The 115,343-nt window shown below is 32.8% G+C and carries 116 protein-coding genes and 3 pseudogenes (2 of these 119 running past the window's edge); 107 read left to right on the top strand and 12 right to left on the bottom strand.

Annotated elements, in window-relative coordinates:
* Nucleotides 1-3,301, bottom strand: the 5' portion of a protein-coding gene (locus tag DFR66_RS01810; protein WP_114753123.1) for an alpha-2-macroglobulin family protein. It extends 3,185 nt beyond the left edge of the window; only the first 3,301 of its 6,486 coding nucleotides appear in the window; its start codon is at nucleotides 3,299-3,301; the stop codon falls past the left edge of the window.
* A gap of 131 nt (nucleotides 3,302-3,432) precedes the next feature.
* Here DFR66_RS01810 and DFR66_RS01805 point away from each other — a divergent pair, with 131 nt between their 5' ends.
* Genes DFR66_RS01805 through DFR66_RS01780 form a run of 6 tightly spaced genes read left to right on the top strand, consistent with a single transcriptional unit; the run spans nucleotide 3,433 to nucleotide 8,169 of the window.
* Nucleotides 3,433-4,137 (top strand): tetratricopeptide repeat protein, encoded by a 705-nt coding sequence (locus DFR66_RS01805; protein ID WP_114753122.1) that lies wholly within the window; start codon nucleotides 3,433-3,435, stop codon nucleotides 4,135-4,137.
* A gap of 37 nt (nucleotides 4,138-4,174) precedes the next feature.
* The gene (locus tag DFR66_RS01800) at nucleotides 4,175-5,530 is read left to right on the top strand and encodes a UDP-N-acetylmuramate--L-alanine ligase (RefSeq protein ID WP_114753121.1); all 1,356 of its coding nucleotides are present in this window, start codon (nucleotides 4,175-4,177) and stop codon (nucleotides 5,528-5,530) included.
* A gap of 7 nt (nucleotides 5,531-5,537) precedes the next feature.
* A complete protein-coding gene (locus DFR66_RS01795) occupies nucleotides 5,538-5,996 on the top strand; it encodes a GNAT family N-acetyltransferase (RefSeq protein WP_114753120.1) in 459 nt (152 codons plus the stop codon).
* 11 nt (nucleotides 5,997-6,007) lie between these two features.
* Nucleotides 6,008-6,703 carry a RadC family protein gene (radC, locus tag DFR66_RS01790; RefSeq protein ID WP_114753119.1) on the top strand — a complete coding sequence of 232 codons (696 nt, stop codon included), beginning with the start codon at nucleotides 6,008-6,010 and terminating at the stop codon, nucleotides 6,701-6,703.
* A 9-nt stretch (nucleotides 6,704-6,712) separates the two neighbouring features.
* Complete coding sequence (locus DFR66_RS01785; protein ID WP_114753118.1) at nucleotides 6,713-7,402, top strand: YjjG family noncanonical pyrimidine nucleotidase; 690 nt, start codon at nucleotides 6,713-6,715, stop codon at nucleotides 7,400-7,402.
* Nucleotides 7,403-7,404: 2 nt separating this feature from the next.
* Entirely contained in the window at nucleotides 7,405-8,169 is a 765-nt protein-coding gene (locus tag DFR66_RS01780) for a hypothetical protein (protein ID WP_114753117.1), read from the top strand.
* Nucleotides 8,170-8,244: 75 nt separating this feature from the next.
* Here the strand turns inward: DFR66_RS01780 and DFR66_RS01775 are convergent, their stop codons facing one another.
* Nucleotides 8,245-9,522, bottom strand: coding sequence for a replication-associated recombination protein A (locus DFR66_RS01775; protein ID WP_114753116.1), 1,278 nt, complete (start codon nucleotides 9,520-9,522; stop codon nucleotides 8,245-8,247).
* Nucleotides 9,523-9,798: 276 nt separating this feature from the next.
* On the opposite strand from DFR66_RS01775, the gene DFR66_RS01770 reads away from it, so the two are divergent.
* Complete coding sequence (locus DFR66_RS01770; RefSeq protein WP_114753115.1) at nucleotides 9,799-10,587, top strand: rhomboid family intramembrane serine protease; 789 nt, start codon at nucleotides 9,799-9,801, stop codon at nucleotides 10,585-10,587.
* Nucleotides 10,588-10,644: 57 nt separating this feature from the next.
* Here the strand turns inward: DFR66_RS01770 and rlmB are convergent, their stop codons facing one another.
* From rlmB to DFR66_RS01745, 5 genes are all read right to left on the bottom strand, one after another.
* A complete protein-coding gene (rlmB, locus tag DFR66_RS01765) occupies nucleotides 10,645-11,379 on the bottom strand; it encodes a 23S rRNA (guanosine(2251)-2'-O)-methyltransferase RlmB (RefSeq protein ID WP_114753114.1) in 735 nt (244 codons plus the stop codon).
* A 67-nt stretch (nucleotides 11,380-11,446) separates the two neighbouring features.
* A complete protein-coding gene (locus DFR66_RS01760) occupies nucleotides 11,447-12,400 on the bottom strand; it encodes a hypothetical protein (RefSeq protein ID WP_114753113.1) in 954 nt (317 codons plus the stop codon).
* Between the two features lie 13 nt (nucleotides 12,401-12,413).
* Nucleotides 12,414-14,075, bottom strand: a complete 1,662-nt coding sequence (locus DFR66_RS01755) for a SusD/RagB family nutrient-binding outer membrane lipoprotein (RefSeq protein WP_114753112.1) — start codon at nucleotides 14,073-14,075, stop codon at nucleotides 12,414-12,416.
* A gap of 17 nt (nucleotides 14,076-14,092) precedes the next feature.
* Nucleotides 14,093-17,284 (bottom strand): SusC/RagA family TonB-linked outer membrane protein, encoded by a 3,192-nt coding sequence (locus DFR66_RS01750; protein ID WP_114753111.1) that lies wholly within the window; start codon nucleotides 17,282-17,284, stop codon nucleotides 14,093-14,095.
* Between the two features lie 84 nt (nucleotides 17,285-17,368).
* Entirely contained in the window at nucleotides 17,369-19,078 is a 1,710-nt protein-coding gene (locus DFR66_RS01745) for an outer membrane protein assembly factor (RefSeq protein ID WP_242008613.1), read from the bottom strand.
* 180 nt (nucleotides 19,079-19,258) lie between these two features.
* Here DFR66_RS01745 and rpsL point away from each other — a divergent pair, with 180 nt between their 5' ends.
* The 37 genes from rpsL (at nucleotide 19,259) to ctlX (ending at nucleotide 42,996) form a co-directional block, all read left to right on the top strand.
* Nucleotides 19,259-19,642: a 30S ribosomal protein S12 gene (gene rpsL, locus DFR66_RS01740; RefSeq protein WP_007136570.1), complete on the top strand. Its 384-nt coding sequence runs from the start codon at nucleotides 19,259-19,261 to the stop codon at nucleotides 19,640-19,642.
* Between the two features lie 73 nt (nucleotides 19,643-19,715).
* Nucleotides 19,716-20,192 carry a 30S ribosomal protein S7 gene (gene rpsG / locus DFR66_RS01735; protein WP_035668130.1) on the top strand — a complete coding sequence of 159 codons (477 nt, stop codon included), beginning with the start codon at nucleotides 19,716-19,718 and terminating at the stop codon, nucleotides 20,190-20,192.
* Between the two features lie 10 nt (nucleotides 20,193-20,202).
* Complete coding sequence (gene fusA, locus DFR66_RS01730) at nucleotides 20,203-22,359, top strand: elongation factor G (protein WP_114753110.1); 2,157 nt, start codon at nucleotides 20,203-20,205, stop codon at nucleotides 22,357-22,359.
* 11 nt (nucleotides 22,360-22,370) lie between these two features.
* Nucleotides 22,371-22,676: a 30S ribosomal protein S10 gene (rpsJ, locus tag DFR66_RS01725; RefSeq protein ID WP_011963470.1), complete on the top strand. Its 306-nt coding sequence runs from the start codon at nucleotides 22,371-22,373 to the stop codon at nucleotides 22,674-22,676.
* Nucleotides 22,677-22,830: 154 nt separating this feature from the next.
* Nucleotides 22,831-23,448 carry a 50S ribosomal protein L3 gene (rplC, locus tag DFR66_RS01720; RefSeq protein ID WP_072945403.1) on the top strand — a complete coding sequence of 206 codons (618 nt, stop codon included), beginning with the start codon at nucleotides 22,831-22,833 and terminating at the stop codon, nucleotides 23,446-23,448.
* Entirely contained in the window at nucleotides 23,448-24,077 is a 630-nt protein-coding gene (gene rplD, locus DFR66_RS01715) for a 50S ribosomal protein L4 (protein WP_091173690.1), read from the top strand. Before rplC ends, rplD begins: the two co-directional genes overlap by 1 nt.
* A gap of 6 nt (nucleotides 24,078-24,083) precedes the next feature.
* Nucleotides 24,084-24,374 carry a 50S ribosomal protein L23 gene (gene rplW, locus DFR66_RS01710; RefSeq protein WP_114753109.1) on the top strand — a complete coding sequence of 97 codons (291 nt, stop codon included), beginning with the start codon at nucleotides 24,084-24,086 and terminating at the stop codon, nucleotides 24,372-24,374.
* 6 nt (nucleotides 24,375-24,380) lie between these two features.
* A complete protein-coding gene (rplB, locus tag DFR66_RS01705; RefSeq protein ID WP_035668122.1) occupies nucleotides 24,381-25,205 on the top strand; it encodes a 50S ribosomal protein L2 in 825 nt (274 codons plus the stop codon).
* A gap of 6 nt (nucleotides 25,206-25,211) precedes the next feature.
* Nucleotides 25,212-25,490, top strand: coding sequence for a 30S ribosomal protein S19 (gene rpsS, locus DFR66_RS01700; protein WP_007136562.1), 279 nt, complete (start codon nucleotides 25,212-25,214; stop codon nucleotides 25,488-25,490).
* Between the two features lie 6 nt (nucleotides 25,491-25,496).
* The gene (gene rplV, locus DFR66_RS01695; RefSeq protein ID WP_035668120.1) at nucleotides 25,497-25,910 is read left to right on the top strand and encodes a 50S ribosomal protein L22; all 414 of its coding nucleotides are present in this window, start codon (nucleotides 25,497-25,499) and stop codon (nucleotides 25,908-25,910) included.
* 5 nt (nucleotides 25,911-25,915) lie between these two features.
* Complete coding sequence (rpsC, locus tag DFR66_RS01690) at nucleotides 25,916-26,674, top strand: 30S ribosomal protein S3 (RefSeq protein ID WP_035668118.1); 759 nt, start codon at nucleotides 25,916-25,918, stop codon at nucleotides 26,672-26,674.
* A gap of 19 nt (nucleotides 26,675-26,693) precedes the next feature.
* Nucleotides 26,694-27,119, top strand: a complete 426-nt coding sequence (gene rplP / locus DFR66_RS01685; RefSeq protein WP_007803637.1) for a 50S ribosomal protein L16 — start codon at nucleotides 26,694-26,696, stop codon at nucleotides 27,117-27,119.
* A 13-nt stretch (nucleotides 27,120-27,132) separates the two neighbouring features.
* Nucleotides 27,133-27,324, top strand: coding sequence for a 50S ribosomal protein L29 (gene rpmC, locus DFR66_RS01680; protein WP_035668115.1), 192 nt, complete (start codon nucleotides 27,133-27,135; stop codon nucleotides 27,322-27,324).
* 17 nt (nucleotides 27,325-27,341) lie between these two features.
* Entirely contained in the window at nucleotides 27,342-27,602 is a 261-nt protein-coding gene (gene rpsQ / locus DFR66_RS01675) for a 30S ribosomal protein S17 (protein ID WP_073210370.1), read from the top strand.
* A 2-nt stretch (nucleotides 27,603-27,604) separates the two neighbouring features.
* Complete coding sequence (gene rplN / locus DFR66_RS01670) at nucleotides 27,605-27,973, top strand: 50S ribosomal protein L14 (protein ID WP_026717863.1); 369 nt, start codon at nucleotides 27,605-27,607, stop codon at nucleotides 27,971-27,973.
* An 11-nt stretch (nucleotides 27,974-27,984) separates the two neighbouring features.
* Entirely contained in the window at nucleotides 27,985-28,299 is a 315-nt protein-coding gene (gene rplX, locus DFR66_RS01665; protein ID WP_114753108.1) for a 50S ribosomal protein L24, read from the top strand.
* Between the two features lie 2 nt (nucleotides 28,300-28,301).
* Nucleotides 28,302-28,853, top strand: a complete 552-nt coding sequence (gene rplE / locus DFR66_RS01660; protein ID WP_099713443.1) for a 50S ribosomal protein L5 — start codon at nucleotides 28,302-28,304, stop codon at nucleotides 28,851-28,853.
* 3 nt (nucleotides 28,854-28,856) lie between these two features.
* Nucleotides 28,857-29,126: a 30S ribosomal protein S14 gene (gene rpsN / locus DFR66_RS01655; protein WP_026707007.1), complete on the top strand. Its 270-nt coding sequence runs from the start codon at nucleotides 28,857-28,859 to the stop codon at nucleotides 29,124-29,126.
* Between the two features lie 97 nt (nucleotides 29,127-29,223).
* The gene (gene rpsH, locus DFR66_RS01650; RefSeq protein WP_099713442.1) at nucleotides 29,224-29,622 is read left to right on the top strand and encodes a 30S ribosomal protein S8; all 399 of its coding nucleotides are present in this window, start codon (nucleotides 29,224-29,226) and stop codon (nucleotides 29,620-29,622) included.
* 18 nt (nucleotides 29,623-29,640) lie between these two features.
* On the top strand, nucleotides 29,641-30,183 hold the full coding sequence (gene rplF / locus DFR66_RS01645; protein ID WP_114753107.1) for a 50S ribosomal protein L6: 543 nt from the start codon (nucleotides 29,641-29,643) through the stop codon (nucleotides 30,181-30,183).
* 11 nt (nucleotides 30,184-30,194) lie between these two features.
* Nucleotides 30,195-30,545, top strand: a complete 351-nt coding sequence (gene rplR / locus DFR66_RS01640) for a 50S ribosomal protein L18 (protein ID WP_114753106.1) — start codon at nucleotides 30,195-30,197, stop codon at nucleotides 30,543-30,545.
* 6 nt (nucleotides 30,546-30,551) lie between these two features.
* On the top strand, nucleotides 30,552-31,079 hold the full coding sequence (gene rpsE / locus DFR66_RS01635) for a 30S ribosomal protein S5 (protein ID WP_035668102.1): 528 nt from the start codon (nucleotides 30,552-30,554) through the stop codon (nucleotides 31,077-31,079).
* A 12-nt stretch (nucleotides 31,080-31,091) separates the two neighbouring features.
* Nucleotides 31,092-31,274 carry a 50S ribosomal protein L30 gene (gene rpmD, locus DFR66_RS01630; RefSeq protein WP_114753105.1) on the top strand — a complete coding sequence of 61 codons (183 nt, stop codon included), beginning with the start codon at nucleotides 31,092-31,094 and terminating at the stop codon, nucleotides 31,272-31,274.
* 11 nt (nucleotides 31,275-31,285) lie between these two features.
* The gene (rplO, locus tag DFR66_RS01625) at nucleotides 31,286-31,738 is read left to right on the top strand and encodes a 50S ribosomal protein L15 (protein WP_066081007.1); all 453 of its coding nucleotides are present in this window, start codon (nucleotides 31,286-31,288) and stop codon (nucleotides 31,736-31,738) included.
* A 13-nt stretch (nucleotides 31,739-31,751) separates the two neighbouring features.
* Nucleotides 31,752-33,098, top strand: coding sequence for a preprotein translocase subunit SecY (gene secY, locus DFR66_RS01620; protein WP_114753104.1), 1,347 nt, complete (start codon nucleotides 31,752-31,754; stop codon nucleotides 33,096-33,098).
* 3 nt (nucleotides 33,099-33,101) lie between these two features.
* Nucleotides 33,102-33,317 (top strand): translation initiation factor IF-1, encoded by a 216-nt coding sequence (infA, locus tag DFR66_RS01615; protein ID WP_007136545.1) that lies wholly within the window; start codon nucleotides 33,102-33,104, stop codon nucleotides 33,315-33,317.
* A 12-nt stretch (nucleotides 33,318-33,329) separates the two neighbouring features.
* A complete protein-coding gene (ykgO, locus tag DFR66_RS01610; protein WP_008992256.1) occupies nucleotides 33,330-33,446 on the top strand; it encodes a type B 50S ribosomal protein L36 in 117 nt (38 codons plus the stop codon).
* A gap of 2 nt (nucleotides 33,447-33,448) precedes the next feature.
* Nucleotides 33,449-33,823 carry a 30S ribosomal protein S13 gene (gene rpsM, locus DFR66_RS01605; protein ID WP_091203660.1) on the top strand — a complete coding sequence of 125 codons (375 nt, stop codon included), beginning with the start codon at nucleotides 33,449-33,451 and terminating at the stop codon, nucleotides 33,821-33,823.
* Between the two features lie 8 nt (nucleotides 33,824-33,831).
* The gene (gene rpsK / locus DFR66_RS01600; RefSeq protein WP_024981527.1) at nucleotides 33,832-34,215 is read left to right on the top strand and encodes a 30S ribosomal protein S11; all 384 of its coding nucleotides are present in this window, start codon (nucleotides 33,832-33,834) and stop codon (nucleotides 34,213-34,215) included.
* Between the two features lie 93 nt (nucleotides 34,216-34,308).
* Nucleotides 34,309-34,914, top strand: coding sequence for a 30S ribosomal protein S4 (gene rpsD, locus DFR66_RS01595; RefSeq protein ID WP_099713439.1), 606 nt, complete (start codon nucleotides 34,309-34,311; stop codon nucleotides 34,912-34,914).
* Between the two features lie 21 nt (nucleotides 34,915-34,935).
* Nucleotides 34,936-35,928: a DNA-directed RNA polymerase subunit alpha gene (locus DFR66_RS01590; protein WP_039110214.1), complete on the top strand. Its 993-nt coding sequence runs from the start codon at nucleotides 34,936-34,938 to the stop codon at nucleotides 35,926-35,928.
* A gap of 31 nt (nucleotides 35,929-35,959) precedes the next feature.
* Nucleotides 35,960-36,445, top strand: coding sequence for a 50S ribosomal protein L17 (gene rplQ, locus DFR66_RS01585; protein ID WP_114753103.1), 486 nt, complete (start codon nucleotides 35,960-35,962; stop codon nucleotides 36,443-36,445).
* Between the two features lie 315 nt (nucleotides 36,446-36,760).
* Nucleotides 36,761-37,864: a glutamine-hydrolyzing carbamoyl-phosphate synthase small subunit gene (carA, locus tag DFR66_RS01580; protein ID WP_114753183.1), complete on the top strand. Its 1,104-nt coding sequence runs from the start codon at nucleotides 36,761-36,763 to the stop codon at nucleotides 37,862-37,864.
* Between the two features lie 402 nt (nucleotides 37,865-38,266).
* Nucleotides 38,267-39,559, top strand: coding sequence for a phosphopyruvate hydratase (gene eno, locus DFR66_RS01575; protein WP_114753102.1), 1,293 nt, complete (start codon nucleotides 38,267-38,269; stop codon nucleotides 39,557-39,559).
* Nucleotides 39,560-39,714: 155 nt separating this feature from the next.
* Nucleotides 39,715-40,998: a citrate synthase gene (locus DFR66_RS01570; protein ID WP_114753101.1), complete on the top strand. Its 1,284-nt coding sequence runs from the start codon at nucleotides 39,715-39,717 to the stop codon at nucleotides 40,996-40,998.
* A gap of 65 nt (nucleotides 40,999-41,063) precedes the next feature.
* A complete protein-coding gene (locus tag DFR66_RS01565; protein WP_114753100.1) occupies nucleotides 41,064-41,978 on the top strand; it encodes a dimethylarginine dimethylaminohydrolase family protein in 915 nt (304 codons plus the stop codon).
* 82 nt (nucleotides 41,979-42,060) lie between these two features.
* Nucleotides 42,061-42,996, top strand: a complete 936-nt coding sequence (gene ctlX, locus DFR66_RS01560; RefSeq protein WP_114753099.1) for a citrulline utilization hydrolase CtlX — start codon at nucleotides 42,061-42,063, stop codon at nucleotides 42,994-42,996.
* A 61-nt stretch (nucleotides 42,997-43,057) separates the two neighbouring features.
* On the opposite strand, the gene DFR66_RS01555 is transcribed toward ctlX, so the two are convergent.
* Nucleotides 43,058-43,687, bottom strand: a complete 630-nt coding sequence (locus DFR66_RS01555; protein ID WP_114753098.1) for a MarC family NAAT transporter — start codon at nucleotides 43,685-43,687, stop codon at nucleotides 43,058-43,060.
* Between the two features lie 146 nt (nucleotides 43,688-43,833).
* Between DFR66_RS01555 and DFR66_RS01550 the strand changes: the two genes are divergently transcribed.
* Nucleotides 43,834-44,199, top strand: a complete 366-nt coding sequence (locus DFR66_RS01550) for a CoA-binding protein (RefSeq protein WP_114753182.1) — start codon at nucleotides 43,834-43,836, stop codon at nucleotides 44,197-44,199.
* Nucleotides 44,200-44,405: 206 nt separating this feature from the next.
* Here DFR66_RS01550 and DFR66_RS01545 read toward each other — a convergent pair whose 3' ends face one another.
* Nucleotides 44,406-45,914, bottom strand: coding sequence for a sodium:solute symporter (locus DFR66_RS01545; protein ID WP_114753097.1), 1,509 nt, complete (start codon nucleotides 45,912-45,914; stop codon nucleotides 44,406-44,408).
* A gap of 99 nt (nucleotides 45,915-46,013) precedes the next feature.
* On the opposite strand from DFR66_RS01545, the gene recR reads away from it, so the two are divergent.
* From recR to DFR66_RS01400, 29 genes and pseudogenes are all read left to right on the top strand, one after another.
* Nucleotides 46,014-46,634 (top strand): recombination mediator RecR, encoded by a 621-nt coding sequence (recR, locus tag DFR66_RS01540; protein ID WP_114753096.1) that lies wholly within the window; start codon nucleotides 46,014-46,016, stop codon nucleotides 46,632-46,634.
* 71 nt (nucleotides 46,635-46,705) lie between these two features.
* A complete protein-coding gene (locus tag DFR66_RS01535; RefSeq protein WP_114753095.1) occupies nucleotides 46,706-47,500 on the top strand; it encodes a polysaccharide biosynthesis/export family protein in 795 nt (264 codons plus the stop codon).
* A 15-nt stretch (nucleotides 47,501-47,515) separates the two neighbouring features.
* On the top strand, nucleotides 47,516-49,984 hold the full coding sequence (locus DFR66_RS01530) for a polysaccharide biosynthesis tyrosine autokinase (protein WP_114753094.1): 2,469 nt from the start codon (nucleotides 47,516-47,518) through the stop codon (nucleotides 49,982-49,984).
* Nucleotides 49,985-50,009: 25 nt separating this feature from the next.
* A complete protein-coding gene (locus DFR66_RS01525) occupies nucleotides 50,010-50,993 on the top strand; it encodes an SDR family oxidoreductase (protein ID WP_114753093.1) in 984 nt (327 codons plus the stop codon).
* A gap of 65 nt (nucleotides 50,994-51,058) precedes the next feature.
* Complete coding sequence (locus DFR66_RS01520; RefSeq protein ID WP_114753092.1) at nucleotides 51,059-52,450, top strand: UDP-glucose 6-dehydrogenase; 1,392 nt, start codon at nucleotides 51,059-51,061, stop codon at nucleotides 52,448-52,450.
* Between the two features lie 156 nt (nucleotides 52,451-52,606).
* Entirely contained in the window at nucleotides 52,607-53,071 is a 465-nt protein-coding gene (locus DFR66_RS01515; protein WP_114753181.1) for a UpxY family transcription antiterminator, read from the top strand.
* Between the two features lie 643 nt (nucleotides 53,072-53,714).
* A pseudogene (locus DFR66_RS01510) lies at nucleotides 53,715-54,993 on the top strand (nucleotide sugar dehydrogenase).
* A gap of 61 nt (nucleotides 54,994-55,054) precedes the next feature.
* Nucleotides 55,055-56,062 (top strand): mannose-1-phosphate guanylyltransferase, encoded by a 1,008-nt coding sequence (locus DFR66_RS01505; RefSeq protein ID WP_114753091.1) that lies wholly within the window; start codon nucleotides 55,055-55,057, stop codon nucleotides 56,060-56,062.
* A 132-nt stretch (nucleotides 56,063-56,194) separates the two neighbouring features.
* Complete coding sequence (locus DFR66_RS01500; RefSeq protein WP_277873875.1) at nucleotides 56,195-57,145, top strand: GDP-L-fucose synthase family protein; 951 nt, start codon at nucleotides 56,195-56,197, stop codon at nucleotides 57,143-57,145.
* 136 nt (nucleotides 57,146-57,281) lie between these two features.
* Nucleotides 57,282-58,430 (top strand): GDP-mannose 4,6-dehydratase, encoded by a 1,149-nt coding sequence (gmd, locus tag DFR66_RS01495; protein WP_114753089.1) that lies wholly within the window; start codon nucleotides 57,282-57,284, stop codon nucleotides 58,428-58,430.
* 18 nt (nucleotides 58,431-58,448) lie between these two features.
* Nucleotides 58,449-59,414, top strand: a complete 966-nt coding sequence (locus DFR66_RS01490) for an SDR family oxidoreductase (RefSeq protein ID WP_114753088.1) — start codon at nucleotides 58,449-58,451, stop codon at nucleotides 59,412-59,414.
* Between the two features lie 108 nt (nucleotides 59,415-59,522).
* On the top strand, nucleotides 59,523-60,803 hold the full coding sequence (locus DFR66_RS01485) for a nucleotide sugar dehydrogenase (protein ID WP_167400478.1): 1,281 nt from the start codon (nucleotides 59,523-59,525) through the stop codon (nucleotides 60,801-60,803).
* A gap of 45 nt (nucleotides 60,804-60,848) precedes the next feature.
* On the top strand, nucleotides 60,849-61,862 hold the full coding sequence (locus DFR66_RS01480) for an NAD-dependent epimerase (protein WP_114753087.1): 1,014 nt from the start codon (nucleotides 60,849-60,851) through the stop codon (nucleotides 61,860-61,862).
* A 3-nt stretch (nucleotides 61,863-61,865) separates the two neighbouring features.
* Nucleotides 61,866-63,305: a lipopolysaccharide biosynthesis protein gene (locus DFR66_RS01475; RefSeq protein WP_114753086.1), complete on the top strand. Its 1,440-nt coding sequence runs from the start codon at nucleotides 61,866-61,868 to the stop codon at nucleotides 63,303-63,305.
* Entirely contained in the window at nucleotides 63,302-64,384 is a 1,083-nt protein-coding gene (locus DFR66_RS01470; RefSeq protein ID WP_114753085.1) for a DegT/DnrJ/EryC1/StrS family aminotransferase, read from the top strand. The genes DFR66_RS01475 and DFR66_RS01470 overlap by 4 nt, the downstream gene beginning before the upstream one ends.
* A 2-nt stretch (nucleotides 64,385-64,386) precedes the next feature.
* On the top strand, nucleotides 64,387-65,034 hold the full coding sequence (locus DFR66_RS01465; RefSeq protein WP_114753084.1) for an acetyltransferase: 648 nt from the start codon (nucleotides 64,387-64,389) through the stop codon (nucleotides 65,032-65,034).
* 208 nt (nucleotides 65,035-65,242) lie between these two features.
* Nucleotides 65,243-66,223, top strand: coding sequence for a glycosyltransferase family 4 protein (locus DFR66_RS01460; protein ID WP_114753083.1), 981 nt, complete (start codon nucleotides 65,243-65,245; stop codon nucleotides 66,221-66,223).
* Nucleotides 66,220-67,212 (top strand): glycosyltransferase family 2 protein, encoded by a 993-nt coding sequence (locus tag DFR66_RS01455; RefSeq protein WP_114753082.1) that lies wholly within the window; start codon nucleotides 66,220-66,222, stop codon nucleotides 67,210-67,212. Before DFR66_RS01460 ends, DFR66_RS01455 begins: the two co-directional genes overlap by 4 nt.
* Nucleotides 67,209-68,147: an ATP-grasp fold amidoligase family protein gene (locus DFR66_RS01450; protein WP_114753081.1), complete on the top strand. Its 939-nt coding sequence runs from the start codon at nucleotides 67,209-67,211 to the stop codon at nucleotides 68,145-68,147. The genes DFR66_RS01455 and DFR66_RS01450 overlap by 4 nt, the downstream gene beginning before the upstream one ends.
* The gene (locus DFR66_RS01445) at nucleotides 68,144-69,301 is read left to right on the top strand and encodes a glycosyltransferase (RefSeq protein WP_114753080.1); all 1,158 of its coding nucleotides are present in this window, start codon (nucleotides 68,144-68,146) and stop codon (nucleotides 69,299-69,301) included. The genes DFR66_RS01450 and DFR66_RS01445 overlap by 4 nt, the downstream gene beginning before the upstream one ends.
* Nucleotides 69,294-70,379: an acyltransferase family protein gene (locus tag DFR66_RS01440; protein WP_114753079.1), complete on the top strand. Its 1,086-nt coding sequence runs from the start codon at nucleotides 69,294-69,296 to the stop codon at nucleotides 70,377-70,379. Before DFR66_RS01445 ends, DFR66_RS01440 begins: the two co-directional genes overlap by 8 nt.
* A gap of 2 nt (nucleotides 70,380-70,381) precedes the next feature.
* Entirely contained in the window at nucleotides 70,382-71,533 is a 1,152-nt protein-coding gene (locus tag DFR66_RS01435) for a CapA family protein (RefSeq protein WP_114753078.1), read from the top strand.
* A gap of 44 nt (nucleotides 71,534-71,577) precedes the next feature.
* On the top strand, nucleotides 71,578-72,603 hold the full coding sequence (locus DFR66_RS01430) for an EpsG family protein (protein ID WP_158634631.1): 1,026 nt from the start codon (nucleotides 71,578-71,580) through the stop codon (nucleotides 72,601-72,603).
* Between the two features lie 3 nt (nucleotides 72,604-72,606).
* Nucleotides 72,607-73,476 carry a glycosyltransferase family 2 protein gene (locus tag DFR66_RS01425; RefSeq protein WP_114753076.1) on the top strand — a complete coding sequence of 290 codons (870 nt, stop codon included), beginning with the start codon at nucleotides 72,607-72,609 and terminating at the stop codon, nucleotides 73,474-73,476.
* Nucleotides 73,477-73,482: 6 nt separating this feature from the next.
* Nucleotides 73,483-74,631, top strand: coding sequence for a glycosyltransferase family 4 protein (locus tag DFR66_RS01420; RefSeq protein WP_114753075.1), 1,149 nt, complete (start codon nucleotides 73,483-73,485; stop codon nucleotides 74,629-74,631).
* A 19-nt stretch (nucleotides 74,632-74,650) separates the two neighbouring features.
* The gene (locus tag DFR66_RS01415) at nucleotides 74,651-75,196 is read left to right on the top strand and encodes a serine O-acetyltransferase (RefSeq protein ID WP_114753074.1); all 546 of its coding nucleotides are present in this window, start codon (nucleotides 74,651-74,653) and stop codon (nucleotides 75,194-75,196) included.
* A gap of 418 nt (nucleotides 75,197-75,614) precedes the next feature.
* A complete protein-coding gene (locus DFR66_RS01410) occupies nucleotides 75,615-76,214 on the top strand; it encodes a sugar transferase (protein WP_114753073.1) in 600 nt (199 codons plus the stop codon).
* Nucleotides 76,207-76,824, top strand: a complete 618-nt coding sequence (locus tag DFR66_RS01405; protein WP_114753072.1) for an acetyltransferase — start codon at nucleotides 76,207-76,209, stop codon at nucleotides 76,822-76,824. Before DFR66_RS01410 ends, DFR66_RS01405 begins: the two co-directional genes overlap by 8 nt.
* Complete coding sequence (locus DFR66_RS01400; protein ID WP_114753071.1) at nucleotides 76,817-77,965, top strand: DegT/DnrJ/EryC1/StrS family aminotransferase; 1,149 nt, start codon at nucleotides 76,817-76,819, stop codon at nucleotides 77,963-77,965. Before DFR66_RS01405 ends, DFR66_RS01400 begins: the two co-directional genes overlap by 8 nt.
* A 314-nt stretch (nucleotides 77,966-78,279) precedes the next feature.
* Here DFR66_RS01400 and DFR66_RS01395 read toward each other — a convergent pair.
* A pseudogene (locus DFR66_RS01395) lies at nucleotides 78,280-79,530 on the bottom strand (IS4 family transposase).
* A gap of 553 nt (nucleotides 79,531-80,083) precedes the next feature.
* Here DFR66_RS01395 and DFR66_RS01390 point away from each other — a divergent pair.
* From DFR66_RS01390 to DFR66_RS01350, 8 genes and pseudogenes are all read left to right on the top strand, one after another.
* Entirely contained in the window at nucleotides 80,084-80,878 is a 795-nt protein-coding gene (locus tag DFR66_RS01390; RefSeq protein ID WP_114753070.1) for a polysaccharide biosynthesis/export family protein, read from the top strand.
* 9 nt (nucleotides 80,879-80,887) lie between these two features.
* Nucleotides 80,888-83,245: a GumC family protein gene (locus DFR66_RS01385; RefSeq protein ID WP_114753069.1), complete on the top strand. Its 2,358-nt coding sequence runs from the start codon at nucleotides 80,888-80,890 to the stop codon at nucleotides 83,243-83,245.
* A gap of 617 nt (nucleotides 83,246-83,862) precedes the next feature.
* The gene (gene rfbC, locus DFR66_RS01380) at nucleotides 83,863-84,417 is read left to right on the top strand and encodes a dTDP-4-dehydrorhamnose 3,5-epimerase (protein WP_114753068.1); all 555 of its coding nucleotides are present in this window, start codon (nucleotides 83,863-83,865) and stop codon (nucleotides 84,415-84,417) included.
* Entirely contained in the window at nucleotides 84,407-85,267 is an 861-nt protein-coding gene (gene rfbD / locus DFR66_RS01375; RefSeq protein ID WP_242008612.1) for a dTDP-4-dehydrorhamnose reductase, read from the top strand. The genes rfbC and rfbD overlap by 11 nt, the downstream gene beginning before the upstream one ends.
* Before the next feature lies 1 nt (nucleotide 85,268).
* Complete coding sequence (rfbB, locus tag DFR66_RS01370; RefSeq protein WP_114753067.1) at nucleotides 85,269-86,318, top strand: dTDP-glucose 4,6-dehydratase; 1,050 nt, start codon at nucleotides 85,269-85,271, stop codon at nucleotides 86,316-86,318.
* Between the two features lie 36 nt (nucleotides 86,319-86,354).
* Nucleotides 86,355-86,744 (top strand): annotated as a pseudogene (locus DFR66_RS01365) (GxxExxY protein).
* A 42-nt stretch (nucleotides 86,745-86,786) separates the two neighbouring features.
* Nucleotides 86,787-87,656 (top strand): glucose-1-phosphate thymidylyltransferase RfbA, encoded by an 870-nt coding sequence (gene rfbA / locus DFR66_RS01355; RefSeq protein ID WP_114753065.1) that lies wholly within the window; start codon nucleotides 86,787-86,789, stop codon nucleotides 87,654-87,656.
* A gap of 668 nt (nucleotides 87,657-88,324) precedes the next feature.
* Nucleotides 88,325-90,286 (top strand): polysaccharide biosynthesis protein, encoded by a 1,962-nt coding sequence (locus tag DFR66_RS01350; RefSeq protein ID WP_394336342.1) that lies wholly within the window; start codon nucleotides 88,325-88,327, stop codon nucleotides 90,284-90,286.
* A 73-nt stretch (nucleotides 90,287-90,359) separates the two neighbouring features.
* Here DFR66_RS01350 and DFR66_RS01345 read toward each other — a convergent pair whose 3' ends face one another.
* Together DFR66_RS01345 and DFR66_RS01340 are read right to left on the bottom strand one after the other, a co-directional pair.
* A complete protein-coding gene (locus DFR66_RS01345; protein WP_114753063.1) occupies nucleotides 90,360-91,100 on the bottom strand; it encodes a tyrosine-protein phosphatase in 741 nt (246 codons plus the stop codon).
* A 188-nt stretch (nucleotides 91,101-91,288) separates the two neighbouring features.
* Nucleotides 91,289-91,801 (bottom strand): hypothetical protein, encoded by a 513-nt coding sequence (locus tag DFR66_RS01340; RefSeq protein ID WP_114753062.1) that lies wholly within the window; start codon nucleotides 91,799-91,801, stop codon nucleotides 91,289-91,291.
* 614 nt (nucleotides 91,802-92,415) lie between these two features.
* Between DFR66_RS01340 and DFR66_RS01335 the strand changes: the two genes are divergently transcribed.
* The 25 genes from DFR66_RS01335 to DFR66_RS01220 all read left to right on the top strand — a co-directional run.
* Nucleotides 92,416-93,285, top strand: a complete 870-nt coding sequence (locus tag DFR66_RS01335) for an ABC transporter permease (RefSeq protein ID WP_114753061.1) — start codon at nucleotides 92,416-92,418, stop codon at nucleotides 93,283-93,285.
* A 58-nt stretch (nucleotides 93,286-93,343) separates the two neighbouring features.
* The gene (locus DFR66_RS01330) at nucleotides 93,344-94,606 is read left to right on the top strand and encodes an ABC transporter ATP-binding protein (RefSeq protein ID WP_114753060.1); all 1,263 of its coding nucleotides are present in this window, start codon (nucleotides 93,344-93,346) and stop codon (nucleotides 94,604-94,606) included.
* A complete protein-coding gene (locus tag DFR66_RS01325; RefSeq protein WP_146841066.1) occupies nucleotides 94,588-95,514 on the top strand; it encodes a class I SAM-dependent methyltransferase in 927 nt (308 codons plus the stop codon). Before DFR66_RS01330 ends, DFR66_RS01325 begins: the two co-directional genes overlap by 19 nt.
* Nucleotides 95,511-96,377 carry a class I SAM-dependent methyltransferase gene (locus DFR66_RS01320; RefSeq protein WP_114753058.1) on the top strand — a complete coding sequence of 289 codons (867 nt, stop codon included), beginning with the start codon at nucleotides 95,511-95,513 and terminating at the stop codon, nucleotides 96,375-96,377. The genes DFR66_RS01325 and DFR66_RS01320 overlap by 4 nt, the downstream gene beginning before the upstream one ends.
* Nucleotides 96,374-97,267: an NAD-dependent epimerase/dehydratase family protein gene (locus DFR66_RS01315; RefSeq protein ID WP_114753178.1), complete on the top strand. Its 894-nt coding sequence runs from the start codon at nucleotides 96,374-96,376 to the stop codon at nucleotides 97,265-97,267. The genes DFR66_RS01320 and DFR66_RS01315 overlap by 4 nt, the downstream gene beginning before the upstream one ends.
* Nucleotides 97,246-98,406, top strand: coding sequence for a glycosyltransferase (locus DFR66_RS01310; RefSeq protein WP_114753057.1), 1,161 nt, complete (start codon nucleotides 97,246-97,248; stop codon nucleotides 98,404-98,406). The genes DFR66_RS01315 and DFR66_RS01310 overlap by 22 nt, the downstream gene beginning before the upstream one ends.
* 40 nt (nucleotides 98,407-98,446) lie before the next feature.
* Nucleotides 98,447-99,265, top strand: a complete 819-nt coding sequence (locus DFR66_RS01305) for a glycosyltransferase family 2 protein (protein ID WP_114753056.1) — start codon at nucleotides 98,447-98,449, stop codon at nucleotides 99,263-99,265.
* 14 nt (nucleotides 99,266-99,279) lie between these two features.
* Nucleotides 99,280-100,140 (top strand): glycosyltransferase, encoded by an 861-nt coding sequence (locus DFR66_RS01300; RefSeq protein ID WP_114753055.1) that lies wholly within the window; start codon nucleotides 99,280-99,282, stop codon nucleotides 100,138-100,140.
* Complete coding sequence (locus DFR66_RS01295; RefSeq protein ID WP_114753054.1) at nucleotides 100,133-100,975, top strand: DUF5672 family protein; 843 nt, start codon at nucleotides 100,133-100,135, stop codon at nucleotides 100,973-100,975. The genes DFR66_RS01300 and DFR66_RS01295 overlap by 8 nt, the downstream gene beginning before the upstream one ends.
* On the top strand, nucleotides 100,976-101,755 hold the full coding sequence (locus tag DFR66_RS01290; protein WP_114753053.1) for a glycosyltransferase family 2 protein: 780 nt from the start codon (nucleotides 100,976-100,978) through the stop codon (nucleotides 101,753-101,755).
* 7 nt (nucleotides 101,756-101,762) lie between these two features.
* Nucleotides 101,763-102,722 (top strand): glycosyltransferase family 2 protein, encoded by a 960-nt coding sequence (locus DFR66_RS01285; RefSeq protein WP_114753052.1) that lies wholly within the window; start codon nucleotides 101,763-101,765, stop codon nucleotides 102,720-102,722.
* Nucleotides 102,723-102,735: 13 nt separating this feature from the next.
* Nucleotides 102,736-103,518, top strand: a complete 783-nt coding sequence (locus DFR66_RS01280) for a glycosyltransferase family 2 protein (protein WP_158634630.1) — start codon at nucleotides 102,736-102,738, stop codon at nucleotides 103,516-103,518.
* Entirely contained in the window at nucleotides 103,518-104,372 is an 855-nt protein-coding gene (locus DFR66_RS01275) for a glycosyltransferase family 2 protein (protein ID WP_242008611.1), read from the top strand. Before DFR66_RS01280 ends, DFR66_RS01275 begins: the two co-directional genes overlap by 1 nt.
* A 7-nt stretch (nucleotides 104,373-104,379) precedes the next feature.
* Nucleotides 104,380-105,159, top strand: a complete 780-nt coding sequence (locus DFR66_RS01270; RefSeq protein WP_114753049.1) for a glycosyltransferase — start codon at nucleotides 104,380-104,382, stop codon at nucleotides 105,157-105,159.
* Nucleotides 105,160-105,203: 44 nt separating this feature from the next.
* Nucleotides 105,204-106,019 (top strand): FkbM family methyltransferase, encoded by an 816-nt coding sequence (locus tag DFR66_RS01265; RefSeq protein WP_114753048.1) that lies wholly within the window; start codon nucleotides 105,204-105,206, stop codon nucleotides 106,017-106,019.
* Between the two features lie 48 nt (nucleotides 106,020-106,067).
* Nucleotides 106,068-106,931 (top strand): glycosyltransferase family 2 protein, encoded by an 864-nt coding sequence (locus tag DFR66_RS01260; RefSeq protein WP_114753047.1) that lies wholly within the window; start codon nucleotides 106,068-106,070, stop codon nucleotides 106,929-106,931.
* A complete protein-coding gene (locus DFR66_RS01255; RefSeq protein WP_114753046.1) occupies nucleotides 106,915-108,015 on the top strand; it encodes a glycosyltransferase WbsX family protein in 1,101 nt (366 codons plus the stop codon). Before DFR66_RS01260 ends, DFR66_RS01255 begins: the two co-directional genes overlap by 17 nt.
* Nucleotides 108,012-108,929, top strand: a complete 918-nt coding sequence (locus tag DFR66_RS01250; RefSeq protein WP_114753045.1) for a glycosyltransferase — start codon at nucleotides 108,012-108,014, stop codon at nucleotides 108,927-108,929. The genes DFR66_RS01255 and DFR66_RS01250 overlap by 4 nt, the downstream gene beginning before the upstream one ends.
* Before the next feature lie 39 nt (nucleotides 108,930-108,968).
* Nucleotides 108,969-110,129: a glycosyltransferase family 4 protein gene (locus DFR66_RS01245; RefSeq protein WP_114753044.1), complete on the top strand. Its 1,161-nt coding sequence runs from the start codon at nucleotides 108,969-108,971 to the stop codon at nucleotides 110,127-110,129.
* Between the two features lie 45 nt (nucleotides 110,130-110,174).
* Nucleotides 110,175-111,248, top strand: coding sequence for a glycosyltransferase family 2 protein (locus DFR66_RS01240; RefSeq protein WP_114753043.1), 1,074 nt, complete (start codon nucleotides 110,175-110,177; stop codon nucleotides 111,246-111,248).
* A gap of 110 nt (nucleotides 111,249-111,358) precedes the next feature.
* On the top strand, nucleotides 111,359-112,519 hold the full coding sequence (locus DFR66_RS01235) for an acylneuraminate cytidylyltransferase (protein WP_114753042.1): 1,161 nt from the start codon (nucleotides 111,359-111,361) through the stop codon (nucleotides 112,517-112,519).
* Complete coding sequence (locus tag DFR66_RS01230; protein ID WP_114753041.1) at nucleotides 112,512-113,384, top strand: N-acetylneuraminate synthase family protein; 873 nt, start codon at nucleotides 112,512-112,514, stop codon at nucleotides 113,382-113,384. Before DFR66_RS01235 ends, DFR66_RS01230 begins: the two co-directional genes overlap by 8 nt.
* A gap of 217 nt (nucleotides 113,385-113,601) precedes the next feature.
* A complete protein-coding gene (locus DFR66_RS13825) occupies nucleotides 113,602-113,739 on the top strand; it encodes a hypothetical protein (RefSeq protein ID WP_158634629.1) in 138 nt (45 codons plus the stop codon).
* 289 nt (nucleotides 113,740-114,028) lie between these two features.
* Nucleotides 114,029-114,664 carry a class I SAM-dependent methyltransferase gene (locus DFR66_RS01225; RefSeq protein ID WP_199755469.1) on the top strand — a complete coding sequence of 212 codons (636 nt, stop codon included), beginning with the start codon at nucleotides 114,029-114,031 and terminating at the stop codon, nucleotides 114,662-114,664.
* A 74-nt stretch (nucleotides 114,665-114,738) separates the two neighbouring features.
* A protein-coding gene (locus DFR66_RS01220) for a glycosyltransferase family 28 protein (RefSeq protein WP_114753040.1) crosses the window boundary here: on the top strand, nucleotides 114,739-115,343 show its beginning. The gene runs 793 nt beyond the window's last position; only the first 605 of its 1,398 coding nucleotides appear in the window; its start codon is at nucleotides 114,739-114,741; its stop codon lies beyond the right edge, outside the window.

Below are 115,343 nucleotides of genomic sequence, written 5' to 3'. Positions count from 1 at the left end.
TCCAGTCACTTTTGGCAAACTGATCTAACGAGCTGTCATACATTGAGGCTAAAACTTCAGCTTCTTTTGGACTTTTAAATGTTTTTAGTTGAAACGACCAATTTTCAATGTTTCCTGGTTGTAATTTGTTTCTGAAACTTTCAATTGTGAATTCTAATTTTGGTTTGTCTTCTTTGAGAAATACTTCTAATTGGTCAGTAAATTTTTGATTTTCGAATACGCTTTGAAAACCTATTTTGATGCTCCTTTCGAATTCCTTTTTTAGTGGAATTTTTATAATGATTTCATTATTTTGTAAGTGAAAAGTATCTTCAAAATATAGGTAACTTTGGTAATTTCCGGTGGTGTTAATATACAGTTCCGGAATCACAGACGTTAATTTTACTAAAACAAATCCATCTTTTTTAGCATCAGAATTTATTTGTTCAGCGGTGAATAGTTTAGCTGGATTAAATTTGTCTTTGCTTTGTATCAATTGGAAATTAGAACTGGTTTCAATTGGATTTTCAAAAGCATCTTTAGCCGAAAAAACTACTTTATAATTCCCGGATTTGTAATTAGAAATAAAATCTAATAGTAATTTTTTGTCTTTTTCAGTGTCTATTTTTTTTGAATACACTAAAGTTTCGTTTGGCTTTACAGTTTTTTGGTTTTCGTTATTTTCAAAAGGAAATAATCGTTCAAAATCTTCTTTCAAAATGGTTTCGATTTCAGGTTTTGAAAAAACTCTGGATTTGAATTTGTTTGAAAATGGACTTACATAATAGAGTCTGATTTCGCCTTTGGCAGCTAAAAATTCTCCATTAAGATTGGTACTCTTTAGTTCAATTTCATTTTTATTTTTGGTTTCAATTCGGTTTGGGATAGTTGCGGTAAGTGTCAAAGAATGGTAGCCAACCCTCACGGTTGTTTGGGTTTGGTGGGTTTCTCCATTATTATCAGTAACAGATGCTGAAATATAATATTCAAAAATGGGTAACTGTTCTTTTGTTGCATTTTCAAATGGTTTGGCGATAAAATTTATTTCAAATTTTCCTGAAGCATCTGTTTTAGTTTCTCCAAGTAAAATAGTTTCGGACTTCCCATTTAGGTTGTAATAGTAACCGTTGTTTAGGGTGTACGGAATAAGTTTGACGTTGTAGGTTACTTTTGCATCGGAAATGTTACTTCCGGCAAAAGCTTTGGCAAGTCCTTCTACGCTTACTTTTTGATTTACTTGATGGGTGTTTTTAAAAGGCTCGAAAGTAACTTCAAATTTAGGACGTTTGTATTCTTCCACTCTGAGGAATATTTCAGAATTAACAAAATTTATAGTATCCCAAAACTGATGTTGATCATTTGTTTGAACAATAACGAAATTTTTATTAGTATCGGGTTTGTTAGCTGTCATTCGGAAATTTCCTGTCAGTCCATTTTTTGGCAGCATAAATTCCCCAGAGAATGAACCGTATTCATTGGTAACTATGTCAAATTGTTTAAAAACAGTACGGTTTGGGTCTTGTATTGTAATTTTGAAAGCTGTTTTTCCAACAATAGTTGTTTTGTCTTTTTCTTTTCGAAAAGCAATTCCTTTATAGTAAACCGTTTGGCCTGGACGATAAATGGCGCGGTCCAAATAAAATTCAACTTTGCCTTTTGCTTTCTCGTTTTTATGATTTGTATAATCATTGTTATATCGAGTGTAATTGTTCAACAACAGCGAATCGTTTTCTGTCGTAAATTCTGTAAGCCTATAATCACGCTCTTTAATTTTTTTTAGGTACGTTGCTATACCGTTTTTGTCGGTTTTAATAGTTTGATTTAATAATGCTATCGAAACATTTTCTAAAGGTTTCCCAGTTTTTCTGTCTAATACTTGATATACTTCTTTCTTATCGTTTTGTGAATTGAAAACTGTAATGTTTGAAATTGTAATGGTTTCATAAGCAAATGCTTTTGTATTCTTGATGTCAGAATCACTTTCAAAATATACCAAATAACTTCCTGTTTTTAATGGCGGTAAAAGTACTTCAGTGCTGTATTCGAAATAATTATTCTTTTTTTCAAGTTCATAGTTTTTAGATGCAATTGCTTTTTTGTTTTTAATTATTGCAGCTACTAAACTGTCTTTTTTATAAGGGGAGTTTAGGAAGTCTTTATTCGTATTTTGGTCGATTTTAAAGAAAGAAATCGAAAGACGATTTAGATTTTTGTACTGAACAAAAGCCCTTATATTTTCATCAGTATAACTGAATTTTTGAAGTTCAATTTTCAATGATTTGGAACTAATATTTTGTTTCTTTTGTAGTGCCAGTTTATGAGCATTTGAACGATTATTAATGCTTATAATGCTGTCAAGAGTAGCAACGGCTCTAATATTATAATCAGGATGTATTTCTTTAGAAGCTAGATTGTAGAGAATAGTGGCTTTTTCAAATTGTATTTTTTGGGTCAAAATTAGGTCTTTGGATTCTTTTTGCATTGTATTTAAGGATTTCATAAATGCTTCATCAGAATCAAGTAAAACGCGATTACAAAATTGAATTCTTTCGAATTGATTTTCTAAATTTGGTGCATTTTTCTCTTGTTTTTGATACAAATCAAGCACTTTTTTTAGTTTTTCATTTTTTACAAAAGCAAAATTAAGTTGTAAAAAAGATGCTGAATTTCCTAAAAGTTCCTTTTCATACGATAAAAATTCCTTTTTTTGAACTTCCCAATGAGGAATCAGCGGAGTAAGTATCGCAATGTTTTCTTTTAATAAATAGTCAAACAGGTTTTCTTTTTTAGTTATATCTTCATCATTATAATATAAAATAGAAAGGTAATTACTCAAGGAAGTCTTTTTTAATAGGACTTCGTCCAAAAGTGTTTTTTCTAATGCACTATCAATCTGTTCCGAAATTTCTTTTGACGTCCATGTAAAAAATTGATCGTTTAAACTTAAAGTTTTGGTTCTACTGAACAGTACATAGTAGTTTTGCTTTTGATAATCGTTTAAACACTTCGCATATACTAAATTCAAAATCGCTTTTGATGGAATTGAAGCTTTACTTATTTCAGTTTTTAAATTGTTTATGATTTTGGTTTGTGCATCCTCATCTAACACTTGCAAATATTTCGATTCATAAAAAAAGCATTTGATGATTTGTACTTCGTTTTTTTCTCGCAATGCTTTTTGATGAATTTTTGAAACCACTTCATTAGCTGATTTTATTTTTCCTTCATTTTCATATTCAATTACCTTAAGCCAGTTTTTGTCATAATTTTGTCCAAAAATAGAAGTAGAGATGAAGATAAAAAGTAAAAAAATATTTTTCATAATTTGCGTTTAAAATAGAAGAGAAAAATAGGCTGATGTGGTCGTATTATTATCAGAATATATTTCTTACTAAATTACTAATTTTTACTTAAAATCAAATCTAACGTATCATATTTCCCTATTTTTGATGAATGAAACATATTATTTATTTATTTGTATTCCTACCTATTATGATGTGGGCTCAATCTGATTTTGATAAAGCAGAAAAGCTATTCAAAGCACAAAAATTTGAACAAGCACAATTAGTTTTTGAATCTATTCTGAAAACGAATCCATCAGATTTAAGAACTATTGAATATCTGGGAGATATTGCCGGACATTATAAGTCATGGGATAAAGCGATTGGGTATTATAAAAAACTCAAACAGCTGAAACCAACAGAGGCCGATTACCATTTTAAATATGGTGGAGTTTTAGGTATGAAAGCCAAAGATTCAAACAAGTTTAAAGCTCTTGGAATGATTGATGAAGTGAAATCATCTTTTGAAAAAGCTATAAGTCTGAATCCAAAACATATAGAATCGCGTTGGGCTTTGATAGAATTATATATTCAATTACCAGGAATAGTTGGCGGAAGCGAATCTAAAGCATTAAAATATTCCGGGGAATTATTGCGATTGTCACCCGTTGACGGTTATTTGTCAAGAGGTCATATCGAGGAATATTTTAAAAGATATACTGTTGCAGAACAACATTATAAAAAAGCAATTCTTGTAGGAGGTTCAAAAACAAGTTATCAAAAACTAGCTAATTTGTACAAGAACAAAATGCGAGATCCTGAAAAAGCAAAAGCAATTTTAGAAACGTGTAATAAAAAAAATCAAGACAGAACTTAATATGTCTTGAACTCAACAACCATAAACCAAAATTAGAATGCGTACACATTTTATAGCTATCGGGGGAAGTGCCATGCACAATCTGGCTTTAGCATTACACAATAAAGGATATCAAGTTACCGGAAGTGACGATGCGATTTTTGAACCATCAAAATCAAGATTAGACAAAAAGGGAATTTTACCGCCAGCATTAGGTTGGTTTCCTGAAAAAATAACTCAAGACATCGAAGCGGTAATTCTTGGAATGCACGCAAAAGCGGATAATCCTGAATTATTAAAAGCGCAAGAATTAGGACTGAAAATCTATTCGTATCCGGAATTTCTCTACGAACAATCTAAAAATAAAACGCGTGTTGTTATAGGTGGTTCCCATGGAAAAACAACAATTACTTCAATGATTTTGCATGTAATGCATTACCATGACATTGCTGTAGATTATATGGTGGGAGCACAACTGGAAGGTTTCGATACGATGGTGCATCTAACGGAGGAGAATGATTTTATTGTTTTGGAAGGAGACGAATATTTGTCTTCGCCAATTGATCGCAGACCTAAATTTCACTTATATCAACCTAATATTGCTTTAATTTCAGGAATTGCTTGGGATCATATTAACGTTTTTCCAACGTATGAAAATTACGTTGAACAGTTCGAAATTTTCATTGGTAAAATTACAAATGGTGGAATTCTTGTCTACAATGAAGATGATGCTGAAGTGAAGCGAGTTTCCGAAGCCGCAACAAACCCAATCCGAAAATTAGCATATCATACCCCAAAATATGCCGTAAGTGATGGCGTAACACTGCTCGAAACTCCAGAAGGTGATATGCCAATTGAAGTTTTTGGAGCGCATAATCTTAATAATTTGGCTGGTGCCAAATGGATTTGCCAAAATATGGGCGTTGATGAAGCTGATTTTTATGAAGCTATTGCCAGTTTTAAAGGTGCTTCAAAACGATTGGAAAAAATTGCCGAAAGCAAAACAAAAGTAGCCTATAAAGATTTTGCTCATTCACCAAGCAAAGTTGCCGCCACTACAAAAGCGGTCAAAGAACAATATCCTAATCGAACTTTAGTAGCGTGTTTAGAATTGCATACGTATAGCAGTTTGAATGCTGAATTCCTAAAAGAATACGAAGGCGCATTGGAATATGCTGATAAAGCAGTTGTTTTTTATTCGCCAGATGCAGTTAAAATCAAACAGCTGGAGGAAGTGACTTATGACCAAATTGCTAAATCTTTTAATCGAGAAGATTTAATTATTTATACCAATCCAAAAGATTTCAAAGACTATTTGTTCAACTTAAATCTTGAAAATTCTGCATTGCTGCTGATGAGTTCCGGTAATTATGGAGGATTAAACTTTGATGAAGTAAAGGAATTGGTAAAGTAATAGTGATATGAGTGATACTACTATAATTTCTAAAACTACGAGTGATAATCCAGATTTCATAAGCCTCATTTCTGCATTAGATAAAAGTTTGTGGGAGCGTTATCCAGAATTGAAAGCGGATTATTGGGGAAATAATATTTTAGAATTAAATCCAAATGTTGTAATTGTATATTCAGATAACAAAGCAGTTGCTTGTGGTTGTTTTAAAAAATATGATAAAGATACAATTGAAATAAAGCGTATGTTTGTTTTACCTGAGTTTCGAGGTATGGGTTTGGCACAAACAATTTTACGTGAATTGGAATGTTGGGCTAAGGACTTAGGATATTCGGTTTCTGTATTGGAAACATTATACAAACAAAAGGAAGCGATTGCTTTGTATCAAAAAGCAGGGTTTCAGATAGTGGATAATTACGAACCTTATGTGGGTTTAAAAAATAGTATTTGCATGCGGAAACAAATTTAAACATTATATAAATGGCTGAAAATTCCTTTTTTCCTATTACTAATTGGTCCGAAGACGATAAGCCACGTGAAAAACTGATGCTTAAAGGCAAAAGTGTTTTGAGTGACGCTGAATTGATTGCCATTCTGATAGGATCGGGAAGCAGAAGCGAGTCAGCGGTAGATTTAAGCAAACGCATTTTAGCAAGCGTAGATAATAACTTGAATGCATTAGGGAAATTATCTTTGTCGCAGCTCATGCAATTCAGGGGAATAGGGGAGGCAAAAGCAATTTCGATAATTGCCGCTTTAGAATTAGGAAGACGCCGTAGAGGGGAAGATGCTGTAGAATTGAAGAAAATCACTTCGAGCAAAGTCATTTTCGAAATCATGCAACCTATTATTGGCGAATTGCCACACGAGGAGTTTTGGATTATTTATATGAATAATTCGAATAAAGTAATTGCTAAGTCTCAGTTGAGTAAAGGCGGGATCACGGGAACATTGGTTGATGTGCGAATTGTTTTTAAAACAGCGCTAGAAATGGGAGCAACGGCGTTGATATTGTGCCACAATCATCCTTCAGGAACATTGATTCCAAGTGAGGCAGACAAACAAATTACAAGGAAATTAAAATTAGCAGGCGATAGTTTAGAAATAAAAGTATTGGATCATCTCATTGTAACAGAAACAAGTTATTTCAGCTTTGCTGATGAAGGAATATTTTAAAAATACAAAATGAAACAAACACATATAAAAGACGTTTTTTTTGATTTAGATCACACTCTCTGGGACTTTGATAAAAATTCAGAGCTTACTTTTGAAACCATTTTCAATAAAAACCATCCTACAGTTGAAACCAAAAGATTTATTGAAAAGTATGTGCCAATAAATCAAGAATGCTGGAAGCTATATCAATATGATAAAATTACCCATGAAGAATTGCGTTACAATCGACTCAAACATTCTTTTGATGCTTTAAATTATTCTATTTCTGATGAAGAAATTGATGCAATAGCAAATGACTACATCAAGTATTTACCGGAGAATAATCATCTTTTTGATGGAACAATAGAACTCTTGGACTATTTGAAACCGAAATATAATTTACATATTATAACCAATGGTTTCGCTGACGTCCAATTTAAGAAATTAAATAATTCAAAAATTGGTTCTTATTTTCATACCATAACTAATTCTGAAATGGCAGGAGTAAAGAAACCAAATCCAGTTATTTTTGATTATGCACTTGATTTGGCTAAAGCCAAAAAACAAAGCAGTATCATGATAGGGGATAGTCTAGATGCAGATGTACAAGGAGCACTAGATGCGGGTTTAGATGCTATTTATTTTAATGAAAGTAAAATAAAAGTAGAGCATCATATTAAACAAATTAACCATTTATTAGAACTCAAAAAATATTTATAAATATGAAAAAACAATTTTTACTAGTATTATTTTTTTTTGTTAGTTGCTCTTATTCTCAATCGGTTACGGATTATAAGGCTGTTATTGTCCCTATGAATTATAGTTTTCTTAAAACAGAAAATCAGTATCGTTTAAATACTTTTACTAAGTTTAATCTTGAGAAGGCAGGTTTTGTAGCTTTTTATAACCAAGAAGCTATTCCGAGTGAGTATAGTGATCGATGCAGTTTGTTATTTGTTGATGTTATCCAAGTCAGTGGTTTCTTAACGACAAAGCTTTATCTTACAATGAAGGATTGTAATGGAAAAATTATATTTCAATCCGATGTTGGTAAAAGTAAAGAAAAAGAATATCAAGTTGCGTTCACCGAAGCGTTGAATGATGCATTTAAGTCCATTTACGATTTAAAATACAATTATAGTGGTCAAAAAACAGTAAATCCTGAATCTGTTTCTGCTGAACCTGAAGCAAGTAAAACAGTTTCTGCTCCTGCGGCAAAAGTTGAAACACCAGTTTTGAGTACGCCAAAGATTATAAGTAAAACAGATACTAATTTACTTTACGCACAAGCCACAGTTAATGGATATCAGTTAATTGATAGTACGCCAAAAGTAATTATGAAAGTTTTTCATACCTCAAATAAACACTGTTACATTGCTGTAAAAGGGTATATTCAGGGAGTTTTATTGCTTAAAAATAATGAATGGGTTTTCGAATATTATCAAAATGAGCAGCTTTGGTCTGAAATAATAACGGTTAAGTTTTAGATTAAAACATTGTACGCACTAAAATAAACAGAAAGACGCCTTTAGAAATAAATGCATCTTTTTTATGGTATGAATTTAATAACCGTATTTATCTTTCCAACGGTTTTTAAGAAATTCCCGAATAGTGTTTTCTCTAGAGTTGTTTCCGGGAGTATATATAGGTGTTTTGCTTAATGATTCTGGTAAAAATTCTTGTTCAGCAAAATTATTGGTATAATCATGAGCATATTTATATTCCTCACCATATCCCAATTCTTTCATCAATTTTGTAGGTGCATTGCGCAGGTGAATAGGTACGGGTAAATCTCCAGTTTGTTTTACAAGTTGTTGAGCCGTTCCTATGGCCAAGTATGAAGCGTTACTTTTAGGCGAAGTAGCAAGGTAAACGGCGCATTGACTTAAAATAATTCTACTTTCAGGATAGCCAATGGTAGCCACAGCCTGAAAAGTATTGTTAGCCATTATAAATGCCGTTGGATTCGCATTTCCTATATCTTCGCTGCTTAAAATTAACATCCTTCGTGCTATAAATTTCACATCTTCACCGCCTTCAATCATTCGGGCGAGCCAATAGACAGCGCCATTTGGATCACTTCCCCGTATGGATTTTATAAAAGCAGAAACAATGTCATAATGTTGTTCGCCTGTTTTGTCATACAAAACGGTATTTTGTTGTACTAATGAGAAAACTAGATCATTTGTGATAATAATTTCGTCTTCATTAGACGCATTTACAACAAGTTCAAAAATATTTAATAGTTTTCGTCCATCGCCTCCGGAAAGTCTCAATAAAGCCTCAGTTTCACTTAAAATAATATTTTTTGTAGACAAATAGATGTCTGTTTTCATTGCGCGTTCTAAGAGTGACTCTAAATCTTTTTTGGTAAAAGCATTCAAAATATAGACTTGACAACGAGAGAGTAATGCAGGGATTACTTCAAAACTGGGGTTTTCTGTTGTGGCACCAATAAGTGTAATCCAACCTTTTTCTACTGCTGCTAACAAAGAGTCTTGTTGCGATTTACTAAAACGATGAATCTCATCGATAAATAAAATAGGGTTTTTAGCAGTAAACAAACCGCCACTTTGTTTTGCCTTTTCAATCACGTCACGAATATCTTTAACACCTGAATTGATGGCACTCAAAATATAAAATGGTCGTTTTGATTCTTGAGTAATAATTTGTGCCAAAGTAGTTTTTCCAGTTCCTGGTGGGCCCCAGAAAATTAATGACGGAATTATCCCTTTTGCAATTTGTTGCGTCAAGGAACCATTTGGCCCTACAAGATGGGATTGACTGATGTAGTCTTCTAATTTTTGTGGTCGTATTCGTTCTGCAAGAGGTGCTTCCATTGCGTAAAATTACAGTTTTTTTAATTTGCAACAGTTTGCTTAGGGTAAAGTTTGTTTTTTATGAGCTGTTTCTCCCGAAGTTTCGGGATATACTATATTTTTATATCTCGTTATTATAGCGAGAAAAAAAGGATGCCTCCCGAGACTTCGAGATCATCTGGGCTAGGAATTTGGTGGTTTATTTATTTTTTTTGTAAGTTTTATGACAAAATAGCATTAAATTTTTTTTGGACAAGTATTTGAATTAGAATCAAAACATAAAATATTTCGTTATTCATGGATAAACATTTCAAATTCACCAATGCAGTTATTGGACTACCTCTTTTTTTTGTGGTGTCGCTGTGGTTTGTCTTTTGGCTTGAAATCAGGTTTGATTTTGACTTTATTCAAAACGGTATTTACCCTCGAACTATTTCAGGTTTACAAGGGATTATTTTTAGTCCTTTTATTCATGCAGACATGAAACATTTGTATAATAATTCTTTTCCGCTATTGATACTTTTAGCTGCCTTGCAGTTTTTTTATGCTAAACAGTCATTGCACGTCATCGGTTACGGGATTATTTTGTCAGGATTTATTACTTGGATCATCGGCAGAGATAATTATCATATCGGTGCCAGCGGATTGATATATGTACTTTTTAGTTTTGTTTTTTTTAAAGGTATTCAGACAAAGTATAGTCGTCTTGTGGCATTGTCTCTTGCTGTTATTGTTGTATATGGCGGGTTGGTCTGGTATGTTTTCCCTACCCCAGCTGTGCAAGGCGAAAATTCTATATCTTGGGAAGGTCATTTAGCAGGGTTGATGACAGGTTTAATTCTTTCGTTTATTTATAAAACTCCTGAGTATAAAAAAATCATAAAATATGATTGGGAACATCCAGATTTCGATCCTTCTGATGATAAATTTATGCAGCGTTTTGATGCTAATGGTAATTTTGTTGATTTACCTAAACTTGAATTTTTTGATGAACTAGAGGAATCATCAACATACTTTACTTCTGTTTTGAAGGTAAATTATGAAGTTGTAACAAATGAAAAAAATGAATCAAAACCGGAGTCTTAATTCATTTTCAATTGATTTATTATTGTGTGATATTATTAAAATCTAAAAAGTAGAAATCTAAGATCTTTGTCTCACTGCTTCATATAAAAATGCGCCACAAGCTACAGATACATTTAATGAACCAATAGTACCAAACATTGGAAGTTTTGCTTTTTCATCTACAATTTTTAGGACTGACGGGTTTACACCACGATCCTCAGAACCCATAATGATTGCAATAGGTTCATTTAACGAAATGTCATAAATATTTTGATCTGTCTTTTCTGTTGCAGCCACAGTTTTTATTCCACTAGCTTGTAAAAGAAAAATGGCGTCCTTTATGTGTTCAACTTTACAAATTGGGATGTTGAAAACTGCTCCAGCAGATGTTTTTACAGTATCGCCATTAACAGGAGCTGATCCTGCTTTTTGAACAATGATTCCATTTACTCCAGTACATTCGGCAGTTCTGATGATAGCACCAAAATTACGCGCATCAGATATTTGATCTAATATCAAAAACAAAGGTTTTTTACCATTTTCGATTACCGTTTCTATCAAAGATTCTAAGTCAAAAAACGAAATTGGAGATATTGTAGCTACTGCACCTTGATGATTGTTAGGAGTCAATCGGTTTAGTTTTTCAACAGGAACATAGGAAAAGTTGATGTTTCCGCGCTTCATCACTTTCATTAAGTCTTTCATTAGTTCGCTGCTCGCTTCCTTCTGAATGTATACTTTATCTACTGTTGCGCCTGCTTGTATAGCTTCAATTATCGCTCTAATTCCAAATATTTGATGTTCTTTTTCCATGTTGCAAAGATATAAAAAAAAACCACCCTAAAAAATAGGATGGTTTCAATGTTTTAATTGGATGTGATTATCTCATAAAATCAGTAGGCCAATTTGCTCCACCTTGTCTTGTCAATACTGTTGTTCCTGAATCGTTGTATGTACTACGCCAGTTGATAGTTATTGTTGGACCAGCAGCGGCTACTATAGTGTATGTATAAGAGTCACCATATTGATCAGTTCCACTTGCAATTAAGTTACTACAAAACCATGTTACACGTGAACTTGCGCTAAAAGCAGGATTGTCTCCGTAACAACTTGATCCGAACATACCAAATGATAAATCACTTATTGTATATACTCCAGGCGTTGCCGTTGCTCCAAAAACTACTGATCCAGACACGGATGTTCCACAAGCAGCACCTGCAGCTTTCATATTTGTTGTCACGAATGTATGCGTTCCAGCTAAACTTTCAGTTATAGGACAAACCACATTGGCATTGTATTGAAATGGAGAATTAAAATAAGCTCCACCTACAATATTAGAGTTAGAATTAGCTCTAGTAAAAATTCTACCATCTTTTAAAACTTGTGCCAATCTGATAACAAACACATCTCCTCCAGTGTATTGCGAATCTGTCAAAGCAAACTTTGTTTTAAGTTCAGCAATAGATACTGATACAGTTGCAAAAGGTAGTTCTCTCGTACCAGCTGTAAATGCAGAAGCTGGAATTGATTTTAGTAAAGCTTCAGTTTTTGGATTACTACCATTACCTGCTGAATTGTCTATAAATCTAACATAGACATCAATTCGTTCTGTATTCTGACCATCATTTGCATCCTGCACTTCTAAATTTACTTGGAATTTTGCGTTTGCATCACCTGTAGCAATACTTGGATTGTCTACTTTGATGGTACGTAAATTTCCACCACCATTTTGTGTGTTTTCTAATACATAATCTATCGGATTATCTCCTTCGCTACAAGAGAAAAATAATGTCGAAGATAGTAAAACACATAAAGAAATAATTATTTTTTTCATGATCGTTTTTTATTTAGTTACCAATTGGGAATCCAGTTTCAGGGTTGTTATCCCAGAACACTCGTTGCGTTACTTTTGCTTTTTGTTTTATATTTGGATTCGTTCCAGTAACATCAGCAGGATATAAGAAAGAACGGATGAATCCATCTGCTTTTTCATCAATATTTGGCTGCATTTTTCTTGGGAATCCAGTTCTTCTGTATGCATTGTAAGCATCTGTACCATTTCCGAAAAGAGAAATAAAGAATTCTGTAATTACAACATCTAATTTATTAGCATTTGAAACAGCAGCATCGTATTTGTCTTGAACAGCAGTAATGTACAAGTTGTCAACAGATAATGCAGGCGCAAACGATGTGATAGCTGTTTTATCTCTAGTTATAAATCCTCTAACTTTAGTTATAGATTTTTGAATACCGGCAGTCATAAAAGACCTTGCATCTCCAGTTCCTCCTGGTGATAAAGCTGCTTCTGCTCTCCAGAAATCTACAGTTGAAGCCAAAACAATTGGAGTAGTACCTGCTCCATTCGCTCCGAAAGATACATTATTGATTGCTCTAAATGTATTGTCATCGAATTTACCACCTGCAGGATAAACTCCTACAGCAGTTCTTTTAGTTCTGTCATTTGGTATACCTTCATCATTTCCGTGATCTCTTCCCCAATATCCTTGGTCTGCATCTATTCTACAATATACGTGTCCACCAGCGTCATAATGAGCAGGTGCTGGTTCTACAGAACATCTCAAATCTTGCTCGTTTACAGGAACAGTATTTACTTGTCTGTAAAAATAGTATCTCATTCTAGGGTCTTGAGTTGTTTTACCATTTTTCATTTCATTCATTAACCAGTTAGCTTGGTATCCAGCTTCAACACCAGAAGGCGTATAATTTTCAACATATGCTGGATGTCTGGAGTCTGGATTTGCATTGCTTGTACCCCAGTTGAATTCAAAGTCTTCACCAGTTCCAATGAATGAACCTGTAGCTATTATAGCATTAAATTTACTGATGGCAGTTGCATCCACTAATCTAGTTTGCAAATAAATTTTTAGTTTTAATGTGTTTGCTAGTTTAATCCATTTAGCCCAACTTTTGTTATAGTAAAAGTCTATTTTAGGATTTGAAGTCGCAGATGCGTTAAAATTAACAATTGATTTGTCTAATAAATCAAGTGCCGCTTCGTAAACATCTTTCCCTGAATCAAGCTTAGGATTTAAATTGTTAACGTCTAGTGCTTCACTATACGGTATATCACCAAAGAAATCTACCAATGTAATTAAAGTGTAAGCTTCAATTACTTGCCCAATAGCGATATGTTTTGTTAATCCTCTTTCAGCAGCTATAGGATTCATAATTCTATTATTTTTTAAAATAACAGCATACGAACTTGTCCAATCACCATTGAATGTACTTGCACTATAAGCATCATCTTGGTAATTACGACCAAACATCCATTTTAGTCTACTTACTTCTGATCCTACAGTACCAAAATTTTGCATAGTACCTGCAAATTGTACTTGAACTTTGTTTAAAAGTAAGTCTGGATCAGCAGCTGTTGCTGAAGCTGCATTTGGATCATCTGTCAGATTTAGTTCAGTGGTTTCACATGAGGTAAACGTCACCATACTTATTATTGCAATAAGTAAACCTGTTGTTTTTATTATTTTTTTCATAATTGTTTATTAAATTTTTAGAATGTAGCTTTAATGCTAAAACCATATCTTTTACCGCTAGGTCCGTTTAAGAAATCAAAACCTCTACCATTACCTACTCCAGTACCAACTACGTTTGGATCAAAGTTTACACCTTTAGGAGTATTGAAGGCATTATAGTAAAGATTATATCCTGAAACACTGAAGCTGATGCTTCCAAAAGGTGTTCTTTCAATCATTTTTGCTGGGAAATTATACCCTAAAGATACTTCGTTTAATCGAATTACCGATCCATCATATACACTTAATTCATCAGGACCAAATGCAACGTTATTAAAGTAGTAAGTAGAGTTGTTAATTTGCAAATCGTTTGGTGTGCCATCTTCTTTTACACCAGGTAGAGTAAATGATTGTAGTCTGTCTACTGTGTCTGTTGTCAAACCTCTACCTAATAAAGCTGCTGTAGTTTGAGAATATACGTCTCCACCACTTACATAACTTATCAAAAAGTTTAAGTTTATATTTTTATAAGAGAAAGTGTTTGTAGTATTTAATGTAAAGTCAGGATTTGGATTACCTATGATAAAAGGTCCTGCTTCAACAGCATAATCTCCAACACTGTTAACCACAAAATTACCATTAGCATCTCTTCTTACTCTAGATCCAACCATAACACCTATTTGTTCTCCCTCTATAGCTTGGTTACCTAAATTAGTAAAACCAGCTATTGTTATTCTTTCTAACTCTCCTAGATCTTTTACAATCATTTCTCCTTTAAAGAAGTTAGAAGACAATTCCCAATTGAAACCTTTGTCGTTGTTTTTTACTAGGTGTAAATCTAAATCTACTTCTATACCATTACCTCTTAACTCTCCAATATTAGTATAAATACTAGAAAAACCAGATGAAGGATCAATAGGGGTTTCAGTGATTAAGTTTTTAGTTGTTCTTAAGAAATAAGAAGCGTTTAATCCTATTCTGTTATCAAAGAATTTAGAGTCAAAACCGAATTCATATTCTGAAAGTAATTCTGGTTTTAAATTTGCATTTCCTAATCTTGAACTAGCTTGTAGAGAAGGATTAACAACTCCATTAGCGTCAGAGAAGTCTCTAGCCGATAAATCTAAGTTGTTTGATACTGGGTAAGAATCTGCAAAACCTGCTGATGTTCCGTAACTTGCTCTTAATTTTAGGAAATTTAGTCCATTAGTACTTTTTAAATTGTCGAATGCTTCCGTTGGGATGAAAGAGATACTACCTGCTGGATAAGTGATGCTATTAATAAAAGTATTAGAAACCCAGTCAGTTCTAGTTGATAAATTTAAATACAAATACTTTTCGTAATCAAATTCTGCTAAGCCATACACACCAACAATATTTTTATTCTCAGAGTATTGTATTGGAGATTGTGTAGTAAAGTTATAGTGTCTTTGTACACCAAAAATTAGTTGCCCAACACTATTTACCCCTTGACGATCATAAGCTTGAAATCTTGATGTAGCTCCAGCTGTGAAATTAAGTCCAATTTTATCTGTTAATTGGTAATTACCATTAAGCATTATATTGTGATCCCAAATTAAATTGTTGTTGTCAAAAGTTCTGTAATTTCCTAAAACTGGTCCTCTAGGTGCTCCAACATTAGTGTAAGAACTGTTGCGCTCATTGTAGAAATCGAAACCAACTCTATAGTTTAATTTTAAATTGTCATTGATATCATAACTTAATGCCGTATTACCAAATGTTCTATTTGTAATTTGACGTACAGATGAGTTATTAAGTGTCCAGTATGGGTTCACAATATCATTTCCAGAACGATAACTTAAATTTTCACCTGTAACTGGATGTTGATAAGGCCAGTTTTGCAAATCTACATTTCGTGGAGTGTAAAAGATATCAGCAAAAATAGATAAACCAGCACCTGCAACACCAGAACCATTACTTCTTGCTACCGGAGGAGTCAAAAAGTCAGTTCTTGAGAAGTTCATTGTTCCACTGATAGTAAATTTATTACTTAATTTAGATATTCCACCAGCACTAAAAGAAGTTCTTTTAAGAACGTTACCTGGTGTAAAACCTTCATCATTTAAATTTCCAAAGTTGAAGTTGTAAGAGGTGTTGCCATCATCCGATGCTCCTGCTAAATTTACGCTAGTATTAATTACAGCACCAGTTCTAAAAAAGTCTTTAACATTATTTGGTCGTGCTTCAAAAGGAATTCTTTGTCCTTGATATTCTGGGAATACAGTTGCTAAACTTGCTCTGCTGTAAGGGTGTAATATGGTACCATCAGCTGCGATGTTAGAACCTTGTGCAGCATAACCACCTAGGCCATCTTTATAAAAACCTGGACCCCAGTTTGAAAAGAAATTTCCATAAGTCTGATCAAATCCATTACCAAATGTGTTTTGATAATCAGGTAATGAAGCTATCTCATTAAAAAATAAAGATTGATTTACTGTTATTTCGTTCTTTTTAGCTCCTTTTTTATTTGCACCACCTTTTGTTGTAATTAAAATTACTCCATTTCTACCGGCAGTACCATAAAGTGTAGTTGCTGCATATCCTTTAAGGATGTTTACGTTTGCGATGTTGTTTGGGTCTAAATCTAGAAAACGACTTGAACCAGAGTTTCCATCAGCGAAATTTCCTGATGCATTAGTGTCACTTGCAAAAGGCACACCATCAACAATAAATAAAGGTTGTGTGTTACCTGAAATCGAGTTTAAACCACGAATGTTGATGTTTGTACCAGATCCGGAAATACCACTAGTTTGGTTAATATTAACCCCAGATGCTTTTCCAGTTAGAACTCTTGCAACATCTCCTTCTGCTCTTTGCTCAATATCGGCAGATTTTATCTCGCTCACAGCATAACCTAGAGCCTTTTTTTCTCTTTTGATACCTTGAGCTGTAATTACAACACTTTCTAGCTCCATTGCAGTACTTTGCATTTTCACATTTAAATTAGCTGATTTTGCGAGAAGCTCTTCGCTTTTCATACCAATGTAGCTAAATACAAGTGTCTCATTTGGGCTAGCTTTGATAGAATATTTTCCATCAAAATCAGTTTGTGTTCCATTCTTTGTTCCTTTAACTAATACACTCACGCCTGGTATAGGCAATCCTGCATTATCAGAAACAACACCTGAAACAGATCTTTCTTGCGCAAAAGTTAGTTGCGCCATAAGTACTACTAATAGTACTAAGATTCCATTGAACTTTAGTTTCATTTTTTAATATTTTGGATTAGTCTCGCAAACATCATAATAATTTGTTAATTTTCCTAATATATAAATCTCTATTTTTTTTTGTATTTAAAATTTAACATTATAACTAATATGTGCAATTGTGTTATAAAATTCAATTTGTTGGTTTTTGGGGGTTCCATTTGCTATAGCAAATTTTAATAGGCCATTTTTTGTTTGTATTCCAAATCCTAGTCCTAGACCTAAGAGTGCCTCGTTATTTCCTTTGTTTTCGATATTTGATTTGTTCTTGTAAATGCAGTAATCTAGTATTGAATGTATGTATAGATTAGGTGAGAGCATATATCGATATTCAGTTAGAAGTGAGGTCTGGAAATGTGCTTGTAGGCTGTTTTCTGTAAAGCCTCTTATGCTATTAAATCCTCCAAAACGAAAGAGTTCGTTAATAATATAACTATTACTTTGTAGGAAGTTATTCTGACTATTTATATTTATGATGTTCTTTTTATTCAAATTAAAATTGTGTGAAGCTTGAATGTTTATATAAAACTGATTGTTTTTTATGTTGTTTTCTAGTTGATTGTTGATTTCTCGTTTTCCAGTTCCTACTGTTACAAATACATGAGTTTTTATCGGAAAAGTCAAATTGCCTATATCAATTTTGGTGTAGTTAAAACTGGATGTTAAAAATGAATTGCTAAAATCGCTTATTGAGGAGTCTATTGAGTTTTGAATGTCGCTGGATTCTGTTGTTTGGTAACCCAAATAAAATCGGGTATTATAACTGGCAAAATAGCTTAGATCTATTGTTGTTTTTGTGTTTTGAAAAGTACTGTCTTGTCGAAATAATTGAATTCCTGCTTTTAACCCTATTGGAGTTTTGCGTAAATAAGGAAGTTCAATACTAGCATTAAATGTTTTTTGATCATTCCCATCGCTTTTCCAATAAACAGCTAATTGTTCTCCGGAACCCAAAATGTTTTCGAGTTTCACGTCTAAGTACCCGTTCAGTTTGATTGTATTGTTTTCATTGTTTGAAAATCCAACAAATCCATCAAAAGTATTTGATTTTTTATTTTCAAGATATACGTAAACTTTTGTAGTGTCTTCTGTGAATAAAATTTCTGGATATTTAACTTGGTTAATAAATCCAAATTTTTCAAAATCATTATAAATTTCGTCCGCTATTTTCTGATTAAATACATTGTTTTTATACTTCCTATTGATTTGTGCTAAATGTCCATTTGGAAATTTACTTGATCGGTTGCTTTCTGTGTAATTTACAATTATGGAGTTTAGTGTTCTTTTTTTGTCGGATTCAAGTTTTAAATCGGCAAGGATTCTATTTCCGGCTCTTTTAATGTTTGTTAATTTCAGTCTTGCTAACGCAAATCCATTTTGTTCTAATTTCTGAACGGTCTTTATTAGAAAAGAATTAATTTCTGAATATGGTAATTTTATAGTGTCGTTTTTTTTATTTGTTTGAGTTGTATTTTCGAGAATTAAATTTTCACCTATATATATATGTATTGTTTTGATTTTTTTTCCAAGTGTAAAATAAGCGGTATAAGTTGAGTCGTCTACTTTGTTAAATTTAGTGTTGGAGTTATCTATGTAGCCTACATCAGATAATTTCTTCGAAAGTATGATGACCTCTTCACTAATTGATTTCGTATTCTTATGAATTGTATTGTATTTCAGTGAGTCTATTGTTTTTGTTTCTAATGGGTTGCTTCCTGATATTAATAATCGGAAATTTTGCGCCGAACAATTGAGGCAAATAATTAGAAAGAATATTAAAATAGTTGAGAATTTCAAGTGAGTAAGTGTTTTATTAAAAGTAACGCAAATATCTCTTGTTTGTGATAAAAATCAAATGATAAAATAATCTTATTGAAAATTAATAGATTAAGGTTTGTAGAGTAAAAAATATTTTCTACATTTGCAACCCCGTAAAAAGCGGGAATTTAATATAATAAGAAATTTTTAGTATTAATTATGCCAACAATTCAACAATTAGTAAGAACAGGAAGAACTCAGATAACTAAGAAGAGTAAATCGGTTGCTTTAGATTCTTGTCCTCAAAGAAGAGGGGTTTGTACGCGTGTTTACACTACAACACCAAAAAAACCAAACTCTGCAATGCGTAAAGTAGCGCGTGTACGTTTGACAAATGGTAATGAAGTGAATGCTTACATCCCTGGTGAAGGACACAATTTACAAGAGCACTCGATAGTATTAGTTAGGGGTGGAAGGGTAAAAGATTTACCAGGAGTTAGATACCACATCGTTCGTGGTGCACTTGATACGTCAGGAGTAGCAGGAAGAACGCAAAGAAGATCTAAGTACGGAGCAAAACGCCCAAAAGAAGCAAAAAAGTAATTTAAAAAGTTATTTCGTGTGTAATGTGATTAATCACAATTGTGCAAGTATGACCTTTTATTAAAAAAAAGACATGAGAAAAAGAGCGGCAAAGAAAAGACCACTTTTACCAGATCCAAGGTTTAATGACCAACTGGTAACACGTTTTGTGAACAACTTAATGTGGGATGGAAAAAAATCGACAGCGTTTAAAGTATTTTATGATGCAATTGATATCATTGAGTCTAAAAAACAAGATGCAGAGAAACCATCATTAGAAATTTGGAAAGATGCGTTAACTAACGTTATGCCACACGTAGAAGTGCGTAGTCGTAGAGTTGGTGGAGCTACATTCCAAATTCCAATGCAAATTCGTCCAGATAGAAAAATTTCTATGGCGATGAAATGGTTAATTCTTTATTCAAGAAGAAGAAACGAAAAATCTATGGCTCAAAGGTTAGCTTCAGAATGTTTAGCTGCGGCTAAAGAAGAAGGAGCTGCTGTTAAGAAAAGAATGGATACTCACAAAATGGCAGAAGCTAATAAAGCTTTCTCTCACTTTAGATTTTAATTCTTAAGAAATGGCTAGAGATCTAAAATACACAAGAAATATAGGAATTGCTGCTCACATTGATGCTGGTAAAACAACAACAACTGAGCGTATTTTATTCTATACTGGAAAATCACACAAAATTGGTGAAGTACATGATGGTGCTGCAACAATGGACTGGATGGCACAAGAGCAAGAAAGAGGTATTACAATTACTTCTGCTGCTACTACTTGTGAATGGAATTTTCCGACTACACAAGGTAAAATTTTACCTGAAACATTACCTTATCACTTTAATATTATCGATACTCCGGGACACGTTGACTTTACAGTTGAAGTAAACCGTTCGTTACGTGTACTTGATGGTTTAGTTTTCTTATTTAGTGCTGTTGATGGTGTTGAGCCTCAGTCAGAAACTAACTGGAGATTAGCAGATCAATACAGAGTTCCACGTATTGGATTCGTTAATAAAATGGATAGACAAGGTTCTAACTTTTTGATGGTTTGTCAACAAGTAAGAGATATGTTAAAATCAAATGCAGTTGCAATCACTTTGCCTATTGGTGAAGAAAATGATTTCAGAGGTGTAGTTGATTTAGTTAAAAACCAAGCTATTGTTTGGGATGATGCTGGAATGGGTGCGACTTATGAAGTTGTAGATATTCCTGCTGATATGGTTGATGAAGTTAAAGAATACAGAGATATTCTTATCGAAGCAGTTGCTGATTATGATGAGAATTTGCTTGACAAGTACATGGAAGATCCAGACTCTATAACAGAGGAGGAAATCAACATTGCTTTGAGAGCTGCTGTTATGGATATGGCTATCATTCCTATGATCGCTGGTTCTTCTTTCAAAAACAAAGGAGTTCAATTCATGTTGGATGCGGTATGTAAATATTTGCCATCTCCAATGGACAAAGATGGTATCGAAGGAATTCATCCTGATGATGCTGATTTGTTAGAAGAAGATCAAACTAAAATTTTGCGTAAGCCAGATGTTAAAGAGCCATTCGCTGCTTTAGCATTTAAAATTGCTACTGATCCTTTCGTAGGTCGTTTAGCTTTCTTCCGTGCTTACTCAGGACGTTTAGATGCTGGTTCTTATGTTTTGAACACACGTTCAGGAAATAAAGAAAGAATTTCTCGTATCTATCAAATGCATGCTAACAAACAAAACCCAATCGAATATATCGAAGCAGGTGACATTGGGGCGGCAGTTGGATTTAAAGATATTAAAACTGGAGATACATTGTGTGATGAAAAAAACCCAATTATCTTAGAAAGTATGAAATTCCCTGCTCCGGTAATTGGTATTGCAATTGAGCCTAAAACTAAAGCTGACGTAGATAAAATGGGTATGGCTTTAGCTAAGTTAGCTGAAGAAGATCCAACGTTTACTGTTAGAACAGATGAAGCTTCAGGTCAAACTATTATCTCAGGTATGGGTGAGCTTCACTTAGATATCTTAGTTGATAGAATGAGACGTGAATTCAAAGTTGAAGTAAATCAAGGTGAGCCTCAAGTTGAATATAAAGAAGCTTTTACCAAGAAAGCACAACATAGAGAAACATACAAGAAACAATCTGGAGGTCGTGGTAAATTCGGTGATATCGTATTTATTCTTGAACCAGCAGATGAAGTTGACGGTAAAGCTCCAGTTGGATTGCAGTTTGTAAATGCAGTAAAAGGTGGTAACGTTCCTAAAGAATATATCCCATCAGTTGAAAAAGGTTTCAGAGAAGCTATGAAAACTGGTCCTTTAGCAGGATACCAAGTAGATAGTTTGAAAGTAACTTTATTAGACGGATCTTTCCACCCTGTGGATTCTGATGCACTTTCTTTTGAGCTTGCGGCAAGAATGGGTTATAGAGAGGTAGCTAAAGCAGCTGGTGCTGTTATATTAGAGCCAATCATGAAAATGGAAGTGATAACACCAGAGGAAAACATGGGAGATATCGTAGGTGATATTAACCGTCGTAGAGGTCAGGTGAATGATATGGGTGATAGAGCTGGTGCTAAAACCATTAAGGCTGATGTGCCGTTATCTGAAATGTTTGGTTACGTTACTACGTTAAGAACACTTTCTTCAGGTAGAGCAACATCTACTATGGAATTTTCACACTACTCTGAAACGCCTTCTAATATTTCGGAAGCAGTTATCAAAAAAGCAAAAGGAAACGCATAATCTTTAAGAAAATGAGTCAAAAAATCAGAATAAAATTAAAATCTTACGATCACATGTTAGTAGATAAGTCTGCTGAGAAGATTGTAAAAACGGTAAAAAGTACCGGTGCAGTTGTTACAGGACCAATTCCATTGCCAACTCACAAAAAACTTTTTACAGTACTACGTTCTCCACACGTTAACAAAAAAGCGAGAGAGCAATTTGAAGTAATGTCATACAAGAGATTAATTGACATTTATTCATCTTCATCAAAAACTATTGATGCTTTAATGAAACTTGAATTGCCAAGTGGGGTTGAAGTAGAGATCAAAGTTTAAGTAATTTAAGAGTAAAAAGGAACGCTGTTTTTAAGCGAAAAATATTTTTTTGGTTTGTGTGTAAATAAGTTATACATTTGCACCCACTTAAAAAATAGGATTCGGTTAAAAGCTGCGTTCTATATTTATATTTAATAATTAATAATTAATATTTATGTCTGGGTTAATTGGTAGAAAAATCGGCATGACTAGCATTTTCGACGAGAACGGGAAGAATATTCCTTGTACAGTAATCGAAGCTGGACCATGTGTTGTTACCCAAGTCAGAACCAAAGGTGTTGACGGGTATGAAGCGTTGCAACTTGGTTTCGATGACAAAAACGAGAAACATTCCACAAAAGCGGCTTTAGGTCACTTTAAAAAAGCGGGAACTGTAGCTAAGAAAAAAGTCGTTGAATTCCAAGATTTTGCAACAGAACAAAAATTAGGAGATCTTATTGATGTTTCTATTTTTGCTGAAGGAGAATTTGTAGATGTACAAGGTGTATCTAAAGGTAAAGGTTTTCAAGGGGTTGTTAAACGTCACGGTTTTGGTGGTGTTGGTCAAGCAACTCACGGTCAACACAACCGTTTAAGAGCGCCTGGTTCTGTAGGAGCTTCTTCTTATCCATCTAGAGTATTCAAAGGAATGCGTATGGCTGGACGTATGGGAGGAGACAATGTAAAAGTTCAAAACCTTAGAGTTTTAAAAGTAGTTGCTGAAAAGAACCTACTTGTTATTAAAGGATGTGTTCCTGGTCATAACAACTCTTATGTAATCATTCAGAAGTAATGGAAGCAAAAGTATTAGATTTCAACGGAAAAGATACTGGAAGAAAAGTTCAACTTTCTGATTCAGTATTTGGTATAGAACCAAATAATCATGCAGTATACCTTGATGTTAAGCAATATCTTGCTAATCAAAGACAAGGGACGCACAAAGCTAAAGAAAGAGCTGAGGTTGCGGGAAGTACTCGTAAGATAAAAAAACAAAAAGGAACTGGTACTGCTCGTGCGGGTAGTGCAAAGAATCCATTGTTTAAAGGTGGTGGAACTGTTTTCGGTCCAAGACCAAGAAGTTATTCATTCAAATTGAATAAAAGCTTGAAACGTTTGGCTAGAAAATCAGCTTTCTCAATTAAAGCTAAAGAGTCGAACATTATCGTTCTTGAAGACTTTAATTTTGAAACTCCAAACACTAAAAATTTCATCAACGTTTTGAAAGCTTTAGAGTTAGAGAATAAAAAATCCCTATTTGTGTTGGGTGATGTAAATAAAAATGTATATTTGTCGTCACGCAATTTAAAAGGCTCTAGCGTTGTAAGTAGTTTAGAATTAAGCACTTACGCTATATTAAACGCTAATAATTTAGTGCTTCTAGAGAGTTCTTTGGAGATAATTGAAGAAAATTTAAGTAAATAATAGGATATGAGCATCATAATTAAGCCTATAGTAACGGAAAAAGTAACCAAAGAAAGTGAAGTTTTAAACCGCTTCGGATTCGTTGTTGACCAAAAAGCAAACAAAGTACAAATTAAGAAAGCTGTTGAAGCTGCTTATGGAGTAACTATTTTGAGTGTTAACACGATGAACGTAAGACCGGATAGAACTACAAAATACACTAAAAGTGGTTTAATCAGTGGAAAGACGAATGCAATTAAAAAAGCAATTGTTCAAGTACAAGAAGGAGAAACAATTGATTTTTACAACAATATCTAAGATAAAATGTCAGTAAGAAAATTAAAACCTATTACCCCAGGTCAGCGATTTAGAGTTGTGAATGGTTATGACGCCATTACAACTGATAAGCCGGAACGCTCTTTGATAGCGCCGATAAAAAACTCTGGTGGTAGAAATAGTCAAGGAAAGATGACCATGCGTTATACGGGTGGTGGTCATAAGCAGAGATATCGTATCATTGATTTCAAACGTACAAAAGAAGGAATTCCAGCTACAGTGAAATCAATTGAATATGATCCAAATCGTACTGCTTTTATCGCATTGTTAGCGTATGCTGATGGTGAGAAAACGTATGTTATTGCTCAAAATGGATTGAAAGTTGGTCAGAAATTAGTTTCTGGTCCAGAATCTCAACCAGAAATTGGTAATACCTTACCTTTAAGTAGAGTTCCACTAGGAACTGTAATTTCTTGTATCGAATTGAGACCAGGTCAAGGAGCAGTAATTGCTCGTTCAGCTGGAACTTTTGCTCAATTAATGGCAAGAGATGGAAAATATGCAACAATTAAAATGCCTTCTGGTGAAACAAGATTAATCTTGTTGACATGTTCGGCTACAATTGGTGCGGTTTCTAATTCTGACCACCAATTGGTTGTATCTGGTAAAGCAGGTAGAACAAGATGGTTAGGAAGAAGACCTAGAACAAGACCTGTTGCAATGAACCCTGTCGATCACCCAATGGGTGGTGGTGAAGGACGTTCTTCTGGTGGACATCCACGTTCAAGGAATGGAATACCAGCTAAAGGTTATAGAACTCGTTCTAAGAAAAACCCGAGTAACAAGTATATCGTAGAACGTAGAAAGAAATAATAAGATATGGCACGTTCATTAAAAAAAGGACCTTTCGTTCATTATAAGTTAGACAAGAAAGTTCAAGAAAACATTGCAGGTGGAAATAAAGGGGTAGTAAAGACTTGGTCTAGAGCTTCTATGATTACTCCAGACTTTGTTGGACAAACTATCGCAGTTCATAACGGTCGTCAATTTGTACCAGTTTACGTAACAGAGAACATGGTAGGTCACAAATTAGGAGAGTTTTCACCAACTAGATCTTTTAGAGGTCATGCTGGAGCAAAAAATAAAGGTAAAAAATAAGAAGCAATGGGAGTTCGTAAAAGAGAAACAGCAGATGCAAGAAAAGAGGCTAACAAGTCATTGGCTTTTGCAAAGTTAAATAACTGCCCTACTTCACCTAGAAAAATGCGCTTAGTAGCAGATCTAGTAAGAGGTCAGAAGGTAGAAAGAGCACTTAACATCTTAAGATTTAGTTCTAAAGAAGCTTCAAGAAAATTAGAAAAATTGGTTTTATCAGTAATTGCTAACTGGCAAGCTAAAAACCCTGAAGCTAATATGGAAGAAGCTGGTTTATTTGTTAAGGAAATCCGTGTAGATGGTGGAATGATGTTGAAAAGACTTCGTCCAGCTCCACAAGGAAGAGCACACAGAATAAGAAAACGTTCTAACCACGTAACAATCGTGCTTGGGGCTATCAATAACACACAAAGCAATTCTTAAGCAGCATGGGACAAAAGACAAATCCAATTGGAAATAGACTTGGTATCATCAGAGGATGGGACTCAAACTGGTATGGTGGAAATGATTACGGTGATAAACTTGCCGAAGATCACAAAATCAGAAAGTATATCCATGCTCGTTTATCAAAAGCTAGTGTATCAAAAGTAATTATCGAGAGAACTTTAAAACTTGTAACCGTTACTATCACTACTGCTAGACCTGGTATTATTATCGGAAAAGGTGGACAAGAGGTAGACAAGTTAAAAGAAGAACTTAAGAAAATTACTGACAAAGAGGTTCAAATCAACATTTTTGAAATTAAAAGACCTGAACTTGACGCGTATCTAGTTGCTACAAGCATCTGTCGTCAAATCGAAAGCCGTATTTCTTACAGACGTGCAATCAAAATGGCTATTGCTGCTTCTATGCGTATGAACGCTGAAGGTATCAAAGTTTTGATTTCTGGTCGTTTGAATGGTGCTGAGATGGCTCGTTCAGAGGGTTTCAAAGAAGGTAGAATTCCTCTATCAACTTTCAGAGCTGATATTGATTATGCTTTGGCTGAAGCTCATACTACTTATGGTAGAATGGGAATCAAAGTGTGGATCATGAAAGGTGAAGTTTATGGAAAGAGAGATCTTTCTCCACTTGCTGGAATGGACAAAAAACAATCTGGTGCTGGTGGTAAAGGTGGTGATTCTCCAAGAGGAGACAGAAAGCCTTTTAACAAAGGTGGTAAACCAGACGCTCGTAAACGAAAGTAAATTTTTAAACTAAAGAAAAATGTTACAGCCTAAAAGAACAAAATACCGTAAGGTACAAAAAGGTAAAATGAAAGGGAACTCTCAAAGAGGGCATGAACTTTCAAATGGAATGTTTGGTATTAAATCTGTACATGAAGATGGAATGTTCTTAACCTCTCGTCAAATTGAAGCTGCGCGTATTGCTGCAACTCGTTTTATGAAAAGAGAAGGACAATTATGGATCAAAATATTTCCAGACAAACCTATCACTAAGAAGCCTCTTGAGGTACGTATGGGTAAAGGTAAAGGTGCAGTTGAGTATTGGGCTGCCGTTGTTAAACCCGGAAGAATTATGTTTGAAGTTGGAGGAGTACCTTTGTCAGTTGCAAAAGAGGCTTTACGTCTTGCGGCTCAAAAGCTTCCAGTAAAAACTAAATTTGTCGTTGCTAGAGATTTCGAAGCATAATCTATATTATATTATGAAACAATCAGAAATAAAAGATCTTTCTGCAGCGGAGTTGCAAGAAAAACTTAGCCAGACTAAGAAGGCATATGCCGACCTAAAAATGGCTCACGCTATTTCTCCAATTGAGAATCCACTTCAAATTAGAAGTGTAAGAAGAACAGTTGCAAGATTAGCTACGGAACTTACTAAAAGAGAGTTGCAATAATTGTAATCTGCTGAAAGATGGAAGAAAAAAGAAATTTAAGAAAAGAAAGAGTTGGTGTTGTTACTTCAGACAAAATGGATAAATCTATTGTTGTTGCTGAAGTGCGTAAAGTAAAACACCCATTATACGGTAAGTTCGTGTTGAAAACTAAAAAGTATCACGCACACGACGAAAAGAACGACTGTAACATAGGAGATACTGTAAGGATTAGCGAAACGCGTCCTTTGAGTAAAACAAAATGTTGGAGGTTAGTTGAAATCTTAGAAAGAGCTAAATAATTATGGTACAACAAGAATCAAGACTAAAAGTAGCAGATAACACTGGAGCAAAGGAAGTTTTAACTATCCGTGTTTTAGGAGGTACCAAAAGAAGGTATGCCTCTGTTGGTGACAAGATTGTAGTTTCTATCAAAGATACTGCTCCAAACGGAAGCGTTAAAAAAGGAGCTGTTTCAACTGCAGTTGTTGTACGTACCAAAAAAGAAGTAAGAAGAGCCGATGGTTCATACATTAGATTTGATGACAACGCATGTGTGTTATTAAATGCTGCTGGTGAAATGAGAGGAACTCGTGTTTTTGGTCCGGTAGCAAGAGAACTTCGTGAAAAACAATTCATGAAAATTGTATCATTAGCACCAGAAGTGCTTTAATTCGTTTTAAGATGATAAAGCTAAAAATAAAAACTGGAGACATCGTAAGAGTAATTGCTGGAGACCATAAAGGTTCTGAAGGTAAAGTATTACGTGTTTACCGCGAGAAAAATAAAGCGATCGTTGAAGGTGTAAACATGGTTTCAAAACATACGAAACCAAGTGCGAAAAGTCCTCAAGGCGGTATCGTAAAGAAAGAAGCTTCTATACAAATATCTAATATCTCTTTAATTGATCCTAAAACTAAGGAAACAACTAGAGTAGGAATTAGAGTAGAAGGAGATAAGAAAGTAAGATTTTCAAAAAAATCTAATCAAGTACTATAGTAATGGCGTATATACCTAGACTAAAAGAAGAATATAAGAGCAGAGTAATCGCTGCTCTTAAAGAGGAATTCGGATACGTAAACGTAATGCAAGTTCCAAAATTGGAAAAAATCGTTTTAAGTAAAGGAGTTGGTGCAGCTGTATCTGATAAAAAACTAATTGACTATGCAGTTGATGAGTTAACTAAGATCACTGGACAGAAAGCAGTATCTACAATCTCAAAGAAAGACGTTGCGTCATTCAAATTGAGAAAAGGGATGCCTATTGGAGCAAAAGTTACTTTGCGTGGAGAAAGAATGTATGAGTTTTTAGATAGACTTATAACTTCTGCTTTACCACGTGTTAGAGATTTTAGTGGAATTAAAGCTACTGGTTTTGATGGAAGAGGTAATTATAATCTTGGTGTTTTGGAGCAAATCATTTTCCCAGAAATTGATATTGACAAAGTAAACAAAATATCAGGTATGGATATATCTTTTGTAACTTCTGCAAAAACTGATAAAGAAGCAAAATCACTATTGGCTGAATTAGGTTTACCTTTTAAAAAGAATTAAGATATGGCTAAAGAATCAATGAAAGCCCGTGAGGTTAAGAGAGAAAAAACTGTAGCAAAATATGCTGAGAAAAGAAAAGCTTTGTTAGAAGCTGGAGATTTCGTAGGTTTGCAAAAATTACCGAAAAATGCTTCTCCAGTTCGTTTGCACAATCGTTGTAAATTAACAGGTAGACCAAGAGGATATATGCGTCAATTTGGTATTTCACGTGTTACATTTCGTGAGATGGCAAATAACGGATTAATTCCAGGTGTTAAAAAAGCATCTTGGTAGATTGTAACTTAGTTACAAAATACAAACACATTTATAAATTGGTTAAAGGTTCGTAGGATGAGTGTCCTATGAAAACCATAATCGCAAATTAATACACATGTATACAGATCCTATTGCAGATTATTTAACAAGAGTTCGTAACGCTGTGGCTGCAAACCACAAAGTTGTTGAAATTCCTGCTTCTAATCTAAAAAAAGAAATAACTAAGATCTTATTTGATCAAGGTTATATCTTGAGTTACAAATTTGAAGACAACGCTGTTCAGGGTTCAATCAAAATTGCTTTGAAGTATGATAAAGATACTAAAGAGTCTGTAATTAAAGATATCCAAAGAATTAGTAAACCAGGTTTACGTAAGTATTCAGGTTCTTCTTCAATTCCTAGAATCCTTAATGGATTAGGGATTGCTATTGTTTCTACATCAAAAGGTTTGATGACAGGAAAACAAGCCAAACAATTAAATGTTGGTGGTGAAGTAATTTGTTACGTTTACTAATCATTAAAATAGTAGAAGATGTCAAGAATAGGTAAAAGCCCAGTAACAATACCAGCAGGAGTAACTGTTTCAGTTGCAGATGGTATTATTACAGTAAAAGGAAAAAACGGTCAACTTACACAGGAGTTTTCGGACGTAACTGTAACAGTTGAAGACGGTCAAGTTCAAGTTGATAGGTCGTCTGATCATAAAGACCAAAGAGCAAAACATGGTTTATATAGATCTTTAATCAATAACATGATTATCGGTGTAAACGAAGGTTTTACTAAATCTTTAGAGTTGGTGGGAGTTGGATATAGAGCTTCAAATCAAGGACAAAAGTTAGATTTAGCTCTTGGATATTCTCATAATATTGTTCTAGAAATTGCTCCAGAAGTTACTTTAGAAACAATATCTGAAAAAGGTAAAAATCCAATTGTTAAATTAACATCATTTGACAAACAACTTTTAGGTCAAGTAGCTGCGAAAATCAGAGGTTTCCGTAAGCCTGAGCCGTACAAAGGAAAAGGTGTTAAGTTTGTAGGTGAAGTATTAAGAAGAAAAGCAGGTAAATCAGCTTAAAAAATAAGATTATGTCATTAACAAAACCTGAAAGAAGACAACGAATTAGATTCAGAATTAGAAAAACAATTAGTGGTACTGCTACTAATCCAAGGCTATCTGTATTTAGAAGTAATAAAGAAATTTACGCTCAACTTATTGATGATGTAAATGGAGTTACTTTATTGGCGGCTTCTTCAAGAGAAAAAGAAATAGGTAACGGTACGAACATTGAAGTTGCTACAGCAGTTGGGAAACTAGTTGCTGAAAAAGCTTTAAAAGCTGGGATAGAAACAGTGACTTTCGATAGAGGAGGTTATTTATATCACGGTCGTATTAAATCATTAGCGGAAGGCGCAAGAGCGGCTGGACTTAAATTCTAATATAGTATGTCTAATAGTAAATACAAGAATGTAGAGTTAGTAAAACCAAGTGGTCTTGAATTAAAAGATCGTTTGGTAAGTGTTAATCGTGTTACTAAGGTTACAAAAGGGGGTAGAGCTTTCGGTTTTTCTGCTATTGTAGTTGTAGGTGATGAAAATGGAGTGGTTGGACACGGATTGGGAAAATCTAAAGACGTTTCTGAGGCAATTGCGAAAGCAGTAGAAGATGCTAAGAAAAATTTAGTTAAAATTCCTTTGAATGGTCAATCAGTTCCTCACGAACAAAAAGGTAAATTTGGTGGTGCACGTGTATTTTTAATTCCTGCCTCTCATGGTACAGGAGTTATTGCTGGTGGAGCTGTTCGTTCAGTTCTTGAATCAGTAGGGATTCATGATGTATTATCTAAATCTCAAGGATCTTCAAATCCTCACAACGTAGTGAAAGCAACTTTTGATGCTTTACTACAAATGAGAAGCGCTTACACTGTTGCAAAACAAAGGGGTGTTTCTTTAGAAAAAGTTTTTAAAGGTTAATTCAAGGAAATTATGGCTAAATTATTAGTAAAACAAGTTAGAAGCAAAATCAACTGTCCTCTTTCTCAAAAGAGAGGATTAGAAGCTTTAGGTCTACGTAAAATGGGACAAGTTGTAGAGCATGATTCAAACCCTACAATCCTTGGGATGATAAATAAAGTTAAACACTTAGTTTCTGTAGAAGAAGCTAAATAACAAATACTGTTATGAATTTAAGTAACTTACAACCTGCTGAAGGTTCTACACACAATCAAAATAAAAGATTAGGTAGAGGAGAAGGTTCTGGAAAAGGTGGTACTTCTGCAAGAGGTCACAAAGGAGCAAAATCTCGTTCTGGTTATTCAAAAAAGATTGGTTTTGAAGGTGGGCAAATGCCACTTCAAAGACGTGTGCCTAAGTTTGGTTTTACAAACATCAATCGTAAAGATTACGAAGGTGTAAATCTTGATACACTTCAACTTTTAGTTGATAATGGTGTTATTAAAGATACTGTTGATATGACAGTTTATGTTGCTAATCGTTTAGCTACTAAAAATGAAATCGTTAAGATTTTAGGTAGAGGTGAATTGACAGCAAAATTAAAAGTAACCGCTCACAAATTTACTGCTACTGCAAAAGCTGCTATTGAAGCTGCTGGTGGAGAAGCTGTAACAATGTAATTTTTCAATTAATATGAAGAAATTTATTGAATCAATAAGTAATGTTTGGAAAATCGAGGAACTAAAAAATAGAATCCTTATAACATTAGGTTTACTTTTAGTATATCGTTTTGGGGCTCAAGTAACCCTTCCAGGTATTGATGCTACACAGCTAGGTAATTTAGCTGGGCAAACTAAAGAAGGAATTGGTTCTATTCTTGACATGTTTACTGGTGGTGCATTTTCTCAAGCTTCAGTTTTTGCTTTAGGAATTATGCCTTATATTTCTGCTTCAATTGTTGTTCAGTTAATGGGAATTGCAATTCCTTATTTACAGAAACTTCAAAGTGATGGAGAAAGCGGTAGAAAAAAGATTAATCAAATTACTCGTTGGTTGACAATAGGAATTACTTTAGTTCAAGGTCCAACTTATATCTATAATTTATATAGAACATTACCTAGTAATGCTTTTTTATTGGGATTCAATTCATTTGAGTTCTTATTTTCTTCAGTAGTTATTTTAGTTACAGGTACAATTTTTGCCATGTGGTTAGGAGAAAAAATTACTGATAAAGGAATTGGAAATGGTATTTCTTTGTTAATCATGGTTGGAATATTGGCTAGATTACCTCAAGCTTTTATTCAAGAATTTACAACAAGAGTTACCAATAATAATGGTGGACCTATGTTGTTAGTTATTGAAATTATCATTTGGTTATTAGTTATCATTTGTTGTGTACTTTTAGTAATGGCGATCAGGAAAATTCCTGTTCAATATGCACGTCGTACAACTTCAGGTGATTTCGAACAAGACATGTTGGGCGGAAACAGACAGTGGATTCCTTTGAAGCTTAATGCTTCTGGGGTTATGCCAATAATTTTTGCGCAAGCAATTATGTTTATTCCGGCAGCCTTAGCAGGTTTGTCTAAATCAGATGCATCACAATCAATCGTTGGCGCTTTTAGTAATATGTTCGGATTTTGGTATAATTTAGTTTTTGCAACTCTTATAATTGTATTTACTTTTTTCTATACTGCTATCACAGTTCCTACTAACAAAATGTCTGATGATTTAAAGAGAAGTGGTGGTTTTATTCCTGGGATTAGACCAGGTGTTGAAACTTCTGATTATCTTGACAAAGTGATGTCCTTGATAACTTTTCCAGGGTCTTTATTTCTTGCTTTGATAGCTGTGTTCCCAGCAATTGTTGTGAGTCTTATGGATGTTCAACAATCTTGGGCAATGTTTTTTGGAGGTACTTCATTAATAATTATGGTTGGAGTTGCCATAGACACAATGCAACAAATTAATTCATATTTGTTGAATAAACATTATGATGGTTTGATGAAAAGTGGTAAAAATAGAAAAGCAGTAGCTTAATTTATGGCAAAACAATCAGCAATAGAACAAGACGGGTCAATCATTGAAGCATTGTCAAATGCAATGTTCCGTGTAGAGTTAGAAAATGGACATATTGTAATCGCACATATATCTGGAAAAATGCGTATGCATTACATCAAATTATTACCTGGTGATAAAGTGAAACTAGAAATGAGCCCTTATGATTTGTCAAAAGCAAGAATTACTTATAGATATTAAAGGATATTCAAAATGAAAGTTAGAGCTTCAGTAAAAAAGAGAAGTCCCGAGTGCAAAATTGTGCGAAGAAAAGGGAGATTGTACGTAATAAACAAAAAGAATCCTAGATTTAAACAAAGACAAGGATAATTATGGCAAGAATAGCAGGGGTAGATATCCCAAAAAATAAGAGAGGTGTTATTGCACTTACCTATATCTTCGGATTAGGAAAAAGTAGAGCTGTTGAGATTTTAGAGAAAGCTCAAGTTAGCCAAGATAAAAAAGTTCAAGATTGGAATGATGACGAGATCGGAGCAATTCGTGAGGCGGTATCAACTTTTAAAATTGAAGGAGAATTGCGTTCTGAAGTTTCTTTAAACATCAAACGTTTAATGGATATTGGATGTTATAGAGGTATCCGTCATAGAACTGGTCTTCCTTTAAGAGGACAAAGAACTAAAAACAACTCTAGAACAAGAAAAGGTAAGAGAAAAACTGTTGCCAACAAGAAAAAAGCAACTAAATAATAAGTAATATGGCTAAAGCAACTGCAAAAAAACGTAAAGTTATCGTTGAATCAACGGGAGAAGCTCATATTTCTGCTACTTTTAACAATATCATCATTTCTTTGACAAACAAAAAAGGTGAAGTTATTTCTTGGTCTTCAGCTGGTAAAATGGGTTTTAGAGGTTCTAAAAAGAACACTCCATACGCAGCCCAAATGGCAGCAGAAGATTGTAGTAAAGTAGCTCTTGAAGCTGGACTTAAAAAAGTTAAGGTTTATGTAAAAGGACCAGGAAACGGACGTGAGTCTGCTATCCGTTCTTTGCATAACGGTGGAATTGAAGTAACTGAGATTATCGATGTTACCCCAATGCCTCACAATGGATGTCGTCCTCCAAAAAGACGTAGAGTATAATACTCAAAATAAATTTATAGTATAACCAAGATTGAATTTCGATTATCGAAGGATTAGACCTGAATTCATAATCTCAATCTTAAACAATTTAAAATGGCAAGATATACTGGTCCAAGTACAAGAATTGCTCGTAAATTTGGCGAGGCAATTTTCGGAGACGATAAAGCTTTCGAAAAAAGAAATTACCCACCTGGTCAACACGGGATGGCTAAAAAAAGAGGAAAAAAATCTGAATATGCTGTCCAGTTAATGGAAAAGCAAAAAGCTAAATATTCTTACGGAATATTAGAAAAACAATTCAGAAATTTATTCGAAAAGGCATCAGCTACTAAAGGAGTTACTGGTGAAGTTTTATTACAATTGTGTGAAGCAAGATTAGATAACGTTGTTTTTAGAATGGGTATTGCTCCTTCTAGAAGAGGTGCGCGTCAAATCGTTTCTCACAGACACGTTACTGTAAATGGTGAAGTGGTTAATATTCCTTCTTACCACCTTAAGCCTGGTGATAAAGTTGCTGTTCGTGAAAAATCTAAATCATTAGAAGCTATCGAACGTTCTTTATCTAATTCAAGTCATGTTTATGAATGGATTACTTGGAATAATGATATCAAAGAAGGTACTTTCGTTTCTGTACCTGCGAGACTTCAAATCCCAGAAAACATTAAAGAACAATTAATCGTAGAGTTGTACAACAAATAATAATTGACTTAGTCGAAATTTATGGCAATATTTAATTTTCAGAAGCCCGATAAAGTTATCATGATCGATTCAACCGATTTTGAAGGTAAATTTGAATTTAGACCTTTAGAACCTGGTTATGGATTGACTGTTGGTAATGCACTTAGAAGAGTTTTGCTTTCAGCATTAGAAGGTTATGCAATTACATCTGTTCGCATTGAAGGTGTAGATCATGAGTTTTCTACTATTTCAGGAGTTGTTGAAGACGTTACCGAAATTATCCTTAATCTTAAACAAGTACGTTTCAAACGTCAAATTGAAGATATCGATAATGAATCAGTTACTATATCTGTTTCAGGTAAAGACCAATTAACAGCTGGTGATTTTCAAAAATTTATTTCAGGTTTCCAAGTTTTGAATCCAGAACTAGTTATCTGTAATTTAGACAGTAAAATCAAACTTAATTTCGATTTAACGATCGAAAAAGGTAGAGGATATGTTCCTGCTGAAGAGAACAAAAAACAGAATGCTGCAATTGGGACTATTTTTACAGATTCAATTTTTACTCCAGTAAAAAATGTAAAATATGCTATTGAAAACTTCCGTGTAGAGCAAAAAACAGATTATGAAAAATTAGTTTTTGAAATAAAAACTGATGGTTCGATTAATCCAAAAGATGCCCTTACTGAAGCTGCAAAAGTTCTAATTCACCATTTCATGTTGTTCTCTGACGAAAGAATTACACTCGAGGCTGACGAAATTGCACAAACAGAATCGTATGATGAAGAATCATTACATATGAGACAATTGCTTAAAACTAAGCTTGTTGATATGGATCTTTCTGTAAGAGCATTAAATTGTTTGAAAGCGGCTGAAGTTGATACACTTGGTGATTTAGTATCGTTCAATAAAAATGACCTAATGAAATTCCGTAATTTTGGTAAAAAATCTTTAACTGAGCTTGATGAACTTGTTGCAGTTAAAAATTTGAACTTCGGAATGGATTTAGCAAAATACAAACTAGATAAAGAATAATCTAAGCCGCAAGGTTTAAATTTACATAGCAATGAGACACGGAAAAAAATTCAATCACTTAAGCAGACAGACTGCGCATAGAAAATCTATGTTAGCTAATATGGCTTGTTCTCTTATCGAGCACAAACGTATTAACACTACTGTTGCTAAAGCAAAAGCGCTTAAACAATTCGTTGAGCCGCTTATAACAAAATCTAAAGCTGATACGACTCATAATCGTCGTATCGTTTTTGCTTACTTACGTAGCAAATATGCCGTAACTGACTTGTTCAGAGACGTAGCTGCTAAAGTAGGAGACCGTCCAGGTGGATACACTCGTATCATTAAAGTTGGAAATCGTTTAGGAGATAATGCTGATATGGCAATGATCGAATTAGTAGATTTCAATGAACTTTACAATGGTGGTAAAAAAGAAGTTAAAAAAGCAAAAAGCCGTCGTGGTGGAAAAGCTAAGAAAGATGAAGCTACTGAAGCTCCAGCTGCTGAAACTGATACAACTACTGAGACTGCTGAGTAATTATGAAAATAATCATTCAATAAAAATCAAGGATAAGCTATTTATAGTTTATCCTTTTTTTTTGATTTTTTCGGAGCAAAAATTTTGGGATTTAATTGCATATTGTCCTGCTGTTCACTGTATCTTTTGCTTCTAAAGAAAAAGCAAAAGGATGCCGTTTCCATCAGGGCTAGATAAGAATTTTTTTATTTTACAATAAATTTCAAAAACTTGCTTCCATTGCTTTAAAGGAGTAAATTTGCACAATATTTAACTACAGATGTAACTAGCTTTGCGAGTTCCATGAGACTATTAAAAAATAATAGAAATCAAAGAATGAAATATACAACACGACAAAAAGCAATTCTTTTATTAAGTGACGGAACAATATTCCATGGTAAATCCATAGGAATCAGTGGAACCACTTTTGGTGAAGTTTGTTTTAACACAGGAATGACAGGTTACCAAGAAATATTTACTGATCCTTCTTATTTTGGTCAGTTAATGGTAGCAACCAACGCCCATATTGGGAATTACGGAGTGAATGATAATGAAATTGAATCAGATAGCATTAAAATTGCTGGATTGGTTTGTAAAAATTTCAGTTTTAATTATTCTCGTGAGGACGCATCAGGGAGTTTGGAAGACTATTTTATTAAACAAAATTTAATTTGCATTTCTGATGTAGATACACGCGCTTTAGTAAGTTATATTCGCGACAATGGAGCAATGAATGCTGTAATTTGTACGGATGGAACTTCTATTGAAGATTTAAAAATTGCTTTAGCAAAAATTCCAGACATGAAAGGTCTTGAATTAGCTTCTAAAGTTTCTACCACTGAACCTTACTTTGTTGGTGATGAAAGTGCAACCTATAAAATTGCTGCACTTGATTTAGGAATTAAAATGAATATTCTTCGTAATCTTGCCAAAAGAGATTGTTATATCAAAGTATTTCCTTTTGATTCTTCTTATCAGGATTTAGCAGCATTTAATCCGGATGGGTATTTTTTATCTAACGGTCCTGGTGATCCAGAGCCCCTTTCTGGAGCAATTCAAGTGGCAAAAGAAATTCTAGAAAACGATAATCCATTATTTGGAATTTGTCTTGGACATCAAGTAATAGGCCTTGCAAACGGAATTTCTACTTATAAAATGTTTAACGGACATAGGGGAATCAATCATCCTGTAAAAAATTTGATTACAGGGAAAGGTGAAATCACTTCTCAAAATCATGGTTTTGCCGTTAATAAAGAGGAACTTGATAATCATCCTGATTTAGAGATTACTCATCTTCATTTAAATGATGGTACTGTAGCAGGAATGCGAATGAAAAACAAAAATTGTTTCTCAGTTCAATACCACCCAGAAGCAAGTCCTGGTCCACATGATTCCTCATATTTATTTGATCAATTTATTGAAAATATAAAAGGACAATAAATGAATGTTTTGATATAGAAATAAAAAAAAAGGTTTGACAAAGTTAACAGTCAAACCTTTTTTTTTTATTTCTAATTTGCTTCCCGAATGGAATGGTTACGGGAATTTGATTTAAAATAAATTTTATAGTTTTAAGTCGTATGTAGGATGAATGTCTTTTTTCATCCTTTGTTTCATCTATAAATTTATTTTTCCATTACTACCAAGATTTTAATTTTTTGCTTAATTTGATTTTATTAGAAATAAAAAATAATATATAATGTAAAAATATATTATTAAAAAAGCTTAAATGTATTGTTAGCTAAAAAATTACAACGTTTTCGTTAATAACATTCATTATTTTCATTAAATCATTCCAAAAGATAGAATATATTTGTATTTCAAAATTTAAATTTTAGTATTATGAGTATAATTATCAAGATTCACGCAAGACAAATTTTTGATTCAAGAGGAAATCCTACAATAGAAGTAGATGTAATTACAGATAATGGTGTTTTAGGAAGAGCGGCAGTACCATCTGGGGCTTCAACTGGAGAACACGAAGCAGTTGAATTACGTGATGGAGGAAAAGCGTTTCTTGGAAAAGGAGTTTTGAATGCGGTGAAAAATGTGAATACCATTATTTCTGAAGAACTGGTAGGAGTTTCTGTTTTCGAACAAAATCTAATCGATCAAACGATGATTGATTTAGATGGTACTCCAAATAAATCAAACTTAGGAGCAAATGCAATTTTAGGAGTTTCTTTGGCTGTTGCCAAAGCTGCTGCTAACGAATTGGGATTGCCATTATACAGATACGTAGGTGGTGTTTCGGCAAATACATTGCCTGTACCAATGATGAATATTATCAATGGAGGTTCTCATTCTGATGCGCCTATTGCATTTCAAGAATTTATGATTTTCCCGGTAAAAGCAACTTCTTTTTCACATGCCATGCAAATGGGAACTGAAATTTTTCACAGCTTGAAAAAAGTATTACATGATAGAGGTCTTTCAACTGCTGTAGGTGACGAAGGAGGTTTTGCACCAAATCTTGCAGGAGGAACTGAAGATGCTTTGGATACAATCAAAAAAGCTGTTGAAAATGCAGGATATACTTTTGGGGATGAAATCATGATTGCTTTGGATTGTGCTGCTGCAGAATTTTATGTAAACGGAAAATACGATTACACTAAATTTGAAGGAGAAACAGGTAAAATTAGATCTTCTGAAGAACAAGTGGAGTATTTAGCTGAATTAGCAGCTAAATATCCTATTATTTCTATTGAAGACGGAATGGATGAGAATGACTGGGATGGATGGAAATTGCTTACGGATAAAATTGGAGACAAAGTTCAATTAGTAGGTGATGATTTATTCGTGACTAATGTAGAGCGTTTGTCTACAGGTATCGAAAAAGGAATCGCTAATTCAATCCTTATTAAAGTTAACCAAATTGGAACTTTGACAGAAACTATTGCAGCTGTAAATATGGCCAAAAATGCAGGTTATACTTCAGTAATGTCGCACCGTTCAGGAGAGACTGAAGATAATACAATTGCAGATTTAGCAGTAGCTTTAAACTGTGGACAGATTAAGACTGGTTCAGCATCTCGTTCTGACCGTATGGCTAAATACAATCAATTATTAAGAATTGAGGAAGAATTAGGGAATACAGCCTATTTTCCTGGTAAAAATGCTTTCAAAATAAAATAATTCTTACGAATTTTATTAATTAAGCCATTCACCTAGTGTGAGTGGCTTTTTTTTGTAATATTTAACAATTTCATTGTGTTATTCTCTTTTTAATTAGTGTATAATTCCTTAGATTTGAGAAATTATTATTTTAAAAGTTTATTTTCAATTATATTATGTCAAAAATAGCAACATTAGAAATTGATGGAAAGAAAATTGAACTTCCTATAATTGTAGGAAGTGAAAATGAAGTTGCCATCGATATTAATAAATTACGTGATTTATCAGGTGTAATCACACTTGATCCAGGTTATAAAAATTCAGGTTCTTGTAAAAGTGACATTACTTTTTTAGATGGAGAACTTGGGATTCTTCGTTACAGAGGATATGCGATAGAGGATTTAGCTGAAAAAGCAGATTTTTTAGAAGTGTCATACCTTTTAATTTTTGGGGAATTGCCAACTGTTGATCAGTTAGCGCAATTTGAAACCGATATTAGAAAATACACTTTGGTCAATGAAGAAATGAAAAACATCATTGATGGTTTTCCTAAAACAGCTCATCCAATGGGAGTTTTAGCATCTTTGACAAGTGCATTAACAGCATTCAATCCTAAATCAGTGAATGTTGATAATGAAAAAGAAATGTATGAGGCAGTATGCAAAACTATGGGTAAGTTTATGGTTATTGCAACTTGGACTTATAGAAAAAGCATGGGTTATCCTTTGAATTATTATGATAACACAAAAGGTTATGTAGAAAACTTTATGCGTTTAATGTTTGAATTACCTACAGAACCTTACACAGCAAATCCTGTAGTTATAGATGCATTGGATAAATTATTTATTCTTCACGGAGATCACGAGCAAAACTGTTCTACTTCTACAGTTAGAATGGTAGGCTCTTCTCACGCAGGATTATTTGCTTCGATTTCGGCTGGAGTTTCTGCACTTTGGGGACCTTTACATGGTGGAGCTAATCAAGCAGTTCTTGAAATGTTAGAAGAAATCCACAGAAATGGTGGGGATGCTGATAAATACATGGCTAAAGCCAAAGACAAAAATGACCCTTTCAGATTAATGGGATTTGGTCATAGAGTTTACAAGAATTTTGATCCAAGAGCAAAAATTATCAAAAAAGCCGCTAATGAAGTTTTAGCAACTTTAGGAGTTGAAGACCCAATTCTTGCAATTGCAAAAAAACTCGAAGAAGCAGCATTGGAAGATGAATATTTCAAATCAAGAAATTTATATCCAAATGTAGATTTCTATTCTGGAATTATTTACAGAGCTTTAGGAATTCCTACAGATATGTTTACAGTAATGTTCGCCATAGGACGTTTGCCAGGTTGGATCGCACAATGGAAAGAAATGCGTGAAAATAAAGAACCTATCGGAAGGCCAAGACAGGTTTACACTGGACATCCTTTGAGGGATTTTGTATCATCAGACAAAAGATAAAATCAGCTTAAAAAGCTTCACAAATTAGTGAAGCTTTTTTTATATTTGTCAAAAGCTAAAAATACATGTTAGAGTTAAATATAAAGAATGAAACTTCCAGACTTCGAGCTGTAGTTTTAGGCTCAGCGGTCAATAATGGACCTACACCTAAGGTTGAAGAAGCTTATGATCCTAAGTCGTTAGAACATATTTTAGCAGGAACCTATCCTGTTGAGGAAGATATGGTAAATGAAATGGAAGCATTTAATAGCGTACTAAAAAAGTATGATGTAACCGTTTATCGTCCCGAAATGATTGAAAATTATAATCAGATATTTACAAGGGATATTGGTTTTGTGATTGATGATACTTTTGTAAAATCGAATATTTTACCGGATAGAGAACGAGAATTAGATGCTATCCAGTATATAATTGACCAAATTAATCCAAAAAAAGTAGTGCGTCCACCAGAGGAAGTTCATATTGAAGGGGGTGATGTGATGTTGTGGAATGATTATATCTTCATTGGAACCTACAAAGGAAGTGATTACAAAGATTACATTACAGCTCGAACAAATATGTTAGGAGTGCAATATATTAAGGATTTATTCCCAAATAAAATTGTCAAAGAATTTGATTTGGTAAAATCTAAAATCGAAGCTCGTGACAATGCGTTGCATCTGGATTGTTGTTTTCAGCCTGTTGGGAATGACAAAGGAATTATCTACAAAAATGGTTTCCGTGAAGAAGCTGATTATTTGTTTTTGGTAAATCTTTTTGGTAAAGAAAACTTATTTCATATTACTAGAGACGAAATGTACAATATGAATTCTAATGTTTTTTCTATTGATATTAACGTTGTCGTTTCAGAAAGGAATTTTACCCGACTTAACAATTGGTTGCGTGAAAACGGTTTTGTAGTAGAAGAGATTCCATATGCAGAAATTGCAAAACAAGAAGGATTATTACGGTGTTCTACTTTGCCTTTAATTAGAGAATAAATAATTGTTTAAGGTTTGAAATTTAATGTTGCTTAACATTAAACTTTAAACTTTAAACTGTTAAATTTTAAACTAAAAATATATGAAACAAACAACAAATTCGATATTGATGATTCGTCCGGTTGCGTTTAGAATGAACGAACAAACCGCAGTAAATAATTACTATCAAAAAGTATTAGATGGACTTTTGCCTGCAACCGTAAATGCCAAAGCGCAACAAGAATTTGATGCTTTTGTCGAAAAATTGACAGCAGTAGGAGTTGATGTTACAGTTATTGATGATACGTTGAATCCGGATACTCCAGACAGTGTTTTTCCTAATAACTGGATTTCTTTTCATGAGAATGGTGACGTAGCTTTATATCCAATGTTTGCTGAAAATAGACGTCAAGAACGTCGCGAAGAAATTTTAGATTTATTAGAAGAAAAAGGTTTTGTAATTCATAATATTATAGATTACACTTCCGCTGAGGAAGATGGATTTTTCTTAGAAGGCACAGGAAGTTTGCTCTTGGATAGGGTAAATGCTAAAGCGTATTGTGCATTATCTCCCCGAGCGGATGAAGAATTATTTATCGAATTCTGTGAGGATTTTGATTATGCACCAGTGATTTTTGAAGCATTTCAAACCGTTGATTCAGAGCGAAAACTCATTTATCATACGAATGTAATGATGTGCTTGGGAGAAACTTTTGCAGTGATTTGTTCGGATTGTATCGATGATAAAAAAGAACGCAAAATGGTTTTGGATAATTTGAAAGAAAACGGAAAAGAAATAATTTTAATTACTGAAGCTCAAATGAACAATTTTGCAGGAAATATGCTTGAAGTTCGAGGAGCAAATGACAAACGATATTTGATTATGAGTGCAGCTGCTCATCAAAGTCTAACTCCAAAACAAATTGAGCAACTAGAAAAACATGCTGAAATTTTGAGTTCAAGTCTGGATACCATCGAGGCTTGTGGCGGAGGTAGCGCCAGATGCATGATGGCTGAAATATTCCTGCCTAGAAATTAATAAAAAGAAAACCGGATATGATTCTAAATCGTATCTGGTTTTTTTTAGTTGTGATTATAGTTTATGAAAGATTCACTTTTATAATGTTGATAATGGCACTTACGATATATTGAATTCCTATCGCAATAACTATAAAACCCACAATTCTGGATATTGCAATAATTCCTGATGCTCCAAGTATTTTTGCTAAATAATGAGCACTTTTTAGAATTAGAAAAATAGTTACCGCAATGGCAAGAATAGCAATGGAAGAAATGATTATTTCCATTGTAGTATTGTGTTCCTGATAAAATGCAATAAGCAAGGAAATAGAGCCAGGTCCTGCAAGCATTGGAATTGCAAGCGGCGTCAAAGCAATGTCATTCCTTTGCTGGGCGTCAGTTTCTGCTTTTTTGTTAATACCACGTTTCTTAGTGAATTTGCCAGAAAGCAATGAAAAACCAGAACTTACAATGATAATACCTCCCGCAATTCGGAGCGCATCAATACTAATTCCAAAAAAAAGTAAAACATATTGTCCAATAAAAAACGAAACAATAAGAATGATAAATACATTTATCGCTGTCCATAAAGAAATTCTGGAACGTTCTTTTTTAGTGTCATTTTGAGTAAGTCCTACAAAAATAGGAACGGTACCAATAGGGTTTAAGACGGAAAAAAGAGCAACAAAAAGATAAATAAACAAATCCATATTTTATTTTTAAGAGTGTAAAAATACTCTTTTTTTGTTTTTTAATGTTAGGGTAGTGTTTTTTATTGCTACAACAACTAAACCTTAATATTATTAGACGGATAAACCTTTTTGATTACTTTTGCTAAATACAATTAAAGAAAATGATAAAGAATAAAAAAACATTAGTTCTTGGAGCGACAACTAAACCAGAGCGCTACGCCTTCAAAGCCGTAAATATGTTAGTAGATAAAGGACATTCAGTTCTTGCATTAGGACAAAATGCAGGCGAAGTTGCAGGTATTAAAATCCAGACTAAAGCCATTCCATTAAAAAATATCGATACCGTTACCCTATATTTAAACCCAACACGTCAACGCGATTATTACAACTATATCGTTGAGGCTAATCCTAAACGTGTGATTTTCAACCCAGGAACAGAGAATCCAGAATTCTATCAATTGTTAAAATTAAATGATATCAAGGTAGAAGTAGCTTGTACTTTAGTTTTATTAGCTACTAATCAGTATTAGTTTTTTGTAGCTATTCCTGCTATCCATTTCAATCTTTTGAACTAAACAGTATTTTTCTAAATAAAACAAGAGCTTCTCCCGAATGGTCGGGAGTAGCTCTTTTTTTATAAGAAAAAATTACCGTTTTTTATCAAAAGGATTTTCATTTCTATCAGGGCTAAGGCCCAAGAATTTTGAAACTTAACAAGACAGCTCCTTAGAATATTTTAAAATCTTGTTTCCTTAATTGCGGGTTTGCTAATCAACAACAACCCAAGAAAAGTAATTAGTCCGTTTACGATTATCAATTCGTTATCGAAAACATATCCTCCAAATAAAGTCTTCGAATTTTCGCTGATCAAGTAAGTTATAGCAGGAGATAATAAGCAAATTATAGGGACAAATTTATCTTTCACTGTTTTTGATTTTACAAATAATCCAAAACAATACAGTCCCAAAAGAGGACCATATGTATAGGAAGCCACTCTAAAAATCATTCCTACTACAGAGCTATCATTAATGGCATTAAAAAAAATAATCACCAGAAACATTAAAAACGAAAAAGCAATGTGTACAAGATGTCTGTTTCGTACTACGTTTGGCTTGTTTAAATTTTCGGTTTTATCCATTCCTAAAAAATCAACACAAAACGAAGTTGTTAACGCTGTCAACGCGGAATCCGTTGTTGCAAATGTGGCTGCGGTTAATCCCAATAAGAAAATAACCGAAGGGATTAGTGTCAGATGGTTAAACGCAATTTCGGGAAACAATAAATCGGTTCTGGGTTTTCCGGTAACTAAATCGGTTGGAACTTCTATTCCGTTTTTTGATGCATAAATATACAGTAAAGCACCCACGCTTAGGAAAAAAATATTGATGGCAACAAATATTCCAGTAAACGTAAACATGTTTTTTTGTGCTTCGCCAATGTTTTTGCAACTCAAATTTTTCTGCATTAAATCTTGATCCAAGCCCACCATGGCAATAGTTACAAATATTCCTCCTATAATTTGTTTTACAAAATGGAACTTACTCGATACAAAATCCTCGAAGAAAAATACTTTAGAATAATTGCTATCCTTTACTGCTTCAAAAGCTTCTAAAAAATTTAAATTTAAACTTCTGCAAATAAAGAAAATCGTCAAAAAGACAGAAGATACCAAGAAAAAGGTTTGTAAAGTGTCTGTGATTATAATGGTTTTCAATCCCCCTCGATACGTGTAAGCAAAGATTAAAGCCAGTGAAATTAGAACTGTAATTGCAAATGGGATTCCGTAAAAATCAAAAACAAAGCGTTGTAAAACTATCACAACAAGATACAATCGAAATGCTGAGCCAATAGTTCTGCTGATTAGGAAAATAGTTGCGGCAGTTTTATAAGAATACAGACCCAAGCGGTGCTCGATGTAGCCATAAATAGAAGTTAAATTCATTCGATAATACAGCGGAAGCAAAACTTTTGCGATTATGATAAAACCAATGGCGTTCCCTAAAACAAATTGAAAATATTTGAATTGCTCTCCATTGGGTGAACCCACTTCTCCAGGGACAGAAATAAAAGTTACTCCGGAAAGCGCCGTTCCAATCATTCCAAAAGCGACTAAATACCATTTGGAATTTTTATTAGCTTTAAAAAAAGCATCATTGCCGCTGTCTTTTCTGCTTACAAAATGCGAAATCAAAAAAAGAATTCCAAAGTAGATTATAATTAGTGATAGAATGGCGAATGGAGTCATTTTGTGTAAATATTGTTTGGGCCAAATTACATAAATAATCTTCAAATTTTCAAATTATCTATCCCGAACGTTCGGGACAAATTAACTACTTTTGCAGTTATGGAATTTTCTTCGAAATTAATAGAAAAGGCAGTTAACGAAATGTCTCAACTGCCAGGAATTGGCAAACGAACGGCACTTCGATTGGTGCTGCATTTACTAAAACAGCCCAAAGAGCAAACAGGTTTTTTATCACAAGCCTTAGTTGCTATGCGTGAGGATATTAAGTATTGTAGCAGCTGCCACAATATTTCTGATAGTGTGCTGTGTGAAATTTGTGCTAATCAAAGCAGAAATCATCAGATTATTTGTATTGTCGAGGATATTCGCGATGTCATGGCTATTGAAAATACCGGGCAATTTAGAGGGATTTACCATGTACTTGGAGGTAAAATTTCTCCTATTGACGGGGTTGGTCCCAGTCAATTGAATATTACTTCATTAGTTGAGAAAATAAAAACAGGTATTGTAAGCGAAATAATTTTTGCTTTAAGCTCCACTATGGAAGGTGATACTACAAATTTTTACATCTACAAACAAATAGCGGATTGTGAGATAATAATATCTACAATTGCCAGAGGAATCTCGGTAGGAGATGAGCTGGAGTATGCAGACGAAGTTACCTTGGGAAGAAGTATATTGCAAAGAGTACCTTTTGAAAAGTCTTTTAAAAATAATTAATCCATTTTAAGAATAGTGATGCTTTTTAAATCGTAAATGAAAAGCTATATTTGTCGTTAAATATATTGAAAATGAGCAAATCCGTATTATGTTTATTAATAACCATTAGTGTTTTATTCACATCTTGCATTCCTACCCAAGATTTAATTTATCTCCAAAAGAAAGATAATTCACAAGATAATATTGTTATTACAGCTATAGAATCACAACCATATAGATTACAGACTAACGATGTGTTGAGTATCACGATAAAAGCTATCGACCCTAAATTAGTCGCTATTTTTAGCCCCTCTAGTGAAGGAGGAGCTGCAGGTAAATCTGAGTCAGGACTTTATTTTGATGGTTTTACAGTGGATGACCATGGAAATATTAGAATTCCAATTTTAGGAGAGTTAAATGTTATAGGTTATACACTGGACGAAATCAGAATTAGAATTGAAAAGCAATTATTAGCAGAGTATTTTAATAAAGAAGCTAATATTTTTGTAACCGTTAAACTAGCAGGCTTGCGTTATACTATAAATGGAGAAATTGGGGGTCCGGGTACAAAAACAATGTTTCAAGAGCAGGTAAATATTATGGAGGCTATTGCTAATTCTGGAGATATTACTATTACTGGAGATAGAAAAGCAGTAACAGTTATGCGAAAAACGCCAACAGGAGTAGTAATGCACGATTTAGACCTTACGAATATAAATGTAATGCAATCACCTTATTTTTATTTGCAGCCTAATGATTATATTTATGTTAAACCACTCAAGCAAAAAACTTGGGGAACCGGAAAAACTGGAATAGAGTCCTTTGGTACTATTACTACTTTGTTCTCAGTGGCAACAACAATTTTCTTTTTACTTTTTAAAAATTAAAACAGCGCTCAAAAAATGTTAGATATAAAAGATTTTTCGATTTTTGAAAACCAAGTAAGTTTTGACTTCAAGGGTTTTTTAATAAAAATTGGAAGTTACTGGAAGTGGTTTTTATTAAGTTTATTAATCACTTTCACGATTGCTTATCAGGTGAATATTCGTAAAGAAAAAATTTACGGTATGGAAACACTTATTTCAGTAAAAGAAGAAAGTAATCCTCTTTTTACATCTAATACTAGTTTAGTCTTTAATTGGGGAGGTACTTCAGATCAAGTTCAGACTATATCAACGACGTTGCAATCTAGATCGCATAATGAACTGGTTGTAGATAAATTACAATATTATATTAGTTACTTTGTTCAAGGAGAATATAATTTAATAGACGCTTATGGAGCAATCCCTTTTAATATCAATATAGACAAATCAAAAGGACAGTTAGCAGGAACTTTAATAGGTATTAAATTTATTAGTGAAAATGTTTATGAAATTAGAATTCCTTTTGCTAGTCAAAATGTATCTTTAATTACCTATTCTGATAATTCATACAGTAATACCGCTGTAGCAACAGGAGATTTTGTAAAAAGATATAAGGTTGGCGAAAAAGTTTCTTTGCCTTTTTTAAATTGGAAGTTACAAATAAATGAAAATCCTGGCTTTTATAAAGGGAACGAATATTTTGTACAGTTTAACGATTTTAATGGAACTGTATCAGGATACAAAGGTATTAGCGTTAGATCAGATGATAAAGGTGGTTCAATAATTACCTTAGGGATGCAGGGAACTAATAAAGCAAGAATGGTTGAGTATTTAAACGCGACGGTTAAAATGCTTATCAAGAGGCAATTGGATGGTAAGAACCAGTTTGCGACAAATACCATAGCTTTTATAGATAGTACATTAGTCACGATGGAATCCCAACTTAAGGAAACTGGAAATGAGTTAAAATCTTTTAGAAAAGGAAAAAACATTTATGATATAGAAGAAGGTGGAGGTAAGTTTTCAGAAAAGATTTTGGAATTTGATGTCAAAAAAGACGAGATTAATCGTAAAATGGCTTATTATAATTCCTTAAAAGCCTATTTAAAAAACAGTGTAAACTACGCAAAACTTCCTGCTCCTTCCGTAGCAGGAATAGAAGACCCTAATATCGTTGTAAATATTTCAAAGTTAATAGCATTATCTACTCAAAGATCTGAAATGGCTTATGCTGTAAAAAGCGATAAAATATTTAAGGATTTTGACAATCAAATGGAGGCTATTAAAAATGTTTTGTTAGAGAATATAGCTACAGCTAAAGCATCTCTTCAATATGATTTAGCAATGGTAAGCAGTAAAATAAATGAAGCTGAAAGTACTATAAAGGCACTCCCGGATGATCAGCAAGAGCTTATTAAGATTAAAAGGAAATATGATTTGAGTGATAATATTTACAGCACTTTTCTTCAAAAAAGAAGCGAAGCAGATATTGTTAAGGCTGCGAATTTATCAGATATTCATTTTATAGATCCTGCTAAGGATGTTGGCGGAGGACTTATAGGTCCAAAAACATCAGTTAATTATGTATTGGCTTTATTTCTGGGGATACTTTTTCCGTTAATTTTTGTATTTGCAGTTTTCTTTATCAATAATTCGATTCAGAATGCTGAGGATATCAGTAAGATGACAAAAATCCCTTTAATAGGTGTTGTTGGTGTCAATAAAGAGAATACCAATCTAGCTGTATTCGACAAACCAAAATCAGCTTTATCAGAATCCTTCAGAGCCATTCGTTCTTCTCTTCAATTTCTATATAAGCAACAAAATTTAGATGGGGCAAAGACACTAATGATTACATCTTCAGTGAGTGGAGAGGGAAAAACATTTTGTTCTATTAATATCGCTACGGTATTTGCACTTAGCGAGAAAAAAACGGTTGTTATCGGTTTGGATTTAAGAAAGCCTAAGCTGTCCACTGAATTTAATTTATCAAATGATGTTGGGATTGTAAACTATCTGATAAAACAAAAAACAATTGACGAAATCATCAATCATACACACATACCTTTTTTAGACGTTATTTTGTCAGGACCTATTCCGCCTAATCCTGCTGAAATGATTATGAGTCAAGGAATGGGTGAATTAATAGGCGAGTTAAAGAAAAAATACGATTATATCATATTGGATACGCCTCCAGTAGGGTTGGTGTCAGATGCTTTAGAACTAGCGCAATATTGTGATGTTACCTTATATATAGTAAGACAGAACTATACTAAAAAAGATATGATAACGCTGTTAAACAACAGGGTGAAACGCGGAGAGTTAAATAATGCCAGTATTGTTTTAAATGGTTTAGAGAATAAAGCAAAATATGGTACTGGTTACGGCTATGGTTATGGATACGGCTATGGTTATGGAACCTATGCAAATGGATATTATGAAGAGGGTAAGACTAAAAGTATTTATCAAAGAATAGCACAGAAGATTTTGAAAAAACAAACTAAATAATGGATTGTTTTAAAAATACGTACAAATGAAAATAGAAACAAAAAGTTCCGTTTTAATAACGGGTGGAGCAGGATTTATAGGTTCTAATCTTTGTGAATATTTTTTATCTAAAGATTATAAGGTTGTTTGTTTTGATAATTTTGCAACTGGATACAGACATAATTTAAAAGACTTTATAAATCATCCTGATTTTCATTTAATTGAAGGCGATATCCGTAATGGAGCTGAATGTCAAAATGCTGTACAAGGCATAGATTATGTCTTGCATCAAGCTGCTTTAGGTTCTGTACCCAGATCTATTAATGATCCTGTTGTTACAAATGATGTAAATGTCTCTGGTTTTTTGAACATGTTAGTCGCCTCAAGAGATGCAAAAGTCAAACGATTTATTTACGCAGCAAGTTCATCTACTTATGGTGACTCAGAAGCTCTGCCTAAAGTTGAAGCCGTAATTGGAAAACCACTTTCTCCTTATGCAATTACAAAATATGTTAATGAATTATATGCTGAAATATTTAGCAAAACCTATGGTTTAGAGACTATCGGATTGCGTTATTTTAATGTTTTTGGTCGAAAACAAGATCCTAACGGAGCTTATGCAGCGGTCATTCCCAAATTTGTTATGCAATTGATGCAGTTGGAAAGTCCAAAAATAAATGGGGATGGGAATTACTCCCGTGACTTCACTTACATTGATAACGTACTGAAAATGAATGAGTTGGCTATGTTAGTAGAAAATCCTGATGCTATCAATACCGTTTATAATACCGCTTATGGTGACAGGAATACGTTGAATAATTTAGTTGATTATTTAAAAGATTTCCTAAGTGTTTATGATGAAAGAATTGCCGCTGTCGAGATAGAATACGGCCCTAATAGACCTGGTGATATTCCGCATTCTTTAGCAAGTATTGAGAAAGCTAAATCGTTATTAGGATATAATCCAAAATATTCGATGCAAGAAGGATTAAAAGAAGCTGTAGAATGGTATTGGAATAACCTTAAATAAAAGAAGTATTTAAAGCAAAACGGTACGATAAATTAAAATATATTTGCACATTAAAATTTGAATAAATGAAAATTACAAAAATTTGTTGCATTGGAGCAGGATATGTTGGAGGTCCAACGATGGCTGTCATTGCTCAAAAATGCCCGCAAATACAAGTTACGGTAGTAGACTTAAATGAAGAGCGAATTAATGCATGGAATGATGAAAATGTAGATAATATCCCTATTTATGAACCAGGTTTGAGCGAAATTGTTGCTGATGCTAGAGGTAGAAATTTGTTTTTTTCTACTAATGTGGAAAAAGCTATAGATGAAGCTCAAATTATTTTTATATCAGTAAATACACCTACTAAAACCTACGGTAAGGGAAAAGGTATGGCAGCTGATTTGAAATATATTGAATTGTGCGCAAGACAAATTGCCAAAGTTGCTAGAGACAACAAAATTGTTGTAGAAAAATCGACACTCCCTGTTAGAACTGCTGAGGCTATTAAAAGTATATTAGACAATACTGGGAATGGAGTACAGTTTCAAATTTTATCTAATCCAGAGTTTTTAGCTGAAGGAACTGCTGTCCAGGATTTATTGAATCCGGATAGGATATTAATTGGAGGCGATTCTTCTGTAGAAGGACAGAAAGCGATTCAGGCTTTAGTTGATGTATATTCAAATTGGGTAGCTACGGACAAAATATTAACTACTAATGTTTGGTCTTCTGAGCTTTCTAAATTGACGGCTAATGCTTTTCTAGCACAAAGGATTTCTTCTATAAATGCCATGTCAGAGCTTTGTGAAAAAACGGGTGCTAATGTGAATGAAGTTGCAAAAGCAATAGGAATGGATAGCAGAATAGGATCGAAATTTCTTAAAGCTTCTGTTGGATTTGGAGGTTCTTGTTTTCAAAAAGACATATTGAATTTGGTTTATATCGCAAAATCATATGGATTACATGAAGTAGCTGATTATTGGGAACAAGTAATTATAATGAATGATCACCAGAAAAGACGTTTTTCTAATAACATTGTTCAAACACTTTACAATACAGTTTCTGATAAAAAAGTAACTTTTCTAGGTTGGGCTTTCAAAAAAGATACTAATGATACAAGAGAGTCGGCTGCTATTTATGTTGCCGATGATTTGATAAATGAACATGCAAAAATTGCTGTTTACGATCCTAAGGTGTCTAATAAAAAAATTATTGACGATTTAAATTATTTAGAAACTAGAAGTGCTGAATTAAATAGTAATAGTGTAAGTTCTTTTGATAATCCGTACGATGCTTGTAATAATGCACATGCTATAGCAGTACTTACAGAATGGGATGAATTCAAAAATTACGATTGGAAAAAAATTTATGATTCTATGCAAAAACCTGCTTTTGTTTTTGATGGTAGAAACTTGTTGAATGCTTCAGAATTAAAAGCTATCGGTTTTGTATACCAAAGTATAGGTTCTTAAAAAAAAGCATGAGTTTTAATTACTTGTTAGAAAGAAACTAAGATAATAAATTGATAAGGCTGAAATGTTGTCAAACTAGTTGTTTTCATATTGAAATACTTATAAACTTATTCCGAATAATAATACTAAAATTAGTAGTGTAAAACAAAATATATGATGAATTGGTATGTAGTTTACACAAAACCGAAATGGGAGAAAAAAGTTGCAGAACAATTAAGGAATAAAGGAATAGAATGTTACTGTCCTTTGATTACTCAAGTCAGACAATGGTCAGATAGAAAGAAAAAAGTAGAAGTGCCTCTTTTTAATTCCTACGTCTTTGTTCAATTACCGGATTCCGAACGAAATTTAGTTTTTCAGTCAGTAGGTGTTGTACGTTATTTATTTTGGTTGGGAAAACCGGCAATTGTAAGAGACGAAGAGATCAGTATTATAAAAAAATGGCTAAATCCTGCTGAGAGTAACGATGTTTCAGTACTTTCATTTGAAGTTGGAGATGCTATACAACTGGATTCTGGTCCGTTTTCTAATCATAAAGCAATTGTAAAAGAAGTTACTAATACACACTATGTGATGGTTTTAGAATCACTAGGTTGTGTTCTGAAAATGAAACTAAAGTAACCACTTTCGCATTATTCTTTAATGGGTCTATATTGAAAAAAAAACTGCATTTTAGATTATTTAACACAGCCTAACTCGATTGAGAGTTAGGCTGTGTTATTTCATTAAATAAGCCAGGTGTTGAATAGTATTATTTTAAAAAGCTCTGAAAAAAATATGGAATCACATGAGGCTTTAACTTCAGTATAAAAAGAAGTTTATTTCTGTTTGTTTTAAAAAATGTAGAAAAAGGATTTAACTTTTGGAATAACCAAAGTCTTAAGGCTCAAAATAGGATAAGTTCATTTGTATATTTCAATAATTATTTATGCTTTCCATTCTAAAATTGTATTTGTAATTTAGTGTTATTTAACGGTAAGTTTACCCCCTTTTTTTTGGGTTTTTTATCACCAAATTAGGTGATTTTTTTTGGTAGTTTAGTTAATAATAAAAGTGTTTCTTTATGATTTTCAGTAGGTTGTATTTGTTTTTGGTTTTTGGGAAAGTATCTTAGTGTTTCTTAAGGTAAATAATAGTTCAAAAACCGGCATATTGTGCTTATATTTGACATTTTAAATTATTGTAATTTCAGTTCGTTTTTGTGAGCATGAAATGCGAAGCTGTGTAATAAAATTAACAATAATTACTAATAATTGTTCAAAAAATGAACTCTAATACAAAAATAGCAATAATTGGTTTCGGTCCCGTAGGGTTACCTTTGGTAAGACTGTTTGCAATCAAACATGCTGTTGTTGGATTAGATATCAATCAAACTAGAGTTAATTTTTTAAAATCGGGTACTGATACTACTTTTGAAGTTGATGATGTTGCGTTGCAAAAAGTCTTATTGAATCAACCGGGTAAAGCTGTTGGTTTATATTAAACGACTGATATTAAAGACATTTCAGACTATAATTACTACGTAGTTACTGTTCCGCTCCGGCTGATAAGAACAATCGTCATGATTTAACTTTATTATACATATCAAGCGCTGTATGTTCGGTATTAAAGAAAAGGGATATTGTTATTTATGAATCTACAGTATATCCTGGAGTAACTGAAGAGAAATGTGTACCAGTATTAGAGAGAGTTTCAGGATTGAAATTTAATGTTGATTTTTTTGCGGGTTACTCTCCTGAAAGAATTAATCCTAGAGATAAAGAGCATACGGTATAAAAAATTTTGAAAATCACTTCGGGTTCAACACCTGAAATTAGCCTTTGTGTCAATGAGTTATATCAATCGGTTATTACAGCTGGGACGTACTTGGCACCATCATTAAAGGTTGCCGAACCAGTCAAAGTAATTGAAAACTAACGGAATATCTATATTGCTTTTGTAAACGAGTTAGCAAAAACATTCAATTTGATGAATATCAATACGCAAGCGGTATTAGAAACAGCGAGAACCAAATGGAATATTCTGCCTTTTAAACCGGGTTTAGTTGGAGGTCATTTTTTCTGGGGTTAATCCTTATTACTTAGCTCAACGTGCGCAAGAATTTAGTGATCATCCTGAAATTATTTTAGCCGGTAGGGCATTGAATGATAGTATGGGCGAATATGTAGCTTCTCAAGTAGTAAAGCTGATGATTAAAAAAAGGAATTTCGGTTAATGGAGCTTCAGTTTTAATGCTTGGAATTACATTCAAAGAAAACTGTCCAGATGTTCGGAATACAAAAATTGTGGATGTTATAGCTGCATTAACGGATTAAGGAATAACTGTAACGATAGATGATCCTCTTGCAAATCCATTAGAAGTACAAAAAGAATATAACTTGGTTACAACAAATGTAATACCAACTGAGAAGTTTGATGCAGTAATTTTGGGAGTAGCACACCATCAATTTTTTGATTTAGACTTGACCACATTACAAAATCCGACTAGTTTGTTGTATGATGTTAAAGGTGTTTTAGGTGATGCAGTAGATGGACGGTTATAAAACACCACATATAAAAAGACATAGAATCAAAATAGCAATACTAAAGATTTAAAAGTTCAGCATGAAAAATAAACATTCAATCACACATGTCATTCTTACTGGCGGAGTAGGTAGCAGATTATGGCCTTTATCCCGAAAAAGTCAACCTAAACAATATTTGGATTTGTTTGATGGAAAGTCTTTATTTGAAATGACAGTGGAACGTAATCGTAATATTGCCAATCAAATTATGGTTGTGGGCAATATTGATAATTGCCATCTAAGCAGAAAAGTGATGGAAAAATCGAACACATCTTATTTAGATATTGTTGAATCTACACCAAGAAATACTGCTGCCGCAATAGCTTTTGCAGCTTTTGCATCGCAACCAGATGATATATTAATAGTTACGCCTTCTGATCATATTATAGATGAAATGGAAAATTATGAAGTGGCTATAAATGAGGCTGTCGAAAAAGCTACTAGAGGCTTTATTGTCACGTTTGGAATTGTGCCTACTAAGCCAGAGATAGGATATGGTTATATAGAACGCAAAGGAGATGATGTGATTTCTTTTAGAGAAAAGCCAAACCAAGTAACTGCAAAGGATTTCATCGACAAAGGAAATTTTCTTTGGAACAGTGGGATGTTTTGTTTTAAAGCAAGTGTGTTTCTGGAAGAACTAAAATCCTTTCAACCTGATGTATACGAGAAATCTAAAATAGCATGGAATAGTAACATAAACGGTACTTTAGATTTACAATTGTCTCTCGAAATTCCTTCCATCAGCGTTGATTATGCAGTTATGGAAAGAAGTAAAAAAATAAAAGTAGTACCATCGACATTCATTTGGTCTGATTTAGGTTCTTTTGAATCGGTTTACGACTATCTTGTTGCTACGGGGCATTCTGTTGATAAAAATGGGAATATGGTAATCGGAACGGATAATTATACCGCTTTTGTTGGATTAAAAAACACCATTTTTGTTTATACGGAAACTGCTAATTTAATTTTGCATAAAGACAGCTCGCAAGATGTTAAGAATATTTATAATCAGTTGGAAAGAGAAAATTCGAATCTCTTAAATTAAAAGAAAGTCCCTGAATTCAAAGTTTAGCATCATGTTTTTTAGCAATTAAAAAATGAAGCTCAACATCTGGATTCGGGAAATATTAAACTTTATTAACCCAAAATAATAACTTAGGGGTTCAAAGAATAAATGATAGATAAAAATTCCAAAATATATATAGCTGGCCATTCGGGTATGGTGGGAAGCGCAATATGGAGAATACTAACTGCTAGGGGGTATGTAAATTTAATTGGGGCGTCTAGTGAAACTTTAGATTTAAAAAACCAGCAAGCAGTAATAAAATATATAGTTAGTGAAAAACCTGCAGTTATTATTGATGCTGCTGCACGAGTAGGAGGAATATTAGCTAACACCAATTTTCCATATCAATTTATTATGGAAAACATGCAAATTCAGAATAATCTTATAGATTCAGCTTTTCAATCTGGAGTGGAGAAATTTATTTTTCTAGGAAGTTCTTGCATTTATCCTAAATTCGCACCACAACCATTAAAAGAAGAATACTTGCTTACTGGTATTTTGGAACCGACGAACGAATGGTATGCCATTGCAAAAATTTCAGGAGTAAAAGCTTGTGAAGCAATCCGAAAGCAATATGGAAAGGATTATGTGAGTTTAATGCCTACCAATTTATATGGTACAAATGATAATTTCGATTTAAATACCTCTCATGTCTTACCAGCAATGATGCGAAAATTTTACGATGCAAAGCAAAATAATCATGCTCCTGTTACTTTGTGGGGAAGCGGAAGTTCTTTGAGAGAATTTTTATTTGTTGATGATATGGCTCAAGCTGTTGTATTTGCTTTAGAAAATAAGTTGCCAGATTATTTATACAATGTAGGGATAGGTGAAGATTTAACCATAAAGAATTTGGCAGAGACTATTCAAAAAATAGTAGGTCATCAAGGAGAAATTATTTGGGATATTACAAAGCCAGATGGAACTCCACGCAAATTAATGGATAGTACCAAAATGCATGATTTAGGATGGAAACATCAAGTGTCTTTAGACGAGGGAATTCAAAAAACCTATGATTGGTTTTTAGAGAATATAGATCGTTTTAAGCAAGTGAAAATGTAGTTTTTGCAATCTCGTTTTATGGTATTTAAATTTTTAATCAATCATTGCAGTAGAAACGATTAACAGTAGCATAAATAAATCACCTGTGAACCCGTTAAATAAATCACAAAAATCGACACACGAACCATAGACTAAAATGAATACACAAAAAACGGCACTAATAACAGGAATTACAGGTCAGGATGGTGCTTATCTTGCAGAACTCTTATTAGACAAAGGATATTTAGTTCATGGTATTAAGAGAAGATCTTCTTCATTTAATACTAGCCGAATTGATCATTTGTATCAGGATCCACATGAAAAAAATCAACGATTCAAATTGCATTATGGGGATTTAACAGATTCTATGAACTTAACGCGAATCATTCAGGAAACACAACCGGATGAGATTTATAATTTAGGAGCTATGAGCCATGTAAAAGTGAGCTTTGATATCCCAGAGTATACTGCCAATGCAGATGGAATTGGGACGCTAAGAATTTTAGAAGCTGTTCGCCTTTTAGGATTAGAGAAGAAAACTAGAATTTATCAGGCAAGTACTTCAGAATTGTATGGTTTGGTTCAAGCTATACCACAATCAGAGACAACACCTTTTTATCCTCGTTCTCCTTATGCAGTGGCTAAGATTTATGCGTATTGGATTACTGTGAATTATAGAGAAGCCTACGGTATGTTTGCATGTAATGGTATACTGTTTAATCACGAATCGCCTTTACGAGGTGAAACTTTTGTTACCCGTAAAATCACTCGTGGAGTAGCGCAAATTGCTTTGGGACAACAAGATTTTTTGTATATGGGAAATTTAGATGCACAGCGCGATTGGGGACATGCTAAGGATTATGTTGAGGCTATGTGGCGCATTTTACAACAAGAAAAGCCTGAAGATTTTGTAATTGCAACCGGAGTAACTACTAAAGTACGTGATTTTATACAAATGGCATTTGCTGAAGTGGGTTTAAGCCTTCGTTTTGAAGGTGAAGGAGTTGACGAAGTGGGTATTTTAGATGCATTTGATCAAGTCGTTGTAGAAAAAGTTTTGGATGGTGTAGCCCCTAACATCAAAGCAGGGACAGTTTTAGTTCGAATTGATCCGACCTATTTTCGTCCTACTGAAGTAGATGTTTTACTAGGTGATTCAAGTAAAGCACAAATCCAATTGGGTTGGAAGCCGCAATATGATCTCGCTAGGCTTATTCAAGAAATGGTAGTAGCAGATATAGCTTTGTTTAAAAAAGAAATACACGTATCGAATATTGTACATTCAGTTAATAACCAAGAGCACTAATAAATTTAGAAAATAAATATGAAAATACTAATTACAGGAGGTGCTGGATTTATCGGATCTAATCTTTGTGAGTATTTCTTGTCCAAAGGACATGAAGTGGTCTGTTTGGATAATTTTTCAACGGGGCATCGCCATAACCTTTCTGCTTTTTTAGAGCATAAAAAATTCACATTAATTGAAGGAGATATTAGGAAAATAGAAAATTGCCAAAAAGCAGTTCAAGGAGTAGATTACGTTTTGCATCAAGCGGCGTTGGGTTCTGTACCTCGTTCCATCTTTGATCCAATAACAACTAATGATGTAAATGTTACTGGTTTTTTAAATATGCTTACCGCAGCTCGCGATGCTAAAGCAAAACGCTTTGTTTATGCAGCTAGTTCTTCCACATACGGTGATTCAGTAGGATTGCCAAAGGTAGAGGAGGTTATTGGAAAGCCACTCTCTCCTTACGCTATTACTAAATATGTAAATGAATTATATGCCGAAATTTTCAGCAAAACCTATGGACTAGAAACCATTGGTTTACGCTATTTTAACGTTTTTGGTCGTAAACAAGACCCTAATGGCGCTTATGCTGCAGTGATTCCTAAGTTTGTAATGCAATTGATGCAGCACGAAAGTCTGACCATTAATGGGGACGGGAATTATTCTCGTGACTTTACCTATATTGATAACGTAATACAGATGAATGAACTAGCCATCACCACGACAAACCCAAATGCTGTGAACACAGTTTATAATACCGCTTATGGCGATAGGAATACCCTAAATAATTTAGTGGGTTATTTGAAGCAGTATTTATCTGAGTTTGATCCTGCGATTGCAGAGGTACCTATTATTCATGGTCCCAATAGAGCGGGAGATATTCCCCATTCTTTGGCGAGTATTGATAAAGCAAAAAAATTATTAAATTATGACCCAAAGTTTTCAATACAAGATGGTTTGAAAGAAGCTGTAAAGTGGTATTGGGAAAATTTGGGGTAATGGATTATATAGAAAGGGTTTATGAGTTGTTCGTTATCTGTTAAATCAATATAAAACGGAGGAGTAGTAGTGAATTAGAATTGATAACAGTAAAAGAAAATAGAAAAAATGAGTATAAAAATTGCAGTTATAGGTTTAGGATATGTTGGACTTCCACTAGCAAGATTGTTTGCGACAAAATATCCAGTTGTTGGGTTTGATATAAATCAGTTCAGAATTGATGGATTGCGTTCTGGAACGGACAGTACATTAGAGGTATCGGACGAGGTATTACAAGCAGTATTGGTACATGATTTCAGCAATAATCAAAACGGATTACTATGCTCTAATTCCTTAGACGATATTGCTGATTGTAATTATTATGTGGTAACAGTTCCAACCCCCGTGGACAAAAATAACCGTCCAGATTTGACTCCCTTGTACAAATCCAGTGAGACAGTGGGTAAGGTTTTGAAAAAAGGAGATATCGTTATTTATGAGTCTACAGTTTATCCTGGTGTTACTGAGGAAGAATGTGTGCCCGTTTTAGAAAAAATATCAGGTTTAAAATTTAATGTTGATTTCTATGCAGGGTATTCTCCAGAAAGAATCAATCCGGGAGACAAAGAACATACAGTAGAAAAAATATTGAAAGTAACAGCAGGTTCTACGCCTGAAATTGGGCAAAAAGTTAACCATTTATACCAATCAGTGATTACAGCCGGAACTCATTTGGCACCAACAATAAAAGTAGCTGAGGCTGCAAAAGTTATTGAAAATTCCCAACGCGACATCAATATTGCCTTTGTAAATGAATTGGCAAAAATATTCAATTTAATGGATATTGATACCCATGCTGTTTTGCAAGCTGCCGGTACTAAGTGGAATTTCCTTCCGTTTAAACCCGGTTTAGTTGGCGGTCATTGCATTGGAGTAGATCCCTATTATTTAGCACAAAGAGCTCAGGAGTTTGGTTATCATCCAGAGATCATATTGGCGGGTAGACGCTTAAACGATAGTATGGGGGAGTATGTTGCTTCACAAGTAGTTAAGCTTATGATTAAAAAAGGAATTGCTATCAATGGTGCTACTCTTCTAATGTTAGGGATTACTTTTAAAGAAAATTGTCCAGATGTTCGCAATACAAAAATTGTGGATGTTATTTCCGCTTTAGCCGATTATGGAATTTCGATTACGATTTACGATCCATGGGCAAACCCAGTTGAGGTCAAACATGAATATGCTTTAGAAACAACAACGGTATTACCCAATCAAAAGTTTGATGCAATGGTTCTAGGAGTGGCGCACAAGGAGTTTATCTCCTTAGATATAGAAGGATTAAGAAAAGATACTAGCGTTTTATATGATGTAAAAGGTGTTTTAGAGAAAAATGTGGATGGGAAGTTATAGTGACTTGCCAGTTAATCGTTTATTAAAATATAAATATACAGTATAATGAAAATATTAGTGACGGGTGCTGCTGGGTTTATTGGATATCACCTTTGTGAAAAGTTAGTTAAACTAGGTCATGAGGTGTGCGGATTAGATAACATAAATGGATACTATGATATCAATTTAAAGATGGCCCGCTTAAAGCAATTAGGCATACACGAAGTCTTTGAGCATAAAGTTGCAATAAGTCAATTACACGGAGAAAATTTCACCTTTATTAAGATAAACCTAGAGGATCAAGTCTATTTGCCTATACTTTTTAAACAACATAAGTTTGATGCCGTTTGTAATTTAGCCGCACAAGCAGGTGTTCGTTATAGTATAGAAGATCCCATGGTTTACGTAGAAAGTAATATTGTTGGGTTTATGAATTTACTAGAATGTATGCGTCACAATGATGTAAAAAAATTAGTTTATGCAAGTAGTTCAAGCGTTTATGGTTTAAATGATAAAATCCCATTCTCAACCAATGATAACGTAGACCATCCTATTAGTTTATACGCTGCTACTAAAAAAACAAATGAATTAATGGCGCATACTTACAGCCATTTGTTTCAAATACAAACTATTGGGCTCCGGTTTTTTACGGTGTACGGACCATGGGGCAGACCTGATATGGCTATGTTTTTATTTACAGATGCAATTTTAAATGATAAACCTATCAAGGTGTTCAATAATGGAGAGTTGTCAAGAGATTTTACCTATATAGACGATATTATAGAAGGAATTGTCGCAACGTTAATTGATAACAACACTTCGGAGAGACCTCTTTATTCATTATATAATATAGGTAATAGTAAACCAATTAAACTTCTAGATTTCATTGAAGCAATTGAAAAAAGTACAGGTAAAAAAGCACATAAAGAAATGTTACCCATGCAACCTGGCGATGTAGAAAAAACATGGGCTGATGTAAGTCCTTTAATAGAAAGTTATAGTTATAATCCAGTTGTAGACATTCAAGTAGGTGTTCCAAACTTTATAAAGTGGTATAAAGATTACTATTTAAAACAATAATTCATGTCTTTAAAAAAACAGGCTTTATCTGGAGTCATGTGGAGTTTAGTACAGCAGTTCAGTACTCAGGGAATTGCATTTATTGTTTCCATAATTTTAGCACGTTTATTACTACCAGAAGAGTTTGGTTTAATTGCTATGATAGGAGTATTTATGGGCTTGGGACGTGTTTTGTCTGAAGCAGGACTTGCACAATCACTCATTCGTACAACAAATCCAACAGATGATGATTATACAACTGTTTTCTATTTTAATCTTACAGGAAGTTGTATTGTTTACTTAATCATATTTACAACGGCACCCTTTATAGCTGATTTTTATCATCAACCAAGTCTTATTAGTTTGATTAGGTGGTATTGCTCTATTTTTATAATTAATGCTTTTTCAAGTATACAATATACACGTCTAACCAAGCAGATGCTTTTTAAAAAAGAGCTTTCTATTACCGTTCCTTCCCTTATTATTAGTAGTGTTGTAGGAGTCACTATGGCTTTTAATGGTTATGGAGTTTGGAGTTTAGTTGCATCTGCAATTGCGCAATCATTAAGTGCTGCCATTCAACTGTGGTACAGATCAGATTGGGAGCCTACTTGGACTTTTAACAAAGAAAAATTCAAGTATCATTTTAATTATGGTTATAAGCTTACCCTTTCTGGAATATTAGATAATATTTTTAGTAATGCCTATACGATTATTATAGGTAAATTTTTTGCGCCAGCTCAAGTAGGGTTTTATAATCGTGCCGATACCTTAAAACAGCTACCTGTTAGCAATATTTCTGCAGTGCTTACTAAGGTAACTTTTCCTTTGTTTGCAGAAATTAAAAATGATGACATTCGCTTGAAAGCCGCTTATAAAAATATTATGCAAATGGTTATTTTTTTTGTATCTCCCATATTATTAATTTTATCAGCCATTGCTGAACCGTTGTTTAGTTTTTTGTTTACAGAAAAATGGATTCCAGCTGTTCCGTATTTTCAAATTTTATGTTGGAACGGGATTCTTTTTCCAATACATTCTTACAATTTGAATATATTAAAAGTAAAAGGGAGGAGTGATCTTTTTTTAAAATTAGAGATCATCAAAAAAGCAATGATACTTGTAATTATAGCTGTTTCATTTCAGTTTGGTATTTATGGGTTGTTATATGGAAGTGTCCTTACTTCGGTTTTAGCTTTTTTTATAAACACACATTATACGGGTAAATTTTTAAATTATAATTCTTTAAGTCAATTGGTAGATTTGCTTCCAGCAGTATTTGTCGGTACCATAAGTAGCGGTATTGTATATGGCGCTGATTTTTTATTTAAAGATTTTTTGGTTTATGATATTCTTAGATTAATCACAGGATGTAGTTTAGGAGCCCTTTTTTATTTAAGTATAGCCTATGCTTTTAAAATGACATCCTTACTAGAATTAATTAAAATAATTAAAAGACAATGATACCAGTAACAAAACCTTTTCTTCCCCCTCAGGAAGCATATTTAAAGTATTTGACAGGAATTTGGCAACGCAACTGGTTGACCAATATGGGTCCCTTGGCTAGCGAGTTGGAAATGAAGTTGAAAGAACACTTAGCAATTGATCACTTATTGTTTGTGACTAATGGTACTATAGCGTTGCAAATGGCGATAAAAGCGCTGGACTTAAAAGGAGAAATTATCACAACTCCATTTTCATTTATTGCAACTACTAGTAGTATTGTTTGGGAAGGTTGTAGTCCTGTATTTGTTGATATTGATGAAGCCAGTTTAAATATTGATGCTTCGAAGATTGAAGCGGCTATTACTGTAAATACCACCGCAATCCTAGCTACTCACGTATATGGTAATCCATGTGATGTGGTTGCGATTGAAAAAATTGCAAAAAAACACCATCTTAAAGTTATTTATGATGGTGCTCATGCGTTTGGAGTTAAAATTGAAGGGAAATCTATTTTTGAATACGGAGATATTGCAACTTGTAGTTTACATGCGACTAAACTGTATCATGCTATAGAAGGTGGTTTGATATTTACAAAGGACAGTACCCTACTAAAAAAATTAGCTTCGATACGAAATTTTGGATTTAATGGGCCAGAAGCATTTGCGGAATTAGGTATTAATGGAAAAAATTCTGAATTTCATGCCGCAATGGGACTTGCTAATCTTGATTATATTGCAACAATTCATCAAAAACGAGAAGCAATTACCTTGCGTTATGATGAAAAATTAAGGAATCTAAAGGCGAGACGGCCAATTTGGCATTCAAAATCGCATAATAATTGTTCATACTATCCCATTGTATTTGAAAGTGAAGATTTGTTGCTGCAATGTATGGAGTATTTAAAAACACATGAGATTTTTACTAGACGTTATTTTTATCCATCCTTAGCCAATACCTTACCATATCTAGAACCTAAAGATTTTGAGATCACTGATAAAGTGGCAAAATGTGTTTTGTGTTTACCTTTATATCCTGATTTGTCTCTTGAAGAGGTTGATTTAATTAGCAGGTTAATGCTAAGAATTCAAAATAATTAAGAATGTTAATAATAGGAGCTAAGGGATTTGCAAAAGAAATTTTAGGGGTATTTGATCAATTACATCAATTAGAAGGAATAGCTTTCTACGATGATGTTAATGATGATGCGAAGGAATTTTTATTCAATTCTTTTCCAATATTGAAAAATGAAACACAAGTAAAGGAGTTCTTCATCAAGAGCGGTAACGAATTTACAATAGGAATTGGAAATCCTCAATTGAGATTTCAGTTGTATGAAAAATTTATAAAACTTGGTGGGGTTTTCTGCTCAACAATAAGTCCTAAAGCAGATTTAGGAAATTATGATGTAGAAATAGGAAATGGATCAAATATATTAAGTGGTGCTATATTTTCAAATTCAGTAAAAATAGGAAGAGGCTGTATCATTTATTACAACGTAACCATAGCGCATGATTGTATCATAAACGAGTTTGTGGAGTTGTCACCAAACGTAACATTACTTGGTCATGTTGTAGTTGGCTCCTTTACACAAATTGGCGCAAGTACGACCGTTTTGCCAAAAGTTATGATAGGGAAAAATGTAATTATTGGCGCTGGTTCTGTTGTAACTAAGGATATTCCGGATAATTGCATAGCTTATGGTATTCCAGCAAAAATAATTAAAGTATTAGAGCCTTTAAAAATTTAATAAATATGAGTGTCCTTAGCGTTGCAAGTGATTACTAACTAATATTTAATTTCGAAATAACTGTTGCAATAAGGGTAGTGTTAATGAAGTTTTTTGAAATGAAATCAGCATTTCCCCAAGATAATTCTAAAAACAACAACAATTTTGTGCAAAATACTTTAGAAATCGTAGTGATGTTTTTTGAACTAAATGTTAAATATAATTAAAAATGAAACCTTCTATTCTTATTATTGCTGATTTTCCTGGATGGGCCTATTTTGAAATACAACAATTTATAAAAAAAAATGTATCGGATGATTTTGATATCTATTGTGATTTCTTGATTTACAATACAAAAGTAAAGTCTATAAATCCCTTGAAAAGGATAAAATCTATTTTAGACAGAAAAAAATATTCAAGAATAAGAAAAGATAATACTTATGATCTAGTTTTTGATTTAGCTTTTTATTTTGAGAAACAAATGAAAGTAAATTGGGTGTCAAAATATAAGATTAAAGGTATCTATACAGATGGATTTCCTCCTTCTAATTCAAATTTCGTAGGAGAACCAATTGCTTTTATAAATGAATTTTGCTTCAATACAGATGCCCTTGTGTGCGGGTCTACTCAAATTAAAGAGTTTTATTCCAATCTTTTTCCTGAAGTTTTTTATGCAAATTGTATAATTGATGACCAGCTTTTTAAAAGAAAGACTTTTAATAAAAAACCTAACTTTATTATTGGCTGGACTGGAAATCCGAAAAGAGATTTTAAAGGATATTATTCACACGTTGTAAAAGCAGTTGAAATATTAAAAGTGAAATACCCTGATATTGAATTAAAATCAAGATTTTCAGGGCCTATTGAAACATTGCCAAGTTTTTATGAGGATGTAGATCTTGTATTGATTGCATCTGATGCTGACGCTGGTCCAGCTATGTTTGGAGAAGCTGCATTAATGGGGGTTCCCTCAGTATCTACAAATATCGGGTGGCCTAGTCAAGTAATTCAAGATGGAATTAATGGCTTTATTGTCGAAAAAGATCTTGACAAGATGGTAGAGAAAATTGAAATATTATATAATAATAGATCCTTGTTAGAGGAAATGTCCAGTAGAATAAGAACCGATTTTCAAAAAGAATTTAATAAACAAGAAATGATAGACAGGTGGAAAATATTATTTACTTCTGTTTTAAATATTAAAAAATGAAAGAAGTGTTATTAACTGTGACAATAGCAACATATAATGTTGATAAGTTTATATCAGAGAGCATTGAGAGTATTCTTAATCAATCTTTTCAAGATTTTGAAATTATATGTATTGATGATGGTTCACATGACAATACCGTGTCTATTTTACAAGAATTCGCAAATAAAGACAGAAGGGTAAAAGTAATTGCTAAAAAAGTAAATCAAGGTTTGGCTGTGGCTCGAAACGAATCTTTGGCACTGGCAACAGGAACTTATGTGATGTTTTTAGACGGAGATGACATTTATGATATTACCTTATTTGAGAAAGCTATAGCAGTAGCAGAAAAGGATTCGAGCGATATGGTACTTTGGGATTATGTCAGTTTTTATGAAAATCATCAAATTCAAAAGTTAAAAGAACAGCCGTCTGATTTAATTGGTTTTAATGTAAAGGATAAAATAGCCTTGTTGAAACGCCCTTCCTTTACATGGGTTAAGTTATTGCGTACGCAAAAAATTAAGGAAATGGGAATTCACTTTCCTGTAGGGTTAACACGTCAGGATATACCGGTTCATTGGCATTTAGTTACAAAACTCGATCAAATCTCAATTTTACCAGAGCGATTAGCGTATTACAGACAACAGCCTGATGCAACCACAGCCAAAAAAGATAAAAAACTTTTTCATTTAGCATTTGTAATGGATATTGTACAAAAATACCTTAAAGACAATCAACTATATGATTTGTATCGCAGTACGTTTCTTGATCAACAAATTAATTTTCTTGCAGGAATGTACGATAATATAAAAAAGGAATACAAAGCAGAAGCTTTAGTTTTGATTAAAGACAGAATGAAGCCTGAACACTTTTTGTACTTAAATGAAAAAAATGGATTAAGACAGCAAACTAAATATTTTTTTGCAGCTATGAATGGAAGCTTAAAGGCAAAATTACAAATGCAAATGTGGTATATAAGTAGAGCAATTTTTAGAAAAATTAAATCATGAGCTTAAGAGAATTTCTAGTAAATACTAAGAATAATAATGCCTTTCTTTATTATTTGTGGTCAAAAAACCAACAAAAAAAAGGGTTAGACAATTTAGCTCACTTCTCAGATAAAGAAGCAATCGAGAAATTGTACCTGAATTACTCTGGGAAGTTGCCAAATTTAGTGCAGCCAACTACATTTAGCGAAAAAATGCAATGGTTAAAGTTAAACTACCATAATCCTTTAATGACTATTTGTGCAGATAAAGTTGAAGTAAGAGAATATTTAAAGCGAAAAGGATACGAACAGTTACTAAATAATGTTCATGCAGTTTATGACAAAGCAGCTGATTTTAACGCAGCTACTTTGCCAGAAAAGTTCGTCCTCAAAGCATCACATGGTAGTGGTTGGAATTTAATTTGTACCGACAAAAGAAAAATTAATTGGTGGATTTGGAAAAAGATCATGAATGTGTGGTTGAATAATAATATTTTTTGGCCAGGAAGAGAATGGCCGTATAAAAATATGAAACCTCGTTTAGTTGTCGAGGAATTCTTAAAAGATGTGAGTGGTAGTTTAATGGATTTTAAGTTCTTTTGTTTTAACGGACAGGTAAGATTTATTCAGGCTAATAAAGGCAGAGATACTAATAATCATGCTCAAAATTTTTATGATTTAGATTGGAACATCTTGCCTTTTGGAAAAGACTTAGAACCCAGACCGGATATACCTATTGATGCACCAACAAAACTTGTTGAAATGATTACTATTGCTAAAGACCTATCTAGCGAGTTTCCATTTGTTCGTGTAGATTTCTATGAAGTGGAAGGTCAAATTATTTTTGGTGAAATGACATTTTATCCTAAAAGTGGATTGCCGGATTTTACCCCTCCAGAATACGATGGCATTTTAGGGGAGTATTTATCATTACCACAAGAAAATCAGTACTCATGATAAAAGTTTTGCATGTAACAGGAGCCATGAATCGCGGTGGTGCTGAGGTGATGTTAATGGATATTTTTCGCAATATTTCAAAGGATGTGCATTTTGATTTTTTAGTCAATCATAAGAAAAAAAGCGGAATTACGTCAGGTGATTTTGATGAAGAAATCAAATCAAGAGGCGCACAAATAAAATACATTCCTGTACAATGGGATTTGGGAATAAAACGCTACTGTTTTGAATTTAAAAAAATAATTGACGAGTTAGGCACTCCAGACATTGTTCATATTCATCTTAATGCTAAGTCAGGTGTTATAGCTATGGCAGCTAAAAAAGCAGGAGTTCAACATATTATTGTACACGCTCATGCCGATTTAAAATTTAGAGGTAGTTTTTTGTCCAGATTGGTCAGTACTTTAGAATTAAAATTTCAAAAAATCCTTATTGCTAAGTATGGTGATTACTACTGGGGATGTTCTCAGGAAGCTAATTTGAGTTTGTTTTATAAACACTTATTAACTCCCTTGCATTCCGCTGTGATAAATAATGCAGTAGATGTAAAAGAATTTCAACAAGTATCTAAAGATGAAGTAGGCGCGTTGCGTTTAACTTATAATTTACAAAAAGACACCATTGTTTTTGGTAATATTGGGCGCGTGGTTCGACATAAAAATGTACTCTTTATAATTGAGATACTAAATGAAATTAAGAAAGCCAATATTGATTTTGTTTTTGTTTTTGCAGGAAGAGCGGATGACCCAACTTATCTGCTTGAAATTAATAACAAAGCTGATTCCTATGGACTTAAAGAGCGTGTTATTTATCTTGATGTTCGAGATGATGTGCCAGTAGTGATGAGTAGCTTTGATGTTTTTATAGGTCCAGCTCTCAAAGAAGGTTTTGGCTTAGTAGCCGTAGAAGCTCAAGCCGCCGGTGTGCCTAGTGTCTTGTACAAAGGTTTCCCACGTTCAGTAGATATGGGATTAAATCTGGTGAACTTTCAAGATACTTTTGATTTGGACAAATGGGTCAAGGCATGTACTTCTTTAAAATTAAAAAGAACTGATTTAGATGTGGTTGGAAATGCAATCATAGCTAAAGGATTTGATAGTAGAACAAATACGAATACCATTGAAAAAATGTATAAAAAAATAATTAATGAATAAAGTAGTTCATTTTAGAGGGTTAAATGGTATTAGAGCTTTTGCAGCAGTAGCTGTTTTGTTTTCTCATACCATGGGTGATTTAAAACATTTTGGTTTACATAGCATTGATACGTCACTTAATTTAGCTTCTTATGGTGTTACAATGTTTTTTACATTAAGTGGCTTTTTGATTACTTTTTTATTGCTAAAAGAAAAAGATAAATCGGAAGAGTCTTCTATTAACGTCAAGAATTTTTACATTAGAAGGATTTTAAGAATTTGGCCGCTTTATTTTTTGTATTTAATAATTTGTATCAATCTCTATTATATTTTTTCGATACCTTATGATAGTAATTATTTGATTTTTTATGTTTTTATATTGGCAAACGTTCCACTTATTTTGCAACAATCGCTACCTTTTATTGGTCATTTATGGTCTATTGCAGTTGAAGAACAATTTTATTTATTTTGGCCTTGGATAGCTAAAATAAACAAAGACAAAATTCTTAAATCGTCAATTATACTCTTATTATTTTTACTGTTATTAAAATATTTATTTTTTGCGGTGCATATTTTTTATGGTTATAAAATACCTTTAATCGCAATAACTGTTACTAGATTTTACTGTATGATTATAGGTTGCATTGCAGCAATTCTATTTTATAAAAAATCAAAAATAATTAATTATTTAACGAGCGTTTATTTTGCAGTGTTTTGTTGGAGCATTATTTTTTTATCTATTGTTGATAAATTTCAAATCTCCTCGGCCTTAATTGATCATGAAATCATTTCTATTGTAACGGTTGGAGTTATTTTAACCCAGATAAACAGGAAGAATTTTATTATTGATTTAGATACAAAACCTTTTAACTTCATTGGAAAAATTTCCTACGGTATGTATGTATATCATCCAGTAATAATATTTTTTTTTATTAAATTTTTAGGGGCTTTTAAAATGGATATTTGGTATAATTATATTATTGTTTTTTTCTTAATAACTCTTACTACAATACTACTATCATACGTGTCGTATGTTTTTTTTGAAAATAAATTTATATTGATGAAGGATAAATATTCTAGTATTAAAAGTAGTTCTTAAATATGAAAACAAAAACAGAAATCATAATTTGTGGTGATTTATGCCCTACTGCTGATACTCAAGTTTTATTTGATCAAGCTGATGTAAAAAGCTTGTTTAATGATGTGCTACCAGTATTACAAAAGGCTGATTTTGTAATGGGAAACTTAGAGTTTGTTCTTACAGATGATGCAAAACCGATACGTAAATCGGGCCCTGTGTTATATGGTAAAACAAGTTACATTGATGTTTTCAAGAAAGCGGGGTTTGATCTTTTAAGTTTAGCAAACAATCACATCAAAGATTGTGGAGAAGCTGGCGTAAAAACAACCTTAGCAACTTGCGAGTCCGCAGGTATCGCTGCTTTTGGAGCGGCATCTAATTTGCAAGATGCTAAAAAGCCATATATAAAAGATATAAATGGTTGGAAAATTGGCTTCATGACGTTTGCAGAGCAGGAGTTCAATGTTGCTTCTAATGAGGAATATGGTGCGAGCTATTTAGACCCTTATGATGATTTTGACGTGCTACAAGAGCTAAAGAAAAAAGTAGATTATGTAGTTGTTATTTATCATGGTGGGATCGAGTATTATGAATACCCTAGTCCTTTATTGCAAAAAAAATGTCAAAAATTCATCGATAAAGGAGCTGATTTGGTTACCTGTCAACACAGTCATTGCATAGGAACTATAGAGGATTATAAGCAAAAGAAAATTATTTACGGTCAGGGTAATACTTTATTTGGGTATAGAGAAAATAATGACTCATGGAATCAGGGATTATTAATTCGACTCTTATTTGTTAATGAACACGCTGCACCAGAGATTAGCTTTGTTTCCATACAAGCAGTTCAATCAGGTATTGAACTTACCAAGGATATGGAAGCCCAAAAGCGACTAGATACAGTTGCGACTAAGTCACAAAATTTAACCAATAAAACGTTTTTAGAGCAGTCTTGGAGTACATTTTGTCTGAATAAAACAGCCTTTTACTTTGCCTATTTATTAGGATTCAACAGGCTATTTATCCATTTGAATAGATTTTCTAAAAATAAATTAGTCTCGATTTTTTATCCTAAAAAATACATTAGAACTAGTCAAAATATTGTGCGATGTGAGGCTCATAATGAGGTTTTGCATACTATTCTCAACCATCATTTAAAGAAACAAAAATGATCATTTATTTTATAGTTCTGTTCCTAGTTATGATATTATTGACTATGAGCGAAAGATTAAAAACTGCACCAAATAAATTTTCATTCTATCAAATTATTGCAGGGGTAGTTTTAGTTTTATTTGAAGGTTTACGGTCTAGTAATGTAGGTACTGACACTAATAATTATGTTGGAATTTTTAATGGTTTGAAATATAACACTCATGCTTTTAAAAATAGTGATAGTACCATAGAAAGTGGCTATATGTTCTTACAAAATATTGCTTTTGCGATATCATCGGAGTATTGGTCATTGTTAACGGTAATCGCTATTGTAGGTGTTTTTATTTCCTTAAAATCGTTTCAGTTACTGTCTTTAAATTTCAAAATTTCGGTTTTTTTATTTATTACCTTGGCTTCCTATTTGTTTTTATTCAATGGCGCCAGACAAGGGCTTGCCGCTTGTGTCTATGGGATTGCATTTTTTTATTTAGTAAATAAAAAATTATGGCACTATGTGTTATGGGTTTTTATAGCAACTTTATTTCATAAAACAGCATTGATTATGCTTCCTTTTTTTTACATTCTACACTGGAAACTTAGTGTAAAAAAAATGCTGTTGTTTGTCCTAGTATCATTAATCGCTTTATTGTATTTGAGTACTTTTTTGAGTTTATTTGAGGATAATGTGCAGGAGAGATATGCCGTTTATGAAACGAGAGGGGCACAAGGAGGCTTTTCATTAGGATTGTTTTTTATTGTGCTTTCCTTTTATCTGGTTTATTTGCGAAAGAAGATTACATTAATTAATCAATATAGATATAATATTTATTTAAATACTTGTGTTTTCAGTTCGCTAATTTATTTTGTTGTAATCGCAACGGGACGCGATGTAAATTTTATTAGATTGTCTCTTTATTTTATGATAGGGTATTTTTTAATTTGGCCTATAATTTTTAAAGATGTTAAATTTTTTCAAAGCTCATTTGGTAAAATTATATTCTACACGATACATTTATTATTTTTTGCAGTTTATTTATCTAAAATGTCCAACTTAACGCCCTATCAATTTAATTTTAATTTATTTTACTAGAATATGTCAGTAACTATTGCTATCCCTTTTTATAATGCAAAGAAATACTTGCCTGATGCGATTAGATCTGTTTTTGCACAAACTTATCAAGACTGGGAGCTACTGCTTATTGATGATGGGTCTACAGATGGCTCGTTAGAAATTGCTCAATCGATAAAAGATCCAAGAGTACGAGTTATAGCTGATGGGAAGAATAAAAAATTAGCGGCTCGTTTGAATGAAGTTACTCACCTAGCTAAGTTTGAATATATTGCCAGAATGGATGCAGATGATTTGATGTCTCCAGTGCGAATTGAAAAACAGTTGCATATTTTAGAAAATAATAAAAATATTGATTTAATTTCAACAGGAGTTTTTTCTGTAATGAATGATTTATCCTTAGTTGGCATTAGAGGTAATGAACACACAACTATAAACTTTGAAGCATTAATTAATAAAAAAGCAAGTATTGTTCATGCTGCTGTTATCGCTAAGAAAAGTTGGTATCTCCGCAATAAGTATGACGAAAGTTTAGCTGTTGCGCAAGATCTGGATCTTTGGTTAAGATCGGCTAGTGCAAATGATTTAAATGCTAGAACAATTGCAGATCCACTCTATATTTACAGGGAAGAAAATAATGTTACGATTAGTAAAATCATTAGAGCGTATGATAATGAACGCAGAATGGTACGCAAATATGCAACCAACGGACGTTTTAAATTATTGGCTACTATACATTTAAAAACGCTCGGGGTTAAAATTTTAAATACTTTGGGTTTAATGGGTTGGTTACTAAAGAGAAGAGGTAATGGCGTTATTGAAAAAAAGTTCTTAGACGATTACTGGAAAGTTATAACAACAATAAAAGAAACCTATGTTGAAGGTTTAAAATAGAGAAATATGACCAAGCCTAAATTGTTTATTTTAACAACAATTCCACTTTCTTTAATTTTTTTTAGAGGTCAAATACGTTTTTTAAAATCAGAATTTGATGTTGAGATAGTGTCTAGTTCAGGGGACTATTTACAAAGTATCGCAACAGAAGAAAAAGTGAAACACCATACTATCGAAATTCAGCGTGAGATTTCATTTTTGAAAGATTTAAAAAGTCTAATTCTTTTAATTCAGCTTTTTATTACAAACAGACCTCAAATGATTCATGGTAGTACACCGAAAGCGGGACTACTCTCTATGATTGCAGGCTGGTTTGCTAAAGTGCCTGTTAGGATTTATTACGTACATGGATTAAGATATCAAGGTGCTACTGGTTTAAAGAGAAAAATTTTAATGAATTTTGAATCGTTAAGCTGTTTTTTTGCAACTGATATTTTTGCAGTAAGTCAAGGTGTCCAAACAGAGTTAGTTAAAGATGGCATTACTTTAAAAAAAATCCAGATTATCTTAAATGGTAGTGTCAACGGGATCAATACTGATTTTTTTTCGCCCACTAATACAGGAATTCAGGATGTAAAAAAACAGTTTGATATAAGTGAGAACGATTTTGTTTATGGTTTTGTAGGTAGAATTGTTCGAGATAAAGGTATAAATGAATTAATCAATTCATTTCTCGCTATAAATAAAGAGCAGCCGCACACAAAGTTACTATTAGTAGGGAATTATGAAGACGAATTAGACCCAATTGACGATGCTTTAAAATTAGAAATACGAACCAATAAGAATATAATTTTTGCTGGTTTTCAGCAGGATGTAAGGTCGTTTCTTAAGATAATGGATGTATTTGTATTTCCAAGTTATAGAGAAGGTTTTGGTGTATCGCTAATGGAGGCTGCAGCTATGAATGTTCCTTCTATAGCGGCTGATATTATTGGTTGTAATGAAATAATAAAAAGTGGTTATAATGGAATATTAGTTCCTATAAAATCAAAAGAAGAACTGCAAAAAGCAATGGAATTAGTATTGCACAATCCCAGTTTAGTTGCGCAAATGAAAAATGTTTGTAGACAGTATGTTATTGATAAATATGATCAAAGTAAATTGTGGGAAGCTACATTATCTAGTTATTCAAAGCTTAGTGTGTCAAAAGATTAATTATTAAATCTAAAATGAAATGAGAAACGTAATATATGATGATTTGTATCGGTATGAAGGCAAGAAAAGCCTAACACTTTTAGCACGGTACGTCTTCTTTACGGCGTCTTTTAGATACATTTACTTGTATAGAAAAGCAAAGTTAGCCTCAAATAGCATTAGTAAATTATTTTGGGGGGTTTTATTAAGAAAGTGTATGTTGCAAACAGGAATTCAGATTCCTTCAAAAACAAATATCGGGCGTGGATTTAGAATTGTTCATTTTGGTCATATAGTTATTAATCCAGCTGCAATTATTGGTGAAAATTTTAATATTTCTCATGGTGTAACAATAGGACATTCTGAGGGGCGTATGTGGGGGTCGCCTACAATAGGAAATAATGTCGTAGTTCAGACAAATGCGGTAATTGTAGGGAAGATCAATATTGGTAATGATGTTTTAATTGCGCCTAATGCTTTTGTAAATTTTGATGTGCCAGATGGCAGTATAGTTATTGGCAACCCAGGAAAAATTATTAAATCAGATAAAGCTAGCGCAAAATATATTGTGTTTTCGGTAACATAAGGTTTTTTTAAGATTTTTAGTTGATGCAGTTTTTTAAATTTTTTTTAATAGTTACTCGTTGGATGTACTTTTAACAAACATCAGTCGTTTTTGCCCCGAACTTACTTAGTGATAATCGAAACTCACGAAAATTACCATCAAAAACAAATCACACTTAACGGATTGTACTTGCTGAAAAATCAATAAATAAGACAAAATATACTTAAAAAATTAATTCAAAATAAAATAATTATGACAACAATATATGGCAAGCAGGAGTTGACATAAGGATTCAAAATTTAAAAAATGTTGCTGATCAGTGCTAAATTGATAAGATTACAAAACAGTTAAAAAAATGTATGGTTTTTAAGTAATTAGTTTTTATTCTGCATCAATGAAAAGAGTGGTTTTAATGATAATAAAATTTATATAAATAAAAATGTATACAGTTTTTTTTAAGAGAATAATAGATTTTGTATCTTCTTTAATAGGATTGACACTACTAAGTCCTCTCTTTGTATTTTGTACCATAGGATTGTTTTTTGCTAATCAAGGCAAGCCTTTCTTTTTTCAATTACGTCCGGGGAAGAAAGGCGAAATATTTAAGATTGTAAAGTTTAAAACCATGAATGACAAGAAGGATCCACAAGGGAATCTCCTTTCAGATGCCGAACGATTGACAAAAATTGGGGCCTTTGTACGTAAAACGTCGTTAGATGAAATACCACAATTATTAAATGTTCTTAAAGGAGATATGAGTTTGATAGGTCCAAGACCTTTGTTAGTACAGTATCTTCACTTGTATTCTGATTTTCAAAATAGGAGGCACGAGGTAAAGCCAGGAATAACAGGTTGGGCACAAGTGAACGGGCGTAATGCTATTAGTTGGGAAAAAAAATTTGAATTGGATGTTTGGTATGTGGATCATATTTCCTTTTTATTGGATATAAAAATTCTATTCAAGACAATTCAGAAAGTAATTAAAAGTGAAGGAATAAATGCTGCAGATGCAGCGACAATAGAACCTTTTCATGGATAGTAAAGTATATTTGTACGGGGCCAGCGGGCATTGTAAGGTAGTTATTGATGTTCTACAGTCTAATAACCAGGAAATTCAAGCCATTTTTGATGACTATCCACAATCGGATTTTCTATTAGGGATTCCGGTAGCTTCCTTTAAAGAAAGAAGTAGCTATGCAGATGGTAAAATGCTTATCGCTATTGGAGATAATAGTATTAGGAAAAAAATTGCTGAATATCTTGGTACTGCTTTTTGCAGTGCTCTTCATCCAAAGGCCATTGTTTCTCAATATTCAAAAATTGATGTAGGGAGTGTAGTTATGGCTGGAGCTGTAATTAATGCGGCAGTTGAGATAGGTAAACATTGTATCATTAATACCGGTGCGGTTGTGGAGCATGATTGTTTAATAGCAAATTATGTTCATATATCGCCTAATGCGTCTTTAGCTGGTAATGTGAGTGTTGGGGAAGGGAGCCATATTGGGATAGGTGCGACTGTAATTCAAGGAATTAAAATTGGCAAATGGAGCATCATTGGTGCTGGAGCAGTAATTCTCACAGACGTACCTGATTATGCTGTAGTAGTGGGTAATCCCGGTAAAATAATTAAATTTAAAAATAATGAATAATAAAAAAATATGGCTTTCCTCTCCTCATATGGGCGGAAACGAACAAAAATTTGTAAATGAAGCTTTTGATACCAATTGGGTTGCGCCTTTGGGGCCTAATGTAAACGGTTTAGAACAAGATTTGGAATCCTATTTGGGCCAACATGCTGCTGTTGCTGCACTTAGTTCGGGTACGGCGGCAATTCATTTAGGATTAGTTTTATTAGGGGTTAAAGCAGGAGATGTAGTGTTGTGTCAAAGCATGACATTTTCGGCATCTGCAAATCCTATTTTGTATCAAGGAGCTACTCCTGTTTTTATAGATAGTGAATCACAAACCTGGAACCTTTGCCCTATTGCTCTAGAGCAAGCTATTATTAGTGAGATTGCCAAAGGCAAAAAGCCTAAAGCAATTATTGCCGTGCACTTGTATGGAGTACCGTATCAAATTGAAGCGGTACGTGCAGTTGCCGATGCCTACCAAATCCCAATTTTAGAGGACAGTGCTGAGGCACTAGGGAGTGCATACAAAGGGCAAAAATGCGGTACTTTCGGAGATATTGGGGTGTTGTCTTTTAACGGTAATAAAATCATCACTACTTCTGGCGGTGGTGCTATTGTAACTCCTACCGCAGACCTAAAGCAAAAAGCAGTATTTTATGCGACTCAATCCAGAGATGAGGCACCGCATTACCAGCACAGCGCCATTGGGTACAACTACCGCATGAGTAATATTTGCGCCGGAATTGGAAGAGGGCAAATGGAAGTGCTGGATGATCACGTGGCCAAACGCAGGGCGATGCATGATTTTTATGCTGATTTCTTTATGGCATATGAAGGAATTTCGGTTTTTACAGTACCAAATGACGATTATTTTGCAAATTATTGGTTGAGTGCTATAGTTGTAGATCCTCTTTTAGCGAATGGGTTAACGCGCGAGACACTAAGATTGGCCTTAGAAGCTGAAAATATAGAATCAAGACCGTTGTGGAAACCGATGCATTTGCAACCTATTTTTGAAAAGTATCCGTATTATGGAGGTACTGTTTCTGAAAGCTTGTTTGATACCGGATTGTGTATGCCATCAGGATCTAATTTATCCGATGCAGATCGAGAACGTATAAGTACGGTATTGATTACTATATTAGAGCCTTTTTTTTAGTGATATAGGGTTATTTAATTATTGGATATGATAATCATTAGTATTAGACGACCTTAATTAAGAGTGTTTTTATCGAATTACTTTTTCGTTAATTTTTTTTAACTGAGGGCTAATGACTTTCGACATTAGACTTTCGACTTTGTAATTTGTCATCCGGAGGTACGAAGCATCTCTACAGAGTTTTCATTTTTGCAGACGATTGAGTTTTTTTATGATTATTCTTTACTTTTGTCTTGATACATTGCTATCCGAAAGTTTTAATAAAACCTGTAATACCATTCTGCAGAGCCTATAAATAGGATGTTATTACAAAATTATGCTAAAAATAAGTCAGAACTGAATTCTAATTTAGGTTCTGACCTTATTTTTTTAGCTCCATTTCCAATTTCATTGCAGACATAATCTAAACTTAAATAATAAACTAAATAAATTCTGATTTTTTCGACCAAAGTATAGAACGATTTATTCTTTTTTGCTATTGTACTATTAATTAATTCAAGCAATAAATAACTGATTAAAACAATTTAAATTTGCGATTTAAACGCATTTTCATTTGTACCTAAAAATGTTTTATTTGCAGACTTTGTTTCATTGCTTTGAAAAATAACTTTATATCCCATCTTTTTTTTGCATCAATCAGCAATGGTCCTTGCTGACCGTTCTACATTGTTTGTGATTATCTCAATAACCTTGTTTTCATCTTCTTTATATACATAAACTCATTTTAATTGCTGCTCGTTTATACCTGTCTCAACTGCTTTGTTGTTAGTTAAAACGATAATTTCGTCTTTTAGAATACCTTGATCTCCATTCTCCGGCAAGTCCAATTCTTGCACAGTTTGATACAATGTATCCGTCTATATTCGAGTAACAAAAATATTTTCTACTTGAATCCGATGCAACATCAACGTGAAATCAAAATAAGCCCTGTCTTCTATGACAATTATTCCTTTTGGAAAAATTAACTGCCCAATACCGTATTGGTCGTGTGTTTTTGCTGGAGTTATATTTATCAAGTCTGGAATCTGCAAATTATTATCCCTGCAAGTATGTATCTTTAAACTATTTTCGGCTGTCAGTCCCAATAGCTATACAGGATTGTCCAGTCAAATATGCTTAAACACAGACTAATTGTGGTACTATCAATGATTTTTATAGTTCGCCCTTTAATTTTGGCAATTACATTATGTTCTGAATCACTTTTTAAAACACTTTCATAATGCTTTAAATCCCCATAATACATCGATTCAAAAACTTTTCAATCTTTTTTTTATTGCCGTCACTCATAGTGGATCTTGCAGGACTTTGGTTTAAACCTAAATCTCCAATAAAAGTCTCACTAACCTCAGTTCCAGTGAAAAATATCGTTTAAAATATAACATTTATTTAGCTGTCCGTATGTTAAAGCAACAAATTAATCGTAAGTCTCGTGTTTACTAGAACCATTGTCTGAATTGTACTTTTTGCTATAAGATTCAAGCATCATCGAGGAACTAGGTCAATAATTTGTCAATCAATTGGTTTTTTAAATATTTTTGTTTCGCATGAAGAGTACCGTAAAATATTTTTCGCAAAACAAAAACAAGGGAATCCAAGGTACTTTTTGTTTTAGACTTTCGGATGGTAGTGAAAACTTATGAAATAAATTGTACAAGAATCAATTACTATTTATAATACATAGACCAGATTATTCCAATTATATGCTTGAGCCTAATGAAATTGTACGAACAAAATAAAATTAAAAGAGAACTTATAAAAATAAACAGTAATGAACCAAGGCTTATTACTGTTTAAAAATTGTATTTTTATTTTTTATTAATCCTGTATCACTTTTTCAGGACCAGACACAATACAATTATTTGCTTCATACTTCGGGACGAAATCACTTGAACATGTAAAAAGAATGTAAATGAAACAATTAGTACTCAATAATCGTCTAAATATCTTTATTGAGGTATAATTAAAAAAAAACTAAAATTCATTTTTATATGTTTTTTAAAATAAGTTTTGATAACAGTCGTAGGGTAAAACAACTCGAATTGATGAAAAATAGTACAGAAAATTAATATAGTCAAGCTAAAGAATACCTATATTTGCAGCCATAAAAAATAAAATAATATGAAACACTCTTTGTTACTAAATAAAATAGTTCCTTTTATAATTTTAGTGTTGTTGTTCTCTTGTGCTTCAAAGAAAGACATGATTTATTATCAGGATGTTGACGTTTTGGGTAAACAAGAAAAAGCAAATTCATATGAAATTACCATACAACCAGATGATTTGCTCTCTATAATTGTATCTGCTGAAGATCCTGAAATAGCAGCTCCCTTTAATTTGACTGCGGTAACTTCACAAAATGTTAACAATGTGGGAGCGGGTGACGGACAGTTAAGGGTGCAACGTTATTTAGTAGATGCCAATGGAAATATAGATTTTCCAATTTTGGGAAAATTAAAATTAAGTGGTTTAAGTCGAACAGAATTATTAGATATGTTGCATGCTAAGATATCAACTTACATCAAAAACCCAATTGTAAACATACGAATTGCTAATTTTAAAGTGTCAGTTCAAGGAGAGGTTAATGCTCCAGGTTCGTATACCATTGAATCGGAGCGAATAACTTTGATAGAGGCATTGACTATGGCCAAAGATTTGACGGTTTATGGAAAAAGAAACAATATCCTTATCATTCGAGAAATTGATGGTGTCAAATCATATAACAGGGTAGATATAACAAATGCAAGCTTCATGAATTCTCCTTTTTATTATTTAGCTCAAAATGACGTGATATATGTAGAGCCTAACCAGAATAAAATAAATAGCGCTGCGGTAGGACCAAGCACCACTATTATTTTTTCGATTACTTCTATCTTAATCACATTAGCAACACTTATAATTTCTTCTTCAAAATAAAACGGTTTTATGGAAAACAATCTGCTAAACGAAAATTCAGAACAGGATTTTCAAATTAGAGCTATTATAGATCAATATATCATCCATTGGAAATGGTTTGTTTTAGGAGTCTGTATTAGTTTGTCTGTTGCGTTCATCTATTTGAGATATGCATTACCCCAATATAGAGCTACAACTACTATACTTGTAAAAGATGAGAAAAAGGGCGGTTTGTCTTCTGAGTTATCAGCTTTTGCCGATATGGGATTAGGTGGCGCCAAAAAAAGTCTGGATAATGAAATTGAAATACTCAAATCTAGAAGCTTAATTGAGAGTACTGTAAAAAAGATGAATCTGAATATAAATTTTGTTGTTAATGGCAAAATAATCAGTAATAGTCTCTATAAAAAATCACCAATATTAGTCACTTATTTAGATCAAAAACAAGATTTTTACAGTAAAAGTATCTCTTATGAATTTTTAGCGCTCTCTGAATCAACCTTTAAGTTAGAAGGCTTACTAAAACAAAATGATATTTTGTCTGATAAAAAAGTATTTCGTTATGGTGAGGCCATAGAAACTAAATATGGTACTTTAGTTATTAATAAATCGCTTGTTAATGTAAGGCCGTTTGATGCAAATAGTAAACCAATTACGATTTTAATAAGTCCGCTTGATAACGTGGTTTCTAGTTTTAGAGCGCGCTTGAATGTAGCGCCTTTGAGTAAAACAAGTAGTGTTGTAGAGCTATCGCTAGTAGATCCTGTAGTGGAGAAAGCAGAAGATTTTTTGGATAATTTGGTTCAAAATTACAATCAAGATGCCGCAGCAGATAAAAACTTTATATCTGAAAATACCTCTAAGTTTATTGCAAATCGTTTAGCATTGATTACTGAGGAGTTAGATGGAGTAGAGCAAAACGTAGAAAGCTTCAAAAGCTCTAACCAATTGACTGATATCGAGACGGAGACTCAATTGTTTATCGGAGGCTCAAATGAGTATGATAAAAAAGGTATTGAAGCAGATATCCAACTGAATGTCATAGGTTCTATGGTTGATTTTATAAAAAAAAGCAAGCCTACTGATTTATTGCCTAGTAGTATAGTTGGTGGCGAATCTAAAGATCTTATTGTAGCATACAATCAGTTGGTTTTAGACCGTAATAGAATCTTGAAAAGTGCTACTGAGGCTAACCCTACAGTGATTAAATTGAGCGAGCAATTAAATGCTTTAAGATCAAATGTATCAGCTAGTTTAAATCGTGAGCAATCCAATTTATTAATTCAAAGACGTGATTTAAATAATCAAGAAGAGTATTTGAATAGCAAAATTAAAAAGATTCCTACTCAAGAACGTCAGTTTCGCGTAATTGCACGCCAGCAAAAAGTAAAAGAGGAGTTGTACTTGTATTTGTTGCAAAAAAGAGAAGAAACTGCTATTGCTATGGCGGCAACCGAATCTGTTGCGCGTGTAGTTGATGGTGCTAAAGGCTCAAAATCACCTATTTCGCCTAAAAGAAGTTTAATTTATTTAGGTGCTTTGTTGTTGGGACTTTTGGTTCCTTTTGCGGTTATCTATCTAATGGATTTATTGGATACTAAAATAAAAAGTCGTTTGGATTTAGAAGGAAAATCTCCAGTTCCATATATAGGGGATGTACCTACTTCAGATTCTCCTTCGGAGCTTATTGAAGCGGAGAGTCGATCTAGTACTGCAGAAGCGTTACGTATTATCCGTACGAATTTAGAGTTTATGCTCACCAAAGTTCCAGAGGGACTATCTAAAATTATTTTTTTAACATCTACTTTTCCTAAAGAAGGAAAGACTTTTGTTTCAGTTAATCTTGCAGCTACTTTTGCCCTATCTGGTAAGAGAGTCTTGTTGATAGGAATGGATATTAGGAATCCTAGGTTGGATGATTATTTAACTTTACCGGACAAAGGGGTTACTAATTATCTGTCTTCAAAAGATTTAGTGATTGAAGATCTTATTGTTAAATATAAAGGATTTGAGAATTTTTATGTACTCCCTGCTGGTGCAATCCCTCCTAATCCGGCAGAGCTATTAATGAATAAGAAAGTTGATACTCTTTTCGAAACATTGAAAAGTCAATACGATTATATAATAGTAGATACAGCACCAGTGAGTTTAGTGACAGATACGCTATTGATTGCCAAACATGCGGACTGTTTTATTTATGTAGCACGAGCTAATTTCTTAGAAAAGCGTATGTTAAATATTCCAAATACCTTGTATAAAGAAGAGAAGTTGAAGAATATGTGCTTGTTGTTAAACGACACTGATACTACTAAAGGCTATGGCTATGGTTATGGTTACGGTGTAAAAGTAGAAAAGATACCTTGGTATAAAAAGATATTTAAAATGTAGTTCATTTGATATTCTATTTAAAAAGGTTTGTAAAGATGTATTTTCTTTATAAACCTTTTTTTTGTAAGAGGATTTTTTTATAGTATTTGCGAACCCAAAACTTAGAGTTGTATAATTGTAATACTTTGCATGTAGTATTTATAATAACAGTTCGCTTTATCCCGAATTAGTTTCAGTGTAAACTGAATTGACGAAAAATTACCATCAAAAAGTAATTATACTCAAATGGCTTAATTGTAATAGAAAATTTATACTGAGAGTTTTGTTCATTATCGTAGTATTGCTAATTTTTTTTTTTTTTTTTGAAAATACAACTAAATTGAGTCGAACCTAATTGGTGTTGGTGAATAGTTTAAAAGGCCTTTTTTTCAATTGAATTATTTTTTAGATGTGCTGGAGACCTAATGTAATGGTTTTAAATGAGTATTGGTCCTAGAGCTAAATGGCGTTAGAAGATTTTGTTAAAAAAAAATACTTAAATGCACCAAAATATATAGTTATCGAACTCAGGATTATCATACAATTTAACATTTATTGATATATCTTTGTTGCATCATTCTGAAAAATAACGGACATTGTCCTGCTACTTATTTAAAATAAAAAAATAAAAGTATTACATGGTCATTGAAAAAACAGGTATTGAAGATTTACTAATTATAACCCCAACCGTTTATAACGACGATCGTGGTTTTTTCTTCGAAGTCTACAATCACGCTAAGCTATATGAAAATGGGATTAAGTTCCAATTCATTCAAGACAATCAATCCTTCTCTAAGCAAGGTGTAATAAGAGGATTACATTTTCAAATTAGCCCTTTTTCACAAGCTAAATTAGTGCGGGTATTGCAAGGACAAATTCTTGATGTAGTAGTAGATTTACGTAAAGATTCTCCTACTTACGGACAGCATTTCAGTGTTGTTTTGAGTGCAGATAATAATAAGCAATTATTGGTACCGCATGGTTTAGCTCACGGCTTTTCCGTTTTGAGCGAAACAGCATCTGTGATGTACAAAGTAGATCAAGTGTATCATAAAGAAAGTGAAAGAGGTATTCGATATGATGACCCTACATTGGCCATAGATTGGCAATTAGATTCTAAAGAAGTTATTGTTTCGGAAAAGGATTTGATTTTGCCTAGTTTTAATGAAATAGATTGGAGTTTTGATTCATAAAGAAAAAATTTTAGTTACTGGTGCTAAAGGACAATTGGGGTCTGAATTAGCTGTATTGTCAGATAAGTATACTCAGTTTGAATGGGTTTTTACTGATAGAGAAGAACTGGACCTATGCAATCTAGTAGCTTTAGAAACTAAATTAGGTACTTTAAGTCCTCAGTTTATTATCAATTGTGCTGCTCATACTGCTGTGGATAGGGCAGAGTCTGAGCGCGAATTGTCAGATGTTTTAAACCACCAGGCAGTTGCAGTGCTAGCAAAATGGAGTCATATCAATGACTGTAAATTGATTCATGTTTCTACGGATTATGTTTTTGACGGTACTGAAGCTAATGCATTGACTGAAACGGCTCCAACAAATCCTATTAATGTTTATGGGACGACTAAGTTGGCAGGTGAAAAGTCCTGTTTGCAAGAAAATCCCAATTCAATTATAATCAGGACATCATGGGTATATTCCAGTTTTGGGAATAATTTTGTAAAAACGATGTCCCGATTAATGCAAGAAAGGGATAGCTTAAATGTTGTAAATGATCAGATAGGAAGCCCCACTTACGCTGCAGATTTGGCTGAGGCTATCATGACAATAATAGCAAATACGCATTGGCAAGCAGGTATTTATAATTTTTCTAATGAAGGAGAGATTAGTTGGTATGAATTTGCATTAGCAATTAAAGAATTAGGCAATTTTGATTGTGAAGTTAGCGGAATTCCTGCTTCAGATTATCCTACACCAGCAAAACGTCCTCAATATTCTTTATTGGATAAAACTAAAATAAAAGATACTTTTGGAGTTGTAGTGCCGAATTATAAAGAAAGTTTGGGGAAATGTTTAAAAATTATATAAAATGAAAAAAATAGTAATTACTGGCGGTGCCGGTTTTATAGGATCTCATGTTGTACGACTTTTTGTTAATAAATATCCTCAATATCAAATTTTTAATTTGGATGCCCTTACTTATGCTGGAAATCTTGAAAATATTGCCGATATTGAAAAAGCCCCAAATTATACTTTCATAAAAGGAGACATCGTTGACGCTGCATTTATTGATGCTTTGTTTGCGGAACATCAATTTGATGGAGTATTGCATTTAGCTGCTGAATCTCACGTAGATCGCTCCATAACGGATCCTTTATCTTTTGTGAAAACAAATGTGATAGGAACTATGAATTTATTGAATGCCGCCAAAACAATATGGAACGGAAATTATGAAGGGAAACGTTTTTACCACATTAGCACTGATGAGGTTTATGGAAGTTTAGGTGCGGAGGGTTTATTCACTGAGACAACCGCCTACGATCCTAATTCTCCTTACTCTGCTTCAAAAGCGAGTTCAGATCATTTTGTAAGAGCCTACGGTGAAACGTATGGTTTGCCTTATGTGTTGACAAATTGTTCTAATAATTATGGACCTTACCATTTTCCTGAAAAATTGATTCCTTTATTTATCAATAATATCATTCAAAATAAGCCTTTACCCGTTTATGGCGATGGGAAATATACGCGTGATTGGCTTTTTGTTGAAGATCATGCCGTTGCAATTGATTTGGTTTTTCACGAAGGTAAAAACCACGATACCTATAATATTGGTGGTTTTAATGAATGGCAAAATATTGATTTGGTAAAGTTGCTTTGCAAAATAATGGATGATAAGTTAGGAAGAGCTGCTGGTACATCTGAACAGTTAATAGCTTACGTAAAAGACCGTCCTGGACATGATTTACGCTATGCAATTGATGCAAGTAAGATTAACACTGAGTTGGGATGGAAGCCATCGGTTACTTTTGAGCAAGGTTTGGAAAGAACCGTAAATTGGTACTTAGAAAATCAAGAGTGGTTGAATAATATTACTTCTGGGGAGTATGCTTCGTATTACGAGAAACAATACACAAATTGAAAACGAATTTAAAGCGAAATAAAGCGAATTTCATTAATGGATGCAGCCAATAAAATACTCTATAAAGAAGAAAGCTTTGCCATAATTGGTGCTTGTATGAAAGTACATCGAACATTAGGAGCAGGATTCTTGGAGGCAGTGTACGAGGAAGCATTGGAGAAAGAATTTCAAACTTTGAAAATTCCCTTTAAAAGGCAGGTAAAATTCGATTTATATTATGACAATCAGAAATTACAAAAAAAATATAGAGATGACTTTGTTTGCTATGATACAATTATTCTAGAAATAAAAGCAGTATCACAAATACCAGTTGCATTATACGCCTAGTTAACCAATTATTTAAAATGTACAAATCTAGAATTAGGCATGTTGATTAATTTTGGCACGTCTTCATTAACTCATAAAAGAATAATCAATTTAAAGTAATTCGTTTTAATTCGTTTTAATTCGGAAAATAAGTAAAATATTATGAAAGGAATTATATTAGCAGGAGGCTCCGGAACTCGTTTGCACCCATTAACCTTAGCGATGAGTAAACAAATGATGCCGGTGTATGACAAGCCTATGATTTATTATCCATTGTCTACTTTGATGTTGGCTGGAATTAATGAAATATTAATTATTTCTACGCCACACGATTTACCTAATTTCAAGAAGTTATTAGGTGATGGAGCATCAATAGGTTGCAGATTTAGCTACGCAGAGCAGGCTATTCCTAATGGATTAGCGCAAGCTTTTGTAATTGGGGAAGAGTTTATTGGAAAGGATAGTGTAGCATTAGTTTTAGGGGATAATATTTTCTTTGGTGCTAATATGGATGATTTACTTCGAAACAATACCAATCCTAAAGGGGGAGTTGTATTTGCATATCACGTATCTGATCCAGAACGCTATGGTGTAGTTGAGTTTGACGATAATTTAAAAGCACTTTCTATCGAAGAAAAACCTTTAGAACCTAAGTCAAACTATGCGGTGCCTGGTTTATACTTTTACGATAACTCGGTAGTCGAAATTGCTAAAAATATTAAGCAAAGTGCTCGTGGTGAATATGAAATCACTGATGTTAACAAAGTATACTTAGAAAAAGGAACCTTGAAAGTTGGAATTCTGAGCAGAGGAACAGCATGGTTAGATACAGGAACTTTTAATAGCTTGATGCAAGCTGGACAATTTGTCCAGGTTATTGAAGAGCGTCAAGGATTGAAAATAGGATGTATTGAAGAAATTGCTTGGAGACAGGGCTTTATTACAGAACAAGAATTAGTAGCATTGGCTGAGCCATTGAAAAAATCGGGCTATGGTGAATATCTTTTAGGATTGTTAAAGTATAAAATTTAGCTTATTTGACTTAGATTTCACAGTTTTTTCTGTGCTAATAGGTACAATATATGTATTATGTCAAGTTTGCCGCTGGAGTTCTTTCTAAGCCTACAGAAAAATCACTCCCGAAACTAGTTCGGGATAAACGGATCAGTCTAAAAATTACCATCATAAGCTAATGATAGTTAACGAAAAAATATGGTTCTTAATGAATAGTGCCGACAGACAATTAGTTGCGTGAAAATATAAATTACAAACTAGTTAGTTAGAATTATATAGTTCAGATATTGATAGCTAAATATGAAAGTTTAACCATATAAAAAAAGAGTTTGAAAGTCCAATTCTTGGATTGATACAGCTATTTTTTTCTCTTAGTAAAGTGAAACAACTTTTAATAAACGCAAATACGAGGTGTCTTTGTGTTAAAGAAAGACACTAAATGGAATGATTCCCAGCGGGTAAATTGCAATACGACTAATTGTAGTGAATAGTACCACAATAAAAGAATTTTACTTTTTCGATATGCACAATAACTCAATTTCATATTAGTTTTTCACTAAACCGTAAGCCTTTTTTGACTAAATAATTTAAAATTTGAATTGAATTACTTTTTTTATCTATGCTTTAATCGTTATTTTTGTTACACTAAAATAAGTAATGTTAAAAATATATCTATTTTGAGCACCATAAAAAAAACTGAATCATCATCATCATCAAACCTTAATTTTTTTTCAAGGGAAAACTTGAAGTTCAGCATTCATAATCTACGCTATCTACCCAGATGGATTATAGTTATGATGGACTTTTCAGTTTTAGTACTCTCGTTTTTTTTTACTATCCTCATCTTTAAAGGGACAGGATTAGACTATGTCATTACTCCTTACAATTTCAGGTTTATAATTGCTTTATTTAGTGTCAATATTTTCTTTTTCTGGTTGTTTAGAACCTATTCTGGGATTATTAGGCACTCTTCTTATATTGATGCCGTTAAGCTTTTGTTTTCTCAAATGGCAGTATTGGTGCTGTTTCTTTTTTTTAATTTTGCATACGAATTGTTGTATGGAGAGAAAGCTTTCCTGAATACCGCTTTTTTTATAAACATAGTGCTTTCCTTTTGTGGATTGTTTTTATATAGAGTTATAATCAAACAAACTTTTGAAATCTATTTTTCAGAACGAGGTACAAATAAATTAATAAGAACCATAATTTATGGTACTGATGCTAATGCCATATCGGTAGCTAATGCTTTAAAATTTGAAACACCCACCCGATTTAAAATTGTAGGGTTTGTTGATAAAAACAATCAAAATGCAACAAAGCGTATGCTGGATTTGCCAATTTTGATTAAAAAGAAAAAATTACCACCGTTGATGCGCTCCGTAAATGCTCAGGCCGTAATCATTGCTGACAAAAGTTTGTCCAAAGAGGAGCAATTAGTAATTGTAGACCAATGTTTAGAGTTTAACTATACGGTGTATACTGTGCCCTTAATTTCCGATTGGGAAAATCAAAAAGAGATTAGCCAAAAAGTAAAAAATATTCAAATTGAAGATTTACTGGAAAGAAAACCTATCGTATTAGATAACAAATCAATTTCTAAACAGCTAAAAGACAAAACCGTTTTAATCACGGGAGCCGCTGGTTCCATAGGTAGCGAAATTGTTCGTCAGGTAATAGGTTTTAATCCTAAAGTTGTAGTTATATTAGATCAGGCTGAAACTCCGTTGCATAACATGTGTCTGGAGATGAATGATTTAGTATCTAGTTCAAAAATGCATGCCATAATTGCTGATGTTAGGAATAAAGAGGCAATGAATAGCGTTTTTAAAAAATATGAGCCTCAAGTAGTTTTTCATGCGGCAGCGTATAAGCATGTTCCATTGATGGAAGGAAACCCTTCTCAAGCTATTCTTACTAATATTGAGGGTACTAAAATTATTGCTGATTTATCTTGCCTTTACAAAGTCAAAAAATTTGTAATGGTATCTACTGACAAAGCAGTAAATCCAAGTAATGTAATGGGAGCTAGTAAAAGGATTGCCGAAAAGTATGTGCAATCTTTACAATTAAAGAATACGAATAACGGCGAAAAGAATGCTACTAAATTTATTACCACTCGTTTTGGAAATGTTTTAGGCTCTAATGGATCAGTTGTTCCTTTGTTTACCAAGCAAATTGCTACCGGAGGTCCAATAACGATTACCCATCCAGATATTATCAGGTATTTTATGACTATACCTGAGGCGTGCCAACTGGTTTTAGAGGCTGGAGCTATGGGTAATGGTGGAGAGATTTATATTTTTGACATGGGGAAACCAGTTAAAATTATTGATTTAGCTAGAAAGATGATTAAGTTAGCCGGTTTTGTTCCAGACAAGGATATCAAAATACAAATAGTAGGTTTAAGACCAGGTGAGAAATTATATGAAGAATTATTGAATGATACTTCAAAAACACTTCCTACGTATCATGAAAAAATTATGATTTCTGAAGAAATTTCAGATGATTTTGAGGATTTAAGCACAGATATTGAAGAGCTTATCAGTATTGCTAATAATTTTGATAATGATAGAATAGTTTTAAAAATGAAGCAAATTGTGCCTGAGTTCAAAAGTATGAATTCTACTTTTGAGCTATTAGATAAATAGCATAGCATTAATAAATAGCAAAATGGCCTAAAGTACTACTTTAGGCCATTTTTTTTTATCAATAAAATAATCACTATCCCAATTTGAAAAATTGATTATTCGCAATAACTTCTTTTAGAGGTGTAGCGTCTTTCAGATTTATTTTTTGTTTGAAGGCGGCAACATGATTGTCATGATGTACATCAGAGCCTACGTAGTCATACATTCCTTTTTGTAATAACTGATCTGCAATTTTAGATATGGCTACACCATAATACCCAACTACTGATAATAAATTTAGCTGGAATAAACAGCCAGCTCTTTTCAGTTTTATATATTCATTAAAATTATTGTTATAAAATAAATACCTTTCCGGATGTGCTAATACGGGAATGTAACCAGCCACTTGTAAATCAAAAAGTATAGAGTATAACTGAATGGGCGGATTTATATAGGACATTTCTACAAGCACGTACTTGTCTTTGAGAGTCAATAAACTTTGAGATTGGAACAGTTGTACAAACTGATCGTCCATAAGATACTCAGCTGCTGTATTAAAAGGAACTGTAATGTTATTCTTTTGCAGTTCTAAAACTGTTGAAGCTTTTTTTTCCAGAATTTGTTCATGAGTATTGTCCCAAACATGTTGAATAATGTGCGGTGTGGTAATAAACTCAGAAATCCCTATTTCTTGTAATGCTTGAGTTAATCTCAGCGTATCTCCAAAATTTTTTGCACCATCATCTATACCTGGTAACAAGTGGGAGTGGATATCAATATGATAATCTGGAATTAAATCTTTAAGTATGGGTTTTGATTTGAAGAATGTTAACATACTGCAAAGTTAATGAAAAGTGATTGGTTTTTTGCAATCAATATGCAGGTTTGAGTGTTTTTATCTTCCAAAAAGAATGATGCATTTTAGTAGATAAATACTACTTTGTTTATGCAAAGACATTTAGTTCTGTAATGCGAAAATAATCCTTTGGAATTAAAACTAAAGGTTTATTAAACAGCGGTAAATTACTTGTTTTTTTCTTCGTCAACAATTAGTTTTAAAGAATTGATGTAGTCTGTATCAAATTCTATAACTCTTATTTTGTTTTGTTTAAAACTCATTTCGCCTTCAAAAATACCTTCGGGTCCTAAAAAATCGATTACCAGCTCTTTCTCGTTCAGTTCTATTAGTTTGCCTATATATACTGCTTTATCCGACTTTTTAGTAATCTGAAAAATCTCATACTTATTAGCTAAAAAATCAATGATAGAATACAAATCTTTAAGAGGGATTATTTCCTCTGCGCTTGTTTTAAGGCCTTTAAGTTTAATTACTCTTTCTGTAAATTCATGATCTTTGTCTTGAATAATTGACTTTATATTTTTGTTTTTTAGAATTGTATAGCCATCAATTATAAAATCTACAGGATTGTTTTTTAATAATATCCAATCTTCAGTCCAATCTATAAGAAAACCACTAAAGACATCTTTTTTGTCTTCAAACTCTATTGAAATTAATTGTCGTAAGTATTTTTCCATTGTGTGTTTTGAGTTTCGATAGTATTTTGCAACTACTGTAAGTTCGTCTGAAGTGACTGTTTAATACCCTAAAAGCTTATTTCAACTTAATCATAACGTAAATGTATTGGATTTAAATCACAATTAAAATTCTTTCGATAAAAAGTTGTTTCATCGTTTACAACAGATTTAATTTTTTTGAAAAGTGTAAAAAATCTGTAAAAGGGCTCAGAAGATTCTGCCAAAAAATAGATGGATATTCTACTTGTGTATTAAAGTAGTCGATTGGTAGTTAATTATTGGTAATATTTGTAATCTAATAGTATATTCGCTGAAAAATATCTCTTTCAACAGCTAGGCTTTGCCTCAAAACTGTAAGTTAGAGCAGCGAAGCGTACCCAAAAGTTTTATTTTGGCCGTGCATATTATGTTATCTAGCCTTAAATAGTGGATAATTTTTAAGAATAATTAATAATGCGCCGCTTTTTTTAAGGAAATACCCAATACAAATTATTTATATTTGCCTAGTAATGATGTTGTTTGCTGAGTAAAATAAATGAGCTCTTGTTTCTCGATTCCGTACGAGAGGACAGGCTCGAAATAAAAAAATAACGATAGGATTTTAGCATAACCCAATGAACCAACCCGAACAAACCAATACCACGTGGCTGTTTGAAATAACACCTAAAAACAAATTCTTCTCGCTAAACCTCAAGGAAGTTTGGCAATACCGTGATTTACTGATGCTTTTTGTAAAAAGAGATGTAGTGACGGTATATAAACAAACAGTTCTGGGACCACTATGGTATCTGATACAACCTTTGTTTACCTCCGTAACTTTTACGATTGTTTTTAATAATCTTGCTGGAATCAGTACGGGGAATGTACCTCCTTTTTTATTCAATCTGGCTAGTATAACGGTTTGGAATTATTTTTCTACCTGTCTGTCAGGGACCTCTAATACGTTTGGTAATAATGCAGGGATTTTTGGGAAAGTCTATTTTCCACGGATTATAGCACCATTGACAACCGTTATTTCTAACTTGGTCAAATTAGTTATTCAGTTGCTTATATTTTTAGGTTTTTTTGTCTATTTCTATAAGGATGGAGCTGCCATTTCATTTAATAAATGGACTTTTTTTCTTCCTTTTGTAATTCTTATTATGGGCGTGTTAGGCTTAGGCTTAGGAATGATTATTTCCTCTATGGTAACAAAGTACCGTGATCTAATGTATTTAATAGGTTTTGGTGTTCAGCTTTTAATGTATATTTCGGGCGTGTTTTATCCTATGAGCTTGATTGCTAGCAAAATGCCTAAGTACGCTTGGATAATTGTTTATAATCCGGTAGCCTACATTATTGAAACATCTCGTTTTATGTTGTTGAGTGTTGGCGAATTACCTTTTGCTGGTATGGCGTATACAACAATTGTTACCATCATAATCTTTTTAGTAGGCGTTTTGCTATTTAATAGAACGGAGAAGCGATTTATAGATACGGTTTAAATTTATTATTATTGATTACACGATTAACCGAAAAAACAGTTAACCAATTATTCCTCCATTGAAAAACATTATATTAAAAGCCGAGAATATCTCCAAGCAATACCGTTTAGGTCAAGTGGGCATGGGCAGTTTGAGTCATGACTTGAACCGTTGGTGGCATCAAGTACGTGGCAAAGAAGATCCATATTTAAAAATTGGAGATATAAATGACCGCTCTACTAAAGCGGAGAGTGATTACGTTTGGGCTTTGCAAGAAATCAACTTTGAAGTAGAACGTGGCGAAGTTCTTGGGATTATTGGAAAAAATGGAGCAGGAAAATCTACTTTGTTGAAGATATTGTCTCGAGTTACAGCACCTACTACAGGAAGCATAAAATTTGGTGGTCGTGTAGCTTCATTATTGGAGGTTGGAACTGGATTCAATGGTGAAATGACCGGTAGAGAAAACATTTACTTGAATGGCGCTATCTTAGGGATGACAAAAAAAGAGATCGCCTCAAAACTGGATGAAATTATCGAGTTCTCAGGATGTGAGCGTTATATTGATACTCCAGTAAAGCGATATAGTAGCGGGATGTATGTGCGTTTGGCTTTTGCAGTTGCGGCATTTCTAGAGCCTGAAATTTTGATTATCGATGAGGTTTTAGCAGTTGGTGATGCGGAGTTCCAGAAGAAAGCCATTGGTAAAATGCAGGATATTTCTCGAGAAGGAGGACGAACGGTTTTGTTTGTGAGTCATAATATGGCGGCTATTAAACAATTATGTACTAAAGCCATTGTCTTAGAATACGGTTCAGTAGTTTTTGAAGGTAATACTAGCGAGGGAATTGATTATTATTTGCAGTCAAACCAATATGATGGCTATGTGGGTACTTACATCAATGAAGCAATTGAAGAATCTGGATTTATAAGTCTAGCTATTGTGGATAAGAATGGTGCTATAAGAACGGAGTTTGGTTACGATGAGTTAATTACCATAAAGATAAGAGTACAAGTGGTAGAAAAACATCTTAATTCACATTTAAGTTTTAGAGTATTGGATAAAAATGAAAGAATAATATTTACTTCTGAAATTAAATTAATATCTGAAATCGATAAAGAAGGTGTATATGAATTTGATGTAGATTTACCTCAACAGTTTTTAGTTCCAAATAAATTCAATCTTACTTTTGGTATGCACGTACCTAATGTAGAACTAATTGATTTTCTTGAAGAATGCCTATCTTTTGAAATTGTGGAAACGGGTTCTGATTTTCATATTTATGGAAGTGCAGATTATGGTTGTGTGTTTGTTAATTGTAATTGGAACTTAATAAAATAATAATGCTTAAAAAAATCATTACAAAGGGGTACAATTATTTTTTAAAAAAAGAAGCTAATAAAATAGAACTTAAAAAAAAAGAAATTGAAATTAATTTCTTTAAAAACGATCAGATTCCATGGTCGGAAGGTTATGCTAATCATAAACAAGAATCAATTTTTAATTGTATTTCTAATCCTTTAGTTTTAGACAAATTTTTTAATAAAAAAATACCGGCTAACTTTGGCTATCGTATAGACGAAAGAATTGTAGAATACCCTTGGATTTTTGCCAACCTAAAAAAAGGTAAAACAGTTTTTCTTGATGCAGGTTCAACATTTAATTTTGATTATTTATTGAGTAATGAATTAATTGAAAATAAAGATAAGTACATCTATACTTACTATCCTGAAGACAAGAGTTACAATCATAAAAGAATATCTTATGTTTATGGTGATTTGAGGGATTTACCTTTTAGAGATAATTTTTTTGATGAAATTGTTTGCCAATCTACTCTTGAGCATATCGATATGGATAATTCAATATATGGGTATGATTTAAAATCTACTTTTGAACCTGTTGTTACTAAGAATTATGAGTATTTAAAAGTTGTAGAAGAATTATTGAGAGTTTTAAAAAATGGAGGGCAGTTGTTGATTACTTTTCCTTATGGTAAATTTGAAAATCACGGTTTCTTCCAACAGTTTGATGATGAAATGTTGCAAAAAGTATTTGATTTGCTTGAAGTAAAAGGAACTATTAAATCAGACTATTTTAAATACGAAAAAGAAGGTTGGAAATATGCAGAAAGAAATGAATTATCAAAAGTTGAATCTTATAATCCACATACAGGGAAAGGAAAATTAGATGATGGAGCAGCTCATTGTAGAAGTATAGCTTGTATTAAATTTATAAAAAAAACGTATTGACTTGGGAAGAAACCATAAGATTCATTCGTACACAACCAGAATACAAATACTTGGTTGATAAAGCTTATTTTGAAGAAGATTTAATTTTAAATGTGCAACGATTTATGCAAAGCGATGAGTTTAGAGAAACACTCAAATTATTAAATCAGTATCAACCTAATGCAAAAACTATTTTAGATATTGGAAGTGGAAATGGAATAAGCGCAGTTGCATTGGCTTTAGAGGGATATACTGTTGTGAGTATAGAACCCGATTCAAGCGATACTGTGGGAGCTGGTGCAATTAGAAAATTAAAAACACATTACAATTTAGATAATCTAGAAGTTTATGAAGCTTTTGCTGAAGAGCTTCAATTGCCAAATGACAGTTTTGATATTGTTTATGCTAGACAATGCATGCATCATGCTTATGATTTAGGAAAGTTTGTTGCTGAAGCAAGTAGAGTGACAAAAAAAAACGGGTTATTTATTACCATTCGTGACCACGTAATCTTTAATAAAAATGATAAAGAATGGTTTTTAGAAAACCATCCATTGCAAAAATTTTATGGTGGCGAAAATGCATTTAAACCAACAGAATATAAAAATGCCATGGAAAATGCAGGATTAGAGATTAAAAAAGAAATGAAATATTATGATAGTGTAATTAACTATTTCCCTTCTACAAAAGAAGAAATTACTAATATTTTTCAATTATCTAAATCAAAAGCAATTACACATTTAAACAATAAAATAGGGATTTTATCCAAAATATCATTTCTTCAAAAATTATATTTAAAAAAAATTGGTTTGAACAAGAAAAATTTTTACGATGAGAATAAAATACCGGGTAGAATGTATTCTTATTTATGTATAAAAAAATGAAAATATTAATCATCGGTTCAAAAGGATTCATAGGTAGTCACTGTGTTAAATACTTTTCAAATGGCAATGATGTTTGGCAATGTGACGTGGTGACAGATCATACTTTAGAAAAATATTTTTTGTTAGATTCAACAAATGCGGATTATTGTGATATTTTTGAATCACAACAGTTTGATGTTTGTATAAATTGTTCAGGAGCTGCAAGTGTACCTGACAGTTTAAAGAATCCACAACGCGATTTCGTACTAAATACTGTAAATGTTTTTAAACAGTTAGATGCCATTAGAAAGTTAAACGCTACATGTAAGTACATTAATTTATCTAGTGCGGCCGTATATGGCAATCCAAAATATTTACCTATTGATGAAAATCATCCATTAAACCCTATTTCTCCTTACGGTATTCATAAAAAAATGGCTGAAGATATATGTAAAGAATTTCATGAAAATTATAACATTGCAACCTGTTCATTACGAATTTTTTCTGCCTATGGGAATGGACTAGAAAAGCAATTGTTTTGGGATTTGTATAAAAAATCAGATTCAAAAAATCAAGTTCAACTATTTGGTACAGGAGCTGAAAGTAGAGATTTCATCCATATAAAAGATTTAGTATTAGCAATAAATAAAGTAATTCAATACTCAAATTTTAAAAATGATATAATTAATATTGCAAGTTCAAAAGAAATAACTATAGAATGTGTTGCCTCTATTTTTTTTAAATATTTTAATTCTCAGATACAAGTTGTGTTTGAAGGTAAAACAAGATTAGGAGATCCAATTAATTGGGTTGCAAATACCGAAAAACTTCAAAAAATGAATTTTGAACAGTCAATACCTATTGAAGTGGGATTAAAAGAATATACGGAATGGTTAAAAGAAAGAGAATAGGTTTAATTTTTTCATATAATGAAAATTGGATTGCAGGAAGCTATTATATCCTTAATATTATTCATGCACTTAATATTTTAAACGACAAAGAAAAACCAGTTCTTGTCATTCTCTCTGATAGTGTTGCAAATTTTGATTTAGTTAAAAAAGAAACAAATTACCCATTTTTAGAATATTTTGTTTTCCCCTTACCAGAGATTAATTATAATTTATTTGAAAATATTTTAAATAAATTTAGCAGAAAAATCATAAAAAGGCCATTATTAGTTAAGAAACCTAAACAACCAGTTATTGATTTTTTATATCCTAATTCAGTCGATGCAATACAAGTTAGTGATTTAAAAAAAGTTAATTGGATTCCTGATTTTCAAGAAGAGCATTTACCACAATATTTTTCTGAAGAAGAAATAAAAAGTCGAAAACATATTCAAAGAGAAATTTATTGTTATGGCGATATTGTTGTTCTTAGTAGTAAAGACGCTGCTATGGACTTTAAAAGACTTTATCCAAGTGCCAAAGCAAAAACATTTGTACTTAATTTTGCCGTCACTCACCCCGATTTTAGTCATATAAATCCTAATTTATTAGTTGAAAAATACAATATAAGTTACCCATATTTCTTTTTGCCAAATCAGTTTTGGGCACATAAAAATCATATGATAGTCTTGAAAGCTCTTAAGGTTTTACAAGATGAAGGAATTAGTATTTTAGTTGTGTTTTCTGGTAATGAGAATGATTATAGAAATAATGATTATGTGGGAAATTTAAAAAGTTTCATAGAAGTTCATAATTTAAAAAACAATGTAAAATTTTTAGGATTTATTCCTAGAGATGAGCAATTGTTTTTAATGAAGCAGGCAGAAGCAATTATACAGCCATCTTTTTTTGAAGGATGGAGTACAGTTGTTGAGGATGTTAAGGCTTTGAATAAATTTATTCTACTCTCTGATATTAAAGTACATAGAGAACAAATTTTAAACAATTGTGAATTTTTTAAACCAAATGATGCAGATGAGCTAGCTCTACTAATCAAAAAGCACATTAAAGTTGATACTAAAATTAATTACATCGATTATAGTATAAATGTAAAAAAATTTTCACACGATTTTATTGAACTAATTAATAGTGCTACAATTTAAATAAAGTTTTCAGAGATTATAATGATATAAGTTACAATAAATGATTACTACAAATTCACCTATATTTTCAATAATTATCCCAACATTTAACTCTGGTTCTACTTTGTCAGTTGCATTAGATAGTGTTTTTAATCAAACATTTACTGATTTAGAGGTATTGATTATGGATGGTTTATCATCAGATGATACTATAAAAATTGTAAAAAAATATAAAAAGAAGTTTAATAAGATTAATATCTATTCAGAAAAAGACGATGGAATTTATGATGCAATGAATAAAGGGATTGATTTGGCTTTAGGAGAATGGTTGTGTTTTTTGGGCAGCGATGATTCTTTGTATGAGTCGACCACATTAGAGCAGTTTTTAAATAATAAACAGATTAAAAATAATGAAATAGTATATGGTAATGTTTATTCTGAATACTTTAATGGGAGTTATGATGGGATGTTCACTTATTCTAAATTGCTAAACCAAAATATTTGTCACCAAGCTATATTTTTTAGGAGAAGTATCTTTAATAAAATAGGCAAATACAATTTAAAATATAAAGCGTACGCAGATTGGCATCATAATATCAATTGGTTTTTTTCTTCAAAAATTTCTTATGTATACATAGATCAAATAATTGCTAATTTTACATACGGTGGATTTAGTGCAACATATAATGATAAAGAATTTAAATCGGATAGAATTTTTTTATTAATATCAAAAGGTATTGGCAAATTAACTGTTTCTGAATTATTAAGTAGTTGCAATAATTATATAAATTATGTTAAACAAGAGAGAAATTTTTTAAAGCTATTTGTTGCTTATTTTTTTAAGGTTGGATTAATGATTTTTGGAAAATTAACAAAATAAATAATCCATCGATAATGATTTCAATAATTATTTGTTCTCGAACCCCTTTTATTTCAAAGGATCTTTCGGATAACATTGCTGAAACAATAGGCTGTAACTTCGAGCTAATTATTATTGATAATTCTCAAAACCAATATTCAATTTTTGAGGCCTACAATATGGGTATCAAAAAGAGTATTGGGACTTATTGGTGTTTTATTCATGATGATATTTTATTTCAGTCACAGGATTGGGGAAAAAAAGTGATAAATATATTTGATAATGATATTCAAATAGGCTTAATAGGTGTAGCAGGTTCCAAAATAAAAACAAGAATGCCATCTGCTTGGTGGGATTGTCCTGATGAATTAATGGTTGTTAATATAATTCATCGACTACAAAACAATCAAAAGGAAGTACAATGCCATGGTTTTAATCAAGGTAATTATGCTGAGGTCTCTTTAATAGATGGCGTTTTTATGGCTGCAAGATCAAATAAATCTATTTCTTTTGATGAAACATTAACGGGATTTCATCATTATGATTTATTCTTGTGTTTGCAATATTTAAAACAAAATCTTAAAATTGTTGTTACCAATGAGGTTTTGATTGAACATTTTTCTATAGGTACAATTAATAAAACGTGGGTAGCATCAGCTATGACTTTTGATAAAAAATATGGTAAAATGTTACCTTTAAATACAGTTAATAGTTGTAATTCAATAGAGTTAGAAAAAATAGAGTTCAATAACGGGAAATTATTTATTCAAAAACTTTTTGATTTTAAACTAATAAAAACGGCTTTTTTTATATGGTTGAGATTATTAAAAAGTAAACCTATTTCAAAGTTTCATTTTGAATTTTTGAATCTTTTATATAAAAGAACGAATGAATAAAACATCCATTTGTATCGTAATTCCGATAAATAAGGAAAGCTTAAATGAGTTTGAAATTCAATCTGTAAAGCAATGTATAAAAGTGCTTGCGGACTATGATATTTATTTTGTTTGTCCAGAAGATTTAGATTTATCATTTTATAAAGAAAAATTCAAAGAAATTAATTCATTTGTTTTTTTTGATAAAAATTATTTTAAGGATTTGAATGGGTATAATAAATTGATGCTCAATGATCTTTTTTACAAATCCTTTTCTAGCTATGATTATTTATTAATCTATCAAACAGATTGTTTTGTTTTTAGAGATGAATTAGTATTCTGGGTAGAAAAGAATTTTGATTATATTGGTGGTTTATGGTTTGAAGAATTTATAAAAAACCCCGAAGGTGGTGCTACTTTGTGGTACCCTGGTAACGGTGGTTTTTCATTGAGAAAAATAAAAACCATGATTGATCTAGTATCATCAAAAAAACCTTTAAAAAATTGGCGACAATTAATTTCTGAAAAAAGAAATATAAATAGGGGCTATTTTTTTAAGAATATTAAGGGAATACTAGTGCTTTTATTAAATATTTTTGGATACAAAAACAATAGTTCCTATTATGCAAAATTATGGGAAGGCAATGAGGATGTTTTTTTTTCAAACATGTATTTAATATATAAACTATTAAAAGTACCTTCAGTTGATGAATCTTTATTTTTTTCTTGGGATAGGCGTCCGGATTATTTATTTAATAAATATAAGCAGCTTCCTTTTGCTTGTCACGCTTGGTTTAGAGAAGATTATCCTTATGCTGGGAACAATAGTTTTTGGTCAAAAATTATACAAAAATAGATGAAAAAACTCTCCATTATCACCATCAACTACAATAACTTTCTTGGTTTGCAAAAAACCGTTGAAAGTGTATTAAACCAGACTTGGCAAGAGTTTGAGTTTATTGTTATTGATGGAGGATCAACGGACGAAAGTGCTGCTTATTTAGAAAGTCTAAGCGATAAAATTACCTATTGGGTAAGTGAACCGGATAAAGGAATTTACAATGCCATGAACAAAGGCATTGCAAAGGCAACTGGAGAATATTTGCTTTTCTTGAATAGCGGTGATCATTTTATGAATACTTTGTCGTTGCAAGAAGTTCAAAAACATCTTTTCAAGGAAGATGTGATATACTTTAATATCAATGTTATTGATAAAGAGAGATCGTATATTTTAGAGAATCCTGCTGTATTTTCGTTTTTGTATTTACATAACAATTTGCCTTGCCACCAATGTACGTTTATTCATCAATCTGTATTTGAGAGAGTAGGATATTATGACGAAAGTTTAAAAATAGTTGCTGATTGGAAATTATTGCTTCAAGCGATACTAAAACATAATGTAACCTACCGAAAGGTGGACGCTGTTTTTTCGATTTTTTACAAAGACGGAATCAGTTCGTTACCAGAAAATCAATCCATAATGGAGGCCGAGAGAAGTCAAGTTTTAGAAGCCGAATTTCCAGTACTCCTGAATGATTTAAACGAGTATTTTGTTCAGCAAAGAATCATTCGGAATCTGCAAAAATCTCGAAAAATCAATTGGTTAATCAAGTTGGGTTTCTTGGATAAATTTTAAGATTGGTATGGATAATCATTTTACTCTTTCGGTTATTATTCCAGTTTACAATTGCGAGCGCTTTATTGAAAAAGCAGTTATGTCTGTCTTACAACAACCCGAAGTAACTGAAATTGTAGTAGTAGATGATGGCAGTAGTGATGGTTCGCTAGCACTATTAAAACACTTGCAGCAGGAACAGCCTCGGATGCACCTGTATCAACATCCTAATAATGCAAACAAAGGCCGCTCTGCCAGTAGAAATCTGGGTATTCAAAAAGCGACTGGAGATTATATTGCGTTTTTAGATGCCGATGATTATTTTTTACCCAATAGATTTGTCAATGACATCAAAGTATTTCAAGAAAACGAGAAATGTGATGGAATTTATAGTGCGGTAGGATTTCATTTTTACAGAACAATTACCACAGAGGAGCAAAGCCAATTGAAGTTAAATACAATGACAACAGGAATTGAACCAGACTCCCTTTTTGATGCCTTAATTTCAGGAAAATATGGTTTTTTTCATATTGATGGCTTAACAGTGAAAAAATCAATGTTTGATGCAACTGGATTGTTTAATGAAACTTTAGTAGTTTCGGAAGATTCAGATTTATTTTGGAAAATGGCATTGAAAACGAGATTAGTAGGTGGAGTGTTAGAGGAACCAGTAGCTAAAAGAGGAATTCATGACGCTAATATTTTTAACAGAGATGATTTGTATCAAATTTATGTGATAAAAATGTATGAATCACTTATTGCCTGGAGTAGTAACAATAGTATTCCATTAGCAAAAATTGATACTTTATTGAAATGGATTTGGCTTTTGAAATTCAAACAAAAAAATGGTTTATTACAAAACACTATATATTGGTCAAAGCTTTTTTTTGAAAATCAAAAACTTTTATTTACTTATTTAAGCATCAAATATTTTCCAATAATTAGACAAAGACAAATCCTTTTTCCATTTTTGTACCAAAAGAATTAAAACAACTAGAAACTTGAAACCTAAAATTTCTATCATCACCATCAATTATAACAATCTGGAAGGATTACAAAAAACGATTGAGAGTGTTTCCAGTCAGACTTGGCAAGCCTTTGAGCATATCATTATTGATGGCGGTTCTACAGATGGAAGTGTGGCGTATATAGAAAGTAAATCCGAACGATTTGCGTATTGGGTTAGCGAGCCAGACAAAGGAGTTTATAATGCCATGAATAAGGGAATCGCACAAGCTTCCGGGGAGTATTTACTTTTTTTGAATAGTGGCGATCATTTTTTTTCTGCTACAGTATTAGAGCAAAATCACCAAGTAATTAAAGACCAAGTGATTATTTATTTCAATTTACAAGTTATAGAAGGAGCTGAATTATTTATTAGAGAGTATCCTGATGTACTTTCTTTTTCCTATTTTGTAAAAGATACGTTGCCACATCCAGCTACTTTTATAGCAAAAGGGGCTTTTGAAAAAACGAATTTGTATAGTGAAGATTTTAAGATTCTATCAGATTGGAAGTTTTTTATAGACAGTATTTGCAAGTATAATTTATCCTATAAAAAAATAAATACGACTTTGTCTACCTTTTATATTGGTGGCATGAGTTCTAATCCCGCTAATAGAGCGATAAAACAGGATGAAAAGCAACAGGTATTACAACAGGATTATGCCGCTTATGTTCAAGATTTAGATGATGTCCTTCTTTATAAAGATATTGTCACTACTTTTAGAAAATCCCGAATTATTCAATTATTAGTCAAATTAAGATTCTTAAACCAGTTTTGATGATGAGCGTACAAGTATCTATAATTGTTCCCTGCTACAAACAAGCGCATTTTCTGAAAGATTCGCTGCAATCTGTATTGGATCAGAACTATACAGAATGGGAATGTATTATTGTCAATGATGGTAGCCCTGATAATACGGAAAGTATCGCTCAAAAATGGTGTGCAATAGATAGTCGATTTAAGTATCTTAAAAAAGAAAATGGAGGGTTATCTTCTGCTCGTAATGCTGGCATTGGCATCAGTAAAGGGGAATATATTTTACCCTTAGATGCAGATGATTTGTTGCATGAGGATTATTTAACACTTTTAGTTCCTGAATTACAACAAAATCCCTCACTTGCTATTGTTTCCTGTTACAGTAATTTTTTTATTGAAAACATTTCAAATATTATTCACAAACAAAAGCCTATCGGTACTACCTATCACGCATTACTATATGAAAATAATATGATGGCCACTTCATTATACCGTAAAAAGTGTTGGGAGGAAGTGGGCGGCTATGACGAAAACATGAAACAAGGTTTTGAAGACTGGGAATTTTGGATTGCAATTACTAAAAAAGGATGGGAATATAAATTTGTGGAAACTTTTCTATTTTATTACAGAAAATCAAAGCAATCCATGCTCATTGAAACCCTAAATAATCACGTAGAATCTAATATGGAATATGTGTTTAAGAAGCACAGCGAGATTTATATTAAACAGTTTGATACAACAATGGAGTATTTGTTTTATCTAATAAAAAAGCATCATACAAGTGAAAACAAGATAAAAAAATCATTAGAATATAAAATTGCAAAAATAATTGCCAAGCCTTATAGAATAGTACAAAGGTTAATGATAAAAAAATAAAGTATCAATGATTTCAGTTGTTATTAGAAATAAAAATCAATCTGTTGTTCTTTCTTTTTTGTTGAAAAATTTGACGGAAAGGTACGCAAATGACATTTCGGAGATCATTGTTGTTGATAATCTGTCAACTGATTCTAGCAAAGAAGTTGCGGAACAATTTGGTGCACGTTTCGTCACTATCGAGCATTTTAGTTTTGGTGGAAGCGCTAATGTTTGTGCTAGAGAAGCTCGATTTCCTATCGTAGTTATTTTTAGCGCGCATTCGTATCCCGTAAGTCCTGATTTTTTTAAGGTGATTCAAGCAAAATTTGATAGCAATCCTCATCTGGCAGGCCTACGCTGTTTGCATAACGCTAATGATTACCGCAATTACATCAACAAGGTTTCGGCCACAGTCGATCCTAACAAATCAGGGTTGATATTTTCAGGTTCGGCTTTTAGTAAATCAGTTTGGGAAAAATATCCGTTTCGAGAAGATGTCGCTACTTTTGAAGATAAAGAATGGACCGTTCGTGTGCTTCAGCACGGCTATGATATTGAATTTGCTCCTGTTGTTTTTAGCTACGAAATTAAAAGAAGTCCCAAACAATTGTTTTTTAGATTTAAAAATGATGTGGTAGGAAATTATCAGTTGTGGCATCAAGATATTAGTTTAGCTAAGGCTTGCAAAGGATTTATTGGCGGTATCTGGAACAGCAGCAAGCAGTGGCTACTCGATTGCTATTACCACAGTAAACGATTTTTATTTTTGCTGTCTTTTATAATTAATAAACCGAAGAAATTTTAAATAATAAGAATCAATTTTGCAAAATTAAAATCAAATCCCTAAATATGTTTGCATCTGCATTAGCACAACTAAAAAAAAAAATTCGAAATCTAAAAAATGTTTTGACAGGGCATCCCTTGTTTTCACGTTATGATAAGTATCAATTAGATCAAATCAATAGGGAAACGAATTATAAAAAGTACATTCGCTTAAAACCAAAAGGCTGGAAACACGGCATAACGATTCGTCAAAATTTTGTAGACAAAGATGTTGTTTTTTATGTATTACAAGAGCAATATCATTTGCCACCGACTCAAGCGATTCTTCGGTCAAATCCAATTATTTTAGATCTGGGAAGTAACATTGGTCTTACGGTTGCTCACATGAAACAATTATATCCATTGGCTAAAATCATTGGGTACGAAATGAATCAGGAAAATTTTCTTTTGGCTGTAGCTAATACTCAAAAGTACCCTGATGTACAAATAGTGAATACAGCGGTTTGGATAGAAGATGCCACGGTTAGCTATGCTAATGCGGCAAATTTTGATTCGTACGCTATTGTAAGTGAAGTTAATAACAATGAAAATAGCCAACTTGTAACGGTACCTTGTTTACAACTTTCAACTATTTTAAAAAATCATAATTTAGATTTTGTTGATTATTTGAAAATGGATATAGAAGGCGCTGAAGTAGCTATTTTAGAAGCTTCTGATTTGAGTTGGATGCAAAAAGTAGGAGCAATGAACATTGAAATGCATTTGGATAAAGAAGAAGATTTAACTCACTTTAAATTGATTATTCAACAGCAAGGGTTTAAGGTCTGGAAAGATGATAAACATTGGTCTAGTATATTTGCAGTGCGAGAAGTAGCCTTGTAAAAGTATAGCTTTAAATTTCTCGGTCCGGTATGACAAAAAGATCTAAAAATGAATGATAAAGTATCAGTAATTATTCCGTGTTACAATCAAGCTCTTTTTTTAGAGGAAGCTTTGCAGTCAGTGTTAGATCAAACGCATACCAATTGGGAATGTTTGATTATTGATGATGGTAGCACAGATAGTTCAAAGGATATTGCATTAAATTGGTGTGCTTTAGATAGTCGTTTTAGATATATTTTTCAAGCGAATGCAGGATTGAGTGGTGCTCGCAATACAGGTTTGAAGTTAGCTGAAGGTGATTATATTCAATTTTTAGATGGAGACGATAAGATACATCGTCAAAAGTTTGAGTTGCAATTACAAGATTTGAAAGAGGTCTCTATTAGTGTGGGGGATTATTTTTCATTTCTAGACGGTACAGAAAATACAGTCGCTCCAAATAAGTATTTAACTCCTTTTGTTTCGGAGGAATCTTTTGTAACCCAAATTATTTTAGATTGGGAATACAGATTGTCAATTCCTTGCCACGCTATTTTGTTCGAAAGGAAACTACAACTTGAAAATGCCATTTATTTTAATATTTCACTCCCCAATCACGAAGATTGGGTTTTTTGGGTGCAGTTGTTTTATCATGCCAATAAAATCAAGAACAACAGTAATGTATTAGCCTATTACCGCATCCGAAAGGAATCCATGAGTACCAATTACCCAGCCATGCGACAAGGTTTTTTAGAAAGTACAGAAATTCTTTTGCGGTACTTTCAAACAAAAAATGAAAGAGCCTTAATTAGAGCGCTCATGGTGAAAAAAAGAGAAATAAAATATAAAAATAAAACTCCTATTTTTAAAAAATTTAAGGCTCGAATGATTGCCAAAATAATCCATCTCTATCAATATGTCAAAAGCAATTAAACCAATAGCAATTTATCTACCGCAGTTTCATCCTATCGCTGAAAATGATCAATGGTGGGGCAAAGGGTTTACAGAGTGGACTAATTCCTCTAAAGCGCAACCGCTTTTCAAGGATCATTATCAACCGCATTTACCTGCTGATCTGGGTTTTTACGATTTAAGATTAGAAGAGGCCAGATTGGCTCAAGAAGCGCTAGCTAAATCTTATGGGATTCACGGTTTTTGTTACTATCATTACTGGTTTACTGGTAAGCAAGTTCTCGAAGAACCTTTGCAACGTAAGATGAAAAATCCAAAAGAAGATTTGCCTTTTATGATGTGTTGGGCCAATGAGAATTGGACTAAAACTTGGATAGAGGCCGAACGTGATGTGTTACTAAGGCAGGAATACTCATCTGAGGATGATGAAAAACACATAGCGTTTTTAATTCCGTATTTTAAGGATACGAGATATATAAAAGTAAACGGCAAACCTGTTTTTATGGTGTACCGTCCGAATTTATTTCCAGATATACACAAAACCATTCAAATATGGCGTAAAAGGGTTCAAGAAGCAGGATTTCCTGATTTTTACATTGGTTTTGCTCGAAAATCAGTTAACGAAGTTTTTATGGATTGTTTTGATTTTGCCTTTGAATTTCAGCCTAGTTTTTCGGATACACCTGCGGCACCCAAAGCAACAATCTGGGAGAGAGTTAAGATAAAAACGAAGAAAATCTCTGGTAAATATGCACCACCAAAGGTTATAAAAAATGATTATGAGGCGTACGCGAATCATCAAATGAATAACAAATTCAATCCAAAAGTATATCCAGGTATAACTCCAATGTGGGACAATACCGCTAGAAAAAAAAACTATCCTTTTATTCTGCATCAATCAACACCAGAAAAATATAAACAATGGCTGCGACATATTGCTGATAATTTTCCATGGGAAAAAGCGTCAGACTCATTTTTATTCATCAATGCATGGAATGAGTGGGCCGAAGGGAATCATCTAGAACCTTGCCAAAAATGGGGCACAGCATATCTTGAAGCCACCCAAGAAGTAATTGAAGGTCCGTCTAAAACGAGCTTGAAATGAGTAATATTACCGTAAGTATTTTTATGTTAACCTACAATCAGGAGGCGTTTATAGCACAAGCGATTGAAGGCATTTTGATGCAGAAAACTACTTTCAGGTATCAATTAGTTATTGGCGAAGATGCCAGTACCGATACTACTAGACAAATTTGCGAAACTTATGCATCACAATATGGTGATCGCATTAAATTATTGCCAAGCCCGGCTACTAACGGAGGCTTGATTGCCAATTACATGCGCACTATTGCTGAATGTGATGGTACCTATATTGCCATTTGCGATGGAGACGATTACTGGATTGATGAATATAAGTTACAAAAACAAGTCGATTTTTTAGATAAAAACCCAGATTATTCGATAGTATATACCGCAGTAAAAAGGTTGTATTCTGATGGGACATATATTGATTATAACTACAGCTTAAATAAGAAACATCTAGATTTTGATGATTTGATTATTGATAATTTTATTCACTCAGTTACAGCATTATTTAGGAATGTTCAAAGCAAAGAAGATAGTATTCCCTCTTGGATTATTAATTTTCCTTTTGGTGATTGGCAAACTTATTTATGGGTGTTGAAAAATGGAGGTAAAATTCATTTTATGGATGATAAGACAGCAGTTTATAGAATGAACATAGGAGTTTCATCAGCCTACATGAAGAAGACCAGTGTTTTTATTGAAGTCTTAATTGACATCTTAGAACATGTATTTGTGGATGAGAATTTCAGTCATAAAAAGCAAATTATTGCTTCAAGTATTCTCAGTAGGAACAAAGACTTAATGACTTGTTTTAATCGAGAAAAGGATTATTTAAAAGGGTTTCAATTATTTTTGAAGATTTTGAAAACTACCAATAAAAAAATCCAATTTATTAGATTTTACGGATATTCCGTTTATCAAAGTTTTACTTAAATATTAGCTACAGCTGGCAAAAAATAAATTTAGAATAATATGAAAATCCTCATGGTATCTATTCCTAATCATCATTTTTTTCAATGGGTTGACCAATTGAAAGATTCGGGGCATGATGTTATTTGGTTTGATGCTTCTGATGGGGGTACTAAGGTTGAAAGAATTAATTGGGTAACTCAGATTAAAGGATGGAAATTGAAATGGAATTTCCCGATGCGACACACTTTTAAACAGTATTTACCTAAAATATATGCTTACCTTCAAAAATATAATGAAAAAAATCTTACTGCCGTTTTTGAAAATATAATCCAAGAATATCAGCCGGATATTGTTCATAGCTTCGAAATGCGGTTGGCTGGTCTTCCTATTTTAGTAGTGATGGAAAAACACCATTCCATTCCCTTTATTTATTCATCTTGGGGAAGTGATTTGTATTATTACCAGCAACTTGGAATTACTAAAAGAACGGTGTCTAGTTTTTTAGGAAGAGTCGATTATTTAATTACGGATTGTATTAGAGACTATAACATTGCCGTTGCAAATGGGTACAGGAATACATTTTTGGGAGTATATCCCGGAAATGGTGGGATAACAATTGACACAGCAAAGATAAAAGACAGTAATCAGCGGGATACTCTTATTATTAAGGGGTATGATGATGGAGTAGGAATGGCTTCTAAAGTGATTGAAGCACTAGAACTAGTTCCTATAGCTTTGATTCAGAATTATAAGATAGTGGTTTATAGTGCTGATGCTTCTGTTTCAAATCAATTAAAAAGTAAGGAATTTTTTAAAAGTTTAAAAGTGAGGGTTATCAACAGAGGTGCGTTTATTTCTAATCCAGAATTACTAGCAATAATGGGACAATCTGTATTGCATATTGGCAACAGTATTTCTGATGGTATGCCTAATGCTTTGCTGGAAGCTATGGGAATGGGTGCTTTTCCTATACAATCAAATCCCGGTAATGTATCAGAAGAAGTGATTGAAAATGGCGTCAATGGAGTCTTAATTAACAACCCACTGGATACGCAAGAAATAGCCAATAGTATCGAATGGGCCATTTTGAATCCTGATATCAGAGCACAAGCACAAAATTTTAATATTCATTTGATTCAAAAGGATTGCAATAGAATAACTTTAAAAAAAGATATTTTATCATTTTACGAACAAGTGTTTATAAAAGCAAGTTACTGTTAAGAATACAGAGATTATAATAAAACCGCTACAAAGAAACTTTAGTATATGATTACACTAGTTTTAACCAATAGGAATCGTGATTTACGGATTGTTAAGAATTGTTTAGAATCTCTTCGAAATCAAACAATAAATGAATTTGAATTGTTTTTTGTAGATTATGGTAGTGATTTGGATTACTTAGTAAAATTAAATGATTTGATGGTAAATTATAATACTGTTAATTTAATTTTGTGCCCAGTCAATGGTCAGTTATGGAATAAAAGTAGGGCAATCAATATAGCTTTAAAACAGACTAAAACTTCTCACTTTTTAGTGGGCGATGTAGATTTAATTTTTGCTCCTGAGTTTATAAACTTAGCTTATCAATTGATTAACGACAATGAAATTCATTATTTTCAATATGGTTTTTTATCAAAAGAAGAATCATTAAAAAATAAAAAATATGAAGAATATCAAGTTGACTTTAAGGGGAGTATGTCCGTCACAGGTACAACATTGTTTTCAACTGAAACCTTAAAAAAAATTAATGGTTATGATGAATTTTATCATGGTTGGGGTGCTGAAGATACAGACATTCACTTAAGGTTAAAAAATTTAGGTTATGAAATTAAATTTTATGATTCAACTATTTTAGTAAAACACCAATGGCACCCAAAACTATATCGAAATGCATTGAGCAAGCACCCTTTTCATAGTGGTTTAGAGACGGTAAATCATAATTATATGTACTTAGGGCAAGTGACTAAAAAAATTATTGTTAATGATAACCAATCATGGGGTGAAATGCCAGACATCGCAATGTATCAGCGATTAAAGTTAAATTCAACAACTGTCGAATTTGTTTTGCCAAATTCACTTACGATAATAATTGCTCTTTTAGCACAGTTAAGGAATTTTAAACAAGAAGTTGTATTTATCCGGATAGATGAGGTCAATTGGTATACAAAGTTTAAAAATGGTTTGAGAAAAGTAATTCAGAAAAAATCGATTTCTTATATTGGTTTAGAGCAAATAAATAGAATGATTTTAGAAGAAATAATTAAAAATTATCGTAATAATCCATATGAATATGCCTATGAAAAAGATTCAAAGTGTATTAAATTCAAAATGGTATTTTAAAGAATCTATTCATAAATACTTTTTTTATCTTGCATTGCGATTATTTATAGAAACTTATTTCGCATAATTATATAGAAGACAAGAAATAAATAACCGATTCACTTACAATTATGAAAAAAATAGGCATCATTCCACTGCGTAAAGATTCGAAAGGGATTCCGGGGAAAAATAAAAAGAAAATGGTAGGACGGCCCTTGTTTTCCTGGGTACTTACGGAAGCTATTTTTTCTGATTTGGATGCTGTATATGTATTTACAAACGATACAGAAATCATTAGCTATATAGAACGCGAATATTACTGGAGCGATAAGGTGTATGCCTTATTGCGCAACGAAGAAAATGCCAATGATACCGCTTCTACGGAGAGTACCATGATGGAGTTTTCTGAGAAAATTAATCATGATTACGGGGTTTTATGTTTGCTTCAAGCGACTTCGCCTTTGACCTTATCTGCCGATATTAATGCCGTTTTAGATAAAATTACTACAACACAATATGACAGTGCTCTTACTGTCGTCAACACCCATCGATTTACCTGGAACAAGGACGGAACTCCGCAAAATTATGATGTGTTTAACAGACCCAGAAGGCAAAATTTTGAGGGATTGCTAATAGAAAATGGAGCGGTATATGCTACTAAAAAAGAACTTTTTCTACATTCGAGAAACAGAGTAAGTGGTAGTATTGGATTAGTAGAAATGCCAGAGGAAACTTTGATGGAGATAGACAGCCTCTCTGACTGGAATATTGTTGAAAATTTACTGATAGAGCGACAAAAAAAGAGTAAAACCCAACAAAGAATCGACTATTTAGTACTGGATGTTGATGGCGTTTTTACAGATGGTGGGGTATATTATAATGAAGAGGGAGAAATGGCCAAAAAGTTTGATATGCGAGACGGTATGGGATTAGAAATTTTAAGAGAAAATAATGTTGAAGTAATCACACTAACTTCTGAAAATTCTAAACTGGTGGTGCAACGCATGCAAAAACTTCAAATTAAAGAGGCGTTTTTTGGTGTGAAAGATAAATATTCATTTCTGAAGCAATTTCTTGCCACTAAAAATAGTAGTTTTGGCGCTGTTGCTTATGTTGGAGATGATGTTAATGATCTGACTAATATGTGTAGTTGCAGTTTGTCTTTTGCTCCTGCAAATGCGACAACTACAGTAAAAATGAACGCTGATTTTGTGCTTGGAACAGCTTCTGGAGCCGGGGCTATCAGGGAAGTTTGTGAAATGATATTAAAGTATAATAAAAGATATGACTGAGTTAAAAAAACCGTATGTAATTGCTGAAATTGGCTGTAATCATAAAGGCGATATGGCAATTGCAAAAGAATTGATAAAGATTGCCAAGATATTTTGTAATGTTGACGCCGTAAAATTTCAAAAAAGAAACAATACGGAATTATTGACTGAAGAGCAATACAATGCACCGCATCCCAATGCCAGCAACTCTTATGGCGATACGTATGGTGCGCACCGTGAATTTTTAGAATTTGATGTAAACCAACATCAAGAGTTAAAAGAGTATTGTGAATCTATTGGAATTACGTATTCCACTTCGGTTTGGGACACGACTTCAGCCAAAGAAATTGCTTCACTTCAGCCAGAATTTATAAAGATACCATCCGCTTGTAATAATAATTTTGATATGTTGGGTTGGCTGTGTGATCATTATCAAGGAGAAATTCATATCTCAACTGGAATGACCACTAAAGATGAAACAGATACTCTGGTCAATTATTTTGTTGAAAAAGGCAGGAATAAAGACTTAGTGTTATACAATTGTACTTCAGGATATCCGGTTCCATTTGAGGATGTTTGTTTGTTAGATATTACTTTGCTAAAGCAAAAATATGGTGACACAGTAAAACATATTGGTTTTTCAGGACATCATTTAGGAATAGCAGTAGATATAGCAGCTTATACGTTAGGTGCCAACATTGTTGAAAGACATTATACTATAGATCGCACTTGGAAAGGAACTGATCATGCGGCTTCCTTAGAACCTATGGGATTGAGAAAATTAGCCAGAGATTTAAACGCAGTTCACAGTGCTTTGTCCTATAAATCAATGGATATTTTACCTATTGAACAAGTGCAAAGAGATAAGTTGAAGAATAAAAAGTAGTAGAGCAGTCTGCTAAGCTGTGAAAAATTTTTATTATATTTTTAAACCATTAAGAAATTAAGAAAATTAAGTTTTAACCTTAATGAACCTTAATTTCTTAATGGTTTAAAGAGAAAAAGAACTTTATTTTTATAAACTAATAAAAATTCAGGATTAGTAATATATAACCGCAAAAAAATCAATAATTAAACACCAAACGAGCTTGATAAATTAAATTATGAGCAAAAAAATATTTGTTTTTTTTCCAGATGGAGTAGGTTTGCGCAATTTCGCATTTACTAAATTCAAGGAATTAGGAGAACAAAAAGGACATCAAATTGTCTACTGTAATAATACCGTTTTCTCACTCAAATAGAATATATTTTAAGATAAAGTTCAATTGAGAAAAATCAACATTCTTGATTGAAGTGTTTTTTATTTTAGAAACAAAAATTTGTTAAACAGGGTATCACTAAATTAAAAATTTTAAAAGAAAAAAACAGTATAAAAGATATGAAGCGTTTAATTAAAAGAAAAATAAAAGGAATAAAGGACAGTTTAAAAAAAGAAATATTAAAATATGTCCTACCCAATGGGTTTTATTTTTCTCAAAAGGGTTATTGTCCTTGTTGTGATTTAGAAGTTCATTTTCAATCAAAAAATAGTTGGCTCAGAGATTATTTATTTGCAGTAATTGTAAGTCAATTCCACGAGAAAGAGCTTTGATGGTGGTTATTGAAAAATATTATCCAAACTGGAGAAATCTTGATATTCATGAGTCATCCCCAGGGAATAGAGGGGCGAGTTTAAAATTAAAAAATAATTCAAAAAATTATTTAGCAACTCAGTACTATCCCAATGAAGAGTTTGGAGCTGTTATTAATAATTTTCAAAATGAGGACTTGGAAAACCAAACCTTTAATGATTGTTCTTTTGACCTTGTGATTTCTCAAGATGTAATGGAACATGTATATAATCCTGAAAAAGCTTTTTCAGAAATTGCGAGAACACTGAGAAAAGGAGGCGCTCATATATTTACTCTTCCAATTATCAATAAGCATATGAAAACGGAAATTTGGGCTGTTAAAGGAGAAAATGGAGAGCCTATCTTTACTAACAAACCCGAATGGCACAGTAATGTGGTTGATGCTAATGGATCTCCAGTTACCATGCATTGGGGATTTGACATTGTCGATTTCATAAATGAAAAAAGTGGACTTAAAACAATAATTGAACATATTGATGATTTACATTATGGTATTAGGGGGGAATTGATTGAAGTTTTAGTCAGTGTAAAGTAAAATTCTATTTTTTAAAATAAATGAAGAAATGTGTTTTATTTAATTTTGGTTTTTATCAATAAGTTAATTTGTTTATGAGTAAAAAAATATTTGTTTTTTTTCCAGATGGAGTAGGTTTGCGCAATTTTGCATTTACTAAATTCAAGGAATTAGGAGAACAAAAAGGACATCAAATTGTCTACTGGAATAATACCGTTTTCTCGCTCAAAGAAGAGTTGGGTTATGATGAGGTTAAAATTGAAAACCATAGAATAAATAGGTTAACGCCAATCTATTCTCGTATTAGAAAACATATCGAATTAAATGTGTCACAAAAGAAGTTTAAGGATGATGTGTATCCTACTTATAAATTTCCTTTTAGTTACAATGGCATAAAAAATACTTTAATTACACTTTATACGAAGTTATTAATAGGATTGAATTCAACAGAAAAAGGGATTGTAAGAATCCGAAAACGAATCAATCGTCTGGAACGTTCCACTGAAAAATACCAGTATTGCAAAGCTCAGTTGCTAGAACACCAACCGGATTTAGTGTTTTGTACCACACAACGCGCTACGCAATCAATAAGCGCTTTATTGGCAGCCAAAGATTTAGGAATTCCTACTGTTGCTTTTGTATATTCATGGGATAATGTGCCTAAGGCAATGCAAGTGGTAGAAACCGATTATTATTTTGT

Origin of the sequence: Flavobacterium glaciei (assembly GCF_003350545.1) — a bacterium.
Classification (GTDB): domain Bacteria; phylum Bacteroidota; class Bacteroidia; order Flavobacteriales; family Flavobacteriaceae; genus Flavobacterium; species Flavobacterium glaciei.
This window is presented reverse-complemented; position numbering and strand designations above follow the sequence as displayed.

Bases quoted from the DNA above. Each gene is read 5' to 3' on its own strand.
- DFR66_RS01230 (WP_114753041.1), top strand. From the start codon at position 112,512: ATGACTGAGTTAAAAAAACCGTATGTAATTGCTGAAATTGGCTGTAAT.
- rplF (WP_114753107.1), top strand. From the start codon at position 29,641: ATGTCAAGAATAGGTAAAAGCCCAGTAACAATACCAGCAGGAGTAACT.
- DFR66_RS01515 (WP_114753181.1), top strand. From the start codon at position 52,607: ATGAATTGGTATGTAGTTTACACAAAACCGAAATGGGAGAAAAAAGTT.
- rplP (WP_007803637.1), top strand. From the start codon at position 26,694: ATGTTACAGCCTAAAAGAACAAAATACCGTAAGGTACAAAAAGGTAAA.
- DFR66_RS01485 (WP_167400478.1), top strand. From the start codon at position 59,523: ATGAGTATAAAAATTGCAGTTATAGGTTTAGGATATGTTGGACTTCCA.
- rplR (WP_114753106.1), top strand. From the start codon at position 30,195: ATGTCATTAACAAAACCTGAAAGAAGACAACGAATTAGATTCAGAATT.
- DFR66_RS01450 (WP_114753081.1), top strand. From the start codon at position 67,209: ATGAGCTTAAGAGAATTTCTAGTAAATACTAAGAATAATAATGCCTTT.
- DFR66_RS01420 (WP_114753075.1), top strand. From the start codon at position 73,483: ATGACCAAGCCTAAATTGTTTATTTTAACAACAATTCCACTTTCTTTA.
- DFR66_RS01295 (WP_114753054.1), top strand. From the start codon at position 100,133: ATGAATAAAACATCCATTTGTATCGTAATTCCGATAAATAAGGAAAGC.
- DFR66_RS01300 (WP_114753055.1), top strand. From the start codon at position 99,280: ATGATTTCAATAATTATTTGTTCTCGAACCCCTTTTATTTCAAAGGAT.
- rpsD (WP_099713439.1), top strand. From the start codon at position 34,309: ATGGCAAGATATACTGGTCCAAGTACAAGAATTGCTCGTAAATTTGGC.
- DFR66_RS01275 (WP_242008611.1), top strand. From the start codon at position 103,518: ATGATGAGCGTACAAGTATCTATAATTGTTCCCTGCTACAAACAAGCG.
- DFR66_RS01520 (WP_114753092.1), top strand. From the start codon at position 51,059: ATGAAAATTACAAAAATTTGTTGCATTGGAGCAGGATATGTTGGAGGT.
- DFR66_RS01425 (WP_114753076.1), top strand. From the start codon at position 72,607: ATGTCAGTAACTATTGCTATCCCTTTTTATAATGCAAAGAAATACTTG.
- DFR66_RS01795 (WP_114753120.1), top strand. From the start codon at position 5,538: ATGAGTGATACTACTATAATTTCTAAAACTACGAGTGATAATCCAGAT.
- rpsN (WP_026707007.1), top strand. From the start codon at position 28,857: ATGGCTAAAGAATCAATGAAAGCCCGTGAGGTTAAGAGAGAAAAAACT.
- DFR66_RS01250 (WP_114753045.1), top strand. From the start codon at position 108,012: ATGAGTAATATTACCGTAAGTATTTTTATGTTAACCTACAATCAGGAG.
- DFR66_RS01555 (WP_114753098.1), bottom strand. From the start codon at position 43,687: ATGGATTTGTTTATTTATCTTTTTGTTGCTCTTTTTTCCGTCTTAAAC.
- DFR66_RS01750 (WP_114753111.1), bottom strand. From the start codon at position 17,284: ATGAAACTAAAGTTCAATGGAATCTTAGTACTATTAGTAGTACTTATG.
- DFR66_RS01565 (WP_114753100.1), top strand. From the start codon at position 41,064: ATGTTAGAGTTAAATATAAAGAATGAAACTTCCAGACTTCGAGCTGTA.
- DFR66_RS01530 (WP_114753094.1), top strand. From the start codon at position 47,516: ATGTTAGATATAAAAGATTTTTCGATTTTTGAAAACCAAGTAAGTTTT.
- DFR66_RS01760 (WP_114753113.1), bottom strand. From the start codon at position 12,400: ATGAAAAAAATAATTATTTCTTTATGTGTTTTACTATCTTCGACATTA.
- DFR66_RS01775 (WP_114753116.1), bottom strand. From the start codon at position 9,522: ATGGAAGCACCTCTTGCAGAACGAATACGACCACAAAAATTAGAAGAC.
- gmd (WP_114753089.1), top strand. From the start codon at position 57,282: ATGAATACACAAAAAACGGCACTAATAACAGGAATTACAGGTCAGGAT.
- DFR66_RS01505 (WP_114753091.1), top strand. From the start codon at position 55,055: ATGAAAAATAAACATTCAATCACACATGTCATTCTTACTGGCGGAGTA.
- DFR66_RS01405 (WP_114753072.1), top strand. From the start codon at position 76,207: ATGGATAGTAAAGTATATTTGTACGGGGCCAGCGGGCATTGTAAGGTA.
- rplW (WP_114753109.1), top strand. From the start codon at position 24,084: ATGAGCATCATAATTAAGCCTATAGTAACGGAAAAAGTAACCAAAGAA.
- fusA (WP_114753110.1), top strand. From the start codon at position 20,203: ATGGCTAGAGATCTAAAATACACAAGAAATATAGGAATTGCTGCTCAC.
- ctlX (WP_114753099.1), top strand. From the start codon at position 42,061: ATGAAACAAACAACAAATTCGATATTGATGATTCGTCCGGTTGCGTTT.
- secY (WP_114753104.1), top strand. From the start codon at position 31,752: ATGAAGAAATTTATTGAATCAATAAGTAATGTTTGGAAAATCGAGGAA.
- rplV (WP_035668120.1), top strand. From the start codon at position 25,497: ATGGGAGTTCGTAAAAGAGAAACAGCAGATGCAAGAAAAGAGGCTAAC.
- DFR66_RS01535 (WP_114753095.1), top strand. From the start codon at position 46,706: ATGAGCAAATCCGTATTATGTTTATTAATAACCATTAGTGTTTTATTC.
- DFR66_RS01470 (WP_114753085.1), top strand. From the start codon at position 63,302: ATGATACCAGTAACAAAACCTTTTCTTCCCCCTCAGGAAGCATATTTA.
- DFR66_RS01435 (WP_114753078.1), top strand. From the start codon at position 70,382: ATGAAAACAAAAACAGAAATCATAATTTGTGGTGATTTATGCCCTACT.
- DFR66_RS01260 (WP_114753047.1), top strand. From the start codon at position 106,068: ATGAATGATAAAGTATCAGTAATTATTCCGTGTTACAATCAAGCTCTT.
- DFR66_RS01285 (WP_114753052.1), top strand. From the start codon at position 101,763: ATGGATAATCATTTTACTCTTTCGGTTATTATTCCAGTTTACAATTGC.
- rpmD (WP_114753105.1), top strand. From the start codon at position 31,092: ATGGCTAAATTATTAGTAAAACAAGTTAGAAGCAAAATCAACTGTCCT.
- DFR66_RS01310 (WP_114753057.1), top strand. From the start codon at position 97,246: ATGGTTAAAAGAAAGAGAATAGGTTTAATTTTTTCATATAATGAAAAT.
- rpsK (WP_024981527.1), top strand. From the start codon at position 33,832: ATGGCTAAAGCAACTGCAAAAAAACGTAAAGTTATCGTTGAATCAACG.
- rlmB (WP_114753114.1), bottom strand. From the start codon at position 11,379: ATGGAAAAAGAACATCAAATATTTGGAATTAGAGCGATAATTGAAGCT.
- rpsJ (WP_011963470.1), top strand. From the start codon at position 22,371: ATGAGTCAAAAAATCAGAATAAAATTAAAATCTTACGATCACATGTTA.
- DFR66_RS01805 (WP_114753122.1), top strand. From the start codon at position 3,433: ATGAAACATATTATTTATTTATTTGTATTCCTACCTATTATGATGTGG.
- rpsQ (WP_073210370.1), top strand. From the start codon at position 27,342: ATGGAAGAAAAAAGAAATTTAAGAAAAGAAAGAGTTGGTGTTGTTACT.
- DFR66_RS01400 (WP_114753071.1), top strand. From the start codon at position 76,817: ATGAATAATAAAAAAATATGGCTTTCCTCTCCTCATATGGGCGGAAAC.
- rfbA (WP_114753065.1), top strand. From the start codon at position 86,787: ATGAAAGGAATTATATTAGCAGGAGGCTCCGGAACTCGTTTGCACCCA.
- DFR66_RS01315 (WP_114753178.1), top strand. From the start codon at position 96,374: ATGAAAATATTAATCATCGGTTCAAAAGGATTCATAGGTAGTCACTGT.
- DFR66_RS01255 (WP_114753046.1), top strand. From the start codon at position 106,915: ATGTCAAAAGCAATTAAACCAATAGCAATTTATCTACCGCAGTTTCAT.
- DFR66_RS01475 (WP_114753086.1), top strand. From the start codon at position 61,866: ATGTCTTTAAAAAAACAGGCTTTATCTGGAGTCATGTGGAGTTTAGTA.
- DFR66_RS01480 (WP_114753087.1), top strand. From the start codon at position 60,849: ATGAAAATATTAGTGACGGGTGCTGCTGGGTTTATTGGATATCACCTT.
- rplD (WP_091173690.1), top strand. From the start codon at position 23,448: ATGGAAGCAAAAGTATTAGATTTCAACGGAAAAGATACTGGAAGAAAA.
- rpsH (WP_099713442.1), top strand. From the start codon at position 29,224: ATGTATACAGATCCTATTGCAGATTATTTAACAAGAGTTCGTAACGCT.
- radC (WP_114753119.1), top strand. From the start codon at position 6,008: ATGGCTGAAAATTCCTTTTTTCCTATTACTAATTGGTCCGAAGACGAT.
- DFR66_RS01455 (WP_114753082.1), top strand. From the start codon at position 66,220: ATGAAAGAAGTGTTATTAACTGTGACAATAGCAACATATAATGTTGAT.
- DFR66_RS01305 (WP_114753056.1), top strand. From the start codon at position 98,447: ATGATTACTACAAATTCACCTATATTTTCAATAATTATCCCAACATTT.
- DFR66_RS01590 (WP_039110214.1), top strand. From the start codon at position 34,936: ATGGCAATATTTAATTTTCAGAAGCCCGATAAAGTTATCATGATCGAT.
- rpmC (WP_035668115.1), top strand. From the start codon at position 27,133: ATGAAACAATCAGAAATAAAAGATCTTTCTGCAGCGGAGTTGCAAGAA.
- DFR66_RS01340 (WP_114753062.1), bottom strand. From the start codon at position 91,801: ATGGAAAAATACTTACGACAATTAATTTCAATAGAGTTTGAAGACAAA.
- rpsM (WP_091203660.1), top strand. From the start codon at position 33,449: ATGGCAAGAATAGCAGGGGTAGATATCCCAAAAAATAAGAGAGGTGTT.
- DFR66_RS01465 (WP_114753084.1), top strand. From the start codon at position 64,387: ATGTTAATAATAGGAGCTAAGGGATTTGCAAAAGAAATTTTAGGGGTA.
- rpsG (WP_035668130.1), top strand. From the start codon at position 19,716: ATGAGAAAAAGAGCGGCAAAGAAAAGACCACTTTTACCAGATCCAAGG.
- rpsL (WP_007136570.1), top strand. From the start codon at position 19,259: ATGCCAACAATTCAACAATTAGTAAGAACAGGAAGAACTCAGATAACT.
- rfbC (WP_114753068.1), top strand. From the start codon at position 83,863: ATGGTCATTGAAAAAACAGGTATTGAAGATTTACTAATTATAACCCCA.
- rpsS (WP_007136562.1), top strand. From the start codon at position 25,212: ATGGCACGTTCATTAAAAAAAGGACCTTTCGTTCATTATAAGTTAGAC.
- infA (WP_007136545.1), top strand. From the start codon at position 33,102: ATGGCAAAACAATCAGCAATAGAACAAGACGGGTCAATCATTGAAGCA.
- DFR66_RS01335 (WP_114753061.1), top strand. From the start codon at position 92,416: ATGAACCAACCCGAACAAACCAATACCACGTGGCTGTTTGAAATAACA.
- rpsE (WP_035668102.1), top strand. From the start codon at position 30,552: ATGTCTAATAGTAAATACAAGAATGTAGAGTTAGTAAAACCAAGTGGT.
- DFR66_RS01460 (WP_114753083.1), top strand. From the start codon at position 65,243: ATGAAACCTTCTATTCTTATTATTGCTGATTTTCCTGGATGGGCCTAT.
- DFR66_RS01265 (WP_114753048.1), top strand. From the start codon at position 105,204: ATGTTTGCATCTGCATTAGCACAACTAAAAAAAAAAATTCGAAATCTA.
- DFR66_RS01545 (WP_114753097.1), bottom strand. From the start codon at position 45,914: ATGACTCCATTCGCCATTCTATCACTAATTATAATCTACTTTGGAATT.
- rplB (WP_035668122.1), top strand. From the start codon at position 24,381: ATGTCAGTAAGAAAATTAAAACCTATTACCCCAGGTCAGCGATTTAGA.
- DFR66_RS01490 (WP_114753088.1), top strand. From the start codon at position 58,449: ATGAAAATACTAATTACAGGAGGTGCTGGATTTATCGGATCTAATCTT.
- DFR66_RS01440 (WP_114753079.1), top strand. From the start codon at position 69,294: ATGAATAAAGTAGTTCATTTTAGAGGGTTAAATGGTATTAGAGCTTTT.
- DFR66_RS01245 (WP_114753044.1), top strand. From the start codon at position 108,969: ATGAAAATCCTCATGGTATCTATTCCTAATCATCATTTTTTTCAATGG.
- DFR66_RS01430 (WP_158634631.1), top strand. From the start codon at position 71,578: ATGAGCGAAAGATTAAAAACTGCACCAAATAAATTTTCATTCTATCAA.
- DFR66_RS01415 (WP_114753074.1), top strand. From the start codon at position 74,651: ATGAGAAACGTAATATATGATGATTTGTATCGGTATGAAGGCAAGAAA.
- rplN (WP_026717863.1), top strand. From the start codon at position 27,605: ATGGTACAACAAGAATCAAGACTAAAAGTAGCAGATAACACTGGAGCA.
- DFR66_RS01345 (WP_114753063.1), bottom strand. From the start codon at position 91,100: ATGTTAACATTCTTCAAATCAAAACCCATACTTAAAGATTTAATTCCA.
- DFR66_RS01235 (WP_114753042.1), top strand. From the start codon at position 111,359: ATGAAAAAAATAGGCATCATTCCACTGCGTAAAGATTCGAAAGGGATT.
- rplQ (WP_114753103.1), top strand. From the start codon at position 35,960: ATGAGACACGGAAAAAAATTCAATCACTTAAGCAGACAGACTGCGCAT.
- DFR66_RS01800 (WP_114753121.1), top strand. From the start codon at position 4,175: ATGCGTACACATTTTATAGCTATCGGGGGAAGTGCCATGCACAATCTG.
- rplE (WP_099713443.1), top strand. From the start codon at position 28,302: ATGGCGTATATACCTAGACTAAAAGAAGAATATAAGAGCAGAGTAATC.
- DFR66_RS01570 (WP_114753101.1), top strand. From the start codon at position 39,715: ATGTCAAAAATAGCAACATTAGAAATTGATGGAAAGAAAATTGAACTT.
- rplC (WP_072945403.1), top strand. From the start codon at position 22,831: ATGTCTGGGTTAATTGGTAGAAAAATCGGCATGACTAGCATTTTCGAC.
- carA (WP_114753183.1), top strand. From the start codon at position 36,761: ATGAAATATACAACACGACAAAAAGCAATTCTTTTATTAAGTGACGGA.
- DFR66_RS01270 (WP_114753049.1), top strand. From the start codon at position 104,380: ATGATTTCAGTTGTTATTAGAAATAAAAATCAATCTGTTGTTCTTTCT.
- DFR66_RS01410 (WP_114753073.1), top strand. From the start codon at position 75,615: ATGTATACAGTTTTTTTTAAGAGAATAATAGATTTTGTATCTTCTTTA.
- recR (WP_114753096.1), top strand. From the start codon at position 46,014: ATGGAATTTTCTTCGAAATTAATAGAAAAGGCAGTTAACGAAATGTCT.
- DFR66_RS01390 (WP_114753070.1), top strand. From the start codon at position 80,084: ATGAAACACTCTTTGTTACTAAATAAAATAGTTCCTTTTATAATTTTA.
- DFR66_RS01780 (WP_114753117.1), top strand. From the start codon at position 7,405: ATGAAAAAACAATTTTTACTAGTATTATTTTTTTTTGTTAGTTGCTCT.
- DFR66_RS01755 (WP_114753112.1), bottom strand. From the start codon at position 14,075: ATGAAAAAAATAATAAAAACAACAGGTTTACTTATTGCAATAATAAGT.
- DFR66_RS01290 (WP_114753053.1), top strand. From the start codon at position 100,976: ATGAAAAAACTCTCCATTATCACCATCAACTACAATAACTTTCTTGGT.
- rpsC (WP_035668118.1), top strand. From the start codon at position 25,916: ATGGGACAAAAGACAAATCCAATTGGAAATAGACTTGGTATCATCAGA.
- DFR66_RS01240 (WP_114753043.1), top strand. From the start codon at position 110,175: ATGATTACACTAGTTTTAACCAATAGGAATCGTGATTTACGGATTGTT.
- DFR66_RS01445 (WP_114753080.1), top strand. From the start codon at position 68,144: ATGATAAAAGTTTTGCATGTAACAGGAGCCATGAATCGCGGTGGTGCT.
- DFR66_RS01385 (WP_114753069.1), top strand. From the start codon at position 80,888: ATGGAAAACAATCTGCTAAACGAAAATTCAGAACAGGATTTTCAAATT.
- rplO (WP_066081007.1), top strand. From the start codon at position 31,286: ATGAATTTAAGTAACTTACAACCTGCTGAAGGTTCTACACACAATCAA.
- DFR66_RS01525 (WP_114753093.1), top strand. From the start codon at position 50,010: ATGAAAATAGAAACAAAAAGTTCCGTTTTAATAACGGGTGGAGCAGGA.
- eno (WP_114753102.1), top strand. From the start codon at position 38,267: ATGAGTATAATTATCAAGATTCACGCAAGACAAATTTTTGATTCAAGA.
- ykgO (WP_008992256.1), top strand. From the start codon at position 33,330: ATGAAAGTTAGAGCTTCAGTAAAAAAGAGAAGTCCCGAGTGCAAAATT.
- rfbB (WP_114753067.1), top strand. From the start codon at position 85,269: ATGAAAAAAATAGTAATTACTGGCGGTGCCGGTTTTATAGGATCTCAT.
- rplX (WP_114753108.1), top strand. From the start codon at position 27,985: ATGATAAAGCTAAAAATAAAAACTGGAGACATCGTAAGAGTAATTGCT.
- DFR66_RS13825 (WP_158634629.1), top strand. From the start codon at position 113,602: ATGAGCAAAAAAATATTTGTTTTTTTTCCAGATGGAGTAGGTTTGCGC.
- DFR66_RS01770 (WP_114753115.1), top strand. From the start codon at position 9,799: ATGGATAAACATTTCAAATTCACCAATGCAGTTATTGGACTACCTCTT.
- DFR66_RS01785 (WP_114753118.1), top strand. From the start codon at position 6,713: ATGAAACAAACACATATAAAAGACGTTTTTTTTGATTTAGATCACACT.